The sequence below is a fragment of the Pacificimonas aurantium genome, assembly GCF_020092905.1.
Classification (GTDB): Bacteria; Pseudomonadota; Alphaproteobacteria; order Sphingomonadales; family Sphingomonadaceae; genus Pacificimonas; species Pacificimonas aurantium.
In genome coordinates this window covers 56,670-168,735 of record NZ_JAGSGB010000002.1, presented here as the reverse complement: position 1 = coordinate 168,735, position 112,066 = coordinate 56,670, and the positions used below count along the sequence as shown (strand labels likewise).

Below are 112,066 nucleotides of genomic sequence, written 5' to 3'. Positions count from 1 at the left end.
GGTGCCCACGTTCGAAACGGTGTTCAGCTCGAGTTCGCGGGCGATGAACGCCGCATTGTAGTGCAGCGTTCGCTCCTCGTAGACGGCGGCGATGGGCTGCAGAATGCGTCCCGCCGGCGTTGAAGGCGCGTAGTCGTAATAGACTTCGGCGATCATGACGGTGTTCGGGTCGATGGCGGTGAACCCGTCGATGTCGGGCACCTCATCGTCATACTGCCCGGCGCCCTGCTCGCCATAAGCGCTTTCGAAGTCGCCGTTTCCGACGCAGCGCTGCCAGCGGATCCACTGGCCGTCGGGAACCGGATTGCCGTCCTCGTCGACATCCTCGTTTTCGGTTATCGAGCTCAGGATGATGCGCCCGTTGCTGTTGAAATCGTCGATGCTCAGCGACAGGCGAGATCCCAGGAACAACGAGTTGACGTCCGCCTCGCTGATTCCGTCCTTGTAACGCGCCGCGAGGTCGGCGGTCAGCACGGCAACGCTGCTCAGCTGCTGATTGATCAGCGCCAGCCGGACGAGTTCGAACCCGCCCAGGGTGGTCATCATCAACACGGGCGTGGCGAGAGCGAATTCCATGAACGCGACGCCCGACCGGTCGCCGGCCAGCCGCTTCAAGTGCCGGAAGAGGCGCTTCCGCCGCATCAGTCGATCTGCGTGATCGTCATCGCGCCCGTATAGGGGTCGAGACAGATGCGCTTCTTGGGAATGGTCGCGACCGTCCCATAGGGCTCGTTGCGAATGGTCGTGTTCGAACTCAGCACCGCCTTTTCGGACCCGGTCAGGCTGCCCGTCAGGGCGAAGATCCGGTCATAGCTGACTTGCAGCTCGAACAGGACCACGTCCTCCGAATTGCCGGTGCCCGTCAGGCCGATATCGGCATCCCAGCTATCGTTGTTGTTCACTTCGATCCAGCAGTCGCCATTTGCCGGCGGCCCGGTCACGTCGACATTCTCCTCGGCGCGCTCGATCAGTTCCGGATCCCCGACATCGGCGAATTCGGAATAGCTGCGCACGTCGATCGCCACCTCGACGTCCATCAGGTCGTCGAGCTCGCGCGCGACGAAGGCCCGCATCGCTTCCTTTACCTCCGCGTCGGTGCAGGAATCGGGAACGGCGCAGCTGCTCGTGTCGCCGACGATGCGCCCGGTCCCCGACAGGCGGCTCACCTGCCGCAGCACCCCTTGCATGCGTGCATTGGCATAGGCCTGGAACCCGAACTCGATCGAGCTCATCAGCAGCAGCGTGAGGGGAAGGGCGAGAAAGGCCCATTCCACCACATAGCTCCCGCGCTGGTCACGGCGAAGGTTATGGAAAAAGCGCGTCACTGGGAGACCCGGAGATATCCGATATTCTGCGCGATGGACGTGAAGGCGGCTTCGAGCTCACCGGCTTCGTCGGCTTCCTTGTAATGTTCGTCGGAGCTGGCGCAGCTGCGCAGCGCCTTCTTGTCCGCGCTCGCAATGCCGGTGGAGAAGGCGATGGTGTAGATCTCGATCGACTGCGCCTTCGCGATCCCGCACAAGAGCTTGAAGCGCTCACGATGCTCTGTCTTGGCATTCCCCGAGGTGCGGGTGTGATTGCTCTGCGAAGTGGGTTTGTCCTCGATGCCCCAGGCCGTGTAATTGCCCGTACTCGGCTGCAGCGTCCCGTCCGTCATGAAGACGATATACTTGTTGATGGCGAGGCCGTTGAAATTGTCCAGATTGTCGAAGGGCCTGCCTTCGGACAGCATCTCGGCCGCCCAGTACATGCCGACATCGTGATAGGTGTTGCCGCCGACCTGGAGTGTCTGGAGATACCCGTCTCCGCCCTCCGGATCGGACAGGTTCGCCTGCGTCCACTCGCCCAGCGGAATGACCGGATCGGGACAGCCCTCGTTCGGCCCGCGCGAGCCGAGCCGGTTGTTCTGATAGCTCGAATTGGAAACGTTCGATCCGTTGATGCCCGTCTGAATGCCCAGCCAGCTGGTCGACCGCACATAGGGGACGCGGTCGGTCCGGATGGCATCCAGGGAAAAGTTCCAGATGTCGTTCGCCGCCAGCGTATAATCGACCTGTGAGCTCGTCGGCTGACCGTAGCGGGAACTCCCGCGCGGCAGCACGAAATAGGGCTGCCAGCCCGGAACGCTGACCCCGTCCGGCGCCAGGCCGTTTATGTCGTAGGCGTCGGCCTGCACCCAGTCTTCGGAGCCCGGCACGTCGGTAACGGTCTGGCGCATCTCGACGCAGCCGCGCCATTCATAGGGGTTGTCGTCGACGAACCCCGGCATCAGGGGATTGAAGCCCTTGTCCGCGACCGAGTCTACGAACTCGGAAAGGTCGAGCGTGACTTCGCCCAGTTCCGTGCCGGTCGAGATCCACCCGCTTTCGCAGTAGAAGAAGCAGCTCTCGCCATAGTAATTCGTGTCCTCGCCATCGGCATAATAGACGGCGTCGGTATCGATATAATCATATCCCGTCGCGAGTTCCTCGGCCTGGAGCGCACGGCCGATATTCACCACCGTATTATAGGGGACGAAGCCCACGCGCACGCGCTGGCCGCCGACCGCAACCTGATCGCGGAGTTCGTCCATCACGCCCAGGAAGGAATGTACCGCACCGCGCAGTTCGTCGATCCGGCAGTCGTCCGTGCAGCTGCTATTGTCGAGCGAGTTTCCCATAGACCCGGTGACGTCGGCCACCACGACGACGTCGACATTCACGCCGGACCGCTTCGCCGCACAGTCGACCGAGATAGGGATCGAGTCCACGCCGACGATGCGGCCGATGGTGGTGGGAACTTCGGTGGCCAGCGATAGCTGCAATTCGCCGTCCGCGGCGATGTCGTCGGTCATCTGCACCGGCTCGGTGTCGAAGGTGCCGTCGGGAAAATTGTAGGAGATGAACTTCGCGATTTCCTGATAGCCGGCCTGGTCGATATCGTAGGTCGTCGTCCCGAGGCCGGAATCGTTCGCCGTCTCGCGCATCACCTTGCGCCCCGCTAGGGCCGCCGCGTCGCAGGTCTGCGATAGCCGCGCTTCCGCCATATAGGCGCGCGTCAGGTCGACGCCGCCGCCGATCGCCGCGAGCACTGGGAACAGCCCGGCCGTGACAAGGGTAAGGGCATTGCCGCGCTGGTCGCGCGCAAGCCGCTCGCAAAACCCGATTTTTCGCCCCATAAAGCCCGTCCCACAAAGTGAGCACGCCTTCGGAGATCGCCGAACGCGCGGGGCAGCATTGCCCCTGGGTCCGGAGGACTAGCCAAACAGGGTTCACATGGGCTTGAGGAACATGGTTTGCGAACGGGGTAAACGCAGGGTGAGGCACTATGGTTAATCCCGCCCCAGCGGCGGATGGCGAGGAGGGGGAGTGGCTTCGCGACATGCGGTTCGCCCTGGCGTTCGCACCGGCGGCGCACCGTCCCGCGCTCGAAGCCCTGCTGCGTTACGACCGACGGCTGCTGGAGATCGCGCCGAAGCCCGAGGAGCCGCATGTGCCGATGATCCGTCTGGCTTGGTGGCGCGACACGCTTAGCAGGCTGGCCGAACAGCCCGTCTCCGGCGAGCCGCTTCTGGAACGTATCGACCTTTGCGTTCCGGACTCCGCCTATCCGGCACTCGGAACTCTTGCTGAGGCGCATATGGACCGTGTGGAAGAGGGCGACGAAGAGACGCGGCTGCCCGCTCTTTTTACCGCCGCTGCCGCGATAACGGGCAGTGAAACCAGTTATGAAGGGCAGGGAAGGGTACCTAAGCCGATCCGCCCGATCGGTGCGGCCGTGCGCGCAGGTCAGCTTGCCCGAAAATCTCCGACACGCCGCCAGCTTGCCATGATGCGGCATATTCTCACCGGCCACCTTCCCACCGAGAAAGGGGATGCCCATTGATGGCGCTGCGCCGCTGGCTTCTCCTAGGCGTGGTCGGCCTGCTGGCGCTGGCGGCCATACTTGGCTGGATGCGGTCGCCGCGGAACGAGGAAATCCCCGCTCCACCACCGCCAGCCGCTGACCCGGCTCCACTGCCGCCGGCACCGAAGGCACCCGAGGTTACGCCGGAAGAGCGTGAAGCGCGCCGGTTCGCACGGAACGACCGCGACGATAACGGCCTCGTCACGCAGGAGGAATATCTGCGCCCACGCCGAAGCAGTTTCCAGCGCATGGACGCCGATGGCGACGGCCTGATCAACTTCGAAGAATATAGCGTGAAGCAGACCGACCGGTTCACGGCCTCCGACTGCGACGCGAGCGGTGGGCTGACGGCGGAGGAATTCGCCTCCACCGCCACACGCCGCGACGCACCGGAGCCGGACTGCTGATGGAGCCCGACTGCTGACAGTGCGTCAGCGGGCTTAGTCTCCCTTGCGGCCTGCGATCAGTGCATCGACCACCTCGGGGTCGGCCAGCGTCGAGGTATCGCCCAAACTCGATGTCTCATTCTCGGCGATTTTTCTCAAAATGCGCCGCATGATCTTCCCGGACCGGGTCTTGGGCAAGGCGCGCGTCAGGTGAATATGGTCCGGAGTCGCGACCGGGCCGATCTCGCTGCGCACATGCTGGCGAAGCGTCTGCTCCAGCTCCTCGCTGATGTCGACGCCTGCATTCGGCGTGACATAGCAATAGATGCCCTGGCCCTTCACGCTGTGCGGAAAACCGACGACGGCCGCTTCGGCAACATCCGGATGGAGCACCAGCGCGCTTTCGATTTCGGCCGTGCCCATACGGTGGCCGGACACGTTCAGCACGTCGTCGACCCGGCCCGTGATACGGTAATAGCCGTGTTCGTCGCGTTTCGCGCCGTCGCCGGAAAAATAGAGCCCTTCGTAGGTCGAGAAATAGGTTTGCTCGAAGCGGGCATGGTTGCCGTAGACCGTGCGCGCCTGGCCCGGCCAGCTGCGGCGGATGCACAGATTGCCCTCCGCTGCGCCTTCCAGCGGCTTGCCGTCGTTGTCGACTAGTAGCGGCTCGATCCCGAACATGGGAAGGCCGGCCCACCCGGGCTTCATATCATGTGCGCCGGGCAGGGTGGTCAGCATGATGCCGCCTGTTTCGGTCTGCCACCAGGTATCCACCACCGGAACGCGCCCTTCGCCGACCGTATCGCTGTACCAGCGCCATGCCTCAGGGTTGATCGGTTCGCCCACAGTGCCGAGCAGCCGGAGCGACGAGCGGTCATGTTTTTTCACCGGTGCGTCGCCGTCAGCCATCAGTGCACGAATCGCCGTGGGAGCGGTGTAAAGGATCGTGACGCCATGCTTCTCGACGATCTGCCAGAAGCGGTCGTTTGCGGGATAGTTGGGGACGCCCTCGAAAATCAGCTGTGTCGCACCGTTTGCGAGCGGTCCGTAGGCGACATAGCTGTGGCCGGTGATCCAGCCCACATCGGCGGTGCAGAAGAACAGGTCGTCATCGCGGTGGTCGAAGCCATAGGCGAACGTCATCGCCGTCCACAGCAGATAGCCGCCGGTGGTATGGAGCACGCCCTTCGGTTTACCGGTCGAACCCGACGTATAGAGAATGAACAGCGGGTCTTCGGCCTCCATTGGCGCGCACGGGCAGTCGTTGTCGACGCCGGCACTGACGTCATGCAGCCAGTGATCGCGGCCATCGGTCATGGCTGCCGAGCCGTCGCCGACCTGGACGACAAGCACCGACTTCACGCGCGGCGTTTCGGAGAGCGCCGCGTCCACATTCTGCTTCAGGGGCACGGTCTTTCCGCCGCGCTTTCCGATGTCGGCGGTTACGAGGAAATCGCTCTCGCAATCCTCGATACGGTCGCGCAGGGCGTGCGGAGAGAAGCCGCCGAAGACGACGCTGTGAACGGCGCCGATGCGCGCGCAGGCCAGCATGGCGAAGACCGCTTCGGGGACCATCGGCATGTAGATGGTAACGCGGTCGCCGCGCGCGACGCCGAGCGTCTTCATTACATTGGCGAAGCGGGCGACTTCATCCTTCAACTGTGCATAGGTGAACCGGCGCCCGTCGCTGGCTGGGTCGTCGGGCTCGAAGATCAGGGCCGTCTTGTCGGGCGTGGCGACGGCGTGTCGATCGACGCAGTTCCAGCAGGCGTTGAGCTGTCCGTCCTCGAACCACTTGATGTCGACCTTCGGCGCGTACGACCAGTTGCCGGCCACGGTCGGGCGTTTGATCCAGTCCAGCCGGTCCGCTTGGTCAAGCCAGAAGCGTTCGGATTTTTCGAGCGAGTGGTTGTAGAGGTCGCGATAGTCGCTTGCGGAGCAATTCGTGTCCTTGGCGGCTGTAGGCGGAACCGGAATGACGGGATCTGACATGGGCGAACCTTCCCAGAAATGTTGCTTTTGCGCGCATCCTTGGGGGGGAACGCATGAGAGGACAACCCGCCTCCCTGCTAGGTCGTATATTTAACATAATATGTATTATCGTCGTAACGGGTGGTTCTCGCATCTCGACAATTCGCACCCCCGCATCCTAGGTCAGCTTCATGCCCCATCGTGACGCAAATCGACCAAGCGATCCCCATTTGTCAGAGGCGGACGAACGGCTTGCCGCGCAAGTGGTACGCCTGCGCGCCGTGATGGCAGCCCTACGCCACCCCGAAACCGGCTGTCCGTGGGATCTCGACCAGGACTTCACCTCCATCGCACCTTACACGATCGAGGAAGCCTACGAGGTCGCGGACGCGATAGAACGCGGCGACATTGACGACCTGCGCGGCGAGCTCGGAGATCTGCTGCTACAGACCGTCTATCATTCACGCCTGGCGGAGGAAGCCGGCACCTTCGATCTGGCAGACGTAACAGCCGGGATTGCCGACAAGATGATCGCCCGCCATCCTCACGTGTTCGGCGAGGAAAACGTCGCCACAGCCGACGCCCAGACTGAAAACTGGGAAGTCATGAAGGCTCGCGAACGCGGCAACGTCGGGGCGCTCGACGGAGTGGCGCTCGCCCTTCCCGCCCTGATGCGCGCGCAGAAGCTCCAAAAACGCGCCGCGCGCACCGGGTTCGACTGGCCCGACAGCGAGGGGCCCCGGGCGAAAATCCTCGAAGAGATGGCCGAACTTGAGGCCGCCAGCACGGCCGAAGAGAGAGAAGAGGAAGCAGGCGACCTGCTTTTTGCGGTCGTCAACTTCATCCGCCATGTCGGGGTCGACGCCGAAGTCGCTCTGCGAGCGGCAAATTCGAAGTTTCAGACGCGCTTCGAACATATGGAATCGACAAGCACGCGGCCCTTGGCGGAACTCGATTTCGAGGCGCTTGAACGCCTGTGGGTCGCTGCCAAGGTCGCGGAGCGACAGGCGAAGAAGTCTTAGCCTTCGCCCCGTTTCAGCTTGCCTAGGCGGCGGCGTCCGCCGTCATCCGGTCGAAACGACCCTTGTCGATCGAACTCAGCCGCACTTCGACATGCATGGTTTCGCCGGCCAGCTCTCGCTCGATCATCTCGCCATTGGCTTCCAGCCACGCAAGCCGCGCGCCGTCCGTCACCGGAATGTCGAAATTATAGCTACGCCGGTCACCCTGCAGCCGCGCCGAGACCGTCTCGGTCAGCGTTTCGACGCCGGCGCCGGTGACGGCGGAAATCGCGACATGCCCTTCCCGTTCCGGCAGGTCGGCCCGCAGCTCGGCACTCAGCAGGTCGATCTTGTTCCAGACCTCCAGGATCGGCGGGCCATCGTCCAGGTCGACCCCGATCTCCGCAAGCGTGCGATAGACATCGGCGGCCTGCGCCTCGCTGTCGGGGTGCGAGATGTCCCGGACATGCAGGATCAGGTCCGCTTCCAGCACTTCTTCCAGCGTCGCGCGGAACGCCGCGACTAGTTGCGTCGGCAAGTCGGAAATGAACCCGACCGTGTCTGACATGATGACCTTGTCGAAGCCCGGGATCTCTACCGTCCGCATCGTAGGGTCGAGGGTCGCGAACAAAAGGTCCTTCGCCATGACGTCGGCACCGCTCAGCCGGTTGAACAGGGTCGACTTGCCCGCATTGGTGTAGCCCACCAGTGCTACGACGGGATAGGGAGCCTTCTGCCTGCGGTCGCGGTGCAGCGTGCGCGTACGCGCAACGTCCGCCAGTTCCTTGCGCAGGCGCGCCATGCGGTCGCGCAGCAGGCGCCGGTCGGTTTCGATCTGCGTTTCGCCGGGACCGCCGAGAAAGCCGTAGCCGCCCCGCTGCCGTTCCAGGTGGGTCCAGGACCTGACCAGGCGACTCGCCTGATATTCCAGGTGCGCCAGTTCGACCTGCAGCCGGCCTTCATGAGTTGCGGCGCGTTCGCCGAAAATCTCGAGGATCAGGCCGGTGCGGTCGATGATCTTGATACCGGTCTCGCGCTCCAGATTCCGCTGCTGCAGCGGACTGAGCGTGCCGTCGACCACGATCAGGTCGGCGTCGAGTTCGGCCGCCCTCGCCTTCAGCGCTTCGACCTGCCCCTGTCCGAACAGGGTGGCTGGACGCGGCGCGCGGATACGCACAACTTCCGCGGCCCTGACGTCGAGCGCGATCGCCGCAGACAGCGAGACCGCCTCTTCCAGGCGTGCCTCTGGCGACCGCGGGTTCGAACTGCGGCTGAGGTCGGGCAGGACGACCAGCGTGGCAGCGCCGTAGGCGCGGCCGTCATCGGAGCGGGAGAGGGAAAAGTCGGGCTGGGTCGAGATCAGTCGTCCCCATCTTCCTCGTCCGGATCGAACAATTGTACGGGCCCTGCGGGCATGACCGTGGAGATGGCATGCTTATAGACCAGCTGCGACTGGCCGTCCCGGCGCAGCAGCACGCAAAAATTGTCGAACCAGGAAATATTTCCCTGTAACTTCACTCCGTTAACCAGGAACATGGTAACGGGAACCTTCGCCTTTCGGACAGCATTAAGAAACGTGTCCTGAAGGTTGTTCGGCTTGTCGGCCATGTCGGTGCGCTCCTTCTCAGATGGGGGCTTGGGATATCCTATTAACGCGGCGAAAGCGGAAAAGTCGCGCATTCTCTCACGTGGATGCTCAATCCTTGCGTTCCTCGTGCGCGGTTTCGGTCAGCTGAAGGGCCTTCAGCTTGCGGTGCAGGGCCGAGCGCTCCATGCCGATGAAGGTGGCCGTGCGGCTGATATTGCCGGAAAATCTACGGATCTGCACTTTCAGATATTCGCGCTCGAACGCCTCTCTGGCTTCGCGCAGGGGTGCCCCCATGATGGCCGAACTGGGCGCGCCGGTGTCGCCGCTATCGGTGCCGGTGACTTCCGGCGGCAGAGCGTCCGCCGTGATCTCGGTATCTTCGCTGGAGGAGAAAATGACCGCACGCTCCATCGCATTCCTCAGCTGCCGAACATTTCCCGGCCAGTCATAGGATTGCAGGGCAACGACGGCGTCGTTCGCCAGCGTGGGCGTCGGCAGGGCCCGTTCCGCCGCCAGCTGCCCCAGGAAGTGCTCGGCCAGGGGAATGATATCTTCGCGCCTCTGGTCGAGGGACGGCACCGACAGGGGCACGACGGCGAGCCGGTAGTAGAGGTCTTCGCGGAACCTGCCCTGCTCGATTTCGCGCTTCAGATCGCGCGAGGTCGAGGCAAGGACGCGGACGTCCACGCGCACCGGCATGTTGCCGCCGACCCTGCGAAAGCTCTGGTCGGTTAGCACCCGCAGGATCTTCGACTGAGCCTCCAGCGGCATATCGGCGACCTCGTCGAAGAACAGGGTGCCGCCATGCGCTTGTTCGAACATGCCCACCCTTGTCGCCGCATCGCCCTGCTCGATGCCGAACAGCGCCTCTTCGACTCGTTCGGGGTGCAGGCGCGCGGAGGACACGGTGATGAACGCGCCCCCTGCCCGGTCCGACCAGCCATGGATCAGACGCGCGGCGAGTTCCTTTCCGCTTCCGGGCGGCCCGTCGATCAGGATGCGGCTGCCTGTGGGCGCCGCGCGTTTTAGGACGCCGCGGACATTGGTGATCGCCGTGCTCGCACCGATCAGGTCGGCGACATCGCCCGTCCGCGCACGAAGCTGCTCATTTTCCCGCCTCAGCCTCTCCAGTTCGGTGGCGCGCTCGATCGTGTTGAGAAGTGCGTCGGTCTGGAACGGCTTCTCGATGAAGTCGAACGCGCCGCGCTTGATGGCCGCCACGGCGGTCTCGATATTGCCATGCCCGGAAATGATGATGACGGGCAGGTCGGGGGTGCGCTGCTTTACCTCTTCCAGAAGTTCGATGCCGTCGAGCCGGGATCCTTGCAGCCAGACGTCGAGGATCAGCAGCGACGGCCTGCGCTCGCTCAGTGCTTCCAGCGCGGCATCGCTATTGGCCGCCGTGCGTACCCTGTACCCGTCATCTTCGAGGACGCCGGCTACCAGATCGCGTATGTCCTTCTCGTCGTCGACGACCAGAATATCCAGTGCCATCAGGCCTCCTCTCGTTCATTGGGCTGGCGGTTGCGGGTACGGGGGTCGCCGGCAAGTTGTCCCGGCGGGAAGCTCAGGAACACCCGCGTCCCGGCGCCCTCGAGGTCTGCGAAGCCGAGCGTCCCGGCATGCTCCTCGACGATCTTCTTGACGATGGCGAGCCCCAGGCCGGTTCCGCCTGCCCGGGTCGTGACATAGGGTTCGGTGATGCGGTCTCTCAAATCGCGGGGCATGCCGGGACCGTTATCGGTTATGGTGATCAGAAGGCCGGATTCATCGGCCGCGACCGCCAGAGCGATGGCCGGCTCACTGACCGTTTCCGCCTCGGTCACCGCCTCGACGGCGTTCTTCAGAAGGTTGGTCAGCGCCTGAGAGATTTGCCGCCGGTCGCAGATAAGAGGTGGAAGGCCGTCTTCGACATCGAGTGAGAAGGAGATTTCGGGCTGCGCGATTTCCTGCAGGAACAGCGATTGCTTGACCAGGTCGCGGATCGGTTCCTCGCGGAAGGTGGGCTTCGGCATACGTGCAAAGGAGGAGAACTCGTCCACCATGCGCCTCAGGTCGCCCACCTGGCGGACGATGGTCTGCGTCAGGCTCTCCAGCGTGTCTCTGTCGGCGCCTTCCAGCAGCTTGCCGAACCTTCGGTCGATCCGTTCGGCCGAAAGCTGGATGGGCGTCAGCGGGTTTTTGATTTCGTGCGCGATGCGCCGCGCGACATCGGCCCAGGCGGCACGCCGCTGGTCGGCAATCTGCTGGGTAATGTCGTCGAACGTCATGACCAGCCGCTCGCCCCCCGGCACAAGTCCGACGCGGACCAGGAAGGTCTTGTCGTGGCCGCCGCGCTCGAAGCTCCGCTCGCCCTGCGCGCGTCCCCGTTGACCCGCCTCCTCGACGAGCCCGGCAAACTCGGGCACCGCCTCGCCGAGCCGCCGGCCGATCAGTTCTTCGGGCGGGGCGGCAAGAAGTTCCGCCGCGGCCGAGGATGCAAGATCAATGCGGCCGCTGCCGTCGACGGCAAGAACGCCTGCCGAAACGCCGTCGAGCACAGCCTCGATAAAGCCGCGCCGCGCTTCCGCTTCTTCGTTCGCTTCGACCAACGCGGCGGTCTGCACCTCGAGCTGGCCCGCCATGCGGTTGAAGCTGCGTGCGAGCAGGGCGAGTTCGTCGCGCGCACCGTCGAGGTCGACGCGCGCACCCAGATCGCCCGCACCCAGCCGGCCCGCCGCAGTCGCCAGGTCGGCAATCGGTTTGGTAAGCCGATTGGCGAGCCACAGCGCGGACAGGATCGCGAGGGTAATAACGAGCAGCGCCACCGCGCCCAGGATGGCGTTGAAGCGCCATTGCAGGTCGCGGCTGCGGCCGAGCAGCGCCGAATATTCCGAACGTGCCGAGGCGGCCCGCTCGGCCGCCTGCAGCGCGCCGGGATCGACCGTACGGCTGGCGTAGAGGAACAGCGGCGAGGACGGATCGAGCCGTACGACGGCTTCGACCCGGTCTTCGCTGCCCGTGAGGACGGCGGTCTCTCCGGTCGCGGCGCGCTCCAGTGCATCGCGGTTCAGGCGGTAGGTGACGACGGCCGTTTCGCCCAGCGCATCCTCGCCCGCCGAGCTTGCAATGACGCGAACACCCTCCTCCTGCCGGGAGAAAATCACGGCTTCGGTCAGGTTTCGGGCGAGCAGCTGCCAGTCGAGCCCTTCGCGAAAGGCCTCGCTCTCCGGTCCCAGGTCCAGCGAATAGGCGTACAGATCTCCACCCATTGAAAAGATATCGCCGACGATCCGCTGCCGGTTTTCCTCGATATAAGCCTGCGCCACGGTTTCCGCGTTGCGCAAAACCGTCTGGGCATTGTCGGAAAACCAGAACTGCGTACCGGTTTGGAACAGGAGCGATGCGAAGATCACCGTCAGCAGGGTCGGCACCGCGGCCAGCACGGCGAAAAGCCCTACGAGCCGCACGTGGAGGCGCGCGCCCATCAGCCCGTCCTGGCGGTCCAGCCATTGCACCGCCACACGGCGGGCAAGCAGGATCAGGAGCGCCATGAAGGGCAGCATGATGAGGACCAGCAGGACCGTACGGCCCAGCGGCCCCAGGGGCCCCGTGTCGACACCGCCGCTGATCGACAGGATCGCCACCGCCGCAGAGACGCAGGCGAGGAACCCGGCGGCCAGTTCCAGCTTTGGGCTGTGTGACACTCGCCCCGACAGTCGCGACAGGCGGCGCCGGACAAGCGCCGTCTGCGACGGACCCTGCAGGTCCTCTGCCGATCGCTCCGAAGGGGGCTGCGTTGCCATCCGGCAACACTGTAGCGATTTTGCTGCGGCGCGCAAACGTCCTGCGCGCCGCTAACCGTGCGTCAGGCGCCCTCGCCCTTCCGCGCGGCCTTCTTGCGCTCGTGCGGATCGAGATACCGTTTGCGGATACGGATCGCCTTGGGGGTCACCTCCACCAGCTCGTCATCCTGGATATAGGCGATCGCCTGCTCCAGCGTCATGCGCCGCGGCGGCGTCAGGCGGATGCCCTCATCCTTGCCCGAGGCGCGGAAGTTGGTCAGCTGCTTCGACTTCAGCGGATTGACTTCCAGATCCTGCGGCTTGGCATTCTCGCCGATGACCATGCCTTGGTAGAGCGGGTCACCGGGGGACACGAACAGGATGCCGCGATCCTCCAGCGCGTTCAGCGCGTAGGGGACGGCCTGGCCCTGCTCCATGGAAATGAGGACGCCGTTCTGGCGGCCGGTGATCTGGCCCTTGTGCGGACCGTATTTCTCGAACACGCGGTTCATGATGCCGGTGCCGCGCGTGTCGGACAGGAATTCACCATGATAGCCGATCAGTCCGCGCGAAGGCGCTGAGAAGGTCAGTCGCGTCTTGCCGCCGCCCGACGGGCGCATGTCGGTCATTTCCGCCTTGCGGAGCGCCATCTTCTCGACGACCGTGCCCGAAAACTCGTCGTCGACGTCGACCACGACCGTCTCATAGGGCTCCTCGCGGCCGCTTTCCCCGTCACGGAACAGCACGCGCGGACGGCTGATCGACAGTTCGAAGCCTTCGCGGCGCATCGTCTCGATCAGGACGCCGAGCTGGAGTTCGCCGCGGCCCGCGACTTCGAACGCGTCCTTTTCGTTCGATTCGGTGATGCGGATTGCGACATTGCCTTCCGCTTCCTTTTCCAACCGGTCGCGAATGACGCGGCTCTGCACCTTGTCGCCGTCCTGGCCTGCAAAGGGGCTGTCGTTCACCGCAAAGGTCATGGAGAGGGTCGGCGGATCGATCGGCCGCGCTTCCAGTGGCTCGGTCACGACCGGATCGCAGATCGTGTTGGAAACGGTCGCGGTTGTCAGGCCGGCAATGGCGATGATGTCGCCTGCCGCGGCCTTGTCGGTCGGGACCCGCTCCAGGCCCTGAAAGCCGAAGATTTTCGTCGCGCGCCCCACTTCGACCTGCTTGCCCGACACGTCGAGCGCCTTGATGGGCGCGCCCACTTCCAGCGTGCCGCTCTCCACGCGTCCGGTAAGGATACGGCCGAGGAAATTGTCGCGGTCGAGAAGCGTCGCGAGCATGGTGAAGTCGCCCGACGCATCGAGGTCGGGTGCCGGCACATGGTCCCGGATTAGCTTGAACAGCGGCTCCAGCGTGCCTTCGCGCACGTCGGCCGTCTCGCCGGCGAAGCCGCCGCGGCCACTGGCAAACAGGTGCGGGAAGTCCAGCTGTTCGTCGCTCGCATCGAGCGCCATGAACAGCTCGAAGACTTCGTCGAGAACCTCGTCGGGACGGGCATCGCCGCGGTCGATCTTGTTGACCACCACGATCGGCTTCAGGCCCAGCGACAGCGCCTTGCCGGTGACGAACTTCGTCTGCGGCATCGGACCCTCGGCGGCATCGACGAGCAGAATGACGCCGTCCACCATGGAAAGGATGCGCTCGACCTCAGCGCCGAAGTCGGCGTGACCCGGCGTATCGACGATGTTGATCCTCAGGCCGTTCCATTCGACGCTGGTGCACTTGGCGAGGATGGTGATTCCCCGCTCCTTCTCCAGGTCGTTCGAGTCCATCGCGCGTTCTTCGACGCGCTGGTTCTCCCGGAACGTACCGGACTGTTTGAATAGTTCGTCGACAAGCGTCGTCTTGCCGTGATCGACGTGCGCGATGATCGCGACGTTGCGTAGCGCCATGGGTGGCGGATCCTTCGAAGCGGGAAATGTCAGGCGCCTTACCCATCTGGGTGCAGCGCAGCAACTGCGTTCAGAACTCCGTCTGAACGAAGATGCGCAGGGCGGCCGGCGTATCCTCGCCGATCAGGCCGAACAGCATGGCGATACCGACCTCGACTTCCCCATCGCCGCCGGTTTCGAATTCGGCGGTCAGGCTGGGGCCTAGGAACAGGCTGGCATCGAACCCCTCGCCGTCGGCAGGATCGAAGCCCGACAGATGGGCAGGTTCCCCGGACGCTTCAAGGCCCAGCCACAGCTCGTCGCCCACCTCTTTCTGGACGGACGCGGCAAAGGCGATCAGCGTGCCCTTCCCCTCCGGCTCTTCGTTCGGTTCGGGACTGCGCTCCGCCGCGCCGCGGACATGGCGCAGTATCAGGTTTCCCTGCGACCAGATCCCGCCCGAGCGCTGCTCTGTGATCAACCGCGCTTCGACTTCGGAGATGCGTCCGTCGCGGTTCACACCGCCGCCGAGCTTCAGGCCGAAACCGGCTCGGCCGCCTTCGGCGCGATCGAACGTAAGCAGTATGAAGCCTTCCGCTTCGTCGAAGGAAGGCGCGCCGCCCTCGCTTTCGAACTCGGCTTCGGCTCCGACTGCGATGCGGTTGTCGATACCATAGAGAACTTCGCCGCCGTGGCTGCTCTCGTCGGGACCGAAGGTTCCGTTATATTCGGCCAGCCATGCCCCGCCTTCGGGCTCAAGTTGCTCAAGCTGCTCGGGCTCGGCGGCGAACGCCCGAAAGGAGACAAGGGACAGGAAGACCGAGGCCGAGGCGGTCAGGGAAGCGGAAGAGCGCATGCGACTTGGGTCCGGAACTGTCGGAAGGCGGCAGGCGGTCTTTTTGCCCGCCCTTGTAACCATCATAGGATGCTTGCCGAACCCCGGTGCGTGACAAACGCGTTCTTGCCTTCTGCCTCCCCCGGCATGCAATCCTCTGACCGGAGGGATGCGGCAATGGCTAGGTGTCTTTCGGACTGGGAGCGCTGGTTCGTCGATGGCCGGGCCGGGGACCGGGAGGCCTACCGCCGTTTCCTGCAGGCGGCCGATACGCATTTGCGGCGCTATTTCCGCGGCCGGGCCGACGCGATGGATGCGGAAGACCTGATCCAGGACGTTCTGATCGCGCTTCATCAGAAGCGCGCAAGCTATGACCCGCGTTATCCGATCTTACCCTGGATGAACACGATCGCGCGCTACAAGTGGATCGACTGGCTGCGGTCCCGGGCCCGGCTCTCCACGACCGCCCTTCCCGATGAACTGGCCGACACCAGCCTGCCCGGTGAGCCCGCTGCCGCGCACGCCCTCACCCTGCTGCTGCGCCACTTGCCCCCAGGACAGGCTCTGGCAATCCGCCTCGTGAAACTCGAGGGGCTGAGCGTCGCGGAGGCGAGCGCTGCCACTGGACAGAGCCAGTCGCTCATCAAGGTGAACGTCCATCGCGGGCTGAAAGCCCTTAGCCGTTATGTCGATGACGCACCGGAGGATAGCGGCGTGGGGAAGGCCGGAGAGCTATGAGAGACGACCTGATCGATCGGCTCGTCGCCGAGGCTGACCCGGTGCGGCCGGCAACGGGCGCCCGGTTCGTGCGCCTCTTCGGGCTTGCCGCCCTGATCTCTCTGGTCATCGTCGCGGTGATCGGCATACGCGCCGACCTCCGCCCTGCCCTGACCGGAGGATTGCTGGCGGCAAAGCTTCTCCTGACGGGCACGCTCGCTTGCCCGGCAATCTGGCTTTTGTGGCTGAGCGGCAGGCCAGGCGCGCGGGTTCGCCGCGGAAGCCGGCTTCTCATCCCCCTCGCGCTGGCAATGCTGACTGCACCGCTTCTCGTCGCATTCGTCCGGGGTCCGGGTAGCGCGCTGGAAGACATGGCGCGCTTCGACTGGGCTAGCGCCTGCCTGCCGCTGATCGCTCTTGCGACCCTTCCGCTCTGGATCGCCTCACTGGCCTGGCTTCGTGTCAGCGCACCGACGAACCCGGCCCGCTCGGCGTGGATCGCCGGTCTCGCCTCGGCGAGCATGGGCGCCTTCCTGTTCGCGCTCCACTGCCCGTTCGACAGCCTGGCCTATGTCGCCACCTGGTATTTCGCCGCCATATTCGCTCTTGCGGGTCTCAGCCGGCTGGTCATCCCGCCGCTTATCCGCTGGTAAGCCGGTCCATCAGCGCCTTGCTCGAAAGGTCGAGCGACGCCGTTTCGCCCGAGGCTATGGCACGGGCGATGTTCTTGCCCAGTTCGACGCCCATCTGGTCGAAACTGTTGATTTCCAGGAGGGCACCGAAGCTGAAGGTCCGGTGCTCGTAGTAAGCGATCAGTGCACCCAGCGTCCGGGCATCCAGCCGCGGCAGCACGACGGTGCTTGATGGCCGGTTGCCGTCGAAGACCTTCGCGCGGGCAATCTGCTCGTCGGGCGTTTCCCGCTGCGCCTCTTCGAAGCTGCGGCCTGCAAGCAGGGCTGCGCCCTGCGCGATGCAATTGGCAATCAGCTGTCGGTGATGGTCCCGGTCCATGCTGTGGCCGGGTTCGCGAATGGCGAGGAATTCGACCGGGACAAGGTGGGTGCCCTGGTGCAGCATCTGGAAGACCGCGTGCTGCGCATCGGTTCCCACTCCGCCCCAGACCACGGGTGAGCTCGGCCTGGCCAGGCGGTGGCCGTTTCTGTCGACCTGCTTTCCGTTCGACTCGGTCTCCAGCTGCTGCAGGAAATCCGGCAGCAGGCGCAGCCGCTCGTCATAGGCAAAGACCGCCCGGCTTTCTGCACCGAGTATGCTGGCATAGGCGATGTCGCCGAGCGCAGCCATGAAGGGGAGGTTCTGCGCCAGTTCCGCCTCGGCGAAGTGACGATCCATCTCGCCCGCGCCCTCGAGCAGGTCGGTAAAGGCGTCCCAGCCGGCCGAAAGCGCTGCGGCGAGGCCGACGCCGGTCCACAGCGAATAGCGGCCGCCGACCGTTTCCGCGAAACCGAGAATATTGCCGGGGGCGACGCCGAATTCGTGAGCCTTGTCCGGATTGGCCGTTACGGCGATCACGCGCTCGGCGGGCAGGCCGAGGGCATCGCGCACGCTTTCGGCGTTCATTCTGGTTTCGAGCGTGGTGAAACTCTTCGACACGACGATCATCAGCGTCTTTGCCGGATCGGCCCCCTCAATGGCCCGCTCCAGCGACACTGCGTCGATATTGCTGACGATGCGGACGTCCGGCACCGGCCCGCTCGCCGGCAGGGCATCGATGACAAGCGCCGGTCCCAGGAAAGACCCGCCGATGCCGACATGCACAACCCGCCCGACCGCGCCGAAGTCACCGGCGGCAATCCGCTCGTACAGCGCCTTCATCGCCGTGCGGGCTTCGCGTGCCGCCTTGACGTCGGCTTCGGATCCGACGCCCCGCTCTGCGCTATGAGTGGCTGCGCGCCCCTCGGTCGGATTGACCACCGCACCGGACAGCAATTTCGCGCGCCAGGCGCCGAAATCCACCTCGTCCGCCAGCGCCAGTCCTGCGGCGACGACGCCCTCGTCGAGGATCGTCTTCGACAGGTCGACGGTTAATCCGCAGGCCTCCAGAGTCAGACGCGCCAGCCGGTCCGGCTCGCGCGAGAAGACCTCTTTCAATGGGTGGCGTGCGGCGTCCGCCACCGCCGCTTCCAACTCGGTCCAGCGCATCTTCACCTGATCGTCCATGCTCGACAGCCCCTCGCATCCGGTTTGCTCCGCGCTTGACAGTTTCGGGAGGGAAGGAAAAGCCGTTCACCATGAGACGTGCCGAGACTGCGGACCAAGCCGCGCCGATCCGGACGACCCGGTCGGCGCTTTGGCGCCCGCTCCGGATCCTCCTTCTCGCGGCACTTCTGGCCTATGCGGTGCGGGCCTTTCTCGTGGAACCCTATGCCGTGCCGTCGGCCTCCATGAGGCCCACCGTACGACCGGGCGATCATCTGTTGGTCGAGAAATTCGCCTATGGCTACGGTCCCGCCTCCCTGCCCTTTCTCGGCCTCGGTTCCGGCATCTCTCTAGGGCGCAGTCTGCCGGAACGCGGAGAAATCGTGGTCTTCGCCGATCCCGAAGGTTCCGACCGCTTCTTCATCAAGCGCGTGGCGGGCCTGCCGGGCGACCGCATCTCCGGCCGCTATGACGGCCGCATCGAGCTGAATGGACGCCTGCTTCCGCGTGAGCATGACGGCGACTTCGAGCGCGAGGAAATCGCTCCCGGTCGCAGCTACCGCGTCTTGCAGCGGCAGGATGGGCATCCTCTGGACGAGTTCCCTGCCCTCACCGTTCCGCCGGGCCACCTCTTCGTGCTCGGCGACAACCGCGATGCCAGCGAGGACAGCCGCGTGCCTCCTTCGCGAGGAGGTTTCGGTTTCGTCCCCGTCGATCATCTCGTAGGCCGGGCCAGCGTGGTCATTCTGCCCGCGCCGGCCGGGGAAAACCGGTTCGACCGCCTGGGGAAACTTGAATGAGCGCGACGCGCCCGGAAACCGATTGCGAAGAGCTGCGATGGGCGCGCGAACGGCTCGGACACGACTTTCAGCGCCCTGCCCTTCTCATTGCCGCGCTTACGCATCCCAGTGCGAAGACGAAGGACGGCGAGAGTTACGAGCGGCTGGAGTTTCTTGGCGACCGCGTGCTCGGCCTCTCCATCGCCGAACATCTCATCCGTTCGCGTGAGGAATCCGAAGGCTCGATGAATCGGCGCTTTTCGGCGCTGGTGGACAAGAAGTCCTGCGCGGAGGTTGCCTCCGAACTGGGCGCGCCCGCACATATCCGCATGGAAAATTCGGCGCGCGCGGCTCGCGTGCATCATTCGCAGAATGTCCTTGGTGACATCTGCGAAGCGCTGATCGGCGCCATCTTCCTCGACGCCGATTTCGAGACTGCGCGCAATTTCGTCCTGGCGGCATGGAAGGATCGTCTCGGCAGCGCGCGGCAGGATGCGCCGCCGATCAACCCGAAGAACGCGCTGCAGGAGTGGGCACAGCGCCGCGGCCTGCCGATTCCCAGCTACCGGGTTGCCGAGCGCTCGGGACCCGAGCATGCTCCGCGCTTCAGGATCGCCGTGACCGTTCGGGGCTATGGCGAGGCGTGCGGCGAGGGAACATCCAAGCAGGACGCGGAAAAGGCGGCCGCCACGGCGTTCCTGACGCGTGAAAACCTATCGGTACGAGACAAGTAGATGAACGAACGAGCGAGCGAACAGAAATGCGGCTTCGTCGCGATCGTCGGCCCGCCGAACGCCGGCAAGTCGACCCTGGTAAATGCACTGGTCGGGCAGAAAGTGGCGATCGTCAGTCCGAAGGTTCAGACGACGCGCGCCCGGCTGATGGGGATCGTCGTCGAGGACGAGACCCAGCTCGTGCTCGTGGATACGCCCGGCATGTTCACGCCGAAAAAGACGCTGGAGCGCGCCATGGTGAACGCCGCGCGCGAGGGAGCGGCAGGCGCCGACCTCGTCCTTCTGCTGGTCGATTCGAGCCGCGGCCTGACCGACGAGCTGGAAGACATGCTGCGCTGGCTAGAAGAAATCGGTGCGCCCAAAATGCTGGTTCTCACCAAGGTAGACATCGCCAAGAAGGACACGCTCTTACTTCTGACACAGCGCCTCAACCGCCGTGGTCAGTTTATTGAAACATTTATGATTTCGGCGAAGAACGACGATGGTCTCGACGATCTGAAGGAGACGCTGGTCGCCGCTATGCCGCGTGGCCCCTGGCACTATCCCGAGGATCAGGTCGCAGATATTTCCAGCCGCTTGCTCGCTGCCGAGGTCACTCGCGAAAAGCTGTTCCTGCAACTGCGCCAGGAAGTCCCCTACGCCAGCGCGGTCGAGACCGAGACCTGGACCGAGACCGACAGCGAGATCAGCATTCACCAGACCATCTATGTCGAGCGCGAAGGTCAGAAGGCCATCGTCCTCGGCAAGGGCGGCAGCCGTATCAAAGAGATCGGCACGGCGTCGCGCACCGATCTGGAGGACATGCTCGGGAAGCGCGTCCACCTGTTCCTCAACGTCAAGGTGAAGGCGGACTGGTCCGAGCGGGCCGACATGCTGGAGGCGTTCGGCCTCGAACGCTCCTGAACGGCAGGCGCGGCGCCCATGCGCATCCAGGACGACGCGCTGCTGCTATCGGTTCGCCCCAGCGGAGAAAATGGCGCTGTCGTGCGCCTGTTCCTGCGTCAGCACGGCGTGCGCGCCGCCTATGTCCACGGTGCCAGGTCGCGCAGCCGGCGCGCGGTGCTTCAGCCGGGGGGACTGCTTTCGGCGGAGATCGAGGGGCGCAGCGAAGGGCGCCTGCCCATCGCCAGGCTCGAATCGCAAAGGGCCCGCGACGGGCTGATGACCGGCGCCCTGCCCCTTGCCGTCATCCCGTGGCTTACCGGCATTTTGGCGGGCGCATTGGCGGAAGGTGATCCGCATGCCGACCTGTTCGGGCGCGCCGACGCGCTGCTGGATCTCCTCGCGCTCGGGCCGGATGGGCCGGTCGCCGCGCGTGCGCTCGCGGAGTTCGAGGCCTCCTTGCTGGCGGAACTGGGATTCGCACTCGACCTTTCGGAATGCGCCGTGACCGGAGCGGTTACCGGCACACAGCTTGCCTATGTGTCGCCGCGCACCGGCAGGGCCGTCACACAAGAGGGGGCCGCCGGCTATGAAGCCCGCCTCCTCCCCCTGCCCGCCTTTCTGCTCGACCGTGCGGCACCTGCCGGCAGGGACGACCTTCTGGCCGCGCTGCGGCTGACGCGACACTTTCTGGTGAAGGACATATTGGCCGGCCAACGGGGCGCTCATCTCGAAAAGGCGCGAGACCTGATTGACGCGAGGCTCGCCCGCCTGCTCTAACGGGCCATGCTCGAAGATTCCTCGATCATCGACCGGCCCTTCGCGGACGAACTCAGCGATCGCTATCTCGTCTATGCCCTGTCCACCATCACGGCCCGGTCGCTGCCCGATGTTCGCGACGGGCTGAAGCCGGTTCACCGCCGGCTGCTATGGGCGATGCGGCTGCTGCGTCTCGACCCTGGTTCCGGTTTCAAGAAGTGCGCCCGCGTCGTTGGCGACGTCATCGGCAAATACCACCCGCATGGCGATCAGGCGGTCTATGACGCCATGGTGCGCCTCGCGCAGAACTTCGCGCTGCGCTATCCGCTCGTCGACGGACAGGGCAATTTCGGCAATGTCGACGGCGATGGTGCCGCGGCCATGCGCTATACGGAGGCGCGGCTGACAGCAGCCGCCAATGCCCTGATGGCGGGCCTCGATCAGGGAACGGTCGACTTCCGCGAGACCTATAATGGCGAGGACGAGGAGCCGGAGGTCTTCCCCGGGCTGTTCCCGAACCTCCTCGCGAACGGTGCGGCCGGCATTGCCGTGGGCATGGCCACCAGCATTCCGCCGCACAATATCGGCGAAATCGTCGACGCCGCCAAGCATCTGATCCGCTTTCCCGACGCCCCGACCGAAACCCTGATCCGCAAGGTAAGGGGGCCGGACTTTCCGACCGGCGGCGTCCTCGCCGAGGATGAGGCCACCATCCTGCGCGCTTATGAAACGGGACGCGGTTCGCTGCGCGTGCGTGCGCGCTTCTATGCCGCCGACGAAGCGGATGAGGCGCGGCGCGAGGCCGGTATCGAGAGCCTGGGCGGGGGACAGTGGCAGCTCGTCATTACCGACATTCCCTACCAGGTCCAGCGCAGCAAGCTGATCGAGCAGATCGCGACGCTGGTCACCGACCGGAAACTGCCGATCCTCGACGATGTGCGCGACGAAAGCGCTGAGGAAACGCGCATCGTCCTCGTGCCGAAGAGCCGCAACGTCGACCCGGATATCCTGAAGGAAAGTCTTTATAAACTAACGGACTTGGAAAGCCGGTTCAGTCTTAACCTGAACGTGCTCGACAAGGACCGGACGCCCCGGGTCATGGGCCTGCGGGACTTGCTGACGGCATGGCTCGAGTTTCAGTTCGACATGCTGCGGGCGCGCACCCGGCACCGGCTCGGCAAGATCGATGCCCGGCTCGAACTGCTCGAAGGCTATCTGGTCGCCTATCTCAATCTCGACCGGATCATTGAGATCATCCGCACCGAGGATGAGCCCAAACAGGTCATGATGGCGGAGTTTTCGCTGAACGACCGGCAGGCCGAAGCCATCCTCAACATGCGCCTGCGCTCGCTCCGGCGCCTCGAGGAAATGGAGATTCGCCAAGAGGATAGCGAGCTTCGCTCAGAGCGCGAAGAGCTCTCGAGGCTGCTTGAGAGCGAGGACCTGCAGCGCGAGCGCATGAAGGCCGATCTAACCGAGCTGAAGAAGAACTTCGGCGACCCGCGCCGGACGCAGATCGAAGCGGCCGCGCCAACGCGCGACATCCCGCTGGAAGCGATGATCGAGCGTGAGCCGATCACGGTAATCCTGTCGAAGCGCGGCTGGGTGCGCGCGCTGAAGGGACATGCGGAGCTGGCCTCGCTCGAAAGCCAGAAGTTCAAGGAAGGCGATGCCTTCGCCCAAGCCTTCCATGCGCAGACGACCGACAAGCTGCTCGTGGCCGCCGACGATGGCCGCTTTTTCACTCTCGGCGCCGACAAGCTGCCGGGCGGCCGCGGCTTCGGCGAGCCGGTGCGCGCCATGATCGATATCGATGCGGAGGCCGGCATCCGCACCATGTTCGTAGCCTCGGCAGCCGAACAGGTTCTCCTCGCCGCCACCGACGGACGCGGCTTCCTCGCCGAGACTTCGGAGCTTATCGCGGAGACCCGCAAGGGCCGCCAGGTCATGGGGTTCCGGCCAGGCGCGAAGCTGCTCGACGTCGTGCCGGTCGACCCTCAGCACGACCATGTTGCCAGCTATGGTACCAACCGGCGGCTTCTGGTCTTCCCGCTCGACCAGATGCCCGTCCTTGCCCGGGGAAAGGGGGTGATGATCCAGCGCTTCCGCGAGTCCGAGCTTGCCGCGATTACGACCCTGAAGCTCGAAGAAGGCCTCAGCTGGCCCATGGGCGGCGGCAGTGGCCGTACCCGTACGGAAACCGACCTGACCGTCTGGCTGGGCTCGCGCGGCGGAACCGGACGCTCGCCGCCGACGGGCTTTCCCCGCCAGGCCCCTTATTTTCCGCGCATTTCGGCGGAAGACGAGTAACCTCATCTTAATGTCATTGCGGCATGGGACCGATATGGCGGCCATCGAAGCCCTGTCGAAACTATCCTTGACCGAGGGGCGCAGCGATCCGGCCGGCTCAGCGGATGCATCCTCTCTGCTCGACGCGCTTCCGGTAGGTGTTGCGGTATTTGCGCTGTCGAACACCGGCAAGCCCTGCTGCCGGACGGTCAACGAACAGCTCCGCCACTGGATATCGCGTCCTTCCGAAACGCTGGTCGGCTTGCCCTTCGAGGGCTTCCCGCTGTTCGAATCCGCGCCGATCATCGGCGAACAGCTCGCCGGCATGCTGGCGGGCAAGAAGATGCCCGGCGGCCGCATCAATTTTTCCAGCGCGTCTGCGGCTGGAGACCGGCATTTCTCCGCAGAAGTCCGTCCCTTCACCGATGTGGAAGGGCGCAAGGCGCTCGTCTGCGTGCGGGACCGCGCCCCGGAACTCTACGCCGAAACGCATCTGCGGGCGACGATGCTCATGGACTCGCTTACCGGCCTTCCCAACCGGCTGGCGCTGACCGAGCGGCTCGACGAGCTCATGGCGGCGGGCGAGACGCGGCCGGCGATCATCATTGTCAATATCGACCGCTTCAACCGCATCAACGAAAGCCTCGGGGCGACGGTGGGGGACGAGTTCCTCATCGCGCTGGCCCGGCGGCTCAGCGGATGCATCCGGTCGAACGACTGCGTGGCGCGCCTGGCTGCTGACGAATTCGCCATCCTGATCGGCCGGCTCGGCCCCGAAAGTGACGGCGCCGACGTCATCGACCGGATTCACGAGCGCCTGCGCGAGCCCTTCGCCCTGTCTGGCGGCGAGGTCTATGTCACCGCCACCATCGGCCTCGCCGTCATGAACGACCGGGTCGCGGATGCCGAGGATCTCTTGCATCAGGCGGACTATGCGCTGCGAACCGCGAAGCAGGAGGGCGGCACGGTGGAAACCTACCTGCCGCGCGACCACAGCCGCGAAATCGGCCTGTTTCATCTCGAGGCGGAGCTGCGCCGCGCGATCGAACGCGACGAACTGATGCTGGCGTTCCAGCCGCTGGTGAATCTCGAGACCGGGCGCATCGAGGGCGCCGAAGCCCTGTCGCGCTGGTTTTGCGAGGAGCAGGGTGTCGTCCTGCCCGCGGATTTCATCCCGATGGCGGAGGAGACCGGCCTGATCGTCCCGCTGGGCCGCGCCGCACTACGCCACGCCTGCGAACGCCTCGCCTATTGGCGGCGGGCCATTCCCGCGGCGCACGACCTGCAGGTCGCCGTCAACGTGTCCAGCGTCCAGTTCCGCCGCGACGACCTTGTGGCGACGGTCGTGGAGGCCCTCGCTCTCGCCGACCTCCCGGGCGACGCACTCAAGATCGAACTCACCGAGAGCGCCATCGTGTCCGAGCCCGAGCGCGTGCGTCAGGTCTTTCACCAGCTGAAGGAATTGGGCTGCACCATCGCCATGGACGATTTCGGCACCGGCTATTCCTCGCTCAGCTACCTTCAGTCCTTTCCCATCGACGTCCTCAAGATCGACCAGAGCTTCGTGCGCGGCATGCTAGACAGCGAGGATAGTCAGAACATCATCGACGCGATCCTCTCCCTCGCCCGCTCGCTCGACATGCGCACGATTGCGGAGGGCGTGGAGACCGAATTGCAGATGCGCTCGCTCAAGGCGGCGGGCTGTCATGCCGGTCAGGGTTTCTACTTCGCCCGGCCGCTGTTCGAGGAAGACTTCATCGCAAAGCTCGGCGAACTCGCCTAGCACGCTGCTCCTACGAGAGCGCTCTCGCGATCAGTGCGTCGACCTGGCCGGTATCGTCCGGAAATCCCGCCTCGACCCACATGGTCTCGAACCGTTTCAGCCTCTCACTCACCTCCGGCCCGGGAGCGAGTCCGCGCGCGATCAGGTCGCGGCCTTTGATCGGCAGCACAGGCGGTACGAAGCTGGTCCGGGCGGCGATCTCTTCCGGCTCCATATCCCCCAGCAGCGCACGGTCGAGCGCTGTTTCCAGCCCGTCATAATAGGCATCTGCAGCAAAGCTGTGGCTTGGCGACCGCGCGAGCGCCTTCGCGGTGCGCAGCTGCTGAGCCTTCGACAGCTTGAGGCGCTTTGCCACCAGCAGGCCCGTCTCGGGGTCCGGCGGCAAGGCAGCGGCAAGCCGGCGTAGAGGGTCCCCGTCCAGCCCCGCCTCGTCCTCACGCTTTACAAGACGTTCCAGCCGATCGGTCCCTGCCGGGGTGAATTCCGGCAGCACGGGACGCCACACCCCGTGCGCCACCATCAGGCCCATGGTGGGCGACGGCTTCGCGGCGGCAAGAAGCTTCAGCAATTCCTGCGCCACCCGCTCGCGTGACAGCGCCATCAGGTCGTTTGCCCGGGCGGTGCAGGCGTCCAGGCCGTCGGTGTCGGGCTGGCCCTCACCGAACCGCGCGTGGAAGCGGAAGAAGCGCAGGATCCTCAGATGGTCTTCCGCGATCCGCTCATAGGCATCGCCGATGAAGCGTACCCTCCCCGCTTTGAGGTCGTCGAGTCCGCCGAAATAATCGGTCACCGCCCCCTCCGGGAGGAACGCGTTCATGGCATTGAAGGTGAAGTCGCGGCGACGCGCATCCTCTCGCCAGTCATCGGTAAAGGCGACATCGGCATGGCGGCCATAGCTGGTTACGTCGCGCCGCAGCGTGGTCACCTCGGCCACCAGGTCGTCGGCGACCGCGGTCACCGTTCCATGGGCGAGACCGGTCGGGATGGCCTTCAGGCCCGCCTTCTGCAGCCGCGCCATGACGTCATCGGGCGCGAATTCCGTGGCTAGGTCGATGTCGCTGGTCGCGCGGCCTGTCAGCGCGTCGCGCACGGCCCCTCCCACCAGCCGCGTACGTCCGCTCGCCGCATCCAGCGCCGATAGCAGGCTCCGCCCGTCCTCGCCGGTCGTCCAGGGCTGCGGCGGCAGCTTCACGACAGGCCCGCAAGCGTCCGCGACAGGTTGACGATGATGCCCGCCGTCGCGCCCCAGACATGTTGCGGCTGCCAGTCGATGGTGAAGTAGCGGCGCATCCGGCCCTGCCACTCGGCTTCCTGTTCGATATGGTTCGCGGCATCGAGGGCATGGCCAAGCGGAATCTGAAAAATCTCCGAAACTTCCGGCTCATGCGCGCGGTAGCTGAGGCCTGGTGGGATAACGCCGACTACGGGCGTGATCAGGTAGCCGGTGCCCGTGCGATAGGATTCCAGCGGCGCGATCACGTCCACTTCGCTTTGTGGCAACGCTACCTCTTCTTCGGCCTCGCGAAGCGCCGTTTCGACCGGCCCCTCACCTGGATCTGAGCGTCCACCGGGAAAGGCGACCTGTCCGGCATGACGCGTCATGCGGGCATTGCGCACCGTCATCAGCAAATGCGGTTCGGGCTGGTCGACGATGCCCACCAGGACGGCCGCGGGCTTCAGGGTCAGGGCGCCCGCATCGTCGTAATCGTCGACCGTCAGCGCGGCGCCCGAGGTTCCGGGGCTGTAGCCGCTCAGTCGCCGCCGAATATCGTCGACCTTCATACCGCGACCTTCACTCTGCCCCCGGCTCCAGGGAATAGAACCGACCGGACGCGAACACACCGGCCAGGCCGCTGCTATTCTCCGTCACCAGCTCTGCCAGCGAGTACCAGGCGGGGCGCGACAGTTTGGCGCTGAGCCCGCGGTCGAGCGTCAGGACTGGCGTGTTGTCAGAGCGCACGCGGACGGGAAATTCCGGCGAAACAACATATTCGTCGCCATTGTTCAGGCGAAAGCGAAGTTCCTGTTCGTCGCCCCGCCCGTCCACCGACAGTTCGGCCGCGATCAGCGGCGTATCTTCGACGTCGATGGTCAGTTTTTCTACCGGCGTCACAAGGACATAGCTCTCCCCCTCGCGCCGCAGAACATGCGAAAACAGCCGGACCAGCCGTTCCCGGCGGATCGGATTGCCTTCATGATACCAGCTGCCGTCGGCGGCGATGCGCATGTCGCTATGGCCGCGCAGCGGGGGATCCCACTGCTCGATGGGGGGGCGGCCGCGCGGAAGTTCGGCGGCCAGGGCGTTGAGAAATCGGGAACTGGCGGACATGGCGCTCTATCCTATAAGCGTGGGCTGGCGGGGGCGGCAATCATATGAGAGTAATCGACAGGCAATCATGAACCGACCCGAGAGTCTCCCGGACCCCCAGGCAGCCATTGCGCGTCTCGATACGCTTGCGGAGCGATTCGACCGCGCCCGCCGCGAAATCTCGCGCAGCGTGATCGGTCAGGAAGAAGTTGTCGAGCAGGTTCTCGTCACGCTCCTGGCGGGCGGTCATGCCCTGCTTGTCGGCCTCCCCGGCCTTGCGAAGACCCGCCTCGTCGGCGCGGTCGGCACTGTGCTGGGTCTGGGCAATGCGCGCATCCAGTTCACGCCCGACCTTGTCCCTGCGGACATCCTCGGCGCCGAGGTGCTCGAGAGCGCCGCCGACGGCAGCCGGACGTTCCGTTTTGTCGAAGGGCCGGTCTTCACCCAGCTCCTGATGGCAGACGAAATCAATCGGGCCAGTCCGCGTACCCAGTCCGCTCTTCTCGAGGCGATGCAGGAGCGGCAGGTAACCAGCGCGGGTACCGTACGCGCCCTGCCCCGCCCCTTCCACGTCCTCGCAACGCAAAATCCCATCGAGCAGGAGGGGACGTATCCGCTGCCGGAAGCGCAGCTCGACCGTTTCCTCTTCCAGATCGACGTCGGCTTTCCCTCCGCCGAAGACGAGCGGCGCATGCTGCTCATGACGACGGGCGCGGAAGATTCCGTACCCCAGCGCGTCGGGGACCCGGACGACCTTCTGGAGGCGCAGGCGCTTCTGCGGCACATGCCGGTCGGCGACGATCTTCTCGACGCGGCGCTATCGGCGGTGCGCAGCCTCCGCCCCGACGAGACCGATACCCGCCTTGCCTGGGGCCCGGGTCCGCGCGCCGGGCAGGCGCTCATCATGACCTCGAGAGCCCGCGCGTTTCTCCACGGCCGCAGCAGCCCTATCGTAGAGGACCTCGCCGCCTGCCTGCCTCCCGCGCTGCGTCACCGTATGGCCCTCAGCTATGCCGGGCGCCGCGAGGGCCTGACCGTCTCGGGCCTGATCGGGGACGCTGCGCGCAGCCTGTGAAGCCCGGGGCGATCCTCGAAGAAGCCGGCCGTATCGCAGAGCGGATCGGGCCGCTCCCCCTCGGCCAGATGTTCGCGCGCGGCCGCCGCGGACAGGGCATCCATCGCCGGCGCCGCACAGGCTCCGGGTCGGAATTCTGGCAGTTTCGCAATCTCGAACCGGGCGAACCTGCCTCGCGCATCGACTGGCGCCGTTCCGCGCGCAGTGACGACATGTTCGTGCGTGAGCGTGAGCAGGAAGACCCCGCACGGCTCGTCCTCGACCTCGATGGCACCGGTTCGATGCGCTTCTCGTCGGATCCGTCCTTGCCGACGAAGGTCTCACGCGGGGCGGTCATTTTGACCGCGCTCGGCCTCGCTGCCCGCGCCGCCGACGAGATGGTGGTCGCCGGAGGAACTCCCCTGCGCCGCGCCGAGGATCTGCCGATGCTGCTCGACCGCAGCGAGGGCGCGCCGCCGGCCGCCGGCACCGACAGCCTTCTCGTCATGGCGGGCGATTTTCTCGACGCTGACTGGACGATCCGCTTGTCCGAGGCGCGGCGCGGCGGGGCGGCAGTGCTGCTTCTCCATGTCGTCGATCCGGCGGAGGCGGCCTTTCCCTTTAGCGGCCATGTTCGCTTCGAGCCTGCGGAGGCGGAACCGGTTCGCGAACTCGGCAGGGCCGAAGAGGTTGCGGACGCCTACCATGCCGCCTGGCGGCGGCATCTCGATATGGTCGCCGCAGCGGCCGCCGACGAGCATGCTGCACTCGTCTCGCACACAACCGATAGGCCCGCTGACGAAGCCGTAGCCGAACTGGCCGCGCTGATCGGCGATCCGGAGGCGCAATGGGCGGCCTGAGCTTTGCCGCTCCGTTCCTGCTCGCAGCGCTGGCGGTGCTGCCCGCGCTCTGGCTGCTGCTGCGCCAGACGCCGCCGCCGCCGCGCTCGGCCCGGCTTCCCACCCTCATTCTGCTTGCCGAGGCGGACATTCCGCCCGATCGCGCGAAGCGACCGCCCTGGCTTCTCCTGCTTCTGCGGCTCCTCATTCTCGGCCTCGTCGTCTTGGGGCTGGCCGGGCCCGAGTGGCGACCCGAGCTCGAGCGCGCGCCGCCGGATCGCCTCGCGCTCGTCATCGACAATGGCTGGGCGTCGGCCGATCGCTGGGCCGAGATGGTGGACGCCGCCGAACGCCGCATCGAAGCTTACGAGACCGCCGGAACGCGGTTCGCCGTGATTCCCACCGCACGCCTGGATACCGTTACGGAGCAGGGACCTGCTGATCGTTCTGACAGCCCGGCCGCTGCCCGTTTTACCGATGCCGAAACCGCGCTGTCGCTCATTTCGGCGCTGCGCCCCCGGCCCTGGGGGCCGGACCGCGCCGCCGCCGCAGAGCGGGTCCCGCCGGCAGACGATTTCCTGTGGATCTCGGACGGGTTCGAGACCGGGGGCGCGGCTGCCCTGCGCAGCCGTCTGGAAGGCGGCGCTATCCTCGCCTTTCCCGCCGGATCGCCGGTCTTCCTTGCCGCGGAGCCTACCAGCGGCGGCGTGGCCGGGCGGCTTGCCGCTCCGGAGGACACCGAAACGCCCGCCCTGCTGACGCTGCGCTCGCATACCGGGCGCAGCCTCCAGGAGACGCGCGTTCCGGTCCAGTCGGGCGGCGCGACCTTCCGACTCGACCTCGGCGCCGCCGACCTTCGTGAAGGCGAGCGCCTCTCCGCGGGCCCTTCGGCGGCCTCGACCTTTCTGCTCACCGGTGCATCGGCGAGTCCGCGCCTGTCTCTCGTTGCGTCGGAGGAAAATCGCCCGCCGCTCGAAACCGGCGCCTTCTACATCCGCCGCGCCGCCGAACCCGTTGCCGATGTCGAGACCATGTCGCTCGAAGAGGCGGTCACGCGCGAGAGCGGGCTTATCATTCTCGACGACGTACCCGTCGCGCAGGCGGCGGCCGAACCGCTTCTCGCCCGCGTGGAGGAGGGGCTCGTGCTCGTCAGCTTCGCTGGTGAGCGTATCGCGGAAAATGGGACCTCCCTCAGTCCCGTGGCGCTGCGGCGCGGCGCCCGGGCCTTTGGCGGGACCCTGACATGGCAGCAGCCGATGACCGTTGCCGGCTTTGCCAGCGATGGTCCTTTGGCAGGGCTGCCGCTGGACGAAAGCGCAGTCATCCGCAGACAGCTTCTCACCGAACCGCCTGGCCGTGACGTCATGGTGTGGGCGACGCTGGAGGACGGAACGCCCCTCGTGACCGCCGAGCGGCGCGGCGACGGCCTTCTCGTCCTCGTTCATACGGCCGCGTCGCCGGACTGGTCCGACCTTCCCCTCTCTGGCCTGTTCGCGCAGATCGTCGGGCGCTTAGCCCGGCTCGGCAGCGACCCGCAGGCCTTCGACATCGCCTCCACGGCCCCATGGCGCCTCGAGCGCCAGCTGGACGGCCACGCACGGCTCGGACCACCGGACCGCGCTGCGGTCATCAGCCCGGACGACTGGGCGAGCGCCCGTGCCGGACCGGACACCCCGCCCGGCCTCTATCGGAGCGGCGACCTCGTCCGCCCTCTGAACACGGCGTCCGCGCTGCCGCCCGACTTCCGCTTCGAAGACCTCGCGCGCGGCGGTCTGCGGCCCGCCGAAGCGGTAGAGACCGTTAGGCCGCTCGGCGCCTGGCTGCTCTCGGCAGCGCTGGCGCTCCTCCTGCTGGATATGCTCGTCGCTCTCGCCTTGCGCGGCCGCCTGTCGCTGCGCAGCTCCTCTCGCCCCGGAATGGGCATGAAAGCCTCCGGGGCAGCGGTCCTGGTGCTGGCGTCGCTGCTGTCCTTCGCCGCCCCGTTACAGGCGCAGCCGCTCATCGCGCCGTCGACGTCCGCAGCGGAGCGCGAGGCCGATCTGCAACTCGCCTTCATCGGCGGCACGGCTGCGGACGATGAAGTTCGCGAGGGGCTGAGAGGCCTGTCGCGCACGCTTGCCCGTCGAACCGCTGTCGCGGCCGGAGAGCCGGCGGCCATTTCGGCGAGCGCCGACGATATCGGCCGCTATCCCCTCGTCTATTGGCCGGCCTATGCGCGCGGCGCGATGAGTGCGGCGGAGGCGGCGAATATCCGCAACTATCTCTCGCGCGGCGGGCTCGTCCTGTTCGACTTCGGCCGGCCGCTGGGCGCGGGCACCGACGCCCGCACCCTGCTTGGCGCGCTCGGGCTACCGCCTTTGTCGGAGGCGACGCCCGACCATGTGCTTCTGAAAAGCTACTATCTGCTCGACGGCACCCAGGGCGGCGCGCTGTGGGTGGAGGCCGATACGGAGGGTGACAGCGGCCGGGTCAGCAGCGTCGCAATCGGCGGCGGCGACTGGGCGCGGCTCTGGGGCGGAACGGCAACCGCCGCCCCCTCCGAGCGCGAAGCGGCACTCCGCTTCGGGGTCAATCTGGTCATGTACGCCCTGACCGGCACCTACAAGGCGGACCAGGTTCATACCGAAACGCTGCTCGATCGCATCGGGCGTGGCCGGGCCGACTAGAGAGATCATGCCGAATTTTCCGTCAGTTATTCCGGACCTTTCCGATCTCGTCTTTGCGCCTGCGATTCCGCTTTGGCTGCTGGGCGTCGCCGCTGCTCTCCTTGTCGCCTTTCTGGTCTTCACACTGCTGCGTGCCCCGCGCCACGCCCTGCTGCGCGGGCTGGCGGGGTTCGTCATCCTCGCCATCCTTGCCAATCCCGCAATCGAACATGAGCGGCGCGAGGCGGCCGACGATATCGGCCTGCTCCTCGTCGACACGTCGGGGAGCATGGCTATCGGCGAGCGGCAAGCCCAGGTCGAGGCTGCGCTTGAGACGCTGCGTGCACGGGGTGACGGCATCGAGTGGCAGGTGCGCCGTATCGGGGCCGAAGACCGCGAAGGTACGCGCCTCGGCACGGGGATCGAAGCGGCGGTGGCGGCAGCGGAGTCGCGCCGGCTTGGGGCCGTTCTCGTCTTCTCCGATGGCGTCAGCCGCGATTCTCCGGCCGCGCGCCTGCTCCCCGCGGGCGTGCCCTTGCATCATCTCGTTGCCGGCACGCGTCAGCCCGACGATCGCCGTCTCGTCGCGCGCGAAGTGCCGCCCTTCACCGTGGCGGGTACCAGCGCCGAACTCGTTGTCAGCGTCGAGGACTCGGTCGAGGGCAGCATGCCGCTCACCATCCGGACCAGTGCGGGGTACCGCAAGGAGACCATGGTGCGCGCCAATGAGGAGGTGCGGCTAAGCGTTCCGGTGGACCGGCGCGGCGAGCTCGATGTCGCGCTCAGCGTTCCGGTGCGAAGCGGCGAGGCCACCCGGCTCAACAACGAGCAGCTTCTCTCGCTCCGCGGCGTGACCGAGCGCCTCTCCGTCCTGCTGGTTTCGGGGCGGCCCTATCCCGGCGGGCGTGTGTGGCGGGACCTGTTCAAGGCCGATCCGAATATCGACCTCGTCCATTTCACCATCCTCAGGCTGCCCACCAGTTTCGATACGACCGCGCCTCAAGACCTTGCGCTAATTCCCTTCCCCGTCGAGGAGTTGTTCCAGGAACGCCTCTCCGATTTCGACCTGATCATTTTCGATCGCTTCGACCTGACGCCGCTCATGTCGCCCATCTATTTCCACAATATCGCGCAGCGTATGCGTGCGGGCGGAGGCCTCCTCGTCGTTGCCGGTCCGGAGTTCGACGGGCGCGACAGCCTGGGCTTCACGGATCTCGCACCGGTGCTTCCCGCGCAGCCGGCCGGAGGCGAGTACCGCCAGGACTTCCGGCCGCAGCTCTCTCCCGACGGACGCCGCCATCCCGTCACCCGTACGCTCGTTCCGGCGGGAAGGGACGCCGACTGGGGCGCATGGGGGTCGCTCGCCGAAGTGACCCGGCGCGGCGGCGATATGCTCATGACCGGTCCCGGCGGGCGTCCCCTTCTCCTCCTCGACCGGGAGGGCGAGGGCCGTGTCGGCCTGATCGCGTCCACCGACATCTGGTGGTGGTCGCGTAGTGTCGAAGGCGCCGGGCCGCATAGCGAGCTGCTGCGCCGGGTCGCCCACTGGCTGATGCAGGAGCCCGATCTCGACGAGGAACAGCTCCATGTCGAGGGCGGTCCCGGCGAACTCCGCATCGACAGCGACAGCATGGTCCCCCTCACCGGCGCCAGCATAACCGGCCCCGGCGGCGACAGGCAGGACGTCTCGCTGCCGGAAAGCGGCGAACGCACCGTAGAGGTCGGGGCAGCCGGCCTTTACGAAGTCGCGGCAGGACAGCGCCGCCGCTTCGCGCTGGTTGGCAACATTCAGGAATTCCGCCGCATCGCCCCAGACGAGGAGGCGCTGGCGCCCGCTGTTGAGGCCAGTGGCGGCGGCACCTTCTGGCTCGAAGACGGCATTCCCGACATTCGCCGCACCGACATTGACGACCGCGCCGCGGGCACGGACTGGGCGGGCCTGGTCCGGCGCGAGGCCGGCGCGCTCATCGCCGTCGACACCGCACCTCTCATTCCCGCCTGGGCAGCACTCGTCACCCTCCTCGCGCTGCTGGGCGGCGCATGGTGGCGAGAACGAAAATGACAGTTGAGGGCCGGGGGCACCTCGGACAGGACATCGCCCCATGAAGCTCTACAACATGAAACAGGCCACGAATCCGCGCCGGGTTCGCATCTATCTCGCCGAAAAAGGGATCGAGGTTCCTACCCAGGACGTCGACATCATGTCGGGCGAGAACCGGTCCGAGGTCTATCTCGCCGTGAACCCGCGCGGCACCCTTCCCGCGCTTCAGCTCGACGACGGCACCGTTATCGACGAGTCGATCGCCATCTGCCGCTATTTCGAGACGCTCCATCCCCAGCCGCCGCTTTTCGGCATCGGTGCACTGGAGCAGGCGCAGGTTGAGCAATGGCAGCGCCGCATCGAGTTCGACGGATTCTTCAACGTGGCCTCGGTCTTTCGCAACACCGCGCCGCATTTCGCAACGCGTTCGGCGCCGGGCAGCGCCCCCGATACCAGGCAGATCCCCGACCTGGCAGAGCGCGGCCGCATCCTCCTGCCCGGTTTCTTCCGGATGGTCGATGATCGGCTTCGGGACCGGCAATTCGTCGTAGGCGACACGCTCACGGTGGCCGACATTACGCTCTTCTGCACGATAGGCTTCGCGCGCTGGGTCGATATCGGCATTCCGGACGACTGCCCCAACCTGCACCGCTGGAACGAGGCCTTCCGCCAGCGCCCCAGCGCGAAGGCCTGAGCCCTTCAGGCTATTCAACCGCGCAAAGAAAAACCCGGATGCCGCCAGACACCCGGGTTCACATCACCTCTCGAAAACTTGACGAGGGCGCTTAGTTCAGGCGCGCATTCAGGTCGGAAATCGCCTTGTCGGTCATTGCCTGCCGCTCGGCTGCATCCATCTCGTCCGCGATCAGCCGTTCGGCCGCAGTGGTCGCCAGAGCGGCCACACGCGCGCGCAGCTCGCGTTCGGCGGTCCGTTCGGCTGCCGAGATCTTGGTCTCCGCCGCTTCCTTGCGCCGTTCGACCATGGCATCGGCCGTCTTTTCCGCCTCGGCAAGCATCGCTGCCGCCTCGGTCCGGGCATTTTCCAGGATTGCCTCGGCGTCCTTGGCGCTCTGCTCGGCCTTGCGCTGCTGTTCGGCAAGCATGGCTTCGGCTTCGGCGCGAAGGGCCTTGGCTTCCTCGAGTTCGGAGCGGATGCGACTGCTGCGACTGTCGAGCGCGCCGACCAGCTTCGACGGGACTTTCTGCCATACGAGAATCGCGACGAAGATGACGCAGGCCACGGCAACCCAGGCCGTGCTGTCCATACCCAGGAAATATTCGTGATTGGCGCCGTCCTGTTCGGCGGCCACAACCTGCGCGCCCTGCGCCTCAGGAGTGCCCTCACCGACTGCGTCGAGGACGATCTCGTTCGGCGGTCCAAGCACTTCCTCGGACTGACTCGCGGGAACTTCGACGTCGCGAACGTCCTGCATCATCTCAAACCCTCGCTGAGGCGACGGCGGCCGCCGCCTTGTCGTCCGCCGGGCGGGTGCCGGTCAGTTTTTCGACGATATCCTTGGTAGCGTCGGCGGCGATGGCATCGAGCTTGCCCAGCGCCTTCTCGCGCGCGGCATTCAGCTCCTCTTCGGCCGCCGCGAGGCGGGCCTGCGCGGCCTTGTCGGCCTCTGCCATCCGCGCTTCGTTCGCTTTGGCCGCCTCGGCCTTGGCATCGGCGATCAGGCCCTGTGCCCGGGCGCGGGAGCTTGCAAGCGATGCCTCATAGGCCTCTTGCTTGGTGTCCGCGTCCAGCCGCGCCTTGTCCGCCGCATCCAGATCGCCGCCGATGGTGTTGGCACGGGTTTCCGCCACGCCGGCAACCTTCGGCAGCATCGCCCTCATCAGCAGGTAAAGCAGGCCGAAGCTTATCATCAGCCAGAAGACCTGGCTGGCCGCCACATTCTCGAAATCGAACTGCGGCATGCCCCCGCTTCCTTCTTCGGCGGGCGCTGCAAAGGCGGGCGCCGCCAGAAGGGATGCGAGAAGTCCTGGGATGATCGGCTTCGGCATGATCGTCACCTGCGTTCTGTCTGCCTTTGGTCGCTTATACGGCGAAGAGCAGGAGGAGCGCGACGAGGAACGCGAAGATGCCGAGGGCTTCGGCCACGGCGAAGCCGAGGATCAGCGTGCCCTGCTGCGAGGAGGCAGCGGCCGGATTGCGCAGCGCGCCCTGCAGGAAGAAAGCGAAGATCAGGCCAACGCCGATGGCGGCGATACCGATGCCCATCGCGGCCAGGCCGGCGCCGAAATACTGTGCTGCTTCTGCGGTCATTTCGAAATTCCTTTCAGCTACTTAGTGTTCGAGATTGATAGAGTCGTTCAGGTAGATGGTGGCCAGCAGCGCGAAGACATAGGCCTGGACCACGGCCACTAGAAGTTCGAGCGCGTATAGCGCAACGTTCATGATCAGCGGCAGGACGGCGACGACCGACCAGATGCCGCCGGCAAGGCCGAGGCTGATCACGAAGCCCGCGAACACCTTCAGAAGGATATGACCGGCGGTCATGTTCGCGAAGAGACGTACGGAAAGGGTGATGGGCCGCGACAGGAAGCTGACGATCTCGATGAAGATCATAAGCGGCACGAGCCAGAGCGGCGTGCCGGGCGGCAGGAAGTAGCTGAACCAGTGAATGCCGTGACGCGCGATACCGATGATGATGCACATCACGAAAATCAGCGCCGCAAACGCGAACGTGACCGCCAGGTGGCTCGTCACCGTGAAGGAATAGGGCAGCAGGCCGGCGACGTTCGCCACCAGGATGAACATGAACAGGGTGAAGATGAAGGGAACGTACTTCTTCCCCTTCGGCCCGATATTCTGGTCCACCATGCCGTGGACGAAATCGTAGATGGACTCGACGGCGGACTGCCAGCGCCCGGGAACCAGCTCGGCTTTGCGCATGCCCAGGAACATGAACAGCCAGATCAGGACCAGTGCCCCGATCATGAACGCCGAGGCGTTGGTGAAGGACAGATCGTAACCCGACACCTCGATCGGATAGACGGGTTTGATCTCGAACTGTTCAAGCGGACTTGCCACGCGCTCGCCTTACCATTTCTCGTCTTCGTCGTCGTCCTCGACCACCGGCAGCGCTTCCAGGTCCGCCTGCGTGAACTTCGCGTTTTCCTGCCTTACGGCCCGCATCAGGTTGTTGAACCCCGCAGCAAGCCCCAGCAGGAACATGCCGATCAGAAAGATCGGCGACGTGTCCAGCAGGCGGTCGAGCCAAAAGCCGATCGCCGCCCCGACCAGGACACCGGCCACCAGTTCCACCGCGAGCTTCGTTCCCTTTGCGAAGGCACTACCCGCCACCTCTCGGGGCGTGGCCGGGCCTTCGGCGCGTTTTCTAGCGGCAGCGAGGCGGGCTTCGAAGGGAAGCTCGTCTGAGCGGGGCTCGGTCAAAATCAAGAGACTCCCGCGTCTCGCAGATCGGCGAAGAACGCATATGGAAACGGCAAGCGACGGTTGGCGGCACGAAGGCACCCTGCCGAGGCAGCGCCCCTTTAGGTAGGCCCTCTCGCCGAGTCAACGACTTGGTCGGGTGTCCTGTCCTTTTGGCTTGTTCTCGCCGCGGTACGGAGTTCGGACCTTACAGCGCGGCGTCGAGACGCTCCTTCACCTGTTCCCATGTCGAGGCGTCGATCCGCTCGCCGTTGACGACGAAGGTCGGCGTGCCGGTCAGGTCATAGGTTTCGACAGCGTCCTGGCGAATGGCCTCGACCTCGGCCAGCGTCTCTTCGTCTCGAACGCAGCTTTCGAATTTCGAGCCGGGAATGCCCCGCGCGCGCACGAACTCGTCAACGCCGCCCATGCGGCCGAATTCGACCATGGCGTCCTGCGGGTCCATCGTACCCAGCCGCTCCAGATCGGCGCGCTCCATCTGCTGGAAATTGCCCAGCCACCCGCGCTGATTCTCGAAAAAGGCATCTGCGAGGGCAAAGAACGCCTCGGGGGTCTGACAGCGGGCAACCGCCGTCACGACGAAATCGGGCTGGTTCAGCACGAAGGTACGCAGTTCATAGCTGACGTCGCCGCTCGCAATATACTCGCCTTTCAGCTCGGGCATCGCCTCTTCGTGAAAGGTCGCGCAGTGCGGACAGGCCAGCGAGGCGAACTCGACCAGCTTCACAGGCGCATCGGGATTGCCGATGCGATAGCCGCCCTCCTCGGTCTTCGCGATGGTCCGGACCCAGTTCTCGCTTCCCTCCGCAGCCTTGAGGTTGCTGTCCGCACCGGCTTCGGCGGCACCGGCAGTGGCTTCATCGCCGCTGTTGCACGCCGCCAGGAGCGCGGCGGCGGCCAGCATGGACGCGGTGGATTTCAGGCTGAAGTTCATGTCGGATTCCTTGAACGCGGCCCGGTCGGACCTTCGGTTTCACCTTACGCGCGACCTAGGCGCGAGCCCTCGATCTTGTCAAAGTGCTCCGCTCACCGAGCGCGTCCGCCAGAGAAAGAATATTCCCTGCGCGTCCGCCCGGCTCAGCTGATCTTGGGTGGCCCCTTCGTGACCGAGATCTGCGCAGCCAGCGATTCGAGCTGCGCGCGAAGATCGTCATCTTCGATGACTTTCAGGTCCTGGCGCTCGTCCTCGTCGAGTGTACGCGGCGCGGTGGCGATCCGGTGCTCCCCGACGGTTTCCGGGTCCACCATTCCGTGACGCAGTTGCAGCCGCGCGACCGCCCCGTAGCCGAAAAAGCGGTTCACCTTCTCCAGGATGGTGGGCTCGGCGTGCTGAACATGAGGTGCGCGCGCGGCGCCCACCGTCACGCATAGCGTGCCGCCGCTACGCTTGCCCTGCGGAAAGCGAATCTGGTCGGGCTGGGTGATGCGCGCAAGCTCGGCGCCGACGATTTCGGGCCACCGCGCCACGACCGCGCTCTCGACGAATCCGAAGCGGCGGAAAGTACGGCGGCCCACGCGCGGGACCAGCTCGGCGATGGTCCGCACATGGCCGATTCGGCCGCCGAAACCGGACTTGCCCCCCGCCTTTGCCCCGGAGCTGCGACCGCCCTTGCCCGCGCCGCGGCGCGGAGCCGCGCCCGGTTCTTTTTCATCGCTCCCTTTCGTCATGCGTCCGAGCTTGCCAGAAGAGGCGCATGAGCGCCACCGATGCGCGCGCCGCTCCCGGCGCTTTCCAGTCCGCACTCCTGTCCTGGTACGACCGCCATGCGCGCGTCCTGCCCTGGCGCGTGCCGCCGGGCAGCGAGGAGCGGGCCGACCCCTACCGCGTCTGGCTGTCCGAAGTGATGTTGCAGCAGACCGTCGTGAAGGCGGCCATTCCCTATTTCGAAGCCTTCACCATGCGCTGGCCGACGGTCGAGAATCTGGCGGCTGCGCCCGACGAGGACATTCTCGCCGCCTGGGCGGGCCTTGGCTATTACGCCCGCGCCCGCAACCTGATCGCCTGTGCGCGCACCGTCGCGGAGATGGGGGGTTTTCCCGACACCGAGGAGGGGCTGCGCGCCCTGCCGGGCCTCGGGCCCTACACGTCCGCCTCGATCGCGGCGATTGCATTCGGCCGGCCCGCCACCGTCGTCGACGGGAATATCGAGCGCGTGATGGCACGGCTCTTCATGGTGGAAACTCCCCTTCCCGCAGCAAAGCCCGACCTGCGTGCGGCTGCCGATCTGCTGACGCCGCGGGAGCGTCCCGGCGACTATGCGCAGGCGCTGATGGACCTCGGCGCGGTCATATGCCGCCCGAAGGCACCGACCTGCCTGACCTGCCCGGTCGCGGACTTTTGCGAGGCGCGCGGCAACGCTCCCGAGCGCCTTCCGCGAAAGCAGCCGAAACAGGCAAAGCCAGTGCGCCACGGCCTTGCCTATTGGGCCGAATCGCGCGGCAAGCTCCTGATCGTCCGCCGCCCGCCAAAGGGGCTGCTCGGCGGCATGGCGGCGCTGCCCGCAAGCGACTTTACCGACAGCCCGCCGCGGCTGGGCGACGGCGCGCCGTTCACCGCGAAATGGCACCGGACGGGCCGTACGATCGATCACGTCTTCACCCATTTCCGGCTGAGGCTCGAGATCGTCAAAGCGAAGACGAGCTTGGCGAACGGGCCGGGGGAATGGGTCCCGCTGGACCGGCTGGAGGAGGCCGGCCTCCCGACGCTGTTTCGAAAGGCGGTGAAAACAATGCTCGCCGCGCGTTAAGGGGGGACCATGACCAGGTCTCCTACCCCCTCGCCGCCCGCATCCTCGCGCCGTCCCATGCTGATCGGCGCGCTCATCGTACTCGTTCTCGGCTCGGCGATCGGCCTTGCCGTACAGACGGGCGAAGGCGGCTGGTACGAGGCGCTGACAAAGCCCGCCCTCACCCCTCCCGATTATCTGTTCGGTATCGTCTGGCCGGTTCTCTATCTCCTCATCGGCGCGGCGGCCGGACGGATCTGGGCGCGGCGCGGTCACCCGCTCGCGGGCCGCGCGCTGTTCTGGTTCGCGCTCCAACTCGGCCTCAATCTCGCCTGGACTCCGGTCTTTTTCGGGCTGCAGCAGGTCGAGCTTGGCCTCGGCGTCATCCTCGCCCTCAATGTCGCCGCCATCTGGACGACCGTCCGGTTCGGCCGGATAGACCGAACCGCCGCGCTGTTGATGCTGCCCTACCTTGTCTGGATCGCCTTTGCCGCGGTGCTCACCTTCCGCATCTGGCAACTGAACCCGGCACTACCTACCTTTATCTGACGAATCAGAAGGACGACAGACGCCATGCAGAGTCAGAACCGCTTTCTCGACGATCTCAGCCGCCTCGCGACCGGCGCCGCCGGCACCATGGCGGGCATGGGCCGCGAAATGGAATCGCGCTTCAAGGATCGCATGCGCGAGCTGCTTGCCGACATGGACCTCGTCCAGCGCGAGGAGTTCGAGGCGGTGAAGGAGATGGCCGCCAACGCCCGCGCCGAAGCCGACGAGCTGCGCGCCCGGGTCGAAGCGCTCGAGGCTGCCGGCGGCGCCGGTGCTGCCAAGCCCGCCGCGACCAAGGCCAAGGCCTCGAAGCCGAAGCCGAAGCCGAAGGCCGACCCGTCGTCCTGACGTCAATTATCCACAGGATTCATTGCGAGTCCGCTTGCATGCCCCTCTCGGCATGTGCAGGCTTCCTGAATTCCGATCGAAGCCGCGGGGGTTCACGCAATTGATCGACATCGAGACCAACGACATCGAAGCGAGCGCGCCGCCGCTAGATATGCTTGCGCAATATTTCGAGGCGCATGGCTGGGCGTTCGAGCGCGCGGGCGACGATGAGATCATCGCGAAGGTCGAGGGAAGCTGGACCACTTACCAGCTGCGTGCGCTCTGGCGCGACGACGAATCCGTCCTGCAGTTCATCGCGTTCCCGGACGTTCGCGTTCCGGAGGACAAGCGCAAGGCGGTCTACGAGGTGCTCGGCCTCATAAACGAGCAGCTCTGGCTCGGTCATTTCGAACTCTGGTCCGGTGACGGCGCCGTCCTGTTCCGCCACGGCGTCCTGCTTGAGGACGGCAGCGGCGAGACCGGCCTGACGCTCGGCCAGACCCACACGGTCGTCGAAGCGGCGATCGACGAGTGCGAGCGCTATTATCCGGTCTTCCAGTTCGTGCTGTGGGCCGACAAGTCGCCGCAGGAAGCGCTGGCTTCCGCGCTGATCGACACCGCCGGAGAGGCCTGAGCGCGCCTCTCCCTATCTGCTGCACCATGTCGGTCGCGGCGCGCTGTCAGTTGCGGAAAGACCACGGACCTCTGTCCCCCATTCCCGCGTTGACCGGGCATGACTGACAGAAACGCATCCGGCGGACAGCCGGGACCCAATGCCAATCAGGGATTCGGAGCGCCGGGCAGCCCGTCCGAGCGGGATTCCGCGCGCGATTCGAACGCTCCCGCAAGCGAAGGACAGGACATGAAACATCCGACGGAAGACGGCCTCGACCCCGAAGCGATCCGCAAGAAGGTAAAATCCTCGGGCGAACTCGTTGGTGAAGAACAGCTCGACGAAGACCTCAGCGTGACCGGTGCCCCGCCCGAGAAGGATGGACCCGAAAACGCCCCCCACGTCTGAGCCGGCATCCTATTCCGGCCGCTTCTGACGCGGCGGCGGCGAACAGTTGCGCACCGGCATTCGCGCGGTTATATCGCGCGCTCCCTCGAGCGGGCGCTAGGGGGCCGTAGCTCAGTTGGTAGAGCGCTGCAATCGCACTGCAGAGGTCAGGGGTTCGACTCCCCTCGGCTCCACCAGTCCTTACCGGACCGGACCTTTTCGTCCCCCCTCTCCTCCGTCTTTACCTCCGTACGCTACTGCGATTCACGCTCGCTCCGTCCGCTCTCGCGGAACCCTCACGGGCGCTGCCCGTTCGTCGGACAATAGCGGGGATGACAGGTAACAGGAGGAAAACTCATGAAATCCACCATGTTCGCTGCTGTTGCGGCCGCCGGCCTCATCGCCGTGCCCGCCGCCGCCGACCATCATGAAGAAACCAACCCTGGCGAAACCCGGGCCCAGGCCAAGGCCGAAATGCGCGATGAAACTCCGATCAAGGATTCGCGCGGCCATGTGGTCTTCAGTCAGGATGCGATCATTCCGGCCGGTTATTTCGGGTCCGCTCCCGATGCCGCAGCCAAGATGAACGAAGCAAAGTCCTACGACTATCCGGTCTGTGGTCCGGACCAGACAGACCGCTGCGTCCAACCTCGCAACCGCTGATCGGGATTGAGATACCCGCTTCGCGGCGGGGCTGGGCATGAAGAGCCGGCGTCGTCCCGAACGGGCAGCGCCGGTTCTTTATATGGGCAGCTTCAGGCTGGAGGAGCCTGCACGTCTGTAAAATGCGGCTCCGGACGCGCGCGCAGCGCGTCGTAGTGAACAAGCGCGGGCTCGCCTTTCAGCGGTGCCGGTTCGCCGCCGCGAAAGGCATATTCGCCGCGGTCGCAATCGTTCGCGCGAACATAGCCATTGATGAGGAAGCGGCGCTGGTGCTCTGAGCGGTTCGTGCCCGACCCGTGGACGGTATAGGGCGACCAGAGCGCCAGGTCCCCGGGCGCCAGTTCCAGGTCGATCAGCTCCTCGGGATCGATCCCGAGTCCCGCCAGTTCCGCGCTCGCCATTTCGCTGCTCATCACTTCGTTCGACGTGTCGAGCGCAAGCGGGCCCTTCAGGTGCGTCCGAGGCGCAAGCTTCATACCGCCAGAGGCCGCGCCGTGCGGATCGATGGCAATGCCGGTCTGCACATAGCTGCTGCCGAGATTTCGATAGGCCTCGAAGGGCTTTCTGAAGCGACTGTCCTGATGAAAGGCAAAGTCGCTGGATGCGGCCTGCGGCGGTTTCCAGTGGATCTGGTTGATGATCTGCTTGATGTCGCCGCCCAGGCGCGGGACAAGCAGCGCTCCCATGTCGGGATGACTGCGCAGTTTGTCGAAATATGAGAAGCGGTACGCCATCCACTGCGCCATGCGCGGCCGAAGCGTACCGTCATGATCGGCGCCGAGCCGGTAGTTGAGATTGCCGTGCCGCCAGTTCGCGCCTTTCGCGGCGGCGTCTTCCGCCACCTCGTCGATGGACCGCGACAGGGTTTCGACTTCAGCTGCGTTCAGAAATCCGCGCACGACCGCATAGCCTTCGCGGTCATAATCATCCCAGATTTCGGAGATAGCGCGTTCGATCATACCCTGTCCTGCTAAGCGACCGGAAAATCATTTCGGTTCCAGCCCCCTCTGTACCCGACCAGCTTTTCCTCCCCCGCTCCCACGCGCTAAGCCTCCTCCATGACAAACGAAAGCACCAATCCGGCGCGCCCGGCAGCGACCCTCGTCCTTTTGCGGCAGACGGACGCCGGGCCGCCGGAACTGTTCATGCAGCGCCGTGCGAAGACGATGGGCTTTGCCGCCGGTATGATGGTGTTTCCCGGCGGCAAGGTCGATGCGCAGGACGAACAGCTCGCTCGGTCCGCGGGGTTGTTCGACCTTTACGCGCCCGAGGAGGCTTCTGCGCGTATTGCCGCGATCCGCGAAAGTTTCGAGGAGGCCGGGGTCCTCCTCACGCGGGGCCCGGACCTCTCGGAAAGCATTCTTGCCGAAAGCGCGGTGGCAATCTCGCGCCGCCAGCTTGGCTTCGCCGACTTCCTGTCCACCCACGGCCATGAAATCGACCATGAGCGCCTGGTGCTCTGGGCGCGCTGGTGTCCGCCGCCGAGCCTTGAGAGCAAGCGCTACGACACGCACTTCTTCCTTGCGCGCGCTCCCGGCGGGATCGATCCCGGCCACGACGGTAACGAGGCGGTGACGTCTCTATGGACCACGGCTCAGTCGGCCATCGAAAGCGCCGATCGCGGCGAGACGAAGGTCATCTTTCCGACCCGGCGCAATCTCGAACGGCTTGCCCAGCATGCCTCGATCGAGGCGCTTATCGGTCATGCGAAAGAGACTCCCGTCCGCCTGATCGCGCCCGAGGTGCAGGAGATCGACGGACAGCCGCACCTCACCATTCCCGAGGGCTGCGGTTATCCCGTGACGCGCGAACGGATCGAAAGCGCGATGCGCGGCTAACCAAGCAGGTCGTCCGCCGCCGCGGCCCCCTCATAGGCCAGCAGCAGGTCGGTCCCTGCCCCGCACGCCAGCGCAGCCTCACCGCTCGCCAACAGGACCTCGCCTGCGCTCGCGGTCGCGCCGTTCGCGGCAATCTCCCCGGCCAGCACGGTGATCCAGACGGGCCGCCCGGCCTGAGGTCTTACGATCAGGTCCCCGCGCGGCTGCAGGCGCTCCGCAACGAACTTGCGATCCTCGCACAGGATTTCCCGTCCGCCGAGCGTACGGCGGCGGTCATCTATCTCGAAGGGTTCGGCGACGCTGGCTGCGACCGCAGCATCCAGATGCAGCTCGCGCGGCCGGCCATAATCGTACAGGCGGTAGGTCAGATCGACATTCTGCTGCACTTCCACGAGCGTGACGCCCGGCCCGATGGCGTGCACCGTCCGCGCGGGCGAATAGATGAACTGACCGGCTTCCACCGGCTTCCAGTCGATCAGGTCCTCGATCGAGCCGTCGAGGGCAGCTGCCCGCAGCTCTTCGGCGCCGAGAGGGCGAACCGTGCCCAGGCCCACGCATGCGCCCGGCTTCGTATCGAGGATCAGCCAGGCTTCTTCCTTCCCGCGCGGATATCCGGCTGCCCGGGCCTGCGCATCGTCCGGATGCACCTGAACGGACAGCTTCTCGCTGGTGAACAGATATTTCACCAGCAATTCGGCGTCGGCGTCTCCCGGTCGCTCGAACCAGATTTCGCCGAGCTTCTCCCCGCCTTCGGGAATGTCGGGAAACCAGGGCGACAGGTCGCGGCGTCCCCAGACCTTGTCGACGCGCCTCGTGATCAGCTTCTCGATGCTCATCGGTTCGCCCTAACCCGAATTTATGACCGGTATCCGAACGACCGGGGGCCGGGGACGAGCGCCCGCTGTGCGGTTTCGGCAAAGGCGCACAATCGGGCACGTGTCTCGCGCGGGTCGATGATCTCTTCCACGCCGAACTTCTCCGCGGTGCGAAAGGGTGAGCGAACCGCGTCGAGCCGGGCCTTGATCGCGGCCAGCTCGGCCTCCGGGTCGTCGGCTTTTTCAAGGTCGCTTTTATAGGCCGCTTCCAGCCCGCCTTCGATGGGCAGCGAGCCCCAGTCGCCCGACGGCCACGCCATACGCCAGTGAAAGCGGCTGGCATTGGCGTGGGCGGAGCCTGCCATGCCATATGCCTTGCGCATGATCAGCGCGCACCAGGGCACGCTCGCCTGATAGATGCTCGTCAGCGTGCGGCAGCCCCAGCGAATGGTGGCGTCCCGCTCGGCCTGCAATCCGATCATGAAGCCCGGATTGTCGACCATGTGGACGACCGGCAGATGGAAAAGCTCGGCAAGGTCGACGAACCGCTCGACCTTGCGCGCGGTGTCCGCGGTCCACAGTCCGCCGAGCGCCATCGGGTCGGAAGCAAGCACGGCAACAGGCCAGCCGTCGAGCCGGGCGAAGGCGGTGACGATCGCAGTTCCCCAGCGCTTGCCGATCTCGAACAGCGATCCCTGGTCGAACACCGCCTCCAGGATCGGGCGGACCTTGTAGAGCGAGCGCGGATTGCGCGGCACCGCCTCGATCAGCCAGTCTTCCGTCCGGTCGGCGCGGTCTCCCGTCTCGCGGCGCTGCGGCAGCTCATGGACGCTGGATGGCAAGTAGGAAAGGAAGCGGCGTGTCTTGGCGAAGGCGTCCGCCTCGCTCTCGGCGGTATCGTCGACCGCGCCGTTCGCGGCATGGATATGCGCTCCGCCCAGCTCTTCCTTGGTGCGTTTTTCGCCGACGGCGGCGACGACGGGCGGCCCAGCGACGAACATCTGCGCCTGTCCCTCGACGAGCACGGAATAGTGGCTCATGACCATCCGTCCGGCGCCCAGCCCGGCGACGGGGCCGAGGCCCAGCGACACGATCGGCACTTCGGACAGGTTGGATACCATACGGTCCCAGCCTGGGATTTCGGGAATATAGGAATAGCCGCTTTGCTCCAGCGTCTTCACGCTGCCGCCGCCGCCCGTCCCCTCGATCATGCGGATGAGCGGCATGCGGTACTCGCTGGCCAGCAATTTGGCTTCGACCAGCTTCCTGTGGATCGCCGCGTCGACCGCGCCGCCGCGCACTGTGAAATCGTCCGCCGAGACGACGGCGGGACGTCCGTCGATCGTCGCCCGTCCGAACAGGAAGTTGGACGGGGTGAAGGACTCCAGTTCGTTGTCGTCGCCATAGCGCGACGCCCCGGCAATCTCGCCAAACTCGTGAAAGCTGCCCGGATCCGCCATCGCGTCGATCCGCTCGCGCGCGGTGAGGCGCCCGGCCTGGCGCTGCCGTTCGACCTTTTCCGGCCCGCCAAGTTCCGCTGCCAGGGCCTTGCGCCGCTGCAGCTCGTCCACTTCTTTCTGCCAGCTCATGGGGGTGCGTCCTAGCAGCAGGTGACGCGCTTTGCGCCCCCTCCTAGGAACAGGCTCTCTCTCCAGGGGACATCACCGTGCGCAGCGTCATCACATTGCTCATCCTCGCCGCGCTTGCCTATGGCGGCTGGCAGGCAGTCGAGCATGCCGAACGGGAATATCCCGAGCATCTGCCATGGACGCCCCTGTCGCTTGACGATCCCGTGGGCCGCGCGACCGAGTTGAAAATCGCGAACCTCGCCGGCGACCGGCCGGCCTGCCTTGCGCTTTTCGAGGAGAGTTCGCTCGAGGTGACGCCGCTTGAAGAGCAGCAATTCACGCCGAACTGCGCGCTCGTCGAACCGGTGGCGCTGGAGCGCATGACTGCGGCCTACAGTCCGGGGACTGTGCGCCTGTCCTGCCCCCTTGCGGCCTCTCTCGCGGTCTGGGAGCGGCAGGTTGTGCAGCCGGCTGCCCGGCGCCTCCTCGGTACCGGAGTCGAGCGCATCGAGCATCTCGGTACCTATTCCTGCCGCCGCCTCTACGGCCGGTCGAGCGGGGGCTGGTCGAAGCACGCCACCGCAGAGGCGATCGACATCGCCGGCTTCCGGCTGGAGGATGGTCGAAGCGTGTCGCTACTCGGGGACTGGGGCAGCGAGGGGCCCGAGGGCGCATTCCTGCGAGTCATACGAAATCGCGGCTGCGACGTGTTCGGGACCCTTCTGGGTCCCGACTACAACGCCGCTCACCGCGATCATTTCCATCTGCAGGCCGCCGGGTTCGGGACCTGCCGCTAGGTGTCTTCGCGCCTAGTCGCCGCCGCTTGTGCTCGGCGCCGGCTTCTTGTCCTCTTCGTCGCTGTGCGGCTGCGTTTCCGCCGGCGCGTCGCTGGCCGGATAGGTTTCATCCAGCGCGATATCGAGCTGGCCTTCTTCCTTTTCGGGATTTTCGACGTCGTCGGCATCAAGGGCGGGACGCATCTTGCTCGGCGTCGTGGGCGGTGTGGACTTGTCGTCGCGTTTGTCTGCCATGGGTCGCAATCCTTTTTGATCTGTTTGCCCTGAAAAACGGTCGAATGCCGTGCGGCGTTCCCTTCCCTTCTAGCTGTGCTATAGAGATAACTCACCTGTGCCGGTTGCAAGCTCTGCCCGGCGACGAAGGAGGCTCGCATGGGCGACCGGAAAAAGAAGACCAAGAAGCACAAGAAGGACGTGGCCGCTGGGCCCGGCACCGCAACGGCCACCACCGAACGTCTTGCCGAAGACCCCGAGATCAGCGTTCCGGCCGAACTTGAGGATCCGGACCCGATCCGCCCGCTCGAAGGTCATGCCTTCGAGATTCCCGACGATCTTGCCGATCGCTTTCGCGAAACCGGGCGCGAATGGCAGGGAAAGGCCGAGGCTGCGCTCGCTCTCTGGCTCGACGAAGCGAGCCTTGCGCTACGCAAGGACGGGCTGACCGGCCTTCGCAAGATCATGGAGGAAAAGACCGAACGGGCACGCGAACGCGCCGAATCGGGCGAGCTGGAGAAGGATGTCGACAAATTCGTCGGCAAGGTCGCCGGGACCATCGGCCGCGATATTGCCGCGACCGCCGTGTCGAGCGCCCTCGCTGCCTTTGCCGCCTCTGCCACCCGGTCCCCGAACGACGCGTCGAAGAGTGCTTCGAAAGGCACAGCGTCAACCGATCCGGACACAGGCCCGGATGCGGAGAATGGCCCGAGCGCGAATGACGAAGGCACAAATGACAGCGAGCGCGGGGCATAGGCTGCGGCTAGCTGATCGACGAGCGTCAATGCGCTTTCGACGAACGTCGGTGCTGAACCGCGCGCGGACCACTATGACAGGCCGATGACAAAACCCCTGAACGACGTGCACTTCAGCGCCTGGCGCCGGGCGCGCCCCGACGCGCAGGCCGCGCTCATGTCGATCACCCTCTTCTGGGCCTTCTACTTCCTCGTCACCACCGTGCGGTCCTTCGTGGTGGGCTTCGAGGATCCCGTCGTCATGATCCTCCCGCGCGCCGGCGTCGTCCTGTTCGGCGCGGTCATCACCTACCTCGTCTTCCTTGCCCTCAGGCCGCTCGAACGCATGGCGCTCGGCTGGCGCATGATGGCCTATTTCATCGCCGCCATTCCAGCCTCCGCCGCCTATGCAGCCTGGAACTACACGGTCTTCTACGTCCTGCCGCCGCTCGACGTCATGCTGCCGGAGCATGCCAGGGAGCCCACCTTCGCGAAGGCGGTGATAGAGAGCAGTTTTGGCTGGTACTGGTTCTTCTGCGCCTGGGCGGCTTTCTATCTCGCGCTGCGCTACGCCAACGAAGTCCGCAATGCGGAGCGGCGCACGGCTGCCTGGCGGGCCGAAGCGCAGTCCGCGAAGATCCGCGCGCTGCGCTATCAGGTGAACCCGCATTTCCTCTTCAACACGCTCAACAGCCTGTCGGCCCTCATCCTCAAGCAGCGCACCGACGATGCCGAGCGCATGCTTCTCAATCTCTCGCAGTTTCTCAGGAAAACGCTGACGGACGACCCCGAACAGCCGATCACGCTGGCCGAGGAGCTGGAGCATCAGCGTCTGTATCTCGAGGTGGAGAAAGTGCGTTTCGGCGACCGCCTCAACTTCGATTTCCGGCTCGAACCCGGAACCGAACTCCTGCTGGTGCCTCCGATGATCCTGCAACCCATTGTCGAGAATGCCATCAAATATGCCGTCGCTCCCACCCGTGACGAGGTCCGCATCAGCCTGGCGGCGCGCCGGGTTCACGACCGGCTCGAGATCGTCATTCGCGATACCGGGACCGCAGCGCCCGGCCCGCTCGACAACGGCCTCGGCACCGGGCTCCGCAACGTCCGCGCCCGGCTGGAGGCGGCGCATGGCCGCGCGGCCCGTATGGAGGTCGGTCCCGCCGACGAGGGCGGCTTCGTCGTGCAGATGTCCTGGCCCGTGGATGTGATCGGCTGATGTCGGGATCGTCCGGAACCTCGGCCGCGCCGCTGCGCACGCTAATCGTCGACGACGAGGCCATGGCCGTCGAGCGGCTCCAGCTCCTCCTCTGTGACGATCAGCGTGTGCAATGTGTCGGGACGGCCAATGACGGCGAGAGCGCCCTGCGTCTGATCGAGGCGCTGCGCCCCGACCTCGTTCTACTCGACATTTCCATGCCCGGCCTGACCGGACTCGACGTTGCGCGGACGGTGGCGGCGGCACATCCCCGTCCCGCCGTCGTCTTCGTCACTGCTTATGACCAGCATGCGGTCCAGGCCTTCGATCTTGAAGCGGCCGACTATCTGCTGAAACCGGTTGAGCGCGGCCGGCTGATCAAAGCCGTGGAACGGGTCTGGAGCAGTCGCGACGGAGATAACGCCGCCGAAGGCTCATCGGCCGGAGTGCAGGAATTCTGGGTTGGCCATCGCGGCGAGATGATCCGCGTCGCTGCCCGCGACATAGAGCGAATCGAGGCCGAGCGCGACTATATGCGCCTTCACACAGGCGAACAGTCCTATCTCCTTCACACCACCATGGCCGCGCTCGAGGAAAAGCTCGACCCGGATGAATTCGTGCGCATCCATCGCAGCCATATTTTCCGCAAGGGCTGCATTCAAAAGCTGGTCCATGACGGGCTGGGCGCCTGGTTCGCGGAGGATCCGCATGGCAACCGCATTCGGATCGGGCGCACCTATGTGAAGTCGGTCAAGGCGATCGTCACGGGCGGCTGAGGCCTCGCCTCGTCGAGGCGTCGTCCTATGACCCATGGGGCCTTTCCAAACCCCCTGATGATCTCGGGCGGGCTGTCCCGTAGGAATGGGAGGACCGGCCCTTGACCACAAAAGCTTTCGGCCGACTCTCCCAGAGGAATGGCAGGACCGGCCCCGGCCCCCAAAACATGTCGGGCCGGCTCTCCCAGGGGAATGGGAGGACTGGCCCCGGACCCCAAAAGATGTCGGGCCGGCTCTCCCAGGGGATGGGAGGACCGGCCCGGCGTACCGAGACACGCTGGAGGAACGCGCTCAGTCACTCATGCCGCGCACTTCGATCGAGGCCAGTTGGACCTTCGAGGAGGCGAGCTTCGCGATCTGGAGGTCTCCGGCGTGCTCCGCATCGGTGCGGCAGCGGCGCTCTTCGACCTTTTCGCGGATCGGCTGGCCGGCATCGCTGACGCAGACGCTACGGGCAGCGCGGGCAATGCTCTGGCGGGCTTTGGTCTGACCCTTTTCGGTCGTCAGGTCGAACTGCGCCGTCGGCACATGCGCCACGCGGTAGCCGTCGGCGCTTTTCGTGATGGTGATGGGTTCGCCGGCCTGGGCCTGGGCGGGGGCGAAGGCAGCCGTGCCGATCAGGGCGGCAGCGGCGAGGGAGATCAGGGACTGGGGGGATGTCATTTTCTGTTCCTCATTCTTGGGACGTCTTGTACCGCCGGAGCTAGGGAATGTTTGGGACGATGACCCCGGCGGCACGTCCACTGTGGTAGGCGGGCCGGACAGCGTTCGCAGCCGGCTTTCCGCCAGCGGCGGCGCGGGTTCGACGGACCGGCGGTCCCGACGACGAACCGCATGGGGCGGGCGACGAACGACCGGTTACGCGTGCGGCACGAAACGGCCGCGCGCGGCGTTGGAGGGACGATGGAACGCGTTTGGCTGATCAGGAACAGGAAGTCCGGGTCGGTGAGCGATGCCGGCCTTCGCAATGTGGAGGACTATTGCGACGAGGGGACCCGTACCCTGGTCGGCAGCACCGATTTTCCCGAACAGCCTCTTCCCGGCGAGACGAAGCTCAGGGACCGGGAGATCGACCTGCTGGTCGTCTTCGCCGGCGACGGCACGGTGAATGCGGTCGCAAGCGCGATCGGGGACTGGGACGGCGACATTCTCGTCCTGCCCGGGGGGACCATGAACATCCTTGCCGAGCGGCTTCACGGCGGAGCCGGCCTCGAAGACATTCTCGCGCGGGCGGCAAAGACTGCAGACGCGTCTAGCCCGTCGTTGCAGTCGGCGGGCAGCAACCGTGGGGAGCCGCTTCCCTATGTGAACATCTCGGGTCGGCAGGCCTATGTCGCGGCGCTGGTCGGCCCGGCCGCCGGCTGGGTCCACGTCCGCGAAACCCTGCGCGGCCGCAGGTGGAAGGCGCTGCGCCGTTCGGTGTCATTCGCGTGGAAACTGACCTTTTCGCGCTCGGTACGGGCTTCGATCGGAGCGCGCCCGCAACTGCGCGGCAGGCTGGTACAGGTGGAACCCCCGGCCGAGCCCGATGGAGAGATGGCCGTGGCCGTCTTTCGCTTCGACGGGCTGTTCGGGGCGATCCGCATGGCCACCGCGTGGCTCCTCGACACCCTTCATGTCTCGCAGCGGATCGAGCGCCTTTGCGCGCGCAACGTCCGCGTCACCGGCCGCGGGGTCGTGCACGCGCTCATCGACGGGGAGGAACAGCATCTCCGGTCCCCGGTCCGCGTCGAACAGGGTATCTCATCCTGCCGCTTTCGCCGCGTTTCGGAACATGAAAACATCGCGGCATGAGCCGCATCTTCCATGTGTCCGACCTCCATTTCGGCGCTGAAGATCCCGAGGCTCTCGCCTGGTTCGCCGCCTGCGTCCGCAAGGAACAACCCGATGCCGTCGTCGTCACCGGCGACATCACCCAAATGGCGAAGCGCAGCGAGTTCGCTGCCGCTGCGGACTATCTGCGCGACCTCGCGGCGCCCGTCACCGTCGAACCCGGCAATCACGACCTGCCCTATGTCAATCTGTTCGAGCCTTTCTCACGCCCTATCGGCGGCTCGGCCGGGTCCAGGACATGGTGAATGCCGAACTCGATCTCGCCGACGGACGTATCGTTCCGCTCAAGACGACGGCGCGCTTCCAGCTCAGGCTCAACTGGAGCCTCGGCAACATAGACCGAAAGAGCATTCGTGCTGCCGAGGCGCAGGTGGACCGTGCTCCGCGCGGACGCACCGTCCTCGTCGCCAGCCACCATCCGCTTGTCGACGTTCGGGTGGCGGGCACGCGGACGCGGGTGCGAGGACGCACGCGCGGCGGGGCGGATGCGCTACGCCGGTTGGCGTGCGCAGGGGCAGACGGAGTTTTGACGGGTCATGTGCACACGCCCTTCCACGAAGAGAGGCATATCGAGGGGCGCCGGGTTCACCTTATCGGCGCGGGTACCTTGTCGCAGCGGCTGCGCGAACATGTGCCCAGCTTCAACGACATCCGTCTCGGGCGCGGCACTATAGCTGGGGTGTGCGCACGCACCGCCTGATGCCTGCCGTCATGGGGTGGCTAGGCGGCGCTGCGCATCCGCTTTTAAATCTCTTCGGACAGTTCGGCGCGCATTTCGCGGGCGGCATCCCGCATCTCGCGCGCACCGTCCCGCATCTCGTCGGCACCGTCGCGCATTTCCGGGATCGCATCGAGAAGTTCGGCCTCGGAAATCATCTCGCCCCGAGCACGGTGTTCGCGAATGACCTTCTGGCGGTAGGCCGGATCTTCCAGGCGGCTCGCTTCGCGTTCCATCTCCTCGGCGCCCTTCTCCATGTCGAGCGCGCCGTCCTCCATGTCGTCTGCGGCACCGGCAAGGCCCGCGCGGACGCCGCTCAGGGAGACCTTCACGCTGGCTTCGACCAGCTCGCCCAGCCCGTCCAGTTCGGACGTGGCGACGGCAAAGGCCTGGCGAGAGGCACCTGCTTCGCGCGCGGCCCTGGCACTTGCCCGCGCCGCTTCGGCGCCCGAGCGGGCGACGGCGGCCGCGACGCGCTGCTGGGCCGCCTTTTCCGCGTTCACCTTGATCGACAAGGCCGTCTTTCGCGCTTTCGCTTCGGCCTTCACGGCCAGCTTCTCTGCTTTCGCCGCCTGCTTCATGGCCTGATGTTCGGCGCGCTCTTGGTTGCGCTCGGCCTTCAGAGAGGCCGCTTGATATGTCCGCTCCACGGCAGCCACGGCCTGCTCGCGCTCCCGCTCGTAGCGGCGAAACCCCTGCGACCATGCCCGGTCGAAGGCTCCGCTGCTGCGTTCGAGACGCGCCTCGTAAAATTCGACGTCACGCTCCGCCTGTTCCATCCGGTCTTCCCAGACCTGTTCGTCTGCCTGTTCGTCGGGGACTTCGTCGCGATAGGGTGCGGAATCTTCCAGCGGATCCGCATCCGCGCCTTCGGTCGTCAGTTCGGCCGGGTCGAGGTCGAACGCTTCGACCTCGCCGTCGCCGGCGCTCGACAGCTGAAGGGCGGCGACCGGCGCGGCAAGTCCGACGCTCAGGGCCACGATGGCGGCAGCGGTGCGGGGGGCGTGATCAGCGCGGGCTTCGAACAGCCGCGTCACGCGCCGCTCCAGCGAAGACGATCCGGCCCCGTTCGCAGGACAGGGCACCTGCCGGTCGCGCGCCGCGTTCAGCAGCGCTTCGGCATAGGAACTCCGCTGCAGCCCGTTGACCGCCAGCTCGTCGGCTGCCTCTTCCATGTCGGCTTCGACCCGCCGCGCGAGCGCCCAGACCAGCGGGTTGAACCAGAACATGGCCCGCACGCCCTTCGTCAGGACGAGGAGCGGCCAGTCGCGGCGCGCGATGTGCGCAGCCTCGTGGCTCAGCACGGCGAGCGCATCCTCGCCGCGGGCCAGCGCAACCTCGTCGATCAGGATTGTCGGCTGCAACAGGCCGAAGCTGACCGGAGGGCACGGTTCGTCGGAGACGAGCAGCCGCGGCGTACGCGCCAGGCCGAGCTTCGCCACCGCGACGCGCAGCTGACCCTGCCAGAAGGAGTTTTCCACCGGCTCGGCGCGGGTGATCCAGGTGCGCAGACCCGCAATGCCCGCCGCCAGGTGCAGCAGGAAGAAAGCTGCGACGACCAGATAGACCGTCAGCGCCAGCGAGGGCAGCAGCGGCAGCAGATGCTCGAACATGGACACCGATGCAGCCTCATGCGCAGCGGCGGATTCGGTGTGGGGCGCAAACGCCGTCCCATCCTCAGCGGCGAAGGACAGCTCTTCCAGCGTCATGGCTGCCTCATCCGGCGCACCCATATGCGCGGAAAAGCCGCCTGCTTCGCTGGGCATGGTCTCGGCAAGCCCCGGCGCGGGGGCGAGGTCCGCGCCCTCCGCTGAGTCCGAGAAGAAGGACGCCGCCAGCGAGGTCGGCACCGGCGCGGGCAGTTCCAGCTTGAGCGCCGGTCCCAGCAGCGCCAGCGCGGGCAGCGCGGCAAGCAGCAGCAGGCCCGTGGTCGCCACGCGCACCCGGTCGCGTGCCGCCTTACCGGCCAGGAACGCCATGCCGCCCAGGGTCAGGGCAGCCAGGACGAGCGATTTCAGCGCCAGTCCGATCAGTACTTCAGGCATTGCCGCCCTCCCTTTTTTTCTGCCGGTCGATCATTTTTTGGATCGTATCCAGGTCGTCGGAGGACAGCTCCTCCGACATGCCGAGCAGCGCCGTCGCCGCTGCGCTTGCCGACCCGTCGAAAAAGGTGCGTACCATGTTCGACAGGGCCGAGGCGCGCACGTCGCCCGACTGCGGAACGCACTCATAGCGAATGGCGCCGCGGCCGGCTTGCGTCTTTCGACGAATGAACCCGCGCCCTTCCAGGCGCGACAACAGCGCCCGCACAGCCGAATAGCTGGGCGGGTCGGTCATCTTTTCATGCAGGTCGGACGCCGTGGCCACACCGGCGGCGTAGAGAAGCTCGAACAGCTCGCGCTCCCGCCGGGGAAGCTCCTTCAGGTCATGCCGCTCCGCGCGGTCCGTCTGACGATTCGCCATGAGATACTCCCTGCTACAGGAGTAGCATTGCTACAATCGTAGCAGGATGTCCAGCGCTTTCGGGCTCAGGCGTTGGGGAAGCGGATAATGATTGTAAACTCCGGGTTTTCCTGACCGTCGTCTTCCGCGACCGCAAAGGCCGTACCGCCCAGCGACTTCGCGACACCGCGCCAATAATCAACCTTTTCGGCAGGCACGTCGGTGATGATGATCTTCTCTTTCATGTCTATTGCCCCTTCAGGATCTTCAGCGCGGCTTCGTTCGTCTCGCGCGCAATCGCCGCCTCAACGAGGCGCCTGCGATGGTCGTCCGTACCTTGGGCAAGGATCCCAAGAAGATCGCCGCGCGTCTGGCCAAGACCTGCAGCCTGCATCGCTGCAAGCAGCAGCCGGCTCCGGCGCGTCAGTTCGGTGTCGGGAACGGTCTCGGCAGTGTAGTTTTCGAGGATTGCACGCCAAGGCCCCTGGCCAGGATCATAGCTGAACTGCTGCACGAAGAAGTTGTTCGCCGCAGAGGCCGAGTCTTGCAGCACTTGCAGACACGCGTCGACGATCTTCTCTTCGCTCCCGCGCGTCTTGGCGATCTGCGACACCTGAATTTCCTCATCGCCCGTCAGCACGGCGAGGCAGAACATCAGCGGCTCGTTGATGGTCGCCGTCTTGTGGATATTGACGACCGCCTCGGCCACCTTGGCGATATCGGCGCTGCGCAAGTCTGCGGCTGTGATCCCTCCGGTCGAATTCGTGCCCGCCTCGGTCGCACCTGACGCGCTGTCGGTCAGAGCCCGTGCGATCGCCATCGCATCATCAAGTCCTTTTTGTGCCGTCTCGAGGTCCTCGGTCGCAGCTTCCGCTTTGGAAGTGAGCGTCTGGCAGTCTTCGGGATTCTTCCCGTTTCCCTCGGCGCAGACCCCGCCCTCCTTCTTTGCCTTTTCAAGTTCGGTTTTCGCCGCGTCAGCGCTTGCCTTCGCCGCGTCGCGCCGTTCCTTGTAGTCCTCGACGAGTTCCGCAGCTTTGCGCCCGGAAATCGCACTCGCTTGGGTTGCCGGGCCTGAAATGATCGTGGCGGGTGGACGTATCGCGCCAGTCAGCTGTTCGATCGCCAGGATCGACACCAGGTTGCGCTGGTCCCGCGAGGCCTGGACGATGAACTGCGCCTTACCCATCGCGCCCGACGCATAGCGTTCGCAGGTACGGTAAAGTGATTCGCGGATCAGGTTGATCGACTGCGATCGCTGGATCGTCGCCGCCGTTTCCGAAGCAGCCGCTCCCAGTTCGCCTGTCGATGCCGCGCTCACATCCATCTTCAGGCCGCCGCTTCCCGCCAGGGCGCTGAAGACGTCCGGCGCGGCCTCCGCGCAAATGCGTATCTCGGCGCCCGACTCAGAGTCCGGCGGCGTCGTCATGATCAGGTGCCGCTGCTTGGCGTCGACCGTGATCACGCGGACATCCGAATCATGCTGATAGCCGGGTGAGGTGCGGTGAATGCTGTTCCACCGGGCGCAGCCGCTCAGGATCAGCGTGGCAAGAACCACCGCAACAAGGGGAAATCGGCGCATCGGCACTCTCCGCTAGGCATGGGAAAGACGCATGGCGACGCAACGATACTGTCCTGACCCTGGACCGGCGGCGGCGTCTTGTCCGTGACGGGCGTCACGCCCCGAGTCTATGCGATGATTTCCTCTGCCGTGTCCGCCCGGAGGCCTTCAGGTCGCCCCAGCGGTTCCGGGCTTGTTCCTCACCAGCCGATGCTCACCCCTGCCCGGCCGCCCGTGGAGCCCTTCACCGTCGAGCCGACAACACCGCCGCTTACCCAGACATTGCGCGTCACTCGAGCGACTGCCGACCCGGAAAAGCCCTGCTCGCCGCGATAGGTCGAGAGATTGAAGCTCAGCGCGAACTCGCTGTCCGGCGGCAAGAGCGTCCCGCCCAGTGCCATCGCCGCCGCGATACCGCCGTTCGCCGCGCGTTCGTTCACCGCCATCTCGCCCTGCAATTCGGCCGCACGTGCTTCCAGGTCGGTCACCCGCCCGCCCAGCGCGCCCAGTTCGGCGATGTCGAGGGTCGTGGTCGCCAGACGACCGTCGGCGTCGGTCGTCACCAGGCTGACCGCCCCCTGCTGCGCGGCGCGGCTGCTCGACGAGGCGATGCCGGCCATCTTGTGCGTCGAGCTCGCGCTTCCGAGAGCGATTTGGCCGGGGGTCTCGGCCTCGGCGCCGTTGCCGATCGCGACTGAACCCGCGCCCATGGCGACGGCGGCGTTACCGATGGCGACGGCGCCGGCACCGTCTGCCTGACTGGCATTTCCGAGCGCGACCGCGCCATCCCCCGTCGCGGAATTGTCTGCGCCCAGCGCCACTGCGCCCCGGCCCGTGGCGAAATTGGGGTCGCCGATGGCAACGGCGCCATCGCCGCTCGCGACATTGCCGGCTCCGATCGAGACAGCCTTGCCGTCTTTCGCTTCGGCGGCGGTGCCGATCGCGACCGCATCCGCAGCCATGGCGCTGGCGCCCGAACCCATGGCGAGGGCATTGGCGCCGTTCGCCGTTGCGGCGTTCCCGTCCCCGTTCACGGCCATGTAGGACGATTTCTCGTCAAGCGCGTCCAGACGTCCGTTCTGCGTGTCGTTCTCCGCCAGCGCGCGGTCGGCATCGTCCTGCGCACGGTCCGCCGAAGCTTGGGCATCCGCTGCCTCGATCAGGGCATCGTCCGCGGTCGTTTGGGCGGTGTCGGCGGCCATCTGAGCAGTCGCCGCATCGGCGAGTGCCTGTTCGGCTTTTGCCGCGGCCTCTCCGGTCGCGTCGCGAACGTCGGCGACTTCGGTCAGCGCCTGGTCTGCAGTCCCCTGCGCTGTTTCGGCGGCTGCCGCGGCGCCGTCCGCCGTGGCCTGCGCCGAGTCCGCCGCATCTTGCGCGCTTGCCGCTTCGGTTCGCGCGGTATCCGCGGTGCTCTGCGCGGTTGCCGCTTCCGCCCGTGCAGTGTCTGCGGTGCCCTGCGCGTCGACCGCTGCACCCAACGCTTCGTTCGCAGTGGCCTGCGCATTGTTTGCGGAGTACTGCGCCCGGGCCGCATCCGCCAGGGCTGTATCGGCGGTATCCTGCGCGCCGGCTGCCGCGCGAACGGCGCCGTCTGCCGTAGCCTGTGCGCTATCGGCCGCTGTCTGCGCCGTATTGGCTGTCGTCAGCGCCGTATCGGCAGTGCCCTGGGCATTCGCCGCGGTTGTCGCGGCGCCGTCTGCCGTAGCCTGTGCCGACGCTGCATTGGTCAGCGCCGTATCGGCGGTGCTCTGCGCTCCCACGGCTGCTGCGGCGGCACCGTTTGCCGTTGTCTGCGCGGCATCTGCAGTCGTCTGCGCGGCGACGGCGGCGGTCTGGGCGGAGGCAGCGTTGGAAAGCGCCGTGTCTGCGGAGTTCTGTGCACCCGCCGCTGCGGTGGCGGCATCGGTTGCCGTACTTTGGGCGGCGGAGGCTGCAGCCTGCGCCGACCCTGCATCGGTCAGCGCCGTATCGGCAGTGCCCTGCGCTGCAGCCGCGGCCGCAGCGGCATCGTCGGCCGAGCTTTGCGCGGCAGTCGCGGCAGCTCGCGCCGCCGCTGCGTTGGAAAGCGCCGTGTCGGCGTCGGTCTGCGCATCGGCGGCAGTGGATTGCGCAGTGGCGGCGGCCGTACTGACCGCGTTCAGCTGCGACAGGTTCACGGCGTCGGTGTCTGCCGTACCCGCTTCAACGTTGACGATCTGCCGCTGAAACGTGTCGCTCCCGACCGAGACGGTGCCGATGCGGTCGGCGACCGACTCAGAACCCAGCGCGACAGATCCGTCCGCGGACGCATTGCTTCTCTGACCAAGCGCGAGCGCACTTCCGCCGGCGGCCTCCGCCCGAAACCCGACTGCAACGCTGCGCCCGCCCGAGGCTGCTGAACTCGTGCCTACCGCTGTACCGTGGGACTCGGCCTGCGCGTTCTCGCCAACAGCAGCGCCGTAGTTGCCCGCGCCCGAAGCGGATCCGACTGCGATGGCGTAGCTGGCTGCCTCCGCGGCTTCTCCTACCGCGGTGCCGTAGCCTGCAGCGGAGGCGTCTGAACCGATGGCGGTTGCGCGAAGTGCGTCGGCATCGGCGTCGGCGCCCAACGCGGTGGCCCGAGACCCTGCTGTGCTCCCGCTACCACATTCCGTCGACCAGAATTCGGCTCCGTTATTGCATTCGGGCGTACCGTCCGCATTGGCCGGAGCCGCTGAGAGGCAGAGTGCGAGCGTACTACCGCCAAGAAGCAGCAGGTTTATGAGGGAACGGTGGGTCACGGCGATCTCTCCGGTTACGCGTCCGCGCGCCGGGATCGCCGGGCATGCGGCATACTCGTTTGGCTATTGAGGGCACGCCGCCGCGTTCGTATCGAGCGCGCTGCCGGCCCGCCGGCGTATATACTGGCTCGCCGTGTCACCACTTGTCGGGAAGCCGACAGTCGATAACAGGGTTTTTTTTGGAACGCGTCGTGCCGACTTATCCGCCCTCCCCCTTCAACTGGATCGATCGGCTACCGGCGCGCGAACGCGCGGCAGTGAAGGCGTCTCTCTGGCCGATCCGGTCGCGAGAGGGCGGCGACGTCTATTCGCCTTCGGCAACCGCCCGCGGCATCTACCGCCTGCTTGCGGGCTCTGCGAAGATGTACCTGCTCAGCCAGGGGGGCGGGGAGATCTTGCTGAAGCGCTTTTCGGCCGGCGAAAGCTTCGGCGAGGTGGCCACGCTCGACAGGGAGGACTACCCCGTCTTCGTCTCGCTGGAGCCGGAGACTTTGCTCGGCTACCTTTCGCTGGCGGACATACAGCGGCTGATGACGGAATATCCGGCCGTGACCCGTGCCGTGCAGACCGCGGTCAGCACCTATGGCCGGGCGGCCCTGGGCTTCTTCTATTCCGCGGTCACCGGAAATGCCGTCACGCGGATTCGCGACCGGCTTGAATGGATTGCGGGGCATGAGGCCGCGGTTGGCGCGCCCGGCGTCATCCGGATCACGCAGGCGGAACTTGCCAGCATGGTGGGTCTGTCGCGCCAGACCGTGAACGAGGCATTGGCCGCCCTCGCCGGCCGCGGCGAAATTCGCGTCGGCAATGGCAGCATCATGCTGACCGAGCGCTTCGCCGCGGACCCCTCCTGACAGCGCGCCCGGGTCGGCCGACCTCTTGCCTCGATGGCCGCAAGGACCCACCTCGCCCCTTCCCCCGTTCGCCCCGAACAGGTAGGTCCGATCCGGACGGAACATTTCAGGAACGAAGAGGCGTTGTGAATGGCCCTGACGACCATCAGCGTGCGCGGCGCGCGCGAACATAATCTGAAGGACGTCTCGCTCGACATTCCGCGCGATGCGCTGGTCGTCGTCACCGGCCTGTCGGGTTCGGGCAAGTCCAGCCTGGCCTTCGACACCATCTATGCCGAGGGCCAGCGCCGCTATGTCGAGAGCCTCAGCGCCTATGCGCGCCAGTTTCTCGAAATGATGCAGAAGCCCGACGTCGACCATATCGAGGGGCTCTCGCCCGCCATCTCGATCGAGCAGAAGACCACGTCGAAGAATCCGCGCTCCACCGTCGCCACGGTGACCGAGATCTACGACTATATGCGCCTGCTCTGGGCGCGCGTCGGCATTCCCTATTCGCCCGCGACCGGGCTTCCGATCGAAACCCAGCAGGTCAGCCAGATGGTCGACCGCATCATGGCGCTCGAGGAGGGCGCGCGGCTGATGCTGCTGGCGCCGGTCGTGCGCGGCCGCAAGGGCGAGTATCGCAAGGAGTTCGCCGAGTGGCAGGCCGCCGGCTTCCAGCGCGTGAAGGTCGACGGCGAGATCTACCCGATCGAGGAGGCGCCGAAGCTCGACAAGAAATACAAGCACGACATCGCCATCGTCGTTGACCGCATTGTCGTGAAGGAGGGCATCGAGACGCGCCTTGCCGACAGTTTCGAAACCGCGCTGTCGCTTGCCGACGGGCTGGCCGAGGCCGAGTTCGTCACCCGCGAGGGCGAGGAGGTGCGCGATCCCATCCTCTTCTCGCAGAAATTCGCCTGCCCCGTCTCGGGCTTCACCATTCCCGAAATCGAACCGCGGCTCTTCTCGTTCAACTCGCCGCAAGGGGCCTGCCCGGCCTGCGACGGCATCGGCGAGAAGGCCTATTTCGACCCCGACCTCATCGTCCCCAACACCAAGCTCTCGCTCCAGCGCGGCGCGGTGGTGCCCTGGGCGAAGTCGCAGCCCCCCTCGCCCTATTACATGCAGGTCCTGCGCTCGGTGGCGAAGGCGTACAAGTTCGGTCTGTCGACGCCGTGGGAGGAGCTGCCCGAAGAGGCGCGCGAGGTCATCCTTCACGGCACGAAGGGCAAGCCGATCACGCTCAGCTTCGAGGACGGCAAGCGCAAATATGACGTCAAGAAGCCCTTCGAGGGCGTCGTCCACAACCTCGCCCGCCGCCTCGCCTCCACCGACAGCGCCTGGATGCGCGAGGAGCTGACCAAGTTCCAGTCCGCCGCCCCGTGCGAGGCGTGCGGCGGCGCGCGCCTCAGGCCCGAGGCGCTGGCGGTGAAGATCGCCGGCGACACCATCTCCGACGTGGCGCGGCTTCCCGTCGACGAGGCCTATGCCTGGGCGCAGGGCCTGCCCGGCCGCCTCTCCGACCAGCAGAACCAGATCGCCGCGCGCATCCTCAAGGAGATCGTCGAGCGCCTCGGCTTCCTCGACAATGTCGGCCTCGACTATCTTAACCTCGACCGCAAGTCGGGCACGCTGTCGGGCGGCGAAAGCCAGCGCATCCGCCTCGCCAGCCAGATCGGCAGCGGCCTTTCGGGCGTCCTCTACGTCCTCGACGAGCCCTCGATCGGCCTGCACCAGCGCGACAATGACCGCCTGCTCGAAACCCTCCGGCGCCTGCGCGACCTCGGCAACACCGTCATCGTCGTCGAGCATGACGAGGATGCCATCCGCACCGCCGACCATATCGTCGACATGGGCCCCGGCGCGGGCGTCCATGGCGGCGCGGTCATCGCGGAGGGCACGCTCGACGACATCCTTGCCAGCGAGGACTCGCTCACCGGCGCCTATCTGTCGGGCCGCCGCCGGGTCGAGGTGCCGCAGCAGCGCCGCAAGGGCAATGGCAAGGCGCTGAAGCTGACCGGCGCCACCGCCAACAACCTCCAGTCGATCGACGCGAAGATCCCGCTCGGCACCTTCACCTGCGTCACCGGCGTCTCGGGCTCGGGCAAGTCGTCATTCGTGATCGACACGCTCTACCCCGCCGCCGCGCGGGCGCTGAACGGCGCGCGCATTCCCGTGGGACCGTACCGGGACCTGAAGGGGCTCGACCATCTCGACAAGGTCATCGACATCGACCAGTCGCCCATCGGCCGCACCCCGCGCTCGAACCCCGCCACCTATACCGGCGCCTTCACCGCAATCCGCGACTGGTTCGCCGGGCTGCCAGAGGCGCAGGCCCGCGGCTACAAGCCCGGCCGCTTTTCCTTCAACGTGAAGGGCGGCCGGTGCGAGGCGTGCAAGGGCGACGGCGTCATCAAGATCGAGATGCACTTCCTGCCCGACGTCTACGTCACCTGCGACGTGTGCAAGGGCGCGCGCTACAACCGCGAGACCCTCGAAGTGAAGTGGAAGGGGCTGTCGATCGCCGACGTCCTCGACATGACGGTGGAGGACGCCGCCAGCGCCTTTGCCAATGTCCCGCCCATCGCCACGAAGATGCTGATGCTGATGGAGGTCGGCCTTGGCTATGTGAAGGTGGGGCAGCAGGCGACCACCCTGTCAGGCGGAGAGGCGCAGCGCGTGAAGCTGGCGAAGGAGCTGTCGAAGCGCGCGACCGGCCGCACCCTCTATATCCTCGACGAGCCCACGACGGGCCTGCATTTCGAGGATGTGCGTAAGCTGCTCGAGGTGCTGCACGCCCTCGTCGAACAGGGCAACAGCGTCGTCGTGATCGAGCATAATCTCGAGGTCATCAAGACCGCCGACTGGATCATCGACATGGGGCCGGAGGGCGGCGTCGGCGGTGGGACGGTCGTCGCGGCCGGCACGCCCGAACAGGTCGCAAAGGCGAAGGGATCATATACCGGGCGGTACCTGGCGCCGATGTTGGGGGTGGACGCAACGCGGCAAGCGGCCGAATGACCGCGCATACACATCCCTTCACTTGCGCGACTCGAACCCGCACAGGCAATAATCAGCAATTGGGGGAATAGAATGATCGTATATCATCGAACCAGTATCTTGGATTCAAACGCCCAGACTGTGGTAAATACGGTAAATACCGTGGGGGTAATGGGCAAAGGATTAGCCAAGTCTTACAAGAACCTATACCCGACTATGTTCGACCAATACAAACTATTCTGTGACGATGGGCTTATCGATATAGGCAAACTTTGGTTGTGGAAGGGTCCCATTCAGTGGGTACTGAATTTCCCAACCAAGCGTCATTGGCGATATCCTAGTAAGCTCGAATACATAGAAGCGGGCTTAGCAAAATTCGTTGAATCCTACGAGCGACTGGGGATACGAGAAATTTCGTTTCCTCCTCTAGGCTGCGGAAACGGGAATCTGGACTGGGAAGTAGTTCAGCCGTTAATGCATAGTTACCTGCACAAACTTCCTATCCGGATTTACATTCACGATCACTTTGTAGACAACGGTCTGGTCGAGCACAGAGCACGTCTTGGAGAGCGATATCCACGTTCATTTCATGATTTCGTGTGCGACCTCAAGGATGTGGCTAGAGAGTGTGCAAGTGACCTGAAAACGATAGGGAACAGCACTCCCTTTTCAGTAACGGCAGACGATTCTGAAAATTCGCTTACGATTCGGGCAAACAAGAAGCGCTATAATGTGGACGAATATGATCTACACGATTTCTGGTCCCTGCTTCAAAAAGGGCCTGTTCGTCGCACTATAATGTCCGGATCAGCATTTGATGCTGCGTATTACTTAATGGCAATGGCTAATGAACTGAAGTACGTACGCTCACTTCAGATATCCGATGACGCAGGTGAAGGGGCGATCGGAGTCGAGCTGGACAAAAGTTTTGCAAAAGCCGAGTCAGTCGTAGGCCGGTACTAAACCGTGGGCATCAGTCAAAACAGCGCTTTAAGTCACATAAGGGCCTGGAAGAAACGTTTTTCTCATTCTTCATATAGATACCGTACCAATTGGCCAAGTCGATTGTTCCGACATGACCCACTAGAGAATGTCGCCAAAATCCTCCAAGCTGGAGAGATTCGCGGTCGAAATATTGCCGGACAAGACATAGAAAAAGACGTCGCATCGCAAGAAGTGTTATCCACAAATAGGGATCCATATGACTACGTGCGGCTTTATTTTCGCCCGAAGACCCCGACGCAATACCGTATAGAAGGGTGTCGAAAGCCGCAAGAAGAGTTGGGCTGGCCGCATTCACCCACGCTTGGAATTTTTCTCCTAGATTCGACAAAGGTGTTGACTCGCAGCGACTGTTATTTTTCTGATGGCAATACCCAGAACTCGGATACCGTCATTTATAATGATGAGTCTGGGTTTGAAAAAATAGATTTTGATAAAGTATACCATGAGGGTGGTTTCGGTACCAGCAATCCGGACAATAGTGATATCATAAGAAAGCGATGCGCTGAAGTTTTGGTGCCGGATAGACTGGAATTGTCTCATTGCCTTCAGGCTGTAATATGTCGTTCACATGCCGAACGTTCTTATCTCTTGCACTTACTCGGCTCGGATTCTTCAAAATGGTCGTCCCGTATAAAGGTGTTTTCTAAGCCCGGCATGTTTGAAAGTCGTTTCTCCTATGTTGAAAGTGTGGATATACATCAGGGTGGCCTCAACATCGATTTCCATCCACGACGGGATGGACAAAAACTACGGACAGAAGTCTTTTGCCAAGGTGTTGGTGACCACTTACCCAGCTTTCGGTGGGAGGAAGAAGATCGGAATGTTTCTGTTCGGCTCTATACCGCACCCCTTGTACCCGGAACTTTTCTAGTTACCATCAAGCTCGAGGGAGAAGTGGTATTTGTTAGCCAAATGGAACTCGTCACTCATCCTGTGTAACTTTCCCAGAAGAAATACTATTAGTATATAGCAACCACTCGGTCCACACCGATGGACTTAGGGTAAAATCGACGATTTTTTCGGTCCAAAATAGAACTTTATCTGCACGCTGTCCGCACCTCGAAACCGAACCAGCGTGGCACGCATGACCGACGCCTTCCACTACGCCTGCCCTGGACCACGTTCCGGGGTCCGCCTTCCGAAGCCGCTTGAAGAAACCGTGGGCCAGCAATGGACGGCGGCGAAGCAGAGGGCGCCATCGAGATGCGCCCTGAGTCCGCCTATCGCCTAAGTTGGCGCATCCACTACCTCGCAACGGAATAGTTTAGAGCTACTTTGACGTTATCTCTCAGATGCTCGGTTCTTGCCCCGCGCGGGTGACGGATGCCGATGGCAAGCGTTTCGCCTCCCTTCTGAGCGTACCAGGTCCGCTCCGGCGTGGGTGACGCTTCGAACTGCGCCCCGTTTGGCATCGCGCGCCAGGCCTTGACCGAAAACACGAACAGCCGAGATGGTTGGTGTCTGTCCAGGATCTCGAACATCCGGGGACCCAGACGATCCCATTGCGCGGGCGTGCCATGCCCGGACATCTGCGCGGACGTGCCGATCGAACTCGGCAGGATGTTGAAAAACACTTTGTCGGCCCAGAACAATTTCGGGTCACTGCTGTCAAAGGCCCGCATGATGGCCCGGAAGAAGAAATAGTCCTCCCGGCCGCTGGTAATCCGCTCAAGCACTTCGATGGTCAGTTCGGAGCGGTCCTGTTCGGGCGGGTCCAAATAGTGCGAGTGACCGGCAATCGCGATGCCACCAGGCCGGTACTCCCGCCCGACGAACGGGCTGTGTTCAACGTCTTCCACACGCTCCTCCCTAGCTTCGGCTAGTCATCGCCCCCCGTCCAGGCCTCACCCCACGCCGCCACGCAACCCTCTTCAAGAATAGGAGAGTCTCTGCATACTCCGGTTGCCCCCTAGCGCTTCCGCCTCTCGCGGGAGCCGACCCGAAGGAGGCAGACATGAGCAGAGACAGCTTTCCGCACATTCCCGACGAGACCCCCGCACGACCTTTCGCTCCCGACACCGCACCCGGACTGGCCGAGCCGACGGCCTCGCCCGCACCGCTCCCCATCCCGGGCCAGTCCGGGTCCCTTTCCAACGCCCAGTCCAACGTCACGATGCCGGCCCATTTCCCGGACCAGTCGCCCGCCGACGACAATTTGCCGCCCGGCCCCTTCCAGGGCCCCGTGCACCGGCGGCAATGGACCCCGGCTGTGCAGCGGCGCTTTCTCGAAACCCTCGCCGAAACGGGCTGCGTCTCCTACGCCGCCGACGCCGTCGGGCTCAGCCGCGAATCCGCCTATCGCTTCCGCCGCCGCACCGACCAGCGCCTGTTCGCGGAGGGCTGGACCGCCGCGCTCGCGGTAGCGGGCGAGAGCCTGGCCGACATCGCGCTCGAACGCGCGCTGGAGGGCAATGAGGAGGTGATCTGCGACCGCGACGGCGTCGTCACCGGCCGCCGCATGCGTCAGGACAACCGCCTGCTCATCTTCCTGCTCACGCATATGCACGGCGGCAGGATCGCCGGAAGAGGGAGCGGCAGGGGCGCGAGCGGGCCACACGCCTCCCCCACCCCGCTCGGCGCTTCGGGGTCCCCGCGCGGCCTGCCCGCCATCCTCAACGCCATTACCCGGCGCGGGCAGCGTCCTGCCGGCGAGCAGGCGGCGCTCGCGCGGCAGGCGGAGGAGCTGCGCCGCGAGGCGGCGGCGGAGCGCATGCTGTCGGACACGCCCACCGATACGATGTTCGCGCATTACCGCTCGGTCGTGGAGGGTCTGGAGCGCCGCCCCCGTCCCGGCGAGGACTGAGGCGGAGGCTCGAGGCGGAACACCGAGGCGGGTCACTGAGGCCGGGCGCCGACCCATGCGCCGCAACCTCATCCTCTCATGCGCCCCTCTCATGCACCCACGCGCGTACGCCCGCGCGTACACACGCGCAGGCGGGCGCACACGCGCGCTGAGGTGTGACCTAGTGTGACCTATATAGGATTTGGGGCTTCGCCCAGGCTGGGTGGCAATGAAGGTGGCATAGGCCGCCGAAAATCATCCCGGCCGGATGAATGAAATCATTTCGGCCTAGTACATTCCGGAACAATCGCTCGTCTCTCCCGTTGGTTGGGGCAATAGACAAAATCACGTTGTTTCAACGATTAGGAGGCCCCTTTTGAATACCGCTATCAAGACTCTCGAAACCCTGACCGACACTGCCATCGACTCGGTGCGCGGCTATGAACTGGTTGCCGAGCGCGCCGACAATCCGGCCGTGAAGACCGCCTTTCGCGACCGCGCCCAGAACCGCCGCGAGACCGTGGCGAAGCTCAACGACGAGCTTGTCCGCGTCGGCGGCGAAGCGCGGACCGAGGGCACCGTCACCGGCGACCTTCACCGCATCTGGACGAAGCTGACCGACCGGCTGTTCGACTCGAACAAGGCCGCGACCGACAATGCCGAGGAGGGCGAGGACTATATCAGGAAGAAGTTCGAGGCTGTCATCGACGGCGGGCTGCTCAAGGACGAACCGAAGACGCTGATGGTCATCGAAAACGCGCTGACCGAGATTCGTGCCGGCGAACGCATCACCGACATGTTCGAGGAACGCTACGAAGAAGCCGCGTAAGGAGACTCCCAGCCGGGTGGCCATGAAGGTGGCGACCGCCACCGGAAATCATCCCAGCCAACACTAACCGGGTGGCAATGAAGGTGGCGCATGCCGCCGGAAATCATCTCGGTTCAGAAACTACAAACAGGGCTGCCGGTTCGTCCGGCGGCCCTGTTCGCATGCGGGAAAGGCGTTAAGGGTACAGGGTCATGGGCATTCCCGTCGTCAGTCCCATTCTCGGCAGCGTTGCCGAAACGACCGCGAATGTCGCGGCGCGCACTGCCGACACCGCGAGCCTGGCGCATACGTTGGAGCTTGCTCTGGCCCCCGCCTTCCTGATCGTCGGCATTGGCAGCCTGCTCAATGTCCTCACCAGCCGCCTCGGCCGCGTCGTCGACCGCGCGCGGCGGATCGAGGCCGAATTCGAAAGCTATGACGAGCGCCGCCGCTCGATCGCGGCGGAGGAGCTGCCCTATCTCGAACGGCGCACCGGCCTCATCAACACGGCGATCTTCTGTTCGGTCGCCGCCGCGCTGTGCGTCGCCCTTACCGTCGCCATCCTGTTCGTCGCGCCCTTCGTGCCGCCCCGTCTCGGGACTGCGGTGGCGCTCCTGTTCGTCCTGGCGATGATCCTCATTGTCTTCGGGCTTGTGGCCTTCCTCCTCGAAACCCGCACCGCGCAGAAGGGGCTGCGCGCGCGCCGCACCGCCTCCGCGCTCCCGCCGACGGGACCGCGATTATAGCGTGAGGGGACTCTGGAGTAAGGGGAAGCCCTAGGGCCGCTTGTCCTTCAGCCCCTCGCCGCCCTTCGGATCGGGTTTGCCCTCTTCGCGCGTTTTCTCGCGCGGGGTCGGGCTGTGGGGGTGGTCGCTGTCGGGCCGGTTGCTGTCCTTGCCGCTCATGTCCTGTCTCCTTCTGTCGGCAGGTCAACGCGGTAACCGGGCCCAGGGTCCTCAGGTCAGGGTCCCGAGGTCGGGGTGCCAAGGTCAGGGCGATGGGGTCCGGCCCACACTTTCGGGGACTGCGTTTTCGCCCCCGAAAGGAAGCCTTGCGAAGTCGGATCGACCGGTTACACTTCGATGTCGGAAGGGTGCACCCGGCACGAGAATTCGGGGCGCCCGAACGAAAATTTGGGGAGGTCTACTATGAAGATGGTGTTTGCCACCGGTCTGACGGCCGCACTGCTCGTCTCGACGGCGGGCTGCGACGAACCGCAGCGTGATCCGCGGCTCAAGATTGACGAGGAAGTCGCCGCCGAAGAGCCGGCGGGCCCGCAGGCCGCCGAGGCGCTTGCCGAGCGGGAGGAGCTTTCGACGCTCGCCGGGCTGATGACCCAGACCAACATGGGACCGGCGCTCGAGGGCGCGCGCTCCCTTACCCTTTTCGCCCCGACAAACGAGGCCTTCGAGAAGGTCGACCCCTCGACGCTGGAATTCCTGACGGCGGAGGAAAATGCCAGCACGCTCCGCCAGCTGCTCGGCTATCACCTCCTCCGCAGCGAGATGAGCTCGCAGGAACTGATGGCGAGCCTTGAGGGCGGCAGCGACGACACCGCCTCCATGACGACGTCGAACAATTATCAGCTGACCGCCGAGCTGACCGAGGAGGGCGAACCCGTCATCCTCGACGGCCGCGGCACCCAGGCCCGGCTGGTGGAAACCGACATTCCGTTGGCGAACGGCACGCTTCACATCGTCGATACGGTGCTGATGCCGCCCGAATAGGGGCCCCCTCCCGGCAAGCCACTCCTGCGCCTCATTGGCCGATGGGTTGACGGGGCAATCTAGCGGGGCGGTGCGCCGATCGCCTGCCGCACCAGGACGATGGCGCGGTCGCGGGCCTCGTAACCGTGGAACAGGAGCGCATGCTCGTTCACCCGGCGTGTGTCCTCGGCGTGGTCGGTCACCTCGCCTCCGTTCAGCGCCTCGCGGCGCTCCTTGATGCGGATACAGCCCGGCTGCTCGCAAAGCAGTTTCAGCGCCCAGGCATCCTGAAGATAGGCTGCGGGCACCTGTTTGCGCAGATCGTCCGGGTCAAGGCTGACGCTGCGAATGCTCCGCACGGCCTTGGTCGCCTCTACGGTCGTTTCCGCGACGATCTCGATCTCGGTCCAGGACCAGAGGTCGGCGCCGAAGTCTGCGTCTTCGACCTGCCAGCGCAGCGATACGGCGCGGCCATCGGCACGGTCCGCCCTGGCGACCGCCTCGAAACTGGCGGGAAGTTCTTCCCGGGCTTCGGCCTGCTCCGCTTCGGTGGGGAGCGAATAGTTGCCGCAGGCGGCAATCAGCAGCGGGAAGGCAAGGTGGGGAATGCGCATTATCTTCTCGAAAATGACCTCGCCGGAAATGAAACGGACCGCCCGGGCAAATGCCCGGACGGCCCGCAAACATGGATCAGCGGCCGGTAGTCCGACCCGGAGGACCCTGTAACGCCGCTTGGTTAGGCGGCAGTCGTTCCGGAAGGCTGAACCGACCCCTTAACTGAACCATGAGACATCGGATCACCTCCTTTCGCTTGATTGAACTTGACGCCGACTATGGCGTCGGGACGAACCGGACTCAACCCATATTCATCTTGTAGACGCAAATCTTGTTGCCGCACGGGTCGTAGAAATAGGCACCGTAAAAGACATTCTCGATCCGCCAGCCGGGTTCGCCGTCTCCCTTGGCTCCCGCGTCGATTGCGGTCTGGTACGCCTTGTCGACCGTCTCTGTATCCGGACAGACGAGGGCGATCATCGCGCCGTTTCCGCAGCTCGCCTTTTCCTTGTCGTAGGGTGTCGCCACGGCAAGCATGGCGCCCTGCCCGTTACCGTAAAACCAGCCGCGCCCTTCCGGCACCTGGAACAGGCGCTTGCCGTCCAGCGCCTCTGCAAGCTTGTCGTAGAACGCCAGCGACGCGTCCAGATTGTTCGTACCGACGAATGCATATCCGATCATGGCTAATTCCTCCCTTGGGTCCTTTTTGTACCGAACTTCGACCGCTTTCCTGCCCGGAAGAAAGCGGAAAGTCCGCCTCCCCAATGCACCCGCTACACAGCGGTGCAAACTATGGCATACTCAGCCCATGGCCGACATCGATCCTGCTGCAGACCGCCTGGCCTCCCGCGCTCCGGCGCCGCGCCTGACTGCCATCATCGTCGGCGCGGGCATGTCCGGTCTGCTGGCCGCCATCCGCCTGAAGCGCGAAGGCATTCACAGCTTCGTCGTGCTGGAGAAGGCCGAGGACGTGGGCGGAACGTGGCTGCATAACCGATATCCCGGCGCCAGTTGCGACATTCCCAGCCACCTTTATTCCTATTCCTTCAGGCCGAAACCCGACTGGTCGCGAATGTTCGCGATGCAGCCCGAAATCCTTGACTATTTTCGCGACACCGCCGCCGAGGAGGGCCTTCGCGCTCATATCGCTCTGCGCACTGAGGTCAGCGCGGCGCGCTTCGAGGAAGCCCAGGGCTTGTGGCATGTGGAGGCGAAAGACGGTCGCCGCTGGGATGCCCGTTTCCTGGTCATCGCCACCGGACAGCTGAACAAGCCCCGGGTTCCTGACATACCCGGCCGGCGCGACTTCGCCGGCATTCAGTTCCACTCCGCCGAGTGGAACGAGGCCGCGAATGTCGAGGGAAAGAATGTCGTTGCGGTCGGGACCGGGGCGAGCGCGGTCCAATTCGTACCGCCTGTCGCCGATCAGGCGAAACGCCTGACTGTCATTCAGCGATCGCCGAACTGGCTGGTGCCGAGGCCCGACCGGGAGTTTTCGAGGCGTACGAAGGCCGCTTTCGGTCTTCTGCCGCCGCTGCGCCTCTTGCTGCGCGGCTATATCTATCTGACGAACGAACTGAATTTCCACGCGATGAGACACCCCGACGGCATCATCGCCAGAGTCATGGAACGGCGCGCTCGAAAACATCTGGAAGAGCAGGTTCCGGACCCGGAACTACGCCGGCAGCTGACTCCGGACTATCCGATCGGCTGCAAACGCATACTGATCGCCAGCGACTATTATCCTGCTCTGATGAGAGACAATGTGGATCTGGAATCGGATGCAGTGGCACGGGTCCACCAGACGGGGGTCGAACTGGAAAGCGGCAAGCGCATTCCCGCGGAAATCATCATCTGGGGAACCGGGTTCGATACGGCCTCTTTCGTGGCGCCCATCGAAGTCACCGGCCGGAACGGGCAGCGCCTGGTGGAGGTTTGGCGTGATGGCGCACAGGGATACAAGGGCACACTGGTCAGCGGGTTTCCGAACATGGCAGTGCTTTATGGTCCCAACACCAATCTCGGCCACAACTCCATTATCTTCATGGCAGAGCGGCAGATGGACTATGTGATGAAGATCATCAGGCATGTGCTGGGTAAGGATCTGCGCTTCGTCGATGTGCGCGAAGAGGTCGAGGACCGCTGGAACGAGGCGCTGCAGAGGCGGCTGGGCCGGACAGTGTGGGCGGCGGGCTGCGACAGCTGGTACAAGCATGACGGAAAGATCATCAACAACTGGTCCTCTTCGACCCTGCGCTTCGCCTGGGAACTGCGCAGTTTCGACGAGCGCCGGTTCGAAGTGGCTGGATGGCCCCTGCCTGCCGGGCAGGAACTAACTGCCTGAGCGAACCGTCTGCCCTTTGGAAAAAGGGAGACGAACATGGTCCAGTGGCGAGGACGGCGGGAAAGCAGAAATGTCGGCTATAAGTCGTCCGGTCGCCGGAGCGCGGGGATACCGCTTCCGATCGGGAAAGGCGGCCTCTCGCTCGGAACGCTTGCCATTCTCGTCGTCGCTGCGCTGATCTTCGGCGTGAACCCGCTTGCGCTACTCGGCGGTGGGAACCCTCCCGCCGGAGGCGGAAGCGTGCCGCAAAGCGCTGAAACCAACTCAGCAGATGCCTGCGATATGAGCGACATCAACGCCTTCGTCTGCGTCATGCTCGCCGACACCGAAACAGTGTGGGACGAGGAATTCGCCGAAGCGAGTGCGGACTATCCCGAGCCGATGCTGTATTTTTACGATGGCTATGCCCAAACCAGCGGATGTGGTGCTGCGCAGGCCGCCGTCGGGCCATTCTACTGCCCGCCCGAAAAGGCCATCTATATCGATACGAGTTTCTTCCAGCAGCTCGAGGATATGGGCGGTTCGGGCGATTTCGCCGCCGCCTATGTCGTCGCTCACGAAGTCGGACATCATGTGCAGACGGTGTCCGGTCTGTCGCAGCGCATCCGCACCGCGCAGCAGGGCCTGCCGACGGCGGAGGCGAACGAGCTGCAGGTACGCATGGAGTTGCAGGCCGATTGCTACGCGGGCGTTTTTGCCAACGAGAACTCGGAATATCTCGACCACGGCGACATCGGAGAAGCCGTCGCCGCGGCAAATGCGATCGGCGACGACACCCTGCAGCGCAACGCCGGGCGGCGGCCGGTTCCGGACAGCTTCACGCATGGAACCTCGGCGCAGCGCCAGCAATGGTTCCTGACCGGATATGAAACGGGCGACCCAGCGTCCTGCGATACCTTTGGCGCGCGCCTGTGAGCGCCCATGCTGGGCCTTACTCTTCGGCCCAGAAGGAGAAGACCTCTGCCTGCAGGCTCTCGACATACCGGCGCGCCTCCGGACCTTCCCAAGGGCCAGCATATTCGGACGGCCCCAGCCCGGTCCACCACCCCTGTCCGGGCAGCCGGTCGGACTGCCGGACGACCAGCACGGCAAGGTCCGGTTCCCCGCGAGCCCGTCCCTCGCTGTCGATATCGCCGAGCAGCCGACAAAGCGCGCGCATCTTGGGACGCGAAAATCCGAAACCCTGGCTGCCCAGCGCTTCGGAATAGGTCACGCTTTCCCCTGCCCGGGCAGCGGCGATAAGAAAGGCCCGCAGAAGGTCGGGATCGAGGAAACTCATGGTCAGGCGACTTGTACCACGCGCCTCGACACCTAAATAGGTGTATTATAACCCTAAGTCAGCCGGAGGCGCCATGTTCAACCTGATATCCCTGCTTATCGGGATCGTGACGTTCATATTTCTGGTCGTCGTCTTCATTGTCCCGCTGGTCGGGGGGATCGGCGCCTGGCTCGCGCTCGTGGCCGCAATTATTGCGACGGGCATCGGCCAACTTTCTTCGAGCAAGACCGGCCGCAATTTCGGCATCTTCGTTATCCTCGTCGCGCTGCTGCGCATCTCTATCGGCGGGGGCATTCTTTGATGCGAGTTGCTCCGGCAGCTCTACTTCTGCTCGCCGCATGCAGTCAGAGCGTCGAGGAAGGCGAGCCCACGCCGGAAGCGGTCGCGGCCGCAGCCGAAGGGCCGCGGGCCGTCGTGGATGCCTATTATGCGGCGCTGAATTCGGGCGAGTATGACACGGCCTGGCAGCTGTGGGGAAAGGACCCCGAGGCCGACTCCGAGGAGTTCGAGACCTTCGTTGAAGGCTTTGAAGATACGGAGCTCGCGATTGCCGAAGTCGGGGAGGCCGGGGCGGAACGCATGCGCGACGGCTGGGTCTACGCCGAAGTTCCCGTCCGGGTCGAAGATCTGAAAAGCGATGGGACAGGCAGCGGATATTCCGGGACCTACACCGTCCGCCGGTCCGTGGTGGACGAAGAGTCCTGGCATATTTACGAGGGCGATCTCACGACGCGTAGCTGACCCGGCCCGCCGGGACGAAACCGGCGACGGGGCGCACCCGTTCGCAGACCAGACGCAAACGCCAGACCCAGGGACCCCAAATGACACTTTCTCTCTCCCGCCCGGACCTTCTGAAGGAAGATTGCTACCTTGCCGGGGAATGGACGGGCAGCGAGCAGCGCATCGCCGTCACCAATCCTGCCACGGGCGAAACCATCGCCAATGTGCCGAAGATGGGGGCGCCGGAGACGAAGGCCGCCATCGACGCCGCCGAGGCGGCCATGGCGGACTGGTCCCGCCGGACCGCGAAGGATCGTGCCGGCGTGCTGCGCAAATGGGCCGACCTGATGAAGGCGCATCGCGACGACCTCGCGGTCATCATGACTGCCGAACAGGGAAAGCCGCTGGGCGAAAGCCGCGGTGAGATCGACTATTCCGCCAGCTTCCTCGAATGGTTCGGCGAGGAAGGAAAGCGCGTCTACGGCGACATCATCCCCGGTCACCAGCCCGACAAGCGCATTCTGGTCATGAAGCAGCCCGTCGGCGTCTGCGCCGCGATCACGCCCTGGAACTTCCCCTCCGCAATGATCGGCCGCAAGGTCGGCCCTGCGCTTGCGGCCGGCTGCGGCATGGTGATCAAGCCGGCGACGGCCACGCCGCTCAGCGCCTTTGCCATGTGCGTTCTTGCGGAGGAGGCCGGCGTTCCCAAGGGGCTGCTATCCTGCCTGACCGGAGGCGCATCCGACATTGCCGGCGAGATGACCTCTAACTTCAAGGTGCGGAAGCTGACCTTCACCGGCTCCACCGAAGTCGGCGCGAAACTGATGGCGGCCTGTTCGGAAAACATCACGAAGGTTAGTCTCGAGCTTGGCGGCAACGCGCCCTTCCTGGTCTTCGACGACGCCGACATCGACGATGCCGTCGAGGGGGCTCTCTCCAGCAAGTTCCGTAACGCCGGGCAGACCTGCGTCTGCGCCAATCGGATCTATGTGCAGGCCGGCGTCTATGACCAGTTCCTCGAGAAGTTCGAAACGGCCGTCCGAAAGCTGAGCGTCGGCAATGGCATGGACGAGGGCACCGATATCGGTCCGCTGATCGACCGCGATGCCGTCGAGAAGGTGAAGGAGCATGTCGAGGACGCGGTCTCGAAGGGGGCCCGCGTCGTTGTAGGAGGCGGGCCCGACGATCATGGCGACCTGTTCTACACCCCCACCCTTCTCGCCGATGTCCCGGTCGAAGCGCAGCCGAGCACGGAGGAGACGTTCGGCCCCCTTGCCCCGGTTTACCGGTTCGAGACGGTCGAAGAGGGCATTCGCCTGGCCAACGACACCGTCTTCGGCTTGGCTGCCTATTTCTACGCCCGTGACTATGCCCGGGTCATGCACGTCGCGGAATCGCTGGAATATGGCATCGTCGGCCATAATACCGGGCTGATTTCCACGGAAGTGGCGCCGTTCGGCGGTGTCAAGCAGTCGGGCCTCGGCCGCGAGGGTTCGAAATACGGCATCGACGACTATCTGGAGATCAAATATCTCTGCATGAGCGGCGTCGAAGCCCGCAGCTAGACAGGGGGTCGCACCCGTGTCGATTGCACTTGCCGGCTGGGTCATCGCCTCCCTGTTCGCCTGCGTTCACCTGTTCGCAGGCCGGCTGACCATCCTCGACAAGGTGCCGCGAAGCCGCTGGCTATCCTTCGCGGGCGGGACGTCGGTCGCCTATGTTTTCGTGCACCTCATGCCCGAGCTGGCCGAATATCAGGAGCACTTGCTGGACACGTACGGCGACGCGGAGCTGCCGGCGGCAGAGCTCCATATCTGGCTGATCGCGCTTATCGGGCTTAGCTTTTTCTACTGCCTGAACCAGTTGATCCGCCAGCATGCGCAGGCGGATGCCGCGGACCGGGACGCCGCGCCGTTGCAGGCATTCTGGCTGCACCTGTGCGCCTTTGCCATTTACAACTCGGTGATCGGCTATCTGCTCGTAACCACCGAGGAACGCGGCGCCGAAGAGCTCGCGCTCTACGGCACGGCGATGGCCCTTCATCTCCTCGTCGTCGATCACGGCCTGCGCGCACAGCATGGCGACCTATACAAACAGCGCGGGCGATGGCTCCTCGCCGGGGCGCCGCTGTTCGGGGCCGCGCTCGGATCGAGCTTTCTCGTCAGCGAAACGGTGGTCGTGGCGCTCGTCGCTCTGTTGGCGGGATCGGTCGTCCTGAACGTCCTGAAGGAGGAGTTGCCGGAAGACCGGCACTCCCGCTTCGGGGCGTTTCTGTTCGGCGCAGCCGCCTATAGCGGCCTGCTCATCGCCTCGGGCTAGGCGGGCCGACCGCTTTTAGGCGGCGAGGCCCAGATAACCCAGCTGCCCGGCCTTGAAGATCGTCTGGCTGCGGTTCACCGCGTCCAGCTTCTCGCCGGCATTCTGGATGTGGAAGCGGACCGTGGCGTGACTGCGCGACAGGATGAGACTGATTTCCTTGTCTGTCTTGCCGATCGCCGCCCAGCGCAGGCATTCGACCTCGCGCTTCGTCAACTGGCAATCCGCCGGCAGCCACTGACGCTTGCGCACGACCTTCGCATAGCCCGCGATGAAGCGGTGGGCGTAGACGCTGAGCTCGTCGGCGTGAGCAGCGAACTCCTCGGACAGGTCCTCGCGCTCAGGCGAATGCGGACCTGCGAAAACGGCACCGATCTGGCCGAAAGGGAGGTGAAGCGGGAAGACGAGCGAGGACTTGCACCGCGCGCGCTTCTCGAAGTTGTTGAGGTCGATGCTGTCGAGATAGGGATTTGGCTGGGCAGTGCGGAAACCGTCCTTGTTCACCCAGAAGGGTTCGCTCTCGTAGCGGCACGCCCGGTGCAGCGGGGAGTGAAGCGCGATGCGCCCCTCTTCCCAGGCCTTCTCCTCCTCCTCGGCAAAGCCGAAGACGCCCAGCGCCAGAACATCGCCATTGGCGTCGATCATCGGCGCCTTCGACGCGATGTTCGCCGTCGGAACGACAGCCCAGCCCGGAAGGCGCTCGTTGAAGGCAGCCTTCAGCGCCTCGGCAGCCGGGCGAATATCCTCGGCCGTCCGAACGGACACGTTTTGCACAATTGAGTTATCAACCATCTCGAACAGTTCCTCCCCGATAAGAATCATGCCGTTTTTAACGGCTCGCTGTTTTCATAGGACATACGCATGCTTCGATCGCAAAGGCAAGGCCGGTCGGTCGAGCCGAACCCTATGGCCGCGGGGGATCGCAATGCTAAGGAACCGTAGACGCAGCAGATAGTCGGGCAGGTTCAATATTATGTCTTCATATGGACGCGGTTTCTTCACACTGTTCACGGCGCTGCTTCTTTCGGCCTGTGCGACATCCCCCACGCCTCCCCCACCAGCTGCGGAAGCGCCGGCAGCAGACTCAGCAGATGCGGAGACGCCGGCGGCCAGCACGGCGGAAAGCGGTGCCTCCGAAAACGGGTTCGACGAAGAGCGGATCCTCCGCGAGGCCGAGCAGACGTTCGGCGAAGGCGCAGAAGGCCTCGCAAAGTTGGTCGAGGACGTCTTCCGCGATAGGGGACGACCGAATGCCTATATCGTCGGGAATGAGGGATCGGGCGCCGTTGCGGTCGGTCTTCGCTACGGTGCCGGGCGCCTTTATCATGCCGTCGAGGGCAACCGCGAAGTCTACTGGAACGGACCGTCCATCGGCGTCGACATCGGCGGGGACGCCAACAAGGTCTTCGCGCTCGTCTACAACCTCTACGATACTCAGGACCTGTACCAGCGCTTCCCGTCCGTGGAAGGCAAGGTCTACGCGGTCGGAGGCTTCACCGCGAACTACATGCAGCGCGGCGATGTCGTCATCGTACCCATCCGTCTGGGCGCAGGCTGGCGCTTCGGCGCGAACGTGGGCTACCTGAAATTCACCGAGGACCGGTCCCTCCTGCCCTTCTGACGCAGACGATACACAAACCCGATCAAACGGTGACGTCGAGATAGCGCTCCATCAGCGTGGCGGTTCGGTCCGACAGGGTGATAAAGCTTCGCCGCCCGTCCTGCGGGTCCGGGCAGCGTTCGAGTAGTCCTGCGTCCGTCAGCGCCTTGATCCAGCGCAGCGCCGTGGTCGTCGGCACCGCGGCGGCGATGAACAGCGAAGAGACCGACACCGACCGTCCCTCGTGCCGCGATGCGGCGAGGTCGAGCAGGATGTCCCAGGCCGGGTCGGCAAACAAGTCCGCCGGAAAGAAGTCCGACCGCAGGCGGCGCTTGCGGATAATCTCCCGGATCAGCGCCGCGCTTTGTGCCGCACTTCGGGGGTCCACGTCCGGCGCTGCTTCCTTACCGGGCCGATCAACCAGCCGATCGAGGATGTGGACAATACGGGCAACCTGTGAACGAAGGTCCTGAAGCTCGTGAGTCCCATAGGCCGAGCCGTCGGTACGGAGGCGGTTGCCTCCCTCCGCGGGGCCCGGGCGCCGCCCTGCTGCAACCTCATGCCGTTCAGTGCAGTCGTGCCCGGACGGTCTGCCCAGTTGCCGGTCATCTAATTGCCGGCCGTCAGATCGGTGCCCCTCCAGCACGGATACGAACTCCCCCTGTTCGATCGGCCACAGCAGAAATGCAGCGCCTTCGATATCCATGAGGGTACCCAGATCGTCGAGGCGACTTGGGTCCGAAATGAACAGGATGTCGGTTCTTTCGCCATTCGAAGCGGACCTTAGCCGGTCGAGCCAAGGTCCAAAGTGGGCGGCGTCCGTGTCGAGGATGAGCAAGTCCGAAGCCGAAGCTCCCCTTGCGGCCGCCTCGGGCTCGGTTATGGCGGAAAGGTCGCGCCCGCGGTAACCGGCCTGCTGCAATTGATACGCCAGGGCGGCCGCGTTCGGCTCTGAAACCGCATAGGCGACCGCCCCGGGCGCCTCCCCGTAATCCGCCATCGTATTGCCCCCTGCCCCACAAGTCCCCGCAGAATAGGCCAAAAACAATCAAAGTGAACCGGGTATCTAGGCCGGTTCCTATTCGGGCGTTCCCTGTGTCAGGCAGGGGGCGGCTGGCCGTTCCGAAAAAAGCCCCGCCGGCAGAACCGACGGGGCAGTGGAGAGTAATCGGCGAGCGCCCTATCGGTGGACGCGCGAGTAGGTCGGTGTGTAGCCAGCTGCCGGCTCGCGGTAGACAACGCGGTCCGGCCGGATATCGAGATATTCCACCCCGCACATGCGCCCATCCTTCAGCGCGATCGCCACAACATGTTCCTTGTCCTTGTCGACGATCATGTCGTCGACGATGCCGAATTCCAGCCCGGCCTCGTCGACAAGCGGGCGGCCCCGAATATCCTGATCGGAGTCGACCAGTTTCCAGTCGCCGAGACGGTCGAGCTCCTCATAGCGTTCTTCATGTTTCATGATGCGGCGCTCCTATTCGTCGGTTTCGATCGAGTCGGCATAGATGTAGGCCTCGGTTCCGGCCGGCATGTCGGCGCTGACGCCGTCCGACAGCGAGCCGTCGGCCGCGCGAACCTCACCCTCGACGTCGATGGTCATGCCGGGGTTGATGTCATATTCGCCTTCCATCGGCGTATCCGGGGTGGGCGTCTGGTCGAACAGCACGAGCGTCTGCTGATCGCCCTCGCCGATATAGAACATCATGTCGCCAGGGACGCTGGAGACGGTCACATTGTCGAGGTCGACGTCGGTGCCGACGAGCGAGGCAATGCCCGACAGACCCGCCAGCGTCGTGATCGTCGCCGTGGCCGGCATGTCGATCTCGTCCTCGAGATCGGCGAATTCATCGCCCGCCACATATTCCTCTTCGGCGACGATGCCGGTCTCGGCGGTCTCGATGTCCTCTTCTTCCTCCGCCAGCAGCCACCAGGCCAGCAGTGCGACGATGATCAGTGCCAGCAGCACCCAGACCCACCCGGGTATGCCGGATCGTTTCTCAACGGGAATTTCTGCCATCGGTTGTCCCCTTTCCTCGTGTAGACGGCGCAGGTTCGCCGCGTCGCCCCAACCAACAGGCCGCGCCCTAGCTTGTTCCCTGGTAGTGGTTAGAAATTGGTCGGGACTACAGGGGTTTAATCAAAGTTGTTATCCCATGATGGAAACTGCGATGAAGCGCAACGGCGCTTGCCCTGGTGGTGCGGCTCGCGCAGGAGGGCGGGCCATGTGCAATCTCTACAAGATGCGCGCGACGCTGGAGGAGCTGACGCGCCTGTTCGGCGTCGAGCGCAATACCGCCGGCAACCTGGAGCCGCGCGACGAGATCTTTCCCGGCCAGGACGCCCCCGTGATCGCCACCGGCAAGGGGGCGCAGCGCAGCCTGGGGACGATGCGCTGGGGCTTCCCGCCGCCGCCCGGCAAGGCGACGCGCCCGGTCACCAATGTGCGCAACCTCGACAGCCCCTTCTGGCGCAGCGCGCTGGAACGTCCCGCCCGGCGCTGCCTGGTCCCGGTCACCAGCTTCTGCGAGTGGACCGGCGAAACCGGAAAGAAGCGCAAGGTGTGGTTCTCGGTCAGCGACCTTCCCGTCTTCGCCTTTGCCGGCATCTGGCGCCCGGTGGAGGGCGAGCCGCCGCACTATGCCTTCCTGACCTCGGCCCCCAACGAAACGGTCGGGCGGGTGCACCCCAAAGCCATGCCCGTCCTGCTGACCCCAGACGACGCGGCGCTGTGGCTGGAGGCGGACTGGAGCGAGGCGCGCACCCTCGCCCGCCCGTTCCCCGACGCGCGAATGGTCGTGGACGACGAAGCCGCGCCCGCCTGAACGAGACCCGCCCCGCTAGCCCCGGGGCGTTTCGGCCGAGGCGCAGGCGATGCACAGCGCCGCCTCGGGCCGCGCCTCGAGACGCCCGGGGGCGATGTCGGCGCCGCAGCGCACGCATTCGCCGTAGCTGCCCTGCTCGATCCGGCCCAGCGCCCGGCGCACCGAGGCAAGCTCGCGCGCCACCAATATGCCCTCGCCCTCCAGAACCTCGTCGTCGGACAGCTCGACCGCCTGCTCGGACGAGTCGGCGTTGAGCGGCTCTCCCAGGTCGCGCTCCACCCGGGCAAGGCGCTGCTCCAGTTCGGCCTGCATGGCCTGCAGGCGGATCTTCGCGGCGGCACTATCGGTCATTTCAGGAACCCTCTCTTTCTGTCGGACCGCCAGTCTAGCGCACGGCCCCGCCCGCTATTTTGCGCCAGATCATGAAGGGCGCGCGCAACTGTAGGTCACAGTAGGTCACACCTCAGCGCGCGTGTGCGCGTGCGTGTACGCGCGTGAAGGACCGGAGGTTGGCCGGGAGGGTCACTGGAACCCCTGCCGGGGCTTCAGGGCGTGCGGACCGCGCGGGCATCGGGGATCTTGTCGGAGACGGCATGGAGGGAAGCAAAGCAGCAAAAGTCCAATTTCGGAAGACCGGCGCAGATGCCCCCTTGCCGTTTGTTCCCCGTTCGTTCCAAACAGGGGCATGGCGCGCAAATTCCCCAACCGGCTGCTCCCCCCCGAAGCGCATTATGTCGGTGAGGCGATCGAGGCGGGCGGCATCCTGCTGGTGCACTGCCCGCGCTGCCACCAGGTGTTCCGCACCAGCGCGGCGCTGATCCGGCGCGTTAAGGGCCCGCGCTATGTGCTGCTGGACAAGCGGCCGCTGTGCCGGGTGGCCCGCTGCGGCGGGCGCGGGTTCTACCTGTATGCCGCGACGCCCGAGAGCCCGCTGGTCCCCGTGCTGTCGGAGCCGACTCCGCTATGGCGTCCCGGCCCCTGCCCTGCCGATTTCCGGCCCGCGGCAGAGGGCCACGACGGCGACGATCCGGGCGGGCCCGGAGATGGGCCCGGAGATGGACCCGGAAATGGGCCGGGAGCGGGCGGTTCGGCCGCCGCGCGCACCTCTCCCCTAGACGGCCCGCGCTGGCACGGCCCCGGCGCGGCGCTGCGGCGGGTGAAATAGCGGCAGAGCCAACGCCGCGGAAATAACCCGTCAACGAATGACTTAGGCGCGCCAGCTCCGGCGCCGTCGCAGCGACGCGGCGGCGAACGTTCCAAGCCCGACCAAGCCGAGAGCGCCCGGCGCCGGAACCGCGAGGCTGCTGCCGAAAAACTCGATCTCGCTGACGAACTGCCACTGATCCGCGCCCACCAATTGCAGGCTCACCACATTGCCGGACAGCCCGGTCAAGTCGACGCCGATCGAGGTGGGGCCGCTGCCGGCAGGATCGCCGAAAGACTGGACACCGCGCTGCGCCACATCCACACGCTGGATATGGTCGACACCGCCCTGCCCGTCGGCATCGTCGAAATGGATCACGGCCTGGTCGAAGCTGTAGTCGCCGGCAAAACTGAACGTGATGACGGGATAGATGTAGGGTCCGCCAAAGACATTGTAGCGCCAGCCGACATAGGGCCCCGGCCCGGCGGCAGGCTCGACCACCGAATATGGCGCCGATGCGATGATGCCGTCGGTAAGCTGGCCCGTCCCGCCCGTCAGCGCCGCATAATCGGTGGTCCGGCTGCCCGCCCCGTCATAACTGTCGTCCCAGTAATTATAGGTGCCGCTACCGCCATTCAGCATGTCGTAACTGGCGACCGGAATGAGCGATGCCGCAGCCGGAGCCAACAGACACGTCCCCAGAAGCGGCGCGAGCAAGGGTATCGACGCGATCCTACGCAGTGACATGATGTTCCCAGCCCCTCCCACTCTACGTCTGTTCAGGCACAACAAGCAGGATTCGCGCCAAACGGAGTTTTCTTCCATTTCCGCAGCTTAGCCAGTCACTGCAACGAAAATGTAAGATTTCCCGACGGTTCGGGGAGGTCGGGGCGGATCCGGCAGGCGCACGCAGCAAGGACGACGCGCCTTGGGCGGAATATGCCAACCTTGCCGGGGCGCTTTGGCAGGAGGGCACGAAAGGGGGCTAGTAAGGTCGCGCGTGGCCTTACTAGCCGCCCATTGCTGCGGAAATTGCTTGTTCGAATTTCTCGCGTGAAGGTGCATTCTTATAAAGCACTGCGGTCTGCAGATTCGAATGGTGCGTTCCAATCGCACGTTCAAATCTCATGAAACTGCTTCCGTTAGGAAGCCTCCGACAAACTGTAGATCATGAACACGATATTGACCTGCTCGTTGTCGACATCGTCCGTGGTGAGGAAACCAGCATCCCGCCGAAAATATTCGTAAACTTTGTCCTGTATGGAGGCATAAATCTTAGTGCCCCATTGATGGTGGTAATAACCCTTCGAAATTAATTGATTCATGTACCTCTTTGATACGTTTTTCCAATTGGGGCCATAACTCGGACGCTGATCTACAAGGTAGCCATTTCGCATGGCGTCGTACACTGGTCGGACTGTGCCATTGGCATCAATTGCTTGCAGCTCAACTGATACGAACCGCTGTATTTCGCCGTCACTAATTTCGCTAATGACATGATCTACGCGCCCGAAACCCTCCATCGTAACTTCATTTGCAACGTGTAAATCTCCGGCTTGACGCTCAGACCAGGCGGTTCTCATGACGTCGCCTAAAAAATCTGCGCCGTGGAAGCGCTTTGGGCACAAAGCGATGGGACCGTATTTTGGGGTGTTTATGGCACAGAGAGGGTAAGGCTCAGACTTGTCAACAGTACTCCGCTTTGTACATAAATCCTTTATATACGGACAAATAAACCCTTCCGATGCTGGATCAAAATTTAATTCTGGTCGCCGACCAAGAACTTCAAATATTACCTCTGATATCCCTACCGTCATGCCGCTTTCCGGACATTCTCTTGTCGGCACTTGATAATCGAGTTCGCAAGAGCTTCAGCAAGCATCGGTGGAACTGCATTTCCAACCTGAACAAATTTCTCAGTCATACTTCCCTTGAATTCAAAACTGTCGGGAAACGACTGAAGCCGTGCCGCCTCTCTAACAGAGAAAGGCCTGTTTTGAATTGGGTGTAAGAAAGCGCCCCAGTGTATATCACACTTCGTCAAGATCGTACACGCCAAGTCAGACTTTCGAGGGCGCCCGTAGCGCTTCGTGTGATCGGAGCGCTTTGCTTTACGCATTCCCGCCGGCAACAAGTCGACGGGAATATCGCGCCACGAACCACCTTCAGGAATGTGCTTTACACGCTCCTGATTTGCGGGGCCGAGTCTTGGCGCAATATGATCGCTAACAACAGTCCGATTACCACGAACGCGATGCTGAAATGGATTGGAGGGTTCCGCAGCATACGGTACCGCGCGCGGATCGCGCACCCCCCCGTATATCGGAGGCAAGTCTCCAATTGCGTCCCAAACCGAAACGAACCCAGCCTCCTTGCTGTGCGTTTTCTCTGGAGGAGAAATCGGAATACCAAGCCTATTAGCAACGAATACAACGCGGCGTCTCTCTTGAGGAACACCGTATTCTTCCGCCTTTAGAATAAGGGCTTGAACCTTTGTATAGCCCAGCTCAATAATTTCTGCTTTAATAGTTTCGAAAAGAGCACCTTTGTCAATTGACAGAAGGCCTACCACGTTCTCCATCACCAACCATTCTGGAAGAACACCTTCTACGATGGCAAGATAATCTCTGAACAAACTAGCTCGAGGGTCATGACTTCCGCGACCGTGGTTATAAACACTATAGCCTTGGCATGGTGGCCCACCAACCAGAACGTTTAATTCTCCTCTAGAAAGACCGGTTTCTCTTAAGACCCGCCGGCCTCTCAATTCGGAAACTGGGCCTTCAAGAAACTTCGCACCGCTATGAGTGGCGGAGAAAGTTTCACCAAACTGACCCTCGATGTCATTTCCGAGAAGGACGCGGAAGCCTGCATTCTGGAAGCCTAAGCTCAGGCCGCCGGCGCCGCAGAAAAGGTCCACAACAGATAGCATTCGAAACCCTTTGTTCCGCATTTGTTCGGACAGGCACTCTCCTGTCGTCGCGATCGAGTCAACCCTAACCCTACTCCGCCGCTTCGCCCAGCAGGCTGGGTTCTTCTTCCTCGTTCGCGGCGGGGCCGTCCTTCGCGCGCTTGCGCTTGTCGAAGTTGGTCCAGACGTCGTTCCAATTGCCGCGCGTCGCCGCCTTCGAATATTCGGTCGCGCGGGTTTCGAAGAAGTTGGCGTGCTCGACGCCGTTCAGGATCTCGGTCAGCCAGGGAATGGGGTGGTCGTCGACCATGTAGATGGCCGGCAGGCCGAGCTGGCCCAGCCGCCAGTCGGCGATGTAGCGGATATACTTCTTGATCTCCTTCGGGCTCATCCCGTTCACCGGGCCCATTTCGAAGGCGAGATCGATAAAGGCATCCTCCAGCCGCACCGTCTTCTGACAGATGTCGATGATGTCCTCCTTCACCGCCTTGGTGAGGCACTGGCGCTCCTCGACGAAGGCGTGAAACAGGCGCACGATCCCCTCGCAGTGGAGCGATTCGTCGCGCACCGACCAGGACACGATCTGGCCCATGCCCTTCATCTTGTTGAAGCGCGGGAAGTTCATCAGCATCGCAAAGCTGGCGAACAGCTGCATCCCCTCGGTAAAGCCGCCAAAGGCCGCCAGCGTGCGGGCAATGTCCTCGTCGGTGTCGACGCCGAACACCTGCAGGAAGTCGTGCTTGTCCTTCATCTCCTCATATTCGAGGAAGGCGGAATATTCGCTTTCGGGCATGCCGATCGTGTCGAGCAGGTGCGAATAGGCCGCGATGTGCACCGTTTCCATGTTGGAAAAGGCGGTCAGCATCATCTTCACCTCGGTGGGTTTGAAGACGCGGCCATATTTGTCGTGATAGCAATCCTGCACCTCGACATCCGCCTGGGTGAAGAAGCGGAAGATCTGCGTGAGGAGGTTGCGCTCGTGCGGCGTCAGCTTCTGCGCCCAGTCGCGGCAATCCTCGCCCAGCGGCACCTCCTCGGGCATCCAGTGGATCTGCTGCTGCCGCTTCCAGAAATCATAGGCCCAAGGATATTCGAAGGGCTTGTAGGTCTTGCGGGCTTCCAGAAGTCCCATGGCGGTCCCCTTTTCCAGTCGGTTCGATACGCGACATTACGCTGCGATACGGTCGCCGGTGCGAAGGCCCGGCATTCGATCAGAGAGGCTAGGCCCGGGCCGCCGAGTCGGAAAGGGGTGAAATGCGGTTCTCCCCACCTTTATCCACAATAGATTGCGTATGGGCGGGATATGGCACCCCCATATGTCGGGGATGCGCGCGAAAGACGCGAGGCGTGAGGCGGGGGGAAAGAGGGCGGGAGAGACCCCGTCAGACGAGGCGCGCCAGGGCGTCGTCGACAAGGGCGAACTGCGCCGCGCGGGTATAGGCGCGCGTGGGTTCCGCCGGCAGGTCGGGCACGCGGGCATCCCCCCTCGCCTTCGCGGCGCGCTTTTCGGCGAGCCAGGCGGAGAGCTGGCCGGCGATGACGTCGGGATCGTTGGAGACGAGGCCGAACGGCCCCGCGCGCACGATGGCGGCCGCCTCTCCCCGCTCCGACCCCACGCCGAGAACGGACCGGCGCGCGCCGATATATTCGAAGGTCTTGCCGGGAATGACGGCGTCGTCGCGCGGATCGTCCCAGCGGCAGAGGAGGAGGACGTCAACGCGCCGTTCGAGCGACAGCATCTCGGTACGCGGGACGAGCGGGCGCATCTCTATGTTCGCCTCGACGCCGTGCTCGGCCGCGCGCGCCTCCACGAAGCCGCGCTCGTCATGATAGAAAAGCGCACGGACGGCGGCGCGGTCCGCCTGCGGCAGGCGCGCGATGGCGGCGAACAGCGCGGCCGGGTCGCGGCGGTGCGCATAGACGACGCCGGCATGGAGGATGGTGAGGCGATCGGGATCGAGCGGCGCGGGCGGCGCGGCAAAGGACTCGGCGGGAAAATCGTCCGGAGAGAAGCCGTTGAAGGCGGTGGTCACCGGGCGGTCGAAGCGCGCGCGCATATCCTCGCCCGCCCCTTCGGTCACGGTGACGAAGGCATCGGCGGCGCCGAGCGTCCTCCGCCCGAGACGCTCGGAGAGCAGGCGCACCGGCAGCGGCGTGTCGCTGTAGGGCTGGCCGAGCCAGATGTCGCGCAGCTCCGCCACCCAGGGCAGGCCCGTCGCGGCCTTGATCCTCGCGGCGGCGATGTGCGCCGACTGGGGCGGGCCGGAGGAATAGATGAGCTCGGCCCCCGACGCGGCGGCGATCTCCGCCCCGCGCGTCCCGGCAAGCTGCGTCCAATAGGGATGATAGCGGTCTGGCAGCGTGCGCAGCGCGCGGTAGAGGCGCTTCAGATAGCCCGGGTCCTCGGCGTCGCGCGCAGGACCGGAGCCCGCGGCGGGCGGCGCGGCGGCGGGATCGGAGGGCGGCTGGCCCGGCCGGTAGGGCAGATGATGGACGGCGATCTTCTCATGCGGCCGGGGTGGCAGCAGCCCGGCGAAATTCGGATTGTCGACGGCGACGACGTCGACCCGGCGCTCGCCCTCGGCCCAATGATGCGCCAGGTGCGGCATGCGGATCGCGCCCACCGGTGAGAAGGGCGGGAAATAGGGCGAAACGAAGAGGATGCGGGTCGGGCCGGTCATGATGCCGCCCGCGCCTTAGACGAGGCTGAGGCCCAGGGCCAGAAGCGCACCGATGAGGAGGAGGCCTCCGCCTGCGTTCAGCAGCTGCGCGCGGCGCGGGTCGGCGGTGCGGCGTCCCGCGAGCGACAGCGCGGTCGAGGCAAGGAACAGGAGGACGGCGAGAATGGCGAGAGTCATGCCTCGCCGCCTACCCCTTCCGCTTGCCGGAAAACAGCGAGCCGCCGCCCAGCACCGCAACGCCGAGGAAATAGCCGAAATCATACCAGCCGCCGCTGTTCGGGACGGCGTAGATGGAGATCTCGCTTGAAAAGAGCGACCCGATAAAGGCCCAGGGAAAGATGAAGCCGTGCCACAGGCCCCAGAGAAATCCGGGCGCGCCGGGCTCTACCGCCGCCGCGCTCTGATTGGCACAGGCCGACAGGAGGACCAGTGCGGCGACAAGAACGCCGCCACCGCGCACGGCCGCGCTTTCCCCGTGCCGCGCAGACCGACGGCGATCAGTAGGGATCGGGAACGACCATCTCATTGGTCTCGCCTTCCCAGCTGGCCCACTGGATCGCGACCGCGGACATCCAGCCGAGGTTGAACAGGACGAGCGCCACAATGACGGCCTTGCGCGACCGGCGCGGGCGCCCGGGCCCCGGCTCGATCACGTCGCGGTCGCGGAACAGCGCCGCCACCGACCGGGCGTTGAGCATCAGCCACACTCCCGACACGGCGGTCACGAGGATCGCGAGCGCAAACAGGATGGGAACGACGGCAAGCGGCATGATGGACCTCCCAGTTCAAGAAGGAGCCATCATGTGCCGCCGCGTCCCGGTCCGCTTTGATCCAGGTCATGGTGCGCGAAACAGACGACCGGTCACCCGCCTATTGGCAGGCCAGACACTCGTCATAATCGGTGTTCGGCATTTCGAGGTCGATGGTCTTTGCCTCGGCGGTATTGTCCGCCTCGACCCCGCCCGCAAAGCCGGCACGCTGCACCGACTTCGACCGCAGATAGTAGAGCGACTTAATGCCCAGCTCCCACGCGCGGAAATGCAGCATGAGCAGGTCCCATTTCTCGGCGTCGGCGGGAATGAAGAGGTTCAGCGACTGCGACTGGTCGATATAGGGCGTCCGGTCGGCCGCAAGCTCGAGCAGCCAGCGCTGATCGACCTCGAACGCGGTGCGGAAGACGGCCTTTTCGTCAGGCGTCAGGAAGTCGAGATGCTGGACGCTGCCGCCCCGCTCCAGGATCGACGTCCACACCTTGTCCGTATCCTTCGACTTTTCCTTCAGGAGAGCGTCGAGATGCGGATTCTTCACCGTGAAGCTGCCCGAAAGGGTCTTGTGGGTGTAGATGTTCGCCGGAATGGGTTCGATGCAGGCCGAGGTGCCGCCGCAGATGATCGAAATCGAGGCGGTCGGCGCGATCGCCATCTTGCAGGAAAAGCGCTCCAACGCGCCCATGTCCTGCGCATCGGGACATGCGCCGCGTTCCTTTGCCAGCAGCATCGACGCCTCGTCAGCCTCAGCGCGGATATGCTTGAAAATCTTCATGTTCCAAGACTTTGCCAGCGCGGATTCGAACGGAATCTGGCGCGCCTGCAGGAAGCTGTGGAAGCCCATGACGCCAAGCCCGACCGAGCGTTCACGCATCGCCGAATATTTGGCGCGCGCCATCTCGTCGGGCGCCTTTTCGATATAGTCGGTAAGGACGTTGTCGAGGAAGCGCATGACATCCTCGATGAACCCTTCCTCCTTCGACCATTCGTCCCAGGTTTCGAGATTGAGCGACGACAGGCAGCACACCGCGGTGCGATCCTCGCCATATTGGTCGAAACCGGTCGGCAGGGTGATTTCCGAACAGAGATTCGAGGTCGAGACCTTCAGCCCCGCATCGCGCTGATGCTTCGGCATGGATTCGTTCACCCGGTCGATGAACAGCATGTAGGGCTCGCCGGTCGCGAGGCGGGTCTCGACGATCTTCTGGAACAGCGCGCGGGCATCGACGGTCGCACGGACGCTGCCGTCCTTGGGCGACAGAAGGTCGAACTCCTCGCCATTCTTCACCGCCTCCATGAAGGCATCGGTGATGTTGATGCCGTGGTGAAGATTGAGCGCCTTGCGGTTGAAATCGCCCGAGGGTTTGCGGATTTCGAGGAATTCCTCGATTTCCGGATGGGTGATGTCGAGGTAGCAGGCAGCCGAGCCGCGGCGCAGCGAGCCCTGCGAAATGGCGAGCGTCAGCGAATCCATGACGCGCACGAAGGGCACGATGCCGCTGGTCTTGCCGTTGAGCCCTACGCTTTCGCCGATGCCGCGAACATTGCCCCAATAGGTGCCGATGCCGCCGCCCTTCGACGCGAGCCAGACATTCTCGTTCCAGGTGCCGACGATGCCGTCGAGGCTGTCGGGTACCGAGTTCAGGTAGCAGGAAATCGGCAGGCCGCGGCCGGTGCCGCCGTTCGACAGGACGGGGGTCGCCGGCATGAACCAGAGATTGGAAATATAGTCGTAAAGGCGCTGCGCGTGCTCGGCATCGTCGGCATAGGCCGCCGCGACGCGGGCGAAAAGGTCCTGCGGCTCCTCGCCGGGGAGGAGATAGCGGTCGCTGAGCGTTTCCTTGCCGAACACCGTCAGGCGGTCATCGCGCGAGCGATCGATCCTGATCGAGAAGCGCGGCGCATAGTCCGAGGTCTTGGCAGAGCCCTGCTCCGGACCGCCGTCGACCGTGACTTCCGTTTCGCCGGTTGCAAAATCCATCGCGCGCTACTCCCCTTTGTAAAATGCCGCCTCCGGCACATCCGCCGGACCGGTCGTTCGTCGTCGCGGCCAAATCCCAGCCCTACTTCGGCTGGCGCGGCCAAGGCGAGCGCGGCGACCGACTTGTCCCCGATATCCTCGCTATCCACAGGCGCGCGGACGCCGGCCACACCGGACTGTCCGACAAAAACCTGTTCTCGTGTCAGCGGTGACGCTATCCTGCGCGTCCAGGCCGGCCCGATGGCGTAGCCCGACCGCAACCCACATATAGTAGGTCGCATCGCCCCAAACACCAATACATTGTGGTGAATTCCGCCAAAGGCCGCAAGGGCTTTTGCCAGTAAATCGGGTTCGACCAGCGCTTTCAGGCGTTTGCGGTTGAGTGCTTAGACAGCGCGGCGATTCGGGGCCGCGACACGCGAAGTCAGGCAGGCGCGATGACCGTCCAACCCGCCGGGACCACACACAATTTCGTTACTTGGGCGGTTCGACTGGGTCAGTACCGCAGGCGGACGGTCAGCGGCGGCGTCCGCCCACGATGAGCTCGGCGATGACCTCGAACAGTTCCTTCATCGCCACAGGCTTCAGGAGGATCGCGTCTGCCCCCGCCTCGCGGCACTCATCGTCGATACGGTCGCCGGTATCGGCGGTAACCACGACGATCGGAACGTCCCGCCGCTCATCCTCCCAGGCGCGAATTCGGCGCATCGTTTCAAAGCCGTCGATACCCGGCATGCGCAGATCGACGAGAACGAAATCGAAATGTTCGGCGGCGAACAGCTCCAGCCCCGTAGTGGCGTCGGGGGCACCGACCATCTCGGCTCCGCCCACCCGGAGCATATCCTCGACAATGCGCCGATTCAGATCGTCATCTTCGATGAATAAAGCGCGCACAAACCGACCCTAATCTAGCCTCACACTCCCGGCGCGAGCGACTAGCTGACCTCAATTGATCTTTGACTTCGTGAGTTATCAGCGTTTCCGCCATCCCTGTTAATGAGAACAGAGACGCGTGCAAGCTCGGTGATATGATCCGTCGCCAAATCGCGGAGGCCGACGAGCTCGGACTCGGGAACCCCGAGCAGATAGACCGGCAAGCCGGGCCGGGCGTCCCGAAGGGCCCGCAGCGTAGGTTCGATCTCCGCCTGCACAACAGAATTATAGACGAGATAGGCGGCCTTGGTCTGCGGATCCGACGCCAACTTCTGAAATTCCGGAAGCGTCTCCACAAGTTGCGGATCGAGGCCTTCCCCCTCGAAAGCGCGGCGCATGATCGCGGCGGTAAGCGCGCCGAATGCGAAGACAACGGATTGCTCGCCGGAGGCTGCACCCCCCTCTTCTGGCGAATCCGCTACCGGCTCGTTCGCCTCCGTCAGCTTCAGCGGCACGCGAAGCGAGAATGTCGACCCCGCACCGAGTTCGCTGGCAACGGCGAGCTCGCCGCCCATGCTGTGCGTGAACTCGCGCGAAATGGTGAGGCCAAGCCCGGTGCCCGAAAACTGGCGCGTGCGCGAGCTGTCGACCTGATGGAAGGGGGAGAAGATGGTGTCGAGTTGGTCCGGCGGGATACCGACGCCGGTGTCCGACACCGTCACGAGAAGATCATCGTCCGCTTCGCTGGCACGGCGGGCGGTTACCTCCACGCGGCCCTCATTGGTGAACTTAACCGCATTGGACACAAGGTTGAAGACGATCTGGCGCACACGCTGCTCGTCCCCGATCGCCCGCTCGGGACAGTCGTCGAGATTGCAGATGAATTCCACACCGCGGCCGCGCGCCTCGTCGGCAAAGACCTCGGCCACTTCGCGAATGGTCTGGCGCAGCGCGAACGGCGCCTCCCGAATCTGGATCTTGCCCGAGTCGAGCTTCGCAACGTCGAGAATATCGTCGACGATCGCCTTCATGGTGGTGCCTGCGCCGTGAACGAGTTCGACCCGCTCGCGGACCATGTCCGCCAGCTTTCCGTCGGCCAGCATGATCTGCGTCATGCCGAGAATGCCGTTGAGCGGTGTCCTGATCTCATGACTCGTCGTGGCAAGGAACTCGCTCTTCGCCGCCAGCGCCTTTTCGAGGTCGGTGTTCGTCCGCTCCAGCTCGACATTGGCGGCATGAACCTCGTCGCGGCGGCGCTGAATGTTTCGCTGAACGACAAGGAGAAGGAGGACGATGATCGCCGCGCCGATGCCGACGATGACGGCGATGCGCTGGTTGGCGACGGCCTCCTGTTCGGCGAGCTGGACGTCTCGTTCGAGTTGGCCGGCGCGCAGCCGCGCGATTTCCAGCTCCTGATTGGCAAAATCGAATTGTGCGGCGGCGAGCGCGTTGGCCGCAGAAGCAGTGACTTCGGCGGCTTCGTCGTCGAGCCGTTTGAGGGCCGCGAGATGCTGCAGCGCCAGCTCCGACCGGCCGAGCTGACGGTACGTCTCCGCGGCAGTTTCGTGAAAGTCGCGGAACGGGGTGTCGGTCTCGCTAAGGTCGCGGCCGGCAAAAGTATCCTCGAACAGGGTCGCCGCGCGTTGCAGATCGCCGCGCTCCGCCGCGATCTGCGCCTGCACACCGGCGACGAACGGGCGCCAGTTCTCGCCGCCAGGGGCCGCAGTAAGGCGAGCGGCCGTGCGCGCGGTGGCCGCCGCTTGGTCGAGCTGGCCGGCATGAAGCTGCGACCCGGCGAGGTTTGTGAGGATGCGTGCCTCGTAGACGGGATTGCCGAGCGCGCGCGCATTCGCCCGCGCCTGCGCATAAGCCTCGATCGCCTCGGCGTCGCGATCCATCGCGGTCAAGGTGAACCCGATATTGTTCTGGACGGCGAGGTCGATGAGCGGATCGCCCTGATAGACATCCGCCGCCTCGCTGAAATAGCGCAGCGCCCGCTCATAATCGCCGGCGAGGCGGTATAGCGCGCCGATAATCTGGAGCGAGAGCGACTGCGACTTGGCCGCGCCTTCGTCCTCACGCAGGATCGAATAGGCGCGCTGAGCCGCGGTCAGGGCTTCGGCATATTGTCCCGTGCGAAGATAATAGGCGGCGAGACTGCGCAGAGCATCGCCAAGATGCCGGCCATCGGGCTGGACTCGCTGCAGAAGCGTAATCGCCTCCTGCAGATCCGCCTCGACCGGGTCGAGGTCGTTGAACAGCATCCGGTTCGAGGATTCGAGCGTCAGGATGCGGGCGAGAAAGACATCGCGCGTATCCTCGTCGGGGATCGATACCAGCGCCTCGCGGGCCTGGTCGAGCGCGGCCTTCGCGGCGGCCGGATCGGCCCCGCTCGCCTGTTCGGCCCGGCCCAGAAGATCTTCGAGCGTTGCCGCCGAGCCCTCGTCGGGGCGCTGTGCCAGGACAGCAGGGGCGAGCGTTGCCGTGAGGAGAAGAAACGCCGTCCAAAGACCGGCGAACGCCCGCCAGGAAAAACTCATACCCACCCCCTGGGACCCGGCACGGACATGGGCGCCCGCGCCGGGAACTACGCTCGGCTTAGAAGCTGACGGCAAACGCTGCGCCGACGGTCACGGCCTTGTCGCCGCCAGCCTGGCGTTCGTCGAGCCCGAATTCGCCGCGCGCAAAGGCATTCAATTCGCCGGCGCCATCGAGAATACGCGCACCGTACAGCGCCTCGACCACATGCGTGCGGTCGCCGCCGTCGATGCCGAGCGTCTGGTCGACAAGCCCGATTTCGCCGGTCGCGCGGTCGACGACCTCATAGCCGCGATAGGTGACCTCGCCGGCATCGACATGAAGCGGCTGCGCCACCGAAACACGGACGCGGTCGGCAGCGCCGAGGACGCCGGTCTTCGCCAGCGCGACCTGATAGGCGGTCGAGGTGAACTCGCCGCCGCTGAAGGCCAGCGCCCCGCCCTCGCCGGCCCGGGTACGCGCCGTCGTCGCGGAGAGGTCGAGACTGAAGCCGCCGAGATCGAATTCGGCACCGCCCGTCAGGGCATAGGTCTCCGAACCCGCCCCGAAGAGGTCGTCTTCGCGCGACTGCACGCCGAGAACGGCGTTGCTTTCGTTCAGATAGGTGAGGTCGGCGCCGAGCTTGACGCCCGTGGCCACACCGTAGCGCGCGCCGACGGTCATCGCCGATGCCTCATAGTCGTCGAGCGGAGTGAAATTGGCCCGCAGCGCGGCGCCGAGATCGGTGTAGCGCGACGCAGCGAAATCGCGGGTCGAGGCGCCGAAGCGCAGTTCGAGCCCGTCGGCCAGCTGCATCTGACTGCCCAGGAAGGCGTCGCCCGAGGCGAGACCGAGGACAGGATTGACGCCGCCGGTCAGAAGATCGGTGTCCTGCGGCGCGGCCAGCGTGTCGGTGCCGCTGAGAGCGAGTGCGCCGGCACCGCGGCCCATGGTGAAGGACAGCGTACCCTCGCTGTTCGCAAGCGAGACCGCCGCATCGACATTCGCCTCACCCTCGGTGCGGAAGTAGGAGCGGGTCGGCGCTATGGAGAAGTTCATGCGCAGGCCCGAGCGCGCAACGACGGTCTGGGCGCCGTAGGACCCGAAGCCGAAGACGCCCTCCGGCGCTTCGCCGTCGAGACGCGGTGCGAAGCTGGAGGCGGAGAAGTCGATGAAGGTGTTTTCGAACTCCTCATCCGTGCCTCGGGCGTTCGCCACCTGCGACAGCGTGTCGAGCGTAAGCGGCAGCACGAAGTCGCGGTAGGTCGTCCCTACCTTCTCGAACACGGTGCGCGTACCGCCGACCGGCGCCCAGGACTGGATGCGTGCCGCCGACAAGGTCTGCGTCATGTTCATTTCGTAAATGGTGCGCGACTTGGCGAGCGGACTGGTCGTCAGCGTGTAGCCGTCGAGCGGACGCTGCGACGCGGCCACGTCGAGAAGGCCATGGCCATAGACCTCGTCGACCCCCTCGGCGCCGACATCGCGTGCCGAGGCGAAAATGATCTCCGTCGAGGCTTCCGGATTCTTGGCAAGCCACGGCCAACGGCTGTGGAGGAGCGCTACCGCGCCGGTCACGATCGGAGTGGCAAGCGACGTGCCCGACGCGAGGAGGAGGCCGCCCTCCCCGTCCGCGACGGTGATCTGCTCGCCCGGCGCGACGATGAAACGGTCCATCAGGTCGCCGCCGGCACGGCAGGTGCCGCCTGCGGTCAGACATGCCGTACCGGGCGTGTTGGAGAAGTCGGAAATCGTGCCGTCCGGCCCGACCGAACCGACAAGGATCAGATTGTCGAACTTGCCGGTCCATTCGACATCGTCGGCGTGGACCGCGCCGTCATTGCCGGCGGCCTTGACGATGACCGTGTCAGACAGGCTGGCGCTCGTCAGCACGTCGGCCCATTCAGGCGCGAGAACGTAATTTTCGACGCCGAGCGACATGTTGATGACGCTGGCGCCCTGCGCCGCCAGGGCCTCGAGCCCTTGCCCGCTATCTTCGAAATTGGTGCTTTCGGTAGCGTCGAACGGGTTGAAGACGGCCAGGTCGGCGCGCTGCGCCAGGCCGCTGACGCCAAAGCCGTAGCGGCCGCCGACGATGAGGCTCGCCACGCCCGCGCCGTGCGCGCTCTCGTAGCTGGAGATGCCGTCCGAGAAGACGATGGCGTCGAGCACGTCGGCATTGCCCGACGGAGTGAAGTCGAGCAGGCCCACCGTAACGCCTTCGCCGGCGCCGGCCGCAGCCGAGACGACGGGAGAGTAGCGAGCACCGGCCATCCAGTGATCAACGAGGTTCGGACCGGCAACGGGCTGCGCGGTCGGAAAGACATCGTCCATGCCATCGACCGGGATGATGAAGCCGTAATAGGGCGCCACTTCGCCCTGGACGGGGATGATGAAGCCGTAGTCGGCATCGACATCAGCCTCGGCGACAACCTGATATTCGCCATCTACCGGGATGATGAAGCCGTAGTCGGGAATGATGTACCCGAATTCGGGATTGGCGACACCGAGGTCGGCGCGCTCATCGCCCTCCACCGGAATGATGAAGCCATAGTCGGGCAGGATTTCGTCCATACCGGGCAGGATGGCGCCGTAATTCTCGGTCACGCCGCCAGCAACGGGGATGATGAACCCGTAGCGCCCCTCGACACCGTCGACCGGGATGATGAAGCCGTAATCGGCCACGACCGTCTGCTCGGCAACCGGGATGATGAAGCCGTAATCCGGATCGACGTCGCCGATGACCGGAATGATGAAGCCATATTCCGGAATGATCTCCCCGCTGACGGGGATGATGAAGCCATAGTCGGGATCGACCGAACCCTCGACGGGGATGATGAACCCGTAGGAGCCGGTCAGACCGCCGCCCTCGACAGGAATGATGAAGCCGTACTGGCCCGCAATCCCTTCCTGATCGACGGGGATAATGAAACCGTAGGCGCCGTTCACCTCTCCATCGACGGGAATGATGAAGCCATAGTCGGTGGTAACGTCGCCCGCGCCCGACTGGATCGTCGCGTAGACGCCGTGAGCGTCGCTGCCATCCACGGGAATGATGAAGCCGTAAGCGTTCGAAAGATCGCCATCGACGGGAATGATGAAGCCGTAGTCGGGCGCGGCATCGCCGCCCACAGGAATGATGAAGCCGTAATTGCCGGCCACGTCGCCATCCACGGGGATGATGAAGCCGTAATCCGCGCTTACACCGCTGTCGTCGACCGGAATGATGAAGCCATATTCGCCGGCAAGCGCACCATCGACCGGAATGATGAAGCCGTAGTCGGTGCCGAGTTCGCCCTGGACGGGGATGATGAAACCGTAATCGCCATCGACGTCGCCGCCCACAGGAATGATGAAGCCATATTCGCCGTCGACCCCGCCATCCACCGGGATGATAAAGCCATATTCATCCTCGAGATCGCCGCCCACGGGGATGATGAAGCCGTAGTCCGACGCGATGTCGCCCTCGACCGGGATGATGAAGCCATAATCGCCGTCTACATCGCCAGCGACCGGGATGATGAAGCCGTAGTCGGGCGCGACATCGCCGCCCACAGGAATGATGAACCCGTAGTCGCTGTCTACGTCCCCGGCCACCGGGATGATAAAGCCGTAGTCGGCGCCAACCTGCCCCTCGACCGGGATGATGAAGCCGTAGTCCGAACCAACCTGGCCATCGACGGGAATGATGAAGCCATAATCGGTCGAAACATCGCCATCGACGGGAATGATAAACCCATAGTCGCCGGTCAGCGCGCCCCCTTGCGCGGTGATCGGATCGACCGAAGCCGGCTGCGGCGCCGCGAGGGCCGTCCCGGCCATCAGGGCCGAGGAAACCGCACTAAATGTAAACCGGCTCAAGAGTTTACGACTCATTATATTGCCCCTAGGTTTTGCAACAGCTTAGATATGCGGCGATTCTCCAACAAATTCAAGTCGAATCCACCTATCCTTGCCCTGCCGGAATGATCATCCGGGCTCCTTCAAGCAGAAGCGCGGTGCGTCACTGCAAATGAAACACGCGCTCTCAGGGACTCTTCGATATAGTGAAGTGAAATGATTAAGAATTGGTTCCCCTAAAGATTCTTTCAGAAATTCTTCACCAATCTGTTGTCCAATAGAAGATTCTTCGGCCACCGCCGAAATCGACGGCAAGCCGAAGCCCCGGCCCAAGACGGATCCAAGATTGCAGAGCGTCCCGCCTTCGCGTCGCCCTAGTCCCTTTGCACTTTCCAGAGGGGGGGCGTAGGAGCGCGCGCCATGACACAGTTCGACCTGACCGAAGACCAGCGCGCCATCCAGGAAACGGCCGCGCGCTTTACCGAAGACCGGATCACGCCCCATGCGGCAGAGTGGGACGAGAAGCATATCTTCCCCCGCGAAACCATTCGCGCCGCTGCAGAACTCGGCTTCGGATCGATCTATGTCAGCGAAGAAGCCGGCGGCATCGGCCTCGGCCGGCTGGAAGCGGCGCTGATCATGGAAGCCATGGCCTATGGCTGCCCCTCCACCAGCGCGTTCATCTCGATCCACAATATGGCGAGCTGGATGATCGACCGGTTCGGAAGTGCCCGTGTAAAGGAGAAATACCTTCCCTCGCTCGTCACGATGGAGCGGATCGCCAGCTATTGCCTGACCGAACCGGGATCGGGCTCTGACGCGGCGGCGCTGAAGACCCGCGCCGAGGCCGACGGCGACCATTATGTCCTGAACGGTACCAAGCAGTTCATTTCGGGCGGCGGCGAGAATGAGATCTACGTCACCATGGTCCGTACCGGAGAGGACGGGCCGAAGGGTATTTCCTGCCTGGTGATCGAAAAGGGCATGTCGGGCGTCAGCTTCGGCGCACAGGAAAAGAAGCTCGGTTGGCATTCGCAGCCGACGGCGCAGGTGATCCTGGAGAATGTCCGTGTCCCGAAGGAGAATCTGGTGGGGACAGAAGGCGAAGGCTTTCGCATCGCCATGATGGGCCTCGACGGAGGGCGCCTGAATATCGGCGCCTGTTCGCTGGGAGGCGCGCAGCGCTGTCTCGACGAAGCCGTCGCCTATACGAAGGAACGTCAGCAATTCGGCAAGTCGATAGCCGATTTTCAGAATACGCAGTTCATGCTGGCCGACATGGCGACGAAGCTGGAGGCTGCGCGCGCACTTCTCTACCTGGCAGCGGCGAAGGTGACCGAAAACGCGCCCGACAAAACGCGCTTTGCCGCAATGGCCAAGCGCTTCGCGACCGACGAATGCTCGGCGGTGGTCAACGATGCGCTGCAGCTGTTCGGCGGCTATGGCTATCTGCAGGACTATCCCATCGAGCGCTTCTGGCGCGACCTGCGCGTGCACTCGATCCTGGAAGGCACGAACCAGGTCATGCGCATGATCGTCGGCCGGGACCTGCTGCGACAGTAGACGGGGTCTCCAAGCTGCCTTCAAGACCTGACGCCGGAACGGGCCGACTGGTCTATCCGGGGCTTTGTCAGCCTGTACTTTTTGGAGAAATGAATGACCTACGAAACAATCAAAGTCGAGCAGAAGGGCGCCGTGACGCTGGTCACCTTCGACCGGCCCAAGGCGCTGAACGCGCTCGCGAATGCCGTGCTCGAAGAACTGACCGACGCTTTCCGTGCCTATGACGCCGACGACAGCCAGCGCTGCCTGGTCCTGACCGGCAGCGAGAAAGCCTTCGCGGCGGGCGCCGATATCAAGGAAATGGCACCGCAATCCTTCGGCGACATGTACGGCACGAATTACTTTGCGGGCTGGGAAAACATCACCCGGACGCGCAAGCCCTGGATCGCGGCGGTCGCCGGCTATGCGCTGGGCGGCGGCTGCGAAGTCGCCATGATGGCCGATACGCTGATCGCCGCGGATACCGCCGTGTTCGGACAGCCCGAGATTAAGCTGGGCGTCATTCCCGGGATGGGTGGCTCGCAGCGCCTGACCCAGGCGATCGGCAAGGCGAAGGCGATGGAGATGATCCTGACCGGCCGAAACATGAAGGCCGACGAGGCGCTGACGAGCGGGCTCGTCTGCAAGGTCGTGCCGGCAGAGGAGCTTCTGACCGAAGCGATGAAGATGGCCGAGACGATCGCCGAAATGCCGCCGCTGGCCGCCATCGCCGCCAAGGAAGCGGTGAACGCCAGCTATGAAATGACGCTGGCGCAGGGGATCAATTTCGAGCGCCGGGTCTTCCACGGCCTGTTCGGCACGGACGACCAGAAGGAGGGCATGGCCGCCTTCAGCGAAAAGCGCAAAGGCGACTTCAAGGGGCGGTAAGGATGTTCCTTACGATCCTGCAAGCTTCTGGAACGGAATAAAAAAAGGGGAAGCCGAGAGGCTTCCCCTTTTTGCGATCAATGTCAGACCCGCTCAGTCGTGCGCGGCCACAACGGCACCGCCACCGGCATTGCAGGGCGAGCTGCTGGCACTGTAGTTCGACCCCCAGCGGCGATTGCCGCGCAGCCCGACGTCGAGGTGAAACTTGTTGCCGCGATAGATGCCAAGACCGGCGGCCAGGTCCGCGCCGCGGCGGCCGTGCCATGAGCAGAGCGCGGTGATCATGTCCCCGCGCGCCATTTCCACCGCATAGCCGTCGAAAGCGCCGAACTGGCGGTGCACGCTGCGGCTGGCGCCGCCGGCGCAGCGGTTCAGCTCTTCGTGGCGATAGCCGGAGACAATCTCGACTTCGCCGACCGCGGGGATGATTTCGTTCTTGAGGACGGTGAGGCTCTCGAACGCGCCGCTCCAATAGGATCGCTCAGGCAGCTCGAACGGTTCAGCGCCGCATTCCTTCCAGCTGAGTGCCGTGCGAAGGATCTGGTAGGTCGGCACGACGCCGAGGAGCCCGCGCGCGTCGAGCTCTGCCTCGAACAGCGCGACGCGGTCGGCATTGCCAGGCTTCTGCAGCCATCGCCCGTAGTCGGCCGGCCCCGGCGTATAGGCATGCGCGGCCTGCCCGACCAAAAATGACATGACGACAATCAGGAGGCTGCGAACCATATGCTTCCCTTCCCCGGTAACTACCCAACAGACCTTCAATATAGCAGGTCGCGGCGGGAATTACCGGGCCGCTCGTCGCACAGAAGTCTCGGTTGATCTTGCCGGAATCGAAGATCAGACGGGGCGCACAGAAAGGGACCGTCTATGAGTATCATCGCCTTCATCGGACTTGGGAATATGGGCTCCGGCATGGCCGCCAACCTGGTCTCGGCGGGTCATGACGTGCGCGCCTTCGACCTGTCGGCCAAGGCGATGGAGGCGACCGAGAAGACGGGCTGCCTGAAGTGCGGATCGGCGGGCGAGGCCGTGCGCGGCGCCGACGCCGTCCTGACCATGCTGCCCGCAGGCGATCATGTCGCCGCGGTCTACGAGACCGACGTGTTCGATGCGGCGGGCAAGGATGCCGTGCTGATCGACTGTTCGACAATCGATGTCGCGACCGCGCGCGACGTTGCCTCCGCTGCCGCGGAGCGTGGCCTGGCGATGGTCGATGCGCCCGTTTCGGGGGGCATTGCCGCGGCAACGGGCGGCACTCTTACCTTCATGGTCGGCGGACCGGCCCCGGCCTTCGAGAAGGCTGAGCCGCTTCTGGCCGCAATGGGCAAGGCGGTGATCCACGCGGGCGACGCCGGCGCGGGCCAGGCGGCCAAGATCTGCAACAACATGCTGCTGGGCGCGACCATGGCGGCGACCGCCGAAACCCTGGTGATGGCGCAGAAGCTGGGCCTCGACCCGCAGACTTTCTACGACATTGCCAGCGTTTCCTCGGGCCAGAGCTGGTCGCTGACAAGCTATTGCCCCCTGCCCGGCGTGGGACCGGAGAGCCCGGCCGACCGCCGCTATGAGGGGGGCTTTGCCGCGGCACTGATGCTGAAGGACCTGAGGCTGGCGCTGGAGGCGGCGCGGACGGCAGATGCCAGCGTCCCCATGGGCGCGCTAGCGGGGCAGCTCTACCAGCTGCTGGTGAATGGCGGCCAGGGCGGCCGCGACTTCTCCTCGGTCATCGAGATGCTGGGGGCCGAAACCGCGTCGCGGTAATCGGTCGGCGGTCGTCAGTCAGCGTTGGTCGGGCTCGAACGTCGCCACCCGGTAGAGATAGCCGAGGACCATGGCGGCGATGATCGCCATGGACACCGGGCCGATATAGCTTTCGACCGCCTCGTAATTCTCGCCCAGTCCCCGCCCCACGAACGTCAGCAGCGTGTTCCAGGCCAGCGACCCGAAGAATGTATAGGGAACGAAGGTTCGCAGAGGCATGCGGAAGGCGCCTGCGGGAACCGAGATCAATGTGCGGATGGTCGGGACGACACGCCCGAACAGGACCGCCCACCGACCCTTTGTGTCGAACCAATAGTCGACCTTCTCCAGCTCGCGGCGGGACATGCCGAGCCAGCGCCCATGCCTGCCGGTCCAGCGCCGCAGCTTGTCCTCGTCGAGCAGGTGACCGACATAATACCAGATCAGCGCACCGAAGAAGGTGCCGATCGTCCCCGCCGCAATGACACCGTAGATGTTCAGTTCGCCTCGGGCGGAGGTAAATCCCGCGAGCGGCATGATCAGCTCCGACGGGATGGGCGGGAAGACGTTTTCCAGAAACATCAGAAGCGCGATGCCGATATAGCCCATGTCGGCAATCAGCTGTTCGATCCAGGCGGTCATGAGGGGCGAACGGGCGGAGCGCCGAAGGGTTCACTGCGATCTACGAAATGCCGCCGCCCTCGTTCGGGCGAGCGGGCAAGACAGGCGGCGCGCCTGCCTCCCTCGTGCGTCCGGCAAGAATTACGCCTGCGTTACGAAATGCCATAATGATATACTATAACAAAAGAAAATTTCATACCAATGTTAGGAAAGTTGAGATTCCTGCTTGATGGCCCCTGCGAATCGTGATCCTCTGCACCTATTCGCACAGGGGCCGTGCGGCCGATGTGCGGGGGCTTGATCATCACTTTCGAGGGAGGGGCTTCATGGGGGCCGACCATTATTCCGCATATATTGAAGACTTTAATTTCACTCACGGTAGCTGTGCCTGCGTGGCCTGCGACAGCAAGGAGCTCGTGGCACGCGCCAGCGACTCGGCAAGTTCGCCGGTAGACGCAAATGACGCCATCGCCGCGGCCTACTCGCCGATCGCCATCGACCGCGACGGCGCCTTCGCCAGCGAACTGGGCGACGACGACAGCGGCGTGGAATTCGTCGAGATCGATCTGGTCGCGGGCGTAACCTATTCGTTCTCGCATCGCGACGTGGGCGAGGATGGCATCGAGGACCCGTTCCTCTACCTGCTCGACGACGCCTTCAACATCATCACGACCGATGACGATGGCGGCCTCGGCCGGACGGCGCAGATCACCTTCACGCCGGATACGTCGGGCACCTACACGCTCGGCGCGACGACCTGGTACTGGGCCTTCGACATCCGCGACGGTGCCGGCAACCCGATCGACGATTTCGGCGACTATGAAATCAGCATCTGGGTCGACGACGCCGAGGAGATCGGCGACACCATCGAGACCGCGACCGAGATCGGCGTGGGCACGTCCTACGGCTATATCGAGACGCAGGGCGACATCGACATGTACGAGATCGACCTGTCCGCGGGCCAGGTCTACTCCTTCACCGTCGCCGGCGGTGTCGCCGGGGCCGACGATTTCGACCTGGAACCGGGCGAAGTCGTCGCGTCGCTGAACCTCTACAATGCAAGCGGAACGCTGCTCGCCAGCGGCCTGAACTACGAGTCCTCGGTCGGCTATTACGCCGACAGCGACCAGACGGTGTACCTGGAAGTGGCCCCGTATCTGCCCGACCAGCTGCCCCAGACCGGCGGCTATACGGTCGACGTGACCGAGCGCGCGCTGGAAGATCTCGATCCGCTCGATACGATCGACTGGGAGTCGGCGGCAAACGTACCCTTCGTCGATGTGGACGGCGTCCCGACCGCCTATGTCTATTTCGGCGATAGCGACGAGAATTTCGACCAGACGGGCGACGATGGCGGGCCGATGGTAACCATCGACTGGAATTCCTACGAGAAGCAGCAGGTCATGCAGGCTCTTGAGGAATTCGAGAAGATCCTGAACGTCAATTACGAGATCACGACCGACGTCGAGCAGGCGACCTTCCGCCTGCTGAAGACCGAGTCGGAAGAATATGGCGCTTATTTCTACCCGCAGGATCCCGCCTATGGGGACGAAGCAGGCGTCGGCGTCTTCAACGTCCTTTCGGGCGGCTGGAGCTTCGATCAGCAGCAGAGCCTGGAAAAGGGCGGTTTCGCCTTTGCCGTGATCCTGCACGAGTTCGGTCACGCCCACGGACTGTCGCATCCGCACGATACCGGCGGCGGATCGGAGATCATGCCGGGCGTCGCGACGAACAGCGACCTGGGCGTGTTCGACCTGAACCAGGGCGTTTACACCGTCATGTCCTACAATGATGCGTGGCAGACCCATCCCGACGGTCCGACGCCCTATACCGGCGCGACGATCGACGAGGGCTGGTCGGCAACTCTGAGCGCTTTCGACATCGCCCAGCTGCAGATTCGCTACGGCGTTCACGACCTCAACACGGGCGACACCGTGTACGAACTGAACGACGAGTGGGAAGACAACCAGTACGAGACGATCTGGGATACCGGAGGCGTCGACGCGATCAGCTATGACGGCTCGGAAGACGCGCAGATCGACCTGCTGGCGGCAACGCTGGACTACACGCCCACGGGCGGCGGCGTCGTTTCCTTCGTCGACGGCATCTGGGGTGGCTTCACCATCGCAAACGGCGTGGTCATCGAGAATGCCTATGGCAGCCACGGCGATGACACGCTGCTCGGCAATGCCGCCGATAACATCCTCGACGGCGGCAACGGGTCCGACGTGCTGTTCGGCCGCGAAGGCGACGACACGCTGATCGGCGGCAATCACGACGATACGCTCGATGGCGGCGACGGCGACGACATGCTCGACGCCGGCAATGGCAACGACACGCTCGTCGGCGGCGACGGCGACGACGTGCTCGACGCCAGCCATGGCAACGACACGCTGGAAGGCGGCGCGGGCGACGACGAGCTCGACGGCGGTACCGGCAACGATACGCTGGACGGCGGCGACGGCGACGATGAGCTGATCGGCGACCATGGCAACGACGTGCTGACCGGCGGTGCAGGCGACGACCTGCTCGACGGCGGCACCGGCAACGACGTCATCAACGGCGGTGCCGGCAGCGACACGATGTACGGCGGCTGGGGCAAGGACACCTATGTCTTCACCGAGGCCGATGGCTCTGTCGACACGGTGAACGATCTCGACAAGTGGGGCGGCAGCACCGTCTTCGACCTGTCGGGCATCGACGCGATCGAGGGTACAGCCGCCAATGACGGCTTCTCCTTCGTCGGCGATACGGCGTTCAGCGGCACGGCCGGCGAACTGCGCGGCTATAACGACAATGGCGGCTTCGTGCTCGAGGGCGACGTGGACGGAGACGGCCTTGCCGACTTCACCATCGTCAACGAGGCCGGCAACCTGCAGACGGTCGACATCCTGTTCGGCTGACCGCCCGCAGACCTAAGGTTGAAAGAAGGGTCGCCGGTCAGCACCGGCGGCCCTTTTTCTATGCGGCCCAAGGCGTCCAAATAGGAAGAACGTTCGCCACACACATGCCCGGCGCCCGCCGGATCGGAAGCCGTCCGCCAGAGCGCGGAAGGCCGGAGAGGCGCCCGCACTTATGGGCTTCGAGGCGGCCCCCCGGTCACGTTTTCCAGAAGACTGGCCTCGTCAAGCCCGATCTGTTCACGCGGAATGACGCTCATGGCGCCGTAGGTTTCCAGCACGACCCAGTTGGCATCGCCGACGCGGCTCATTCCCTGTTCGCGAAGCTTGGCCATGATCTCATCTTCGCTGACCCGCTCGCGCGCCATCGCATCCCTGAGAAACCGTCCTTTATGAACCAGGAGGCGCGGCTCCGCCTTCAGGACACGCCGGAAGAGCGCGCTGTTCATGGCGAGCTTCGTCGTCAGCCACTGGCAAAGAGCCAGCACGGCGATGGCAAGCAGGGCGCCGAAAAAGCTGACATTCTTGAGCAGGATCCCGGAGGCGGCGATGCTGCCGACGGTAATGTTGATGATCCAGTCGAAGCTGTTCATCTGGCTGGTGGTGCGCTTGCCCATCAGCCGGACGATGAGCACGATGTAGAGGTAGAATATCGCGGCGCCCGCAGCGATCTCGAACAGGCGTAGCGGATCTTCGATCCAGAGGTTCAGCTTAGACATGCCGCCGCCTACCATCAGTCATCGCGGCGGCGTACCAACAACATGGATTGTCCGGGCGTAAAACTGTCGCCCGGACCATGGCTGCGGCCGCTTGCTCTATTCGCGGAACGCTGTCTGGCTGAGCCGGGTGATCGGACGCAGAATATAGCTGATGATCTTGCGCTTCTCGCCCAGAAGATTGACATCGGCGACCATACCCGGACCGATCTGGAGTTCGTTGCCATAGCGGTCGGTAATCGCTTCGGCCTGGGTCTTCACCTCGACCTCATACCAGGTTTCGCCAGTCCGCTCATCCACCGTGGAGTCGGGGCTGATCGTGACGACCTCTCCTTCGATCCCGCCATAAACGGTCGGGTCGTAGGCGGTGATGTTCACCTTCGCCTGCTGACCGATCGACACGAAGCCGATATCGCTGGGTTTGATCCGTGCCTCGACGATCAGCGCATCGCCCGAGGGGACCATTTCGACCAGAGGTTCACCCGGCGTTACGGTGCCGCCCACGGTCGACTTCAGAACCCTGTTCACCCGGCCGGTCATCGGCGCGCGAATGGTGGTGCGGTCGACACGGCTTTGCAGCGCGGGAAGCGTCCGCCGCCGCGACGCCATTTCGCTCTGCGCGGCGGCGAGCTCATCGGCCGCCCGCGCACGCCAGTCCTGCCGCTGCTGGTTGAGAGCTGAGCGCGCCTCCATCACCGCCGCCTGTGCGCGGGTAAGACCCGCCTCGGCTGCGGAAACATCGCTCTGGGCCACTGCCGCGCGCGATTCCGCCTGTACAAGCGAGAGCTGCGGTTCGATGCCGCGTTCGACGAGCGGGCGCAGGATGTCGAGCTCGCGCCGCGCCGCCTCAGCAGCCGATCGCCGCGAATCCAGCGTCGCGCGCGCTTCGGCAACGGCGCGTTCGGTCTGCTCGACCCTGGCCATGGCCGCATTGGTCAGGCTGGCAAGGTCGGCCATGCGGCTGGCGTGAAGGGCACGTTCGATCTCCACCTGTTCGCGTAGCGCAGGGTCGCCGCCGGTCGGGAAGTTCGGCTCACGGCCGGCCACTTCGGCTTCCAGCCGGGCGATCTTCGCCTGGAGCGCGTCTAGCGACACCTGGTTCGCTTCGAGGTTCGAGCCGGTTTCGGTCGGATCGAGCGACATCAACGGATCGCCCTCGGCGACATTGTCGCCGGCGGAGACGAAGATCTGCTGCACGATGCCGCCTTCCAGATTGGAAACGACCTGAAGCTGGGAGGATGGGACCACCCTGCCCTGCCCGCGAATATGAACGTCGAGCTCGGTCAGCGACGCCCAGACGATGAAGGTGATGACGGTAAGGGCAACGAAGAAAAGAAGGACGTTCGAGGCCGTCGTCGGGCGCAGGTTCGCCAAGCGATCCTCGATCCGGTCGCCGACCTCCTTGCTCTCGGTCACATCGATCTGCTGGCTCATTTCGACGGACCCCCGGCCTTCACATTGGCTTTGACGAGACCGGCATCCTCACGCGGAGCCTGCTTCGCCGGAGGCTTGGCTCCACCCGCCTGCGCGCGAGACGGCGCCGCGGCCTGGCCCTTGCCCTGTCCCTCGATCAGCTTGAGCACCTCGTCGCGCGGCCCGTCCGCGACCACCTTGCCCTGGTCCATGAGAATGACGCGGCTGACCAGCGCAAGGAAGGGCGGACGGTGCGTGACCACGACGAGAGTCCGGTCCTTCAGCTCCTGATAAAGCCGTTTCAGAACCTGCGCCTCCGTCTGGTTGTCCATCTGGCTGGATGGCTCGTCGAGCAGCATGATCTGGGGCTTGCCCGCGAGGGCGCGAGCCAGGGCGATCGACTGCCGCTGCCCGCCCGAGAGCCCCTCGCCGCGGTCGGCGAGGCGGCGGTCATAGCCATTGGTGATATGCTGCATGAAGCCGTGCGTGCCCGAGAGCTGGGCGGCGCGAAGCAATTCCTCGTCATCGACATCCTCGCGCCCGAGCGCGATGTTGTCGCGAACGGTTCCGGACAGGAGCACCGTTTCCTGCATCGACGAGCCGATCCGTTCGCGCAGCGTTTCGGGATCGATCTGGCGCACGTCGAGGCCGTCGACGAGAACGGTGCCCTCTTCGGGCTCGAACAGGCCGAGGATGAGCTTCGCAATCGTCGATTTGCCCGAACCGACCCGGCCCAGCAGCGCGACATGTTCGCCCTCCTTGATCGTGAAGCTGACGCGGTCGAGCGCCTTGTCCGCGGTGTCGGGATAGCGGAAGCTGACATTGCGGAACTCGATCTCGCCGCGCGGTTTGGCCAGCTTGAACGCCTCGCCCTTCGGCCCTTCGATCGGCGTTTCCATCAGCGCGTTGATCTGGTTGTAGGCCGCGCGCGTGGTCGACAGGCGCGACAGCAGGTTGGCGATCTGGCCGAGCGGCGCAACGGCGCGGCCCGAGAGGATCGAACAGGCGATGATGCCGCCCATCGACAGCTCGTTATTCGCGATCTGGAAGACACCGACGATGACCACGCCGGCATAGGACAGCATCTGCGCCGACTGTGAGAAGGTGGTGGCGATGTTCGAGACGAGCCGCTGGCGCAGCGACACCGACGCATGCTCGTCGATCGCCTCGACCCAGCGCTTGCCGAGCAGCCTGCCCGCACCCGACGTTTTCACGGTCTCGAGCCCGCCAATGGCCTCGACGAGGACGGTCTGCTTCAGCAGGCCCTGCCCCATGCTTCGCGCGCTCAGCCGGTCCATCGCCGGATGGGTGAGATAGCCGCACAGAATGACTAGAGGGATGATGCCGAGCGGCACGAAGACCACGGGACCGCCGATGACCGCGATCACCGCCAGAGTGAGGACGATGAAGGGCACGTCGACAATGGCGGTAATGGTCGCGCTGGCAAAAAAGTCGCGCAGCGTCTCCAGTTCCCGCATCAGCCCGGCGAGCGCACCAGTCGAGCCGCGCTTGGCGTCGAGCCGCACGCGCAGAAGCTGCTTGAAGACCGACTGGCCGATCTCCCGGTCGATGGCCGCGCCGGCGAGGTCGGTGAAATAGGACCGCAGCATTTTCAGAATGAAATCGAAGACGATGATGATGCCGAGGCCGATGGCAAGCGCGATCAGGCTGCCAATGGCATTGTTCGGGATGACGCGGTCGTAGACGACCATGGTGAACAGGCTGGAGGCGAGCGCGAACAGGTTGATGAAAAACGCCGCCAGGGCCACACGCATATAGACCGGCCGGTTCGCCCGCATGGGCTCCATCAGCCAGTCGGCAAACCGTTTCGGCTTGCCCTCGAACTCCATCTCGCCCCGCAAAGGTCAGTTCCTTCCGTTCAGCGGGCCAGCGCGCTCAATCCCCAGCGCATCCAGCAGCCGCCCCGTTCGCGCTAGCAGCACATAGCGTGCCGCGTCGCGCTCTGTCAGTGTCTGAATGTAGCGACCGGCAACCGAGAAATAAGTATCCTCGGCCTGCAGGACGTCGAACAATGTGCCCCGCGCATAGCGAAACCGCTCCGCAAGCACATCCCTCGTCCGGCGGGCCGCCATGTAATTCTCGGCAAGCGCGGTCAGCTCGGCATCGAGCGCGCGCACATCCGCCCAGGCAATCGCGGCCTCTCGCGCGGCTTCCTCCTCCACCGCCTCGGCGCGGGCGAAGGCAGCATCGGCGCGGGCCTTTTGCGCGTCGGACCTGGCAAAGCGCCCGGTAAAGAACTCCTGCTGGACGGTCACCTCGGCGCGTATGTCGTAGCTGTCGCCCGGCGCCTCATCGAACAGGCCGTAATAGCCCCCGCGCACACCGACGGAGGCCGTCGGATAACGCTCGGCCTTCGCGGCGCGGCTTTCGTCATAAACCGCATTCGCTTCCTCGCGCGCGGCCTCGACGGGCGGCGAAACGCGGGCGAGATATTCGGCCATGTCGACACTGACGGCGGGCACGTCCGGATCGGGCGCGCGCAGGGTGCCGGGCGGCGGCGGACGGCCGATCAGCTCGGTGAAGCGCGCTTCGGCACCGGCAAGCTGGCGGCGGTAGCGCGCGAGGCTGGCGGCGGTCAGCGCAATCGAGCTTTCGGCGCGCGCGAGATCGCCGGGCGCGTTGACCCCGCCGGCGATCCGCTCTTCGATTTCGGCAAGCGCGCGGCGCTGATCGACGAGGAAGGTTTCCGACAGGTCGACGAGCGCGCGGTAGGCGAAGACATCGTACCATGACGCCACGGCGGCAAGGGCCACCCGCTCGGCCTGCGCATCGACTTCCAAGGCCGCGCTGCGGATACGGTGCGTTCCCGCCTCGATCCGCGCCGACGTTGCGCCGAAGTCGAGAATTGTCTGGTCGACGTTGAAGCTGGCGTCGTAGCGCGACAGCGACCTCGACCGTTCCAGCACATTGTCCGGGTCGTTGGAGAATTCCCGGTCGATCGTCTCGCGTCCCGCCAGCGCGATGATAACGTCGGGATAAAGGCCTGCGCGCGCCTCGTCCTTCTGCGCGCGGGCGACCTCGCGGCCTGCCAAGGCTTCCTCGACGGACGGGTTGCGCGCAACGGCGGAGGCGACGACATCCCGAAAGGCGGTGTAATTCTCCGCGCTGAGCCCGAGCGAGAGAACCGGATCGCCCTCGGCGCTCAGCGCCATCGGGTCTCCCGTTTCTTTCGGAAGGGTAACAATCGAGGCATCCTTCTCCTGTGCGCTCGACACGGAAGGAAACGCAAAACAGGATGCCGCGAGGAGCAGCAACCGGATACCGGACATGATGAGAGTTCCGCTCGGTTCGGAATACACTTGTAAGGGCGCCCCCATAGACACAAACGGCTGCCGAGCCAAATCCGAAGATGGCGAGATATGAGCCGACAATCCCTATTCGTTGAAATCGAGCGATTTCCCACGCGCGGAGCCTTTACCATCTCGCGCGGGGCGAAGACCCATGTCGATGTCGTGACCGTCCGTGTGCGGCGCGGCGCGCATGAGGGGCGCGGCGAAGGAACGGCGATCTACTATCGCGGCGAG

General features: G+C 64.7%; 110 protein-coding genes, 1 tRNA gene and 1 pseudogene (2 of these 112 only partly in view). 53 read left to right on the top strand and 59 right to left on the bottom strand.

The window, feature by feature from the left end; translation table 11 throughout:
* The 3 genes in view from KCN53_RS07655 to KCN53_RS07645 are tightly spaced (each overlapping or abutting the next) and all read right to left on the bottom strand, a layout consistent with a single transcriptional unit that may run on beyond the window.
* Window positions 1-642, bottom strand: partial view of a TadE/TadG family type IV pilus assembly protein gene (locus tag KCN53_RS07655; protein ID WP_088712902.1) — the 5' portion only. Its footprint begins 18 nt before the window's first position; 642 of the gene's 660 nt are visible here — the first part of the coding sequence; the start codon lies at window positions 640-642; the stop codon falls past the left edge of the window.
* Window positions 642-1,325 (bottom strand): TadE/TadG family type IV pilus assembly protein, encoded by a 684-nt coding sequence (locus KCN53_RS07650; RefSeq protein ID WP_088712903.1) that lies wholly within the window; start codon window positions 1,323-1,325, stop codon window positions 642-644. The genes KCN53_RS07655 and KCN53_RS07650 overlap by 1 nt, the downstream gene beginning before the upstream one ends.
* On the bottom strand, window positions 1,322-3,157 hold the full coding sequence (locus KCN53_RS07645; RefSeq protein WP_088712904.1) for a TadE/TadG family type IV pilus assembly protein: 1,836 nt from the start codon (window positions 3,155-3,157) through the stop codon (window positions 1,322-1,324). The genes KCN53_RS07650 and KCN53_RS07645 overlap by 4 nt, the downstream gene beginning before the upstream one ends.
* Before the next feature lie 149 nt (window positions 3,158-3,306).
* On the opposite strand from KCN53_RS07645, the gene KCN53_RS07640 reads away from it, so the two are divergent.
* The gene (locus tag KCN53_RS07640; RefSeq protein WP_088712905.1) at window positions 3,307-3,864 is read left to right on the top strand and encodes an isoprenoid biosynthesis enzyme family protein; all 558 of its coding nucleotides are present in this window, start codon (window positions 3,307-3,309) and stop codon (window positions 3,862-3,864) included.
* The gene (locus tag KCN53_RS07635) at window positions 3,864-4,292 is read left to right on the top strand and encodes an EF-hand domain-containing protein (protein ID WP_088712906.1); all 429 of its coding nucleotides are present in this window, start codon (window positions 3,864-3,866) and stop codon (window positions 4,290-4,292) included. Before KCN53_RS07640 ends, KCN53_RS07635 begins: the two co-directional genes overlap by 1 nt.
* 33 nt (window positions 4,293-4,325) lie before the next feature.
* Here KCN53_RS07635 and acs read toward each other — a convergent pair whose 3' ends face one another.
* Window positions 4,326-6,263: an acetate--CoA ligase gene (acs, locus tag KCN53_RS07630; RefSeq protein ID WP_088712907.1), complete on the bottom strand. Its 1,938-nt coding sequence runs from the start codon at window positions 6,261-6,263 to the stop codon at window positions 4,326-4,328.
* 209 nt (window positions 6,264-6,472) lie between these two features.
* Here acs and mazG point away from each other — a divergent pair, with 209 nt between their 5' ends.
* Window positions 6,473-7,264, top strand: a complete 792-nt coding sequence (gene mazG / locus KCN53_RS07625; RefSeq protein ID WP_224199507.1) for a nucleoside triphosphate pyrophosphohydrolase — start codon at window positions 6,473-6,475, stop codon at window positions 7,262-7,264.
* 22 nt (window positions 7,265-7,286) lie between these two features.
* Here mazG and hflX read toward each other — a convergent pair whose 3' ends face one another.
* From hflX to KCN53_RS07595, 6 genes and pseudogenes are all read right to left on the bottom strand, one after another.
* A complete protein-coding gene (gene hflX / locus KCN53_RS07620) occupies window positions 7,287-8,603 on the bottom strand; it encodes a GTPase HflX (protein ID WP_088712909.1) in 1,317 nt (438 codons plus the stop codon).
* 26 nt (window positions 8,604-8,629) lie between these two features.
* Window positions 8,630-8,851 (bottom strand): annotated as a pseudogene (gene hfq / locus KCN53_RS07615) (RNA chaperone Hfq); the annotation flags it as partial.
* Between the two features lie 88 nt (window positions 8,852-8,939).
* Window positions 8,940-10,325 (bottom strand): nitrogen assimilation response regulator NtrX, encoded by a 1,386-nt coding sequence (gene ntrX, locus KCN53_RS07610; protein WP_088712911.1) that lies wholly within the window; start codon window positions 10,323-10,325, stop codon window positions 8,940-8,942.
* Entirely contained in the window at window positions 10,325-12,616 is a 2,292-nt protein-coding gene (locus tag KCN53_RS07605; protein WP_088712912.1) for a sensor histidine kinase NtrY-like, read from the bottom strand. Before KCN53_RS07605 ends, ntrX begins: the two co-directional genes overlap by 1 nt.
* Window positions 12,617-12,678: 62 nt before the next feature.
* Window positions 12,679-14,496 (bottom strand): translational GTPase TypA, encoded by a 1,818-nt coding sequence (typA, locus tag KCN53_RS07600; RefSeq protein WP_088712913.1) that lies wholly within the window; start codon window positions 14,494-14,496, stop codon window positions 12,679-12,681.
* A gap of 70 nt (window positions 14,497-14,566) precedes the next feature.
* A complete protein-coding gene (locus tag KCN53_RS07595) occupies window positions 14,567-15,331 on the bottom strand; it encodes a hypothetical protein (RefSeq protein ID WP_088712914.1) in 765 nt (254 codons plus the stop codon).
* A gap of 156 nt (window positions 15,332-15,487) precedes the next feature.
* Here KCN53_RS07595 and KCN53_RS07590 point away from each other — a divergent pair, with 156 nt between their 5' ends.
* Both KCN53_RS07590 and KCN53_RS07585 read left to right on the top strand, forming a co-directional pair.
* Window positions 15,488-16,048 carry a sigma-70 family RNA polymerase sigma factor gene (locus KCN53_RS07590; RefSeq protein ID WP_088712915.1) on the top strand — a complete coding sequence of 187 codons (561 nt, stop codon included), beginning with the start codon at window positions 15,488-15,490 and terminating at the stop codon, window positions 16,046-16,048.
* Window positions 16,045-16,680, top strand: a complete 636-nt coding sequence (locus KCN53_RS07585; RefSeq protein ID WP_088712916.1) for an NrsF family protein — start codon at window positions 16,045-16,047, stop codon at window positions 16,678-16,680. Before KCN53_RS07590 ends, KCN53_RS07585 begins: the two co-directional genes overlap by 4 nt.
* On the opposite strand, the gene pgi is transcribed toward KCN53_RS07585, so the two are convergent.
* Window positions 16,667-18,205 (bottom strand): glucose-6-phosphate isomerase, encoded by a 1,539-nt coding sequence (pgi, locus tag KCN53_RS07580; RefSeq protein ID WP_224199505.1) that lies wholly within the window; start codon window positions 18,203-18,205, stop codon window positions 16,667-16,669. The genes KCN53_RS07585 and pgi overlap by 14 nt on opposite strands.
* Window positions 18,206-18,276: 71 nt before the next feature.
* On the opposite strand from pgi, the gene lepB reads away from it, so the two are divergent.
* From lepB to KCN53_RS07550, 6 genes are read left to right on the top strand one after another with little or no spacing between them, the layout of a single operon-like run.
* Window positions 18,277-18,984, top strand: coding sequence for a signal peptidase I (gene lepB / locus KCN53_RS07575; protein WP_172406254.1), 708 nt, complete (start codon window positions 18,277-18,279; stop codon window positions 18,982-18,984).
* Entirely contained in the window at window positions 18,981-19,697 is a 717-nt protein-coding gene (gene rnc / locus KCN53_RS07570) for a ribonuclease III (RefSeq protein WP_088712917.1), read from the top strand. Before lepB ends, rnc begins: the two co-directional genes overlap by 4 nt.
* Window positions 19,698-20,600, top strand: coding sequence for a GTPase Era (gene era, locus KCN53_RS07565; RefSeq protein WP_088712918.1), 903 nt, complete (start codon window positions 19,698-19,700; stop codon window positions 20,598-20,600).
* An 18-nt stretch (window positions 20,601-20,618) separates the two neighbouring features.
* A complete protein-coding gene (gene recO / locus KCN53_RS07560; RefSeq protein WP_088712919.1) occupies window positions 20,619-21,359 on the top strand; it encodes a DNA repair protein RecO in 741 nt (246 codons plus the stop codon).
* Between the two features lie 6 nt (window positions 21,360-21,365).
* On the top strand, window positions 21,366-23,648 hold the full coding sequence (gene parC / locus KCN53_RS07555) for a DNA topoisomerase IV subunit A (RefSeq protein ID WP_088712920.1): 2,283 nt from the start codon (window positions 21,366-21,368) through the stop codon (window positions 23,646-23,648).
* 34 nt (window positions 23,649-23,682) lie between these two features.
* Entirely contained in the window at window positions 23,683-25,410 is a 1,728-nt protein-coding gene (locus tag KCN53_RS07550; protein ID WP_172406255.1) for a putative bifunctional diguanylate cyclase/phosphodiesterase, read from the top strand.
* A gap of 10 nt (window positions 25,411-25,420) precedes the next feature.
* Here KCN53_RS07550 and KCN53_RS07545 read toward each other — a convergent pair whose 3' ends face one another.
* The 3 genes from KCN53_RS07545 to KCN53_RS07535 are packed head-to-tail and all read right to left on the bottom strand — an operon-like array spanning window position 25,421 to window position 27,739.
* The gene (locus tag KCN53_RS07545; RefSeq protein WP_088712922.1) at window positions 25,421-26,602 is read right to left on the bottom strand and encodes a CCA tRNA nucleotidyltransferase; all 1,182 of its coding nucleotides are present in this window, start codon (window positions 26,600-26,602) and stop codon (window positions 25,421-25,423) included.
* Window positions 26,599-27,192, bottom strand: coding sequence for a CoA pyrophosphatase (locus tag KCN53_RS07540; RefSeq protein ID WP_088712923.1), 594 nt, complete (start codon window positions 27,190-27,192; stop codon window positions 26,599-26,601). Before KCN53_RS07540 ends, KCN53_RS07545 begins: the two co-directional genes overlap by 4 nt.
* 10 nt (window positions 27,193-27,202) lie before the next feature.
* Entirely contained in the window at window positions 27,203-27,739 is a 537-nt protein-coding gene (locus KCN53_RS07535) for a DUF1285 domain-containing protein (RefSeq protein WP_088712924.1), read from the bottom strand.
* 67 nt (window positions 27,740-27,806) lie between these two features.
* On the opposite strand from KCN53_RS07535, the gene KCN53_RS07530 reads away from it, so the two are divergent.
* From KCN53_RS07530 to KCN53_RS07510, 5 genes are read left to right on the top strand one after another with little or no spacing between them, the layout of a single operon-like run.
* A complete protein-coding gene (locus KCN53_RS07530) occupies window positions 27,807-28,793 on the top strand; it encodes an AAA family ATPase (RefSeq protein WP_088712925.1) in 987 nt (328 codons plus the stop codon).
* Window positions 28,790-29,632 (top strand): DUF58 domain-containing protein, encoded by an 843-nt coding sequence (locus KCN53_RS07525; protein ID WP_088712926.1) that lies wholly within the window; start codon window positions 28,790-28,792, stop codon window positions 29,630-29,632. Before KCN53_RS07530 ends, KCN53_RS07525 begins: the two co-directional genes overlap by 4 nt.
* Window positions 29,620-32,277: a DUF4159 domain-containing protein gene (locus tag KCN53_RS07520; RefSeq protein ID WP_088712927.1), complete on the top strand. Its 2,658-nt coding sequence runs from the start codon at window positions 29,620-29,622 to the stop codon at window positions 32,275-32,277. Before KCN53_RS07525 ends, KCN53_RS07520 begins: the two co-directional genes overlap by 13 nt.
* Window positions 32,278-32,284: 7 nt before the next feature.
* On the top strand, window positions 32,285-34,318 hold the full coding sequence (locus tag KCN53_RS07515; RefSeq protein WP_088712928.1) for a hypothetical protein: 2,034 nt from the start codon (window positions 32,285-32,287) through the stop codon (window positions 34,316-34,318).
* A 40-nt stretch (window positions 34,319-34,358) separates the two neighbouring features.
* On the top strand, window positions 34,359-34,991 hold the full coding sequence (locus KCN53_RS07510) for a glutathione S-transferase family protein (protein WP_088712929.1): 633 nt from the start codon (window positions 34,359-34,361) through the stop codon (window positions 34,989-34,991).
* Between the two features lie 91 nt (window positions 34,992-35,082).
* Here the strand turns inward: KCN53_RS07510 and KCN53_RS07505 are convergent, their stop codons facing one another.
* From KCN53_RS07505 to KCN53_RS07475, 7 genes are all read right to left on the bottom strand, one after another.
* On the bottom strand, window positions 35,083-35,733 hold the full coding sequence (locus KCN53_RS07505) for a F0F1 ATP synthase subunit B family protein (protein WP_088712930.1): 651 nt from the start codon (window positions 35,731-35,733) through the stop codon (window positions 35,083-35,085).
* 1 nt (window position 35,734) lies between these two features.
* Entirely contained in the window at window positions 35,735-36,304 is a 570-nt protein-coding gene (locus tag KCN53_RS07500) for a F0F1 ATP synthase subunit B family protein (protein WP_143712243.1), read from the bottom strand.
* Window positions 36,305-36,338: 34 nt separating this feature from the next.
* Complete coding sequence (locus KCN53_RS07495) at window positions 36,339-36,566, bottom strand: F0F1 ATP synthase subunit C (RefSeq protein WP_088712932.1); 228 nt, start codon at window positions 36,564-36,566, stop codon at window positions 36,339-36,341.
* A 21-nt stretch (window positions 36,567-36,587) separates the two neighbouring features.
* Window positions 36,588-37,334 (bottom strand): F0F1 ATP synthase subunit A, encoded by a 747-nt coding sequence (locus KCN53_RS07490; protein WP_088712933.1) that lies wholly within the window; start codon window positions 37,332-37,334, stop codon window positions 36,588-36,590.
* A gap of 9 nt (window positions 37,335-37,343) precedes the next feature.
* Window positions 37,344-37,697, bottom strand: a complete 354-nt coding sequence (locus KCN53_RS07485) for an AtpZ/AtpI family protein (protein ID WP_207790616.1) — start codon at window positions 37,695-37,697, stop codon at window positions 37,344-37,346.
* A gap of 187 nt (window positions 37,698-37,884) precedes the next feature.
* On the bottom strand, window positions 37,885-38,631 hold the full coding sequence (locus KCN53_RS07480; RefSeq protein WP_088712934.1) for a thioredoxin domain-containing protein: 747 nt from the start codon (window positions 38,629-38,631) through the stop codon (window positions 37,885-37,887).
* Between the two features lie 143 nt (window positions 38,632-38,774).
* Window positions 38,775-39,365 carry a DUF721 domain-containing protein gene (locus tag KCN53_RS07475; RefSeq protein ID WP_088712935.1) on the bottom strand — a complete coding sequence of 197 codons (591 nt, stop codon included), beginning with the start codon at window positions 39,363-39,365 and terminating at the stop codon, window positions 38,775-38,777.
* 26 nt (window positions 39,366-39,391) lie between these two features.
* On the opposite strand from KCN53_RS07475, the gene KCN53_RS07470 reads away from it, so the two are divergent.
* The 7 genes from KCN53_RS07470 to KCN53_RS07440 all read left to right on the top strand — a co-directional run bounded on the left by KCN53_RS07470 (window position 39,392) and on the right by KCN53_RS07440 (window position 42,962).
* Window positions 39,392-40,444, top strand: a complete 1,053-nt coding sequence (locus tag KCN53_RS07470; protein WP_088712936.1) for an A/G-specific adenine glycosylase — start codon at window positions 39,392-39,394, stop codon at window positions 40,442-40,444.
* 9 nt (window positions 40,445-40,453) lie between these two features.
* A complete protein-coding gene (locus KCN53_RS07465) occupies window positions 40,454-40,972 on the top strand; it encodes a TspO/MBR family protein (RefSeq protein ID WP_088712937.1) in 519 nt (172 codons plus the stop codon).
* Window positions 40,973-40,996: 24 nt separating this feature from the next.
* The gene (locus tag KCN53_RS07460; RefSeq protein ID WP_088712938.1) at window positions 40,997-41,320 is read left to right on the top strand and encodes an accessory factor UbiK family protein; all 324 of its coding nucleotides are present in this window, start codon (window positions 40,997-40,999) and stop codon (window positions 41,318-41,320) included.
* A gap of 151 nt (window positions 41,321-41,471) precedes the next feature.
* Window positions 41,472-41,933, top strand: a complete 462-nt coding sequence (locus tag KCN53_RS07455) for a type III secretion system chaperone family protein (protein ID WP_224199676.1) — start codon at window positions 41,472-41,474, stop codon at window positions 41,931-41,933.
* A gap of 228 nt (window positions 41,934-42,161) precedes the next feature.
* Complete coding sequence (locus tag KCN53_RS07450; protein WP_172406256.1) at window positions 42,162-42,320, top strand: hypothetical protein; 159 nt, start codon at window positions 42,162-42,164, stop codon at window positions 42,318-42,320.
* Window positions 42,321-42,420: 100 nt separating this feature from the next.
* Window positions 42,421-42,496: transfer RNA gene (locus KCN53_RS07445), tRNA-Ala, on the top strand.
* A gap of 160 nt (window positions 42,497-42,656) precedes the next feature.
* Entirely contained in the window at window positions 42,657-42,962 is a 306-nt protein-coding gene (locus KCN53_RS07440) for a hypothetical protein (protein ID WP_088712941.1), read from the top strand.
* A 92-nt stretch (window positions 42,963-43,054) separates the two neighbouring features.
* On the opposite strand, the gene KCN53_RS07435 is transcribed toward KCN53_RS07440, so the two are convergent.
* Window positions 43,055-43,921 (bottom strand): phytanoyl-CoA dioxygenase family protein, encoded by an 867-nt coding sequence (locus tag KCN53_RS07435; RefSeq protein ID WP_088712942.1) that lies wholly within the window; start codon window positions 43,919-43,921, stop codon window positions 43,055-43,057.
* A 99-nt stretch (window positions 43,922-44,020) separates the two neighbouring features.
* On the opposite strand from KCN53_RS07435, the gene KCN53_RS07430 reads away from it, so the two are divergent.
* Window positions 44,021-44,800: an NUDIX hydrolase gene (locus KCN53_RS07430; protein WP_088712943.1), complete on the top strand. Its 780-nt coding sequence runs from the start codon at window positions 44,021-44,023 to the stop codon at window positions 44,798-44,800.
* Here the strand turns inward: KCN53_RS07430 and KCN53_RS07425 are convergent.
* Both KCN53_RS07425 and KCN53_RS07420 read right to left on the bottom strand, forming a co-directional pair.
* Window positions 44,797-45,636 carry a class I mannose-6-phosphate isomerase gene (locus KCN53_RS07425; protein ID WP_088712944.1) on the bottom strand — a complete coding sequence of 280 codons (840 nt, stop codon included), beginning with the start codon at window positions 45,634-45,636 and terminating at the stop codon, window positions 44,797-44,799. The two genes, KCN53_RS07430 and KCN53_RS07425, sit on opposite strands and share 4 nt — an antisense overlap.
* A gap of 20 nt (window positions 45,637-45,656) precedes the next feature.
* A complete protein-coding gene (locus KCN53_RS07420) occupies window positions 45,657-47,204 on the bottom strand; it encodes an acyl-CoA carboxylase subunit beta (protein WP_088712945.1) in 1,548 nt (515 codons plus the stop codon).
* Between the two features lie 77 nt (window positions 47,205-47,281).
* Between KCN53_RS07420 and KCN53_RS07415 the strand changes: the two genes are divergently transcribed.
* Entirely contained in the window at window positions 47,282-47,980 is a 699-nt protein-coding gene (locus KCN53_RS07415) for an extensin-like domain-containing protein (RefSeq protein ID WP_172406257.1), read from the top strand.
* Window positions 47,981-47,992: 12 nt separating this feature from the next.
* Here the strand turns inward: KCN53_RS07415 and KCN53_RS07410 are convergent, their stop codons facing one another.
* Entirely contained in the window at window positions 47,993-48,214 is a 222-nt protein-coding gene (locus tag KCN53_RS07410) for a hypothetical protein (RefSeq protein ID WP_088712947.1), read from the bottom strand.
* Between the two features lie 138 nt (window positions 48,215-48,352).
* Here KCN53_RS07410 and KCN53_RS07405 point away from each other — a divergent pair, with 138 nt between their 5' ends.
* From KCN53_RS07405 to KCN53_RS07395, 3 genes are all read left to right on the top strand, one after another.
* Window positions 48,353-48,949: a hypothetical protein gene (locus tag KCN53_RS07405; protein WP_088712948.1), complete on the top strand. Its 597-nt coding sequence runs from the start codon at window positions 48,353-48,355 to the stop codon at window positions 48,947-48,949.
* Window positions 48,950-49,033: 84 nt separating this feature from the next.
* Window positions 49,034-50,146, top strand: coding sequence for a sensor histidine kinase (locus KCN53_RS07400; protein ID WP_088712949.1), 1,113 nt, complete (start codon window positions 49,034-49,036; stop codon window positions 50,144-50,146).
* Entirely contained in the window at window positions 50,146-50,901 is a 756-nt protein-coding gene (locus KCN53_RS07395) for a LytR/AlgR family response regulator transcription factor (protein WP_088712950.1), read from the top strand. The genes KCN53_RS07400 and KCN53_RS07395 overlap by 1 nt, the downstream gene beginning before the upstream one ends.
* A gap of 291 nt (window positions 50,902-51,192) precedes the next feature.
* Here the strand turns inward: KCN53_RS07395 and KCN53_RS07390 are convergent, their stop codons facing one another.
* The gene (locus KCN53_RS07390; RefSeq protein WP_088712951.1) at window positions 51,193-51,564 is read right to left on the bottom strand and encodes a UrcA family protein; all 372 of its coding nucleotides are present in this window, start codon (window positions 51,562-51,564) and stop codon (window positions 51,193-51,195) included.
* Window positions 51,565-51,735: 171 nt separating this feature from the next.
* Between KCN53_RS07390 and KCN53_RS07385 the strand changes: the two genes are divergently transcribed.
* Genes KCN53_RS07385 through KCN53_RS07375 form a run of 3 tightly spaced genes read left to right on the top strand, consistent with a single transcriptional unit; the run spans window position 51,736 to window position 53,434 of the window.
* Window positions 51,736-52,695, top strand: coding sequence for a diacylglycerol/lipid kinase family protein (locus KCN53_RS07385; protein WP_088712952.1), 960 nt, complete (start codon window positions 51,736-51,738; stop codon window positions 52,693-52,695).
* The gene (locus KCN53_RS07380) at window positions 52,692-52,979 is read left to right on the top strand and encodes a metallophosphoesterase family protein (RefSeq protein WP_088712953.1); all 288 of its coding nucleotides are present in this window, start codon (window positions 52,692-52,694) and stop codon (window positions 52,977-52,979) included. Before KCN53_RS07385 ends, KCN53_RS07380 begins: the two co-directional genes overlap by 4 nt.
* On the top strand, window positions 52,973-53,434 hold the full coding sequence (locus KCN53_RS07375) for a metallophosphoesterase family protein (protein ID WP_088712954.1): 462 nt from the start codon (window positions 52,973-52,975) through the stop codon (window positions 53,432-53,434). The genes KCN53_RS07380 and KCN53_RS07375 overlap by 7 nt, the downstream gene beginning before the upstream one ends.
* A 44-nt stretch (window positions 53,435-53,478) precedes the next feature.
* Here the strand turns inward: KCN53_RS07375 and KCN53_RS07370 are convergent, their stop codons facing one another.
* The 5 genes from KCN53_RS07370 to KCN53_RS16160 all read right to left on the bottom strand — a co-directional run bounded on the left by KCN53_RS07370 (window position 53,479) and on the right by KCN53_RS16160 (window position 60,211).
* On the bottom strand, window positions 53,479-55,497 hold the full coding sequence (locus KCN53_RS07370) for a M56 family metallopeptidase (protein WP_088712955.1): 2,019 nt from the start codon (window positions 55,495-55,497) through the stop codon (window positions 53,479-53,481).
* Window positions 55,490-55,915, bottom strand: a complete 426-nt coding sequence (locus tag KCN53_RS07365; RefSeq protein WP_088712956.1) for a BlaI/MecI/CopY family transcriptional regulator — start codon at window positions 55,913-55,915, stop codon at window positions 55,490-55,492. Before KCN53_RS07365 ends, KCN53_RS07370 begins: the two co-directional genes overlap by 8 nt.
* Before the next feature lie 65 nt (window positions 55,916-55,980).
* Window positions 55,981-56,139, bottom strand: coding sequence for a hypothetical protein (locus tag KCN53_RS07360; RefSeq protein WP_172406259.1), 159 nt, complete (start codon window positions 56,137-56,139; stop codon window positions 55,981-55,983).
* 2 nt (window positions 56,140-56,141) lie between these two features.
* Window positions 56,142-57,473: a hypothetical protein gene (locus KCN53_RS07355; protein WP_088712957.1), complete on the bottom strand. Its 1,332-nt coding sequence runs from the start codon at window positions 57,471-57,473 to the stop codon at window positions 56,142-56,144.
* A gap of 179 nt (window positions 57,474-57,652) precedes the next feature.
* Window positions 57,653-60,211: a YadA-like family protein gene (locus KCN53_RS16160; protein WP_143712244.1), complete on the bottom strand. Its 2,559-nt coding sequence runs from the start codon at window positions 60,209-60,211 to the stop codon at window positions 57,653-57,655.
* A gap of 191 nt (window positions 60,212-60,402) precedes the next feature.
* Between KCN53_RS16160 and KCN53_RS07345 the strand changes: the two genes are divergently transcribed.
* The 4 genes from KCN53_RS07345 to KCN53_RS07330 all read left to right on the top strand — a co-directional run bounded on the left by KCN53_RS07345 (window position 60,403) and on the right by KCN53_RS07330 (window position 65,991).
* On the top strand, window positions 60,403-61,065 hold the full coding sequence (locus KCN53_RS07345; RefSeq protein ID WP_172406260.1) for a Crp/Fnr family transcriptional regulator: 663 nt from the start codon (window positions 60,403-60,405) through the stop codon (window positions 61,063-61,065).
* 129 nt (window positions 61,066-61,194) lie between these two features.
* On the top strand, window positions 61,195-64,068 hold the full coding sequence (gene uvrA, locus KCN53_RS07340; RefSeq protein WP_088712959.1) for an excinuclease ABC subunit UvrA: 2,874 nt from the start codon (window positions 61,195-61,197) through the stop codon (window positions 64,066-64,068).
* 72 nt (window positions 64,069-64,140) lie between these two features.
* Window positions 64,141-65,010 carry a macro domain-containing protein gene (locus KCN53_RS07335; protein ID WP_088712960.1) on the top strand — a complete coding sequence of 290 codons (870 nt, stop codon included), beginning with the start codon at window positions 64,141-64,143 and terminating at the stop codon, window positions 65,008-65,010.
* A gap of 3 nt (window positions 65,011-65,013) precedes the next feature.
* Complete coding sequence (locus KCN53_RS07330; protein ID WP_088712961.1) at window positions 65,014-65,991, top strand: DarT ssDNA thymidine ADP-ribosyltransferase family protein; 978 nt, start codon at window positions 65,014-65,016, stop codon at window positions 65,989-65,991.
* A gap of 305 nt (window positions 65,992-66,296) precedes the next feature.
* On the opposite strand, the gene KCN53_RS07325 is transcribed toward KCN53_RS07330, so the two are convergent.
* Window positions 66,297-66,851, bottom strand: coding sequence for a hypothetical protein (locus KCN53_RS07325; protein WP_088712962.1), 555 nt, complete (start codon window positions 66,849-66,851; stop codon window positions 66,297-66,299).
* A 155-nt stretch (window positions 66,852-67,006) separates the two neighbouring features.
* On the opposite strand from KCN53_RS07325, the gene KCN53_RS07320 reads away from it, so the two are divergent.
* From KCN53_RS07320 to KCN53_RS07310, 3 genes are all read left to right on the top strand, one after another.
* The gene (locus KCN53_RS07320; protein ID WP_088712963.1) at window positions 67,007-67,855 is read left to right on the top strand and encodes a hypothetical protein; all 849 of its coding nucleotides are present in this window, start codon (window positions 67,007-67,009) and stop codon (window positions 67,853-67,855) included.
* A 355-nt stretch (window positions 67,856-68,210) separates the two neighbouring features.
* Window positions 68,211-68,663: a ferritin-like domain-containing protein gene (locus KCN53_RS07315; RefSeq protein WP_207790617.1), complete on the top strand. Its 453-nt coding sequence runs from the start codon at window positions 68,211-68,213 to the stop codon at window positions 68,661-68,663.
* A gap of 191 nt (window positions 68,664-68,854) precedes the next feature.
* The gene (locus tag KCN53_RS07310; protein ID WP_088712964.1) at window positions 68,855-69,388 is read left to right on the top strand and encodes a DUF2721 domain-containing protein; all 534 of its coding nucleotides are present in this window, start codon (window positions 68,855-68,857) and stop codon (window positions 69,386-69,388) included.
* 30 nt (window positions 69,389-69,418) lie between these two features.
* Here KCN53_RS07310 and KCN53_RS16045 read toward each other — a convergent pair whose 3' ends face one another.
* Window positions 69,419-69,547 carry a hypothetical protein gene (locus KCN53_RS16045; RefSeq protein ID WP_263435056.1) on the bottom strand — a complete coding sequence of 43 codons (129 nt, stop codon included), beginning with the start codon at window positions 69,545-69,547 and terminating at the stop codon, window positions 69,419-69,421.
* A 243-nt stretch (window positions 69,548-69,790) separates the two neighbouring features.
* Here KCN53_RS16045 and KCN53_RS07305 point away from each other — a divergent pair, with 243 nt between their 5' ends.
* Entirely contained in the window at window positions 69,791-70,369 is a 579-nt protein-coding gene (locus tag KCN53_RS07305) for a fasciclin domain-containing protein (RefSeq protein ID WP_172406261.1), read from the top strand.
* Window positions 70,370-70,428: 59 nt separating this feature from the next.
* Here KCN53_RS07305 and KCN53_RS07300 read toward each other — a convergent pair whose 3' ends face one another.
* Complete coding sequence (locus KCN53_RS07300; RefSeq protein ID WP_143712245.1) at window positions 70,429-70,962, bottom strand: hypothetical protein; 534 nt, start codon at window positions 70,960-70,962, stop codon at window positions 70,429-70,431.
* 241 nt (window positions 70,963-71,203) lie between these two features.
* The gene (locus tag KCN53_RS07295; protein WP_088712967.1) at window positions 71,204-71,584 is read right to left on the bottom strand and encodes a VOC family protein; all 381 of its coding nucleotides are present in this window, start codon (window positions 71,582-71,584) and stop codon (window positions 71,204-71,206) included.
* A gap of 127 nt (window positions 71,585-71,711) precedes the next feature.
* Here KCN53_RS07295 and KCN53_RS07290 point away from each other — a divergent pair, with 127 nt between their 5' ends.
* Window positions 71,712-73,247: a flavin-containing monooxygenase gene (locus KCN53_RS07290; protein WP_172406262.1), complete on the top strand. Its 1,536-nt coding sequence runs from the start codon at window positions 71,712-71,714 to the stop codon at window positions 73,245-73,247.
* Window positions 73,248-73,283: 36 nt separating this feature from the next.
* A complete protein-coding gene (gene ypfJ, locus KCN53_RS07285) occupies window positions 73,284-74,162 on the top strand; it encodes a KPN_02809 family neutral zinc metallopeptidase (protein ID WP_088712969.1) in 879 nt (292 codons plus the stop codon).
* A 16-nt stretch (window positions 74,163-74,178) separates the two neighbouring features.
* On the opposite strand, the gene KCN53_RS07280 is transcribed toward ypfJ, so the two are convergent.
* Complete coding sequence (locus KCN53_RS07280; RefSeq protein ID WP_088712970.1) at window positions 74,179-74,526, bottom strand: ribose-phosphate pyrophosphokinase; 348 nt, start codon at window positions 74,524-74,526, stop codon at window positions 74,179-74,181.
* Window positions 74,527-74,599: 73 nt separating this feature from the next.
* Between KCN53_RS07280 and KCN53_RS07275 the strand changes: the two genes are divergently transcribed.
* From KCN53_RS07275 to KCN53_RS07260, 4 genes are all read left to right on the top strand, one after another.
* Window positions 74,600-74,827 (top strand): hypothetical protein, encoded by a 228-nt coding sequence (locus tag KCN53_RS07275; RefSeq protein WP_088712971.1) that lies wholly within the window; start codon window positions 74,600-74,602, stop codon window positions 74,825-74,827.
* Window positions 74,827-75,267: a hypothetical protein gene (locus KCN53_RS07270; RefSeq protein WP_088712972.1), complete on the top strand. Its 441-nt coding sequence runs from the start codon at window positions 74,827-74,829 to the stop codon at window positions 75,265-75,267. The genes KCN53_RS07275 and KCN53_RS07270 overlap by 1 nt, the downstream gene beginning before the upstream one ends.
* 80 nt (window positions 75,268-75,347) lie before the next feature.
* On the top strand, window positions 75,348-76,811 hold the full coding sequence (locus KCN53_RS07265; protein WP_088712973.1) for an NAD-dependent succinate-semialdehyde dehydrogenase: 1,464 nt from the start codon (window positions 75,348-75,350) through the stop codon (window positions 76,809-76,811).
* Between the two features lie 16 nt (window positions 76,812-76,827).
* Complete coding sequence (locus KCN53_RS07260) at window positions 76,828-77,565, top strand: hypothetical protein (RefSeq protein ID WP_207790618.1); 738 nt, start codon at window positions 76,828-76,830, stop codon at window positions 77,563-77,565.
* Window positions 77,566-77,580: 15 nt separating this feature from the next.
* Here KCN53_RS07260 and KCN53_RS07255 read toward each other — a convergent pair whose 3' ends face one another.
* Entirely contained in the window at window positions 77,581-78,384 is an 804-nt protein-coding gene (locus tag KCN53_RS07255; RefSeq protein WP_224199500.1) for a helix-turn-helix transcriptional regulator, read from the bottom strand.
* A 151-nt stretch (window positions 78,385-78,535) separates the two neighbouring features.
* On the opposite strand from KCN53_RS07255, the gene KCN53_RS07250 reads away from it, so the two are divergent.
* A complete protein-coding gene (locus KCN53_RS07250) occupies window positions 78,536-79,183 on the top strand; it encodes a DUF1134 domain-containing protein (protein ID WP_224199497.1) in 648 nt (215 codons plus the stop codon).
* A gap of 22 nt (window positions 79,184-79,205) precedes the next feature.
* Here the strand turns inward: KCN53_RS07250 and KCN53_RS07245 are convergent, their stop codons facing one another.
* From KCN53_RS07245 to KCN53_RS07235, 3 genes are all read right to left on the bottom strand, one after another.
* Window positions 79,206-80,162, bottom strand: a complete 957-nt coding sequence (locus KCN53_RS07245) for a winged helix DNA-binding protein (protein WP_172406263.1) — start codon at window positions 80,160-80,162, stop codon at window positions 79,206-79,208.
* 180 nt (window positions 80,163-80,342) lie between these two features.
* Window positions 80,343-80,627 (bottom strand): PRC-barrel domain-containing protein, encoded by a 285-nt coding sequence (locus KCN53_RS07240; protein WP_088712974.1) that lies wholly within the window; start codon window positions 80,625-80,627, stop codon window positions 80,343-80,345.
* Between the two features lie 12 nt (window positions 80,628-80,639).
* Window positions 80,640-81,182 carry a hypothetical protein gene (locus tag KCN53_RS07235; protein WP_088712975.1) on the bottom strand — a complete coding sequence of 181 codons (543 nt, stop codon included), beginning with the start codon at window positions 81,180-81,182 and terminating at the stop codon, window positions 80,640-80,642.
* A gap of 205 nt (window positions 81,183-81,387) precedes the next feature.
* Here KCN53_RS07235 and KCN53_RS07230 point away from each other — a divergent pair, with 205 nt between their 5' ends.
* Window positions 81,388-81,987 (top strand): SOS response-associated peptidase, encoded by a 600-nt coding sequence (locus KCN53_RS07230; RefSeq protein WP_088712976.1) that lies wholly within the window; start codon window positions 81,388-81,390, stop codon window positions 81,985-81,987.
* A 15-nt stretch (window positions 81,988-82,002) separates the two neighbouring features.
* Here the strand turns inward: KCN53_RS07230 and KCN53_RS07225 are convergent, their stop codons facing one another.
* Window positions 82,003-82,338, bottom strand: coding sequence for a TraR/DksA family transcriptional regulator (locus KCN53_RS07225; RefSeq protein ID WP_088712977.1), 336 nt, complete (start codon window positions 82,336-82,338; stop codon window positions 82,003-82,005).
* Between the two features lie 334 nt (window positions 82,339-82,672).
* On the opposite strand from KCN53_RS07225, the gene KCN53_RS07220 reads away from it, so the two are divergent.
* The gene (locus tag KCN53_RS07220) at window positions 82,673-83,152 is read left to right on the top strand and encodes a hypothetical protein (protein WP_088712978.1); all 480 of its coding nucleotides are present in this window, start codon (window positions 82,673-82,675) and stop codon (window positions 83,150-83,152) included.
* Between the two features lie 42 nt (window positions 83,153-83,194).
* Here KCN53_RS07220 and KCN53_RS07215 read toward each other — a convergent pair whose 3' ends face one another.
* The 12 genes from KCN53_RS07215 to KCN53_RS07160 form a co-directional block, all read right to left on the bottom strand.
* On the bottom strand, window positions 83,195-83,878 hold the full coding sequence (locus tag KCN53_RS07215; RefSeq protein WP_172406264.1) for a PEP-CTERM sorting domain-containing protein: 684 nt from the start codon (window positions 83,876-83,878) through the stop codon (window positions 83,195-83,197).
* Window positions 83,879-84,273: 395 nt separating this feature from the next.
* Window positions 84,274-84,948, bottom strand: a complete 675-nt coding sequence (locus tag KCN53_RS07210; RefSeq protein ID WP_088712980.1) for a NotI family restriction endonuclease — start codon at window positions 84,946-84,948, stop codon at window positions 84,274-84,276.
* The gene (locus tag KCN53_RS07205; RefSeq protein ID WP_088712981.1) at window positions 84,945-86,063 is read right to left on the bottom strand and encodes a DNA cytosine methyltransferase; all 1,119 of its coding nucleotides are present in this window, start codon (window positions 86,061-86,063) and stop codon (window positions 84,945-84,947) included. The genes KCN53_RS07210 and KCN53_RS07205 overlap by 4 nt, the downstream gene beginning before the upstream one ends.
* A gap of 70 nt (window positions 86,064-86,133) precedes the next feature.
* On the bottom strand, window positions 86,134-87,174 hold the full coding sequence (locus KCN53_RS07200) for a ribonucleotide-diphosphate reductase subunit beta (protein WP_088712982.1): 1,041 nt from the start codon (window positions 87,172-87,174) through the stop codon (window positions 86,134-86,136).
* Window positions 87,175-87,424: 250 nt separating this feature from the next.
* Window positions 87,425-88,723, bottom strand: a complete 1,299-nt coding sequence (locus tag KCN53_RS07195; RefSeq protein ID WP_088712983.1) for a glycosyltransferase family protein — start codon at window positions 88,721-88,723, stop codon at window positions 87,425-87,427.
* Window positions 88,724-88,738: 15 nt separating this feature from the next.
* On the bottom strand, window positions 88,739-88,900 hold the full coding sequence (locus KCN53_RS07190) for a hypothetical protein (RefSeq protein ID WP_172406265.1): 162 nt from the start codon (window positions 88,898-88,900) through the stop codon (window positions 88,739-88,741).
* Between the two features lie 10 nt (window positions 88,901-88,910).
* Window positions 88,911-89,183: a hypothetical protein gene (locus KCN53_RS07185; RefSeq protein ID WP_088712984.1), complete on the bottom strand. Its 273-nt coding sequence runs from the start codon at window positions 89,181-89,183 to the stop codon at window positions 88,911-88,913.
* 37 nt (window positions 89,184-89,220) lie between these two features.
* Window positions 89,221-89,493, bottom strand: coding sequence for a hypothetical protein (locus KCN53_RS07180; RefSeq protein ID WP_088712985.1), 273 nt, complete (start codon window positions 89,491-89,493; stop codon window positions 89,221-89,223).
* 100 nt (window positions 89,494-89,593) lie between these two features.
* Window positions 89,594-91,471 carry a ribonucleoside-diphosphate reductase subunit alpha gene (locus KCN53_RS07175; protein ID WP_224199495.1) on the bottom strand — a complete coding sequence of 626 codons (1,878 nt, stop codon included), beginning with the start codon at window positions 91,469-91,471 and terminating at the stop codon, window positions 89,594-89,596.
* A 516-nt stretch (window positions 91,472-91,987) separates the two neighbouring features.
* Window positions 91,988-92,365, bottom strand: a complete 378-nt coding sequence (locus KCN53_RS07170) for a response regulator (protein WP_088712987.1) — start codon at window positions 92,363-92,365, stop codon at window positions 91,988-91,990.
* A gap of 41 nt (window positions 92,366-92,406) precedes the next feature.
* Window positions 92,407-94,884 (bottom strand): ATP-binding protein, encoded by a 2,478-nt coding sequence (locus KCN53_RS07165; RefSeq protein WP_088712988.1) that lies wholly within the window; start codon window positions 94,882-94,884, stop codon window positions 92,407-92,409.
* A 58-nt stretch (window positions 94,885-94,942) separates the two neighbouring features.
* A complete protein-coding gene (locus KCN53_RS07160; RefSeq protein WP_088712989.1) occupies window positions 94,943-98,737 on the bottom strand; it encodes a S8 family peptidase in 3,795 nt (1,264 codons plus the stop codon).
* Window positions 98,738-99,121: 384 nt separating this feature from the next.
* Between KCN53_RS07160 and KCN53_RS07155 the strand changes: the two genes are divergently transcribed.
* Together KCN53_RS07155 and KCN53_RS07150 are read left to right on the top strand one after the other, a co-directional pair.
* Window positions 99,122-100,264 (top strand): acyl-CoA dehydrogenase family protein, encoded by a 1,143-nt coding sequence (locus KCN53_RS07155; protein WP_088712990.1) that lies wholly within the window; start codon window positions 99,122-99,124, stop codon window positions 100,262-100,264.
* 93 nt (window positions 100,265-100,357) lie between these two features.
* Entirely contained in the window at window positions 100,358-101,131 is a 774-nt protein-coding gene (locus KCN53_RS07150; RefSeq protein WP_088712991.1) for an enoyl-CoA hydratase-related protein, read from the top strand.
* Window positions 101,132-101,224: 93 nt separating this feature from the next.
* Here KCN53_RS07150 and KCN53_RS07145 read toward each other — a convergent pair whose 3' ends face one another.
* The gene (locus KCN53_RS07145) at window positions 101,225-101,854 is read right to left on the bottom strand and encodes a D-Ala-D-Ala carboxypeptidase family metallohydrolase (protein WP_088712992.1); all 630 of its coding nucleotides are present in this window, start codon (window positions 101,852-101,854) and stop codon (window positions 101,225-101,227) included.
* A gap of 144 nt (window positions 101,855-101,998) precedes the next feature.
* On the opposite strand from KCN53_RS07145, the gene mmsB reads away from it, so the two are divergent.
* A complete protein-coding gene (mmsB, locus tag KCN53_RS07140) occupies window positions 101,999-102,892 on the top strand; it encodes a 3-hydroxyisobutyrate dehydrogenase (RefSeq protein ID WP_088712993.1) in 894 nt (297 codons plus the stop codon).
* Window positions 102,893-102,910: 18 nt separating this feature from the next.
* Here mmsB and KCN53_RS07135 read toward each other — a convergent pair whose 3' ends face one another.
* On the bottom strand, window positions 102,911-103,513 hold the full coding sequence (locus tag KCN53_RS07135) for a DedA family protein (protein WP_088712994.1): 603 nt from the start codon (window positions 103,511-103,513) through the stop codon (window positions 102,911-102,913).
* A gap of 305 nt (window positions 103,514-103,818) precedes the next feature.
* Here KCN53_RS07135 and KCN53_RS07130 point away from each other — a divergent pair, with 305 nt between their 5' ends.
* On the top strand, window positions 103,819-106,395 hold the full coding sequence (locus KCN53_RS07130; protein ID WP_088712995.1) for a M10 family metallopeptidase C-terminal domain-containing protein: 2,577 nt from the start codon (window positions 103,819-103,821) through the stop codon (window positions 106,393-106,395).
* 170 nt (window positions 106,396-106,565) lie between these two features.
* Here KCN53_RS07130 and KCN53_RS07125 read toward each other — a convergent pair whose 3' ends face one another.
* From KCN53_RS07125 to KCN53_RS07110, 4 genes are all read right to left on the bottom strand, one after another.
* The gene (locus tag KCN53_RS07125; RefSeq protein ID WP_088713488.1) at window positions 106,566-107,111 is read right to left on the bottom strand and encodes a DUF421 domain-containing protein; all 546 of its coding nucleotides are present in this window, start codon (window positions 107,109-107,111) and stop codon (window positions 106,566-106,568) included.
* 96 nt (window positions 107,112-107,207) lie between these two features.
* Window positions 107,208-108,542, bottom strand: a complete 1,335-nt coding sequence (locus KCN53_RS07120; RefSeq protein WP_088712996.1) for an HlyD family type I secretion periplasmic adaptor subunit — start codon at window positions 108,540-108,542, stop codon at window positions 107,208-107,210.
* The gene (locus tag KCN53_RS07115) at window positions 108,539-110,383 is read right to left on the bottom strand and encodes a type I secretion system permease/ATPase (protein ID WP_317988412.1); all 1,845 of its coding nucleotides are present in this window, start codon (window positions 110,381-110,383) and stop codon (window positions 108,539-108,541) included. Before KCN53_RS07115 ends, KCN53_RS07120 begins: the two co-directional genes overlap by 4 nt.
* Window positions 110,384-110,386: 3 nt before the next feature.
* The gene (locus KCN53_RS07110; protein WP_172406266.1) at window positions 110,387-111,841 is read right to left on the bottom strand and encodes a TolC family protein; all 1,455 of its coding nucleotides are present in this window, start codon (window positions 111,839-111,841) and stop codon (window positions 110,387-110,389) included.
* Window positions 111,842-111,901: 60 nt separating this feature from the next.
* Here KCN53_RS07110 and dgcA point away from each other — a divergent pair, with 60 nt between their 5' ends.
* Window positions 111,902-112,066, top strand: partial view of an N-acetyl-D-Glu racemase DgcA gene (dgcA, locus tag KCN53_RS07105; protein WP_088712999.1) — the beginning only. 822 nt of this gene lie beyond the right edge of the window; 165 of the gene's 987 nt are visible here — the first part of the coding sequence; the start codon lies at window positions 111,902-111,904; its stop codon lies beyond the right edge, outside the window.

Bases quoted from the DNA above. Each gene is read 5' to 3' on its own strand.
- KCN53_RS07645 (WP_088712904.1), bottom strand. From the start codon at position 3,157: ATGGGGCGAAAAATCGGGTTTTGCGAGCGGCTTGCGCGCGACCAGCGC.
- KCN53_RS07640 (WP_088712905.1), top strand. From the start codon at position 3,307: ATGGTTAATCCCGCCCCAGCGGCGGATGGCGAGGAGGGGGAGTGGCTT.
- KCN53_RS07635 (WP_088712906.1), top strand. From the start codon at position 3,864: ATGGCGCTGCGCCGCTGGCTTCTCCTAGGCGTGGTCGGCCTGCTGGCG.
- acs (WP_088712907.1), bottom strand. From the start codon at position 6,263: ATGTCAGATCCCGTCATTCCGGTTCCGCCTACAGCCGCCAAGGACACG.
- ntrX (WP_088712911.1), bottom strand. From the start codon at position 10,325: ATGGCACTGGATATTCTGGTCGTCGACGACGAGAAGGACATACGCGAT.
- KCN53_RS07605 (WP_088712912.1), bottom strand. From the start codon at position 12,616: ATGGCAACGCAGCCCCCTTCGGAGCGATCGGCAGAGGACCTGCAGGGT.
- typA (WP_088712913.1), bottom strand. From the start codon at position 14,496: ATGGCGCTACGCAACGTCGCGATCATCGCGCACGTCGATCACGGCAAG.
- KCN53_RS07595 (WP_088712914.1), bottom strand. From the start codon at position 15,331: ATGCGCTCTTCCGCTTCCCTGACCGCCTCGGCCTCGGTCTTCCTGTCC.
- KCN53_RS07590 (WP_088712915.1), top strand. From the start codon at position 15,488: ATGGCTAGGTGTCTTTCGGACTGGGAGCGCTGGTTCGTCGATGGCCGG.
- KCN53_RS07585 (WP_088712916.1), top strand. From the start codon at position 16,045: ATGAGAGACGACCTGATCGATCGGCTCGTCGCCGAGGCTGACCCGGTG.
- pgi (WP_224199505.1), bottom strand. From the start codon at position 18,205: ATGGACGATCAGGTGAAGATGCGCTGGACCGAGTTGGAAGCGGCGGTG.
- lepB (WP_172406254.1), top strand. From the start codon at position 18,277: ATGAGACGTGCCGAGACTGCGGACCAAGCCGCGCCGATCCGGACGACC.
- rnc (WP_088712917.1), top strand. From the start codon at position 18,981: ATGAGCGCGACGCGCCCGGAAACCGATTGCGAAGAGCTGCGATGGGCG.
- era (WP_088712918.1), top strand. From the start codon at position 19,698: ATGAACGAACGAGCGAGCGAACAGAAATGCGGCTTCGTCGCGATCGTC.
- recO (WP_088712919.1), top strand. From the start codon at position 20,619: ATGCGCATCCAGGACGACGCGCTGCTGCTATCGGTTCGCCCCAGCGGA.
- parC (WP_088712920.1), top strand. From the start codon at position 21,366: ATGCTCGAAGATTCCTCGATCATCGACCGGCCCTTCGCGGACGAACTC.
- KCN53_RS07550 (WP_172406255.1), top strand. From the start codon at position 23,683: ATGGCGGCCATCGAAGCCCTGTCGAAACTATCCTTGACCGAGGGGCGC.
- KCN53_RS07540 (WP_088712923.1), bottom strand. From the start codon at position 27,192: ATGAAGGTCGACGATATTCGGCGGCGACTGAGCGGCTACAGCCCCGGA.
- KCN53_RS07535 (WP_088712924.1), bottom strand. From the start codon at position 27,739: ATGTCCGCCAGTTCCCGATTTCTCAACGCCCTGGCCGCCGAACTTCCG.
- KCN53_RS07530 (WP_088712925.1), top strand. From the start codon at position 27,807: ATGAACCGACCCGAGAGTCTCCCGGACCCCCAGGCAGCCATTGCGCGT.
- KCN53_RS07520 (WP_088712927.1), top strand. From the start codon at position 29,620: ATGGGCGGCCTGAGCTTTGCCGCTCCGTTCCTGCTCGCAGCGCTGGCG.
- KCN53_RS07515 (WP_088712928.1), top strand. From the start codon at position 32,285: ATGCCGAATTTTCCGTCAGTTATTCCGGACCTTTCCGATCTCGTCTTT.
- KCN53_RS07510 (WP_088712929.1), top strand. From the start codon at position 34,359: ATGAAGCTCTACAACATGAAACAGGCCACGAATCCGCGCCGGGTTCGC.
- KCN53_RS07505 (WP_088712930.1), bottom strand. From the start codon at position 35,733: ATGATGCAGGACGTTCGCGACGTCGAAGTTCCCGCGAGTCAGTCCGAG.
- KCN53_RS07500 (WP_143712243.1), bottom strand. From the start codon at position 36,304: ATGCCGAAGCCGATCATCCCAGGACTTCTCGCATCCCTTCTGGCGGCG.
- KCN53_RS07495 (WP_088712932.1), bottom strand. From the start codon at position 36,566: ATGACCGCAGAAGCAGCACAGTATTTCGGCGCCGGCCTGGCCGCGATG.
- KCN53_RS07480 (WP_088712934.1), bottom strand. From the start codon at position 38,631: ATGAACTTCAGCCTGAAATCCACCGCGTCCATGCTGGCCGCCGCCGCG.
- KCN53_RS07475 (WP_088712935.1), bottom strand. From the start codon at position 39,365: ATGACGAAAGGGAGCGATGAAAAAGAACCGGGCGCGGCTCCGCGCCGC.
- KCN53_RS07470 (WP_088712936.1), top strand. From the start codon at position 39,392: ATGAGCGCCACCGATGCGCGCGCCGCTCCCGGCGCTTTCCAGTCCGCA.
- KCN53_RS07465 (WP_088712937.1), top strand. From the start codon at position 40,454: ATGACCAGGTCTCCTACCCCCTCGCCGCCCGCATCCTCGCGCCGTCCC.
- KCN53_RS07460 (WP_088712938.1), top strand. From the start codon at position 40,997: ATGCAGAGTCAGAACCGCTTTCTCGACGATCTCAGCCGCCTCGCGACC.
- KCN53_RS07455 (WP_224199676.1), top strand. From the start codon at position 41,472: ATGCTTGCGCAATATTTCGAGGCGCATGGCTGGGCGTTCGAGCGCGCG.
- KCN53_RS07450 (WP_172406256.1), top strand. From the start codon at position 42,162: ATGAAACATCCGACGGAAGACGGCCTCGACCCCGAAGCGATCCGCAAG.
- KCN53_RS07440 (WP_088712941.1), top strand. From the start codon at position 42,657: ATGAAATCCACCATGTTCGCTGCTGTTGCGGCCGCCGGCCTCATCGCC.
- KCN53_RS07435 (WP_088712942.1), bottom strand. From the start codon at position 43,921: ATGATCGAACGCGCTATCTCCGAAATCTGGGATGATTATGACCGCGAA.
- KCN53_RS07430 (WP_088712943.1), top strand. From the start codon at position 44,021: ATGACAAACGAAAGCACCAATCCGGCGCGCCCGGCAGCGACCCTCGTC.
- KCN53_RS07425 (WP_088712944.1), bottom strand. From the start codon at position 45,636: ATGAGCATCGAGAAGCTGATCACGAGGCGCGTCGACAAGGTCTGGGGA.
- KCN53_RS07420 (WP_088712945.1), bottom strand. From the start codon at position 47,204: ATGAGCTGGCAGAAAGAAGTGGACGAGCTGCAGCGGCGCAAGGCCCTG.
- KCN53_RS07410 (WP_088712947.1), bottom strand. From the start codon at position 48,214: ATGGCAGACAAACGCGACGACAAGTCCACACCGCCCACGACGCCGAGC.
- KCN53_RS07405 (WP_088712948.1), top strand. From the start codon at position 48,353: ATGGGCGACCGGAAAAAGAAGACCAAGAAGCACAAGAAGGACGTGGCC.
- KCN53_RS07400 (WP_088712949.1), top strand. From the start codon at position 49,034: ATGACAAAACCCCTGAACGACGTGCACTTCAGCGCCTGGCGCCGGGCG.
- KCN53_RS07395 (WP_088712950.1), top strand. From the start codon at position 50,146: ATGTCGGGATCGTCCGGAACCTCGGCCGCGCCGCTGCGCACGCTAATC.
- KCN53_RS07390 (WP_088712951.1), bottom strand. From the start codon at position 51,564: ATGACATCCCCCCAGTCCCTGATCTCCCTCGCCGCTGCCGCCCTGATC.
- KCN53_RS07385 (WP_088712952.1), top strand. From the start codon at position 51,736: ATGGGGCGGGCGACGAACGACCGGTTACGCGTGCGGCACGAAACGGCC.
- KCN53_RS07380 (WP_088712953.1), top strand. From the start codon at position 52,692: ATGAGCCGCATCTTCCATGTGTCCGACCTCCATTTCGGCGCTGAAGAT.
- KCN53_RS07375 (WP_088712954.1), top strand. From the start codon at position 52,973: ATGGTGAATGCCGAACTCGATCTCGCCGACGGACGTATCGTTCCGCTC.
- KCN53_RS07370 (WP_088712955.1), bottom strand. From the start codon at position 55,497: ATGCCTGAAGTACTGATCGGACTGGCGCTGAAATCGCTCGTCCTGGCT.
- KCN53_RS07365 (WP_088712956.1), bottom strand. From the start codon at position 55,915: ATGGCGAATCGTCAGACGGACCGCGCGGAGCGGCATGACCTGAAGGAG.
- KCN53_RS07360 (WP_172406259.1), bottom strand. From the start codon at position 56,139: ATGAAAGAGAAGATCATCATCACCGACGTGCCTGCCGAAAAGGTTGAT.
- KCN53_RS07355 (WP_088712957.1), bottom strand. From the start codon at position 57,473: ATGCGCCGATTTCCCCTTGTTGCGGTGGTTCTTGCCACGCTGATCCTG.
- uvrA (WP_088712959.1), top strand. From the start codon at position 61,195: ATGGCCCTGACGACCATCAGCGTGCGCGGCGCGCGCGAACATAATCTG.
- KCN53_RS07335 (WP_088712960.1), top strand. From the start codon at position 64,141: ATGATCGTATATCATCGAACCAGTATCTTGGATTCAAACGCCCAGACT.
- KCN53_RS07320 (WP_088712963.1), top strand. From the start codon at position 67,007: ATGAGCAGAGACAGCTTTCCGCACATTCCCGACGAGACCCCCGCACGA.
- KCN53_RS07310 (WP_088712964.1), top strand. From the start codon at position 68,855: ATGGGCATTCCCGTCGTCAGTCCCATTCTCGGCAGCGTTGCCGAAACG.
- KCN53_RS16045 (WP_263435056.1), bottom strand. From the start codon at position 69,547: ATGAGCGGCAAGGACAGCAACCGGCCCGACAGCGACCACCCCCACAGC.
- KCN53_RS07305 (WP_172406261.1), top strand. From the start codon at position 69,791: ATGAAGATGGTGTTTGCCACCGGTCTGACGGCCGCACTGCTCGTCTCG.
- KCN53_RS07300 (WP_143712245.1), bottom strand. From the start codon at position 70,962: ATGCGCATTCCCCACCTTGCCTTCCCGCTGCTGATTGCCGCCTGCGGC.
- KCN53_RS07295 (WP_088712967.1), bottom strand. From the start codon at position 71,584: ATGATCGGATATGCATTCGTCGGTACGAACAATCTGGACGCGTCGCTG.
- KCN53_RS07290 (WP_172406262.1), top strand. From the start codon at position 71,712: ATGGCCGACATCGATCCTGCTGCAGACCGCCTGGCCTCCCGCGCTCCG.
- ypfJ (WP_088712969.1), top strand. From the start codon at position 73,284: ATGGTCCAGTGGCGAGGACGGCGGGAAAGCAGAAATGTCGGCTATAAG.
- KCN53_RS07280 (WP_088712970.1), bottom strand. From the start codon at position 74,526: ATGAGTTTCCTCGATCCCGACCTTCTGCGGGCCTTTCTTATCGCCGCT.
- KCN53_RS07275 (WP_088712971.1), top strand. From the start codon at position 74,600: ATGTTCAACCTGATATCCCTGCTTATCGGGATCGTGACGTTCATATTT.
- KCN53_RS07270 (WP_088712972.1), top strand. From the start codon at position 74,827: ATGCGAGTTGCTCCGGCAGCTCTACTTCTGCTCGCCGCATGCAGTCAG.
- KCN53_RS07265 (WP_088712973.1), top strand. From the start codon at position 75,348: ATGACACTTTCTCTCTCCCGCCCGGACCTTCTGAAGGAAGATTGCTAC.
- KCN53_RS07255 (WP_224199500.1), bottom strand. From the start codon at position 78,384: ATGATTCTTATCGGGGAGGAACTGTTCGAGATGGTTGATAACTCAATT.
- KCN53_RS07250 (WP_224199497.1), top strand. From the start codon at position 78,536: ATGTCTTCATATGGACGCGGTTTCTTCACACTGTTCACGGCGCTGCTT.
- KCN53_RS07245 (WP_172406263.1), bottom strand. From the start codon at position 80,162: ATGGCGGATTACGGGGAGGCGCCCGGGGCGGTCGCCTATGCGGTTTCA.
- KCN53_RS07240 (WP_088712974.1), bottom strand. From the start codon at position 80,627: ATGAAACATGAAGAACGCTATGAGGAGCTCGACCGTCTCGGCGACTGG.
- KCN53_RS07235 (WP_088712975.1), bottom strand. From the start codon at position 81,182: ATGGCAGAAATTCCCGTTGAGAAACGATCCGGCATACCCGGGTGGGTC.
- KCN53_RS07230 (WP_088712976.1), top strand. From the start codon at position 81,388: ATGTGCAATCTCTACAAGATGCGCGCGACGCTGGAGGAGCTGACGCGC.
- KCN53_RS07225 (WP_088712977.1), bottom strand. From the start codon at position 82,338: ATGACCGATAGTGCCGCCGCGAAGATCCGCCTGCAGGCCATGCAGGCC.
- KCN53_RS07220 (WP_088712978.1), top strand. From the start codon at position 82,673: ATGGCGCGCAAATTCCCCAACCGGCTGCTCCCCCCCGAAGCGCATTAT.
- KCN53_RS07215 (WP_172406264.1), bottom strand. From the start codon at position 83,878: ATGTCACTGCGTAGGATCGCGTCGATACCCTTGCTCGCGCCGCTTCTG.
- KCN53_RS07210 (WP_088712980.1), bottom strand. From the start codon at position 84,948: ATGACGGTAGGGATATCAGAGGTAATATTTGAAGTTCTTGGTCGGCGA.
- KCN53_RS07205 (WP_088712981.1), bottom strand. From the start codon at position 86,063: ATGCTATCTGTTGTGGACCTTTTCTGCGGCGCCGGCGGCCTGAGCTTA.
- KCN53_RS07200 (WP_088712982.1), bottom strand. From the start codon at position 87,174: ATGGGACTTCTGGAAGCCCGCAAGACCTACAAGCCCTTCGAATATCCT.
- KCN53_RS07195 (WP_088712983.1), bottom strand. From the start codon at position 88,723: ATGACCGGCCCGACCCGCATCCTCTTCGTTTCGCCCTATTTCCCGCCC.
- KCN53_RS07190 (WP_172406265.1), bottom strand. From the start codon at position 88,900: ATGACTCTCGCCATTCTCGCCGTCCTCCTGTTCCTTGCCTCGACCGCG.
- KCN53_RS07180 (WP_088712985.1), bottom strand. From the start codon at position 89,493: ATGCCGCTTGCCGTCGTTCCCATCCTGTTTGCGCTCGCGATCCTCGTG.
- KCN53_RS07175 (WP_224199495.1), bottom strand. From the start codon at position 91,471: ATGGATTTTGCAACCGGCGAAACGGAAGTCACGGTCGACGGCGGTCCG.
- KCN53_RS07165 (WP_088712988.1), bottom strand. From the start codon at position 94,884: ATGAGTTTTTCCTGGCGGGCGTTCGCCGGTCTTTGGACGGCGTTTCTT.
- KCN53_RS07160 (WP_088712989.1), bottom strand. From the start codon at position 98,737: ATGAGTCGTAAACTCTTGAGCCGGTTTACATTTAGTGCGGTTTCCTCG.
- KCN53_RS07155 (WP_088712990.1), top strand. From the start codon at position 99,122: ATGACACAGTTCGACCTGACCGAAGACCAGCGCGCCATCCAGGAAACG.
- KCN53_RS07150 (WP_088712991.1), top strand. From the start codon at position 100,358: ATGACCTACGAAACAATCAAAGTCGAGCAGAAGGGCGCCGTGACGCTG.
- KCN53_RS07145 (WP_088712992.1), bottom strand. From the start codon at position 101,854: ATGGTTCGCAGCCTCCTGATTGTCGTCATGTCATTTTTGGTCGGGCAG.
- mmsB (WP_088712993.1), top strand. From the start codon at position 101,999: ATGAGTATCATCGCCTTCATCGGACTTGGGAATATGGGCTCCGGCATG.
- KCN53_RS07135 (WP_088712994.1), bottom strand. From the start codon at position 103,513: ATGACCGCCTGGATCGAACAGCTGATTGCCGACATGGGCTATATCGGC.
- KCN53_RS07130 (WP_088712995.1), top strand. From the start codon at position 103,819: ATGGGGGCCGACCATTATTCCGCATATATTGAAGACTTTAATTTCACT.
- KCN53_RS07125 (WP_088713488.1), bottom strand. From the start codon at position 107,111: ATGTCTAAGCTGAACCTCTGGATCGAAGATCCGCTACGCCTGTTCGAG.
- KCN53_RS07120 (WP_088712996.1), bottom strand. From the start codon at position 108,542: ATGAGCCAGCAGATCGATGTGACCGAGAGCAAGGAGGTCGGCGACCGG.